109 protein-coding genes, 1 tRNA gene and 1 riboswitch (1 of these 111 cut by a window edge) are annotated in these 110,787 nt (G+C 68.0%); of the genes, 55 read left to right on the top strand and 55 right to left on the bottom strand.

Going from position 1 to position 110,787, the window contains the following annotated elements:
• The first annotated feature begins 81 nt into the window (after window positions 1–81).
• A complete protein-coding gene (locus AC07M8_RS07250; protein WP_495173681.1) occupies window positions 82–1,698 on the top strand; it encodes a hypothetical protein in 1,617 nt (538 codons plus the stop codon).
• On the opposite strand, the gene AC07M8_RS07245 is transcribed toward AC07M8_RS07250, so the two are convergent.
• From AC07M8_RS07245 to AC07M8_RS07230, 4 genes are all read right to left on the bottom strand, one after another.
• Window positions 1,679–2,815 carry a GNAT family N-acetyltransferase gene (locus AC07M8_RS07245; protein WP_495173680.1) on the bottom strand — a complete coding sequence of 379 codons (1,137 nt, stop codon included), beginning with the start codon at window positions 2,813–2,815 and terminating at the stop codon, window positions 1,679–1,681. The genes AC07M8_RS07250 and AC07M8_RS07245 overlap by 20 nt on opposite strands.
• A gap of 114 nt (window positions 2,816–2,929) precedes the next feature.
• Window positions 2,930–3,391, bottom strand: a complete 462-nt coding sequence (locus AC07M8_RS07240) for a RidA family protein (protein WP_495173679.1) — start codon at window positions 3,389–3,391, stop codon at window positions 2,930–2,932.
• A 49-nt stretch (window positions 3,392–3,440) separates the two neighbouring features.
• Window positions 3,441–4,064: an HAD family hydrolase gene (locus AC07M8_RS07235; RefSeq protein ID WP_495173678.1), complete on the bottom strand. Its 624-nt coding sequence runs from the start codon at window positions 4,062–4,064 to the stop codon at window positions 3,441–3,443.
• Window positions 4,061–4,342 (bottom strand): DUF3572 domain-containing protein, encoded by a 282-nt coding sequence (locus AC07M8_RS07230; RefSeq protein ID WP_267396285.1) that lies wholly within the window; start codon window positions 4,340–4,342, stop codon window positions 4,061–4,063. The genes AC07M8_RS07235 and AC07M8_RS07230 overlap by 4 nt, the downstream gene beginning before the upstream one ends.
• 34 nt (window positions 4,343–4,376) lie before the next feature.
• Here AC07M8_RS07230 and AC07M8_RS07225 point away from each other — a divergent pair, with 34 nt between their 5' ends.
• On the top strand, window positions 4,377–4,739 hold the full coding sequence (locus tag AC07M8_RS07225) for a response regulator (protein WP_495173677.1): 363 nt from the start codon (window positions 4,377–4,379) through the stop codon (window positions 4,737–4,739).
• 447 nt (window positions 4,740–5,186) lie between these two features.
• Here the strand turns inward: AC07M8_RS07225 and rpmG are convergent, their stop codons facing one another.
• The gene (rpmG, locus tag AC07M8_RS07220; protein WP_267396283.1) at window positions 5,187–5,354 is read right to left on the bottom strand and encodes a 50S ribosomal protein L33; all 168 of its coding nucleotides are present in this window, start codon (window positions 5,352–5,354) and stop codon (window positions 5,187–5,189) included.
• A gap of 164 nt (window positions 5,355–5,518) precedes the next feature.
• On the opposite strand from rpmG, the gene AC07M8_RS07215 reads away from it, so the two are divergent.
• From AC07M8_RS07215 to AC07M8_RS07200, 4 genes are all read left to right on the top strand, one after another.
• On the top strand, window positions 5,519–5,854 hold the full coding sequence (locus tag AC07M8_RS07215) for a hypothetical protein (protein ID WP_495173676.1): 336 nt from the start codon (window positions 5,519–5,521) through the stop codon (window positions 5,852–5,854).
• 6 nt (window positions 5,855–5,860) lie between these two features.
• Window positions 5,861–6,427: a TMEM165/GDT1 family protein gene (locus tag AC07M8_RS07210; protein WP_495173675.1), complete on the top strand. Its 567-nt coding sequence runs from the start codon at window positions 5,861–5,863 to the stop codon at window positions 6,425–6,427.
• A 97-nt stretch (window positions 6,428–6,524) separates the two neighbouring features.
• Window positions 6,525–7,016 carry a Dps family protein gene (locus AC07M8_RS07205; RefSeq protein ID WP_495173674.1) on the top strand — a complete coding sequence of 164 codons (492 nt, stop codon included), beginning with the start codon at window positions 6,525–6,527 and terminating at the stop codon, window positions 7,014–7,016.
• Window positions 7,017–7,081: 65 nt separating this feature from the next.
• The gene (locus tag AC07M8_RS07200; RefSeq protein WP_495173673.1) at window positions 7,082–7,267 is read left to right on the top strand and encodes a DUF1328 domain-containing protein; all 186 of its coding nucleotides are present in this window, start codon (window positions 7,082–7,084) and stop codon (window positions 7,265–7,267) included.
• Here AC07M8_RS07200 and AC07M8_RS07195 read toward each other — a convergent pair.
• The gene (locus AC07M8_RS07195) at window positions 7,248–8,126 is read right to left on the bottom strand and encodes a metallophosphoesterase (RefSeq protein WP_495173672.1); all 879 of its coding nucleotides are present in this window, start codon (window positions 8,124–8,126) and stop codon (window positions 7,248–7,250) included. The two genes, AC07M8_RS07200 and AC07M8_RS07195, sit on opposite strands and share 20 nt — an antisense overlap.
• A gap of 49 nt (window positions 8,127–8,175) precedes the next feature.
• Here AC07M8_RS07195 and AC07M8_RS07190 point away from each other — a divergent pair, with 49 nt between their 5' ends.
• The gene (locus tag AC07M8_RS07190; RefSeq protein ID WP_495173787.1) at window positions 8,176–9,750 is read left to right on the top strand and encodes a cisplatin damage response ATP-dependent DNA ligase; all 1,575 of its coding nucleotides are present in this window, start codon (window positions 8,176–8,178) and stop codon (window positions 9,748–9,750) included.
• A 174-nt stretch (window positions 9,751–9,924) separates the two neighbouring features.
• Here the strand turns inward: AC07M8_RS07190 and AC07M8_RS07185 are convergent, their stop codons facing one another.
• Both AC07M8_RS07185 and AC07M8_RS07180 read right to left on the bottom strand, forming a co-directional pair.
• A complete protein-coding gene (locus AC07M8_RS07185; protein ID WP_495173671.1) occupies window positions 9,925–10,737 on the bottom strand; it encodes a glutaminyl-peptide cyclotransferase in 813 nt (270 codons plus the stop codon).
• A 113-nt stretch (window positions 10,738–10,850) separates the two neighbouring features.
• The gene (locus tag AC07M8_RS07180) at window positions 10,851–11,708 is read right to left on the bottom strand and encodes a cold-shock protein (RefSeq protein ID WP_495173670.1); all 858 of its coding nucleotides are present in this window, start codon (window positions 11,706–11,708) and stop codon (window positions 10,851–10,853) included.
• 497 nt (window positions 11,709–12,205) lie between these two features.
• Between AC07M8_RS07180 and AC07M8_RS07175 the strand changes: the two genes are divergently transcribed.
• The 5 genes from AC07M8_RS07175 to rpoN all read left to right on the top strand — a co-directional run bounded on the left by AC07M8_RS07175 (window position 12,206) and on the right by rpoN (window position 16,368).
• Window positions 12,206–12,826 (top strand): ribonuclease D, encoded by a 621-nt coding sequence (locus AC07M8_RS07175; protein ID WP_495173669.1) that lies wholly within the window; start codon window positions 12,206–12,208, stop codon window positions 12,824–12,826.
• Window positions 12,827–12,831: 5 nt separating this feature from the next.
• Window positions 12,832–13,473 carry an LPS export ABC transporter periplasmic protein LptC gene (gene lptC / locus AC07M8_RS07170; RefSeq protein WP_495173668.1) on the top strand — a complete coding sequence of 214 codons (642 nt, stop codon included), beginning with the start codon at window positions 12,832–12,834 and terminating at the stop codon, window positions 13,471–13,473.
• Window positions 13,474–13,478: 5 nt separating this feature from the next.
• Window positions 13,479–14,024 (top strand): LptA/OstA family protein, encoded by a 546-nt coding sequence (locus tag AC07M8_RS07165; RefSeq protein WP_495173667.1) that lies wholly within the window; start codon window positions 13,479–13,481, stop codon window positions 14,022–14,024.
• 85 nt (window positions 14,025–14,109) lie between these two features.
• On the top strand, window positions 14,110–14,889 hold the full coding sequence (gene lptB / locus AC07M8_RS07160) for an LPS export ABC transporter ATP-binding protein (protein WP_495173666.1): 780 nt from the start codon (window positions 14,110–14,112) through the stop codon (window positions 14,887–14,889).
• 3 nt (window positions 14,890–14,892) lie between these two features.
• On the top strand, window positions 14,893–16,368 hold the full coding sequence (gene rpoN / locus AC07M8_RS07155; protein ID WP_495173665.1) for an RNA polymerase factor sigma-54: 1,476 nt from the start codon (window positions 14,893–14,895) through the stop codon (window positions 16,366–16,368).
• A gap of 46 nt (window positions 16,369–16,414) precedes the next feature.
• Here the strand turns inward: rpoN and AC07M8_RS07150 are convergent, their stop codons facing one another.
• Window positions 16,415–19,123 carry a TonB-dependent receptor gene (locus AC07M8_RS07150; protein ID WP_495173664.1) on the bottom strand — a complete coding sequence of 903 codons (2,709 nt, stop codon included), beginning with the start codon at window positions 19,121–19,123 and terminating at the stop codon, window positions 16,415–16,417.
• A 139-nt stretch (window positions 19,124–19,262) separates the two neighbouring features.
• On the opposite strand from AC07M8_RS07150, the gene AC07M8_RS07145 reads away from it, so the two are divergent.
• Complete coding sequence (locus AC07M8_RS07145; RefSeq protein ID WP_495173663.1) at window positions 19,263–20,309, top strand: alpha/beta fold hydrolase; 1,047 nt, start codon at window positions 19,263–19,265, stop codon at window positions 20,307–20,309.
• Window positions 20,310–20,338: 29 nt separating this feature from the next.
• Here the strand turns inward: AC07M8_RS07145 and AC07M8_RS07140 are convergent, their stop codons facing one another.
• On the bottom strand, window positions 20,339–20,869 hold the full coding sequence (locus AC07M8_RS07140; RefSeq protein ID WP_495173662.1) for a gamma carbonic anhydrase family protein: 531 nt from the start codon (window positions 20,867–20,869) through the stop codon (window positions 20,339–20,341).
• Window positions 20,870–21,155: 286 nt separating this feature from the next.
• On the opposite strand from AC07M8_RS07140, the gene AC07M8_RS07135 reads away from it, so the two are divergent.
• From AC07M8_RS07135 to AC07M8_RS07085, 11 genes are all read left to right on the top strand, one after another.
• Complete coding sequence (locus AC07M8_RS07135) at window positions 21,156–22,589, top strand: methyl-accepting chemotaxis protein (protein ID WP_495173661.1); 1,434 nt, start codon at window positions 21,156–21,158, stop codon at window positions 22,587–22,589.
• Window positions 22,590–22,618: 29 nt separating this feature from the next.
• Window positions 22,619–22,909 (top strand): STAS domain-containing protein, encoded by a 291-nt coding sequence (locus AC07M8_RS07130; protein WP_495173660.1) that lies wholly within the window; start codon window positions 22,619–22,621, stop codon window positions 22,907–22,909.
• Window positions 22,906–25,041: a chemotaxis protein CheA gene (locus AC07M8_RS07125; protein WP_495173659.1), complete on the top strand. Its 2,136-nt coding sequence runs from the start codon at window positions 22,906–22,908 to the stop codon at window positions 25,039–25,041. The genes AC07M8_RS07130 and AC07M8_RS07125 overlap by 4 nt, the downstream gene beginning before the upstream one ends.
• Window positions 25,038–25,898 carry a CheR family methyltransferase gene (locus AC07M8_RS07120; RefSeq protein WP_495173658.1) on the top strand — a complete coding sequence of 287 codons (861 nt, stop codon included), beginning with the start codon at window positions 25,038–25,040 and terminating at the stop codon, window positions 25,896–25,898. The genes AC07M8_RS07125 and AC07M8_RS07120 overlap by 4 nt, the downstream gene beginning before the upstream one ends.
• Window positions 25,895–26,908, top strand: a complete 1,014-nt coding sequence (locus AC07M8_RS07115) for a protein-glutamate methylesterase/protein-glutamine glutaminase (protein WP_495173657.1) — start codon at window positions 25,895–25,897, stop codon at window positions 26,906–26,908. The genes AC07M8_RS07120 and AC07M8_RS07115 overlap by 4 nt, the downstream gene beginning before the upstream one ends.
• Complete coding sequence (locus tag AC07M8_RS07110) at window positions 26,905–27,456, top strand: chemotaxis protein CheD (RefSeq protein ID WP_495173656.1); 552 nt, start codon at window positions 26,905–26,907, stop codon at window positions 27,454–27,456. Before AC07M8_RS07115 ends, AC07M8_RS07110 begins: the two co-directional genes overlap by 4 nt.
• Before the next feature lie 26 nt (window positions 27,457–27,482).
• Entirely contained in the window at window positions 27,483–27,848 is a 366-nt protein-coding gene (locus AC07M8_RS07105) for a response regulator (protein ID WP_495173655.1), read from the top strand.
• A 10-nt stretch (window positions 27,849–27,858) separates the two neighbouring features.
• Entirely contained in the window at window positions 27,859–28,320 is a 462-nt protein-coding gene (locus tag AC07M8_RS07100) for a chemotaxis protein CheW (protein ID WP_267395664.1), read from the top strand.
• A gap of 25 nt (window positions 28,321–28,345) precedes the next feature.
• Window positions 28,346–29,365 (top strand): chemotaxis protein CheB, encoded by a 1,020-nt coding sequence (locus tag AC07M8_RS07095; protein WP_495173654.1) that lies wholly within the window; start codon window positions 28,346–28,348, stop codon window positions 29,363–29,365.
• Complete coding sequence (locus AC07M8_RS07090) at window positions 29,365–29,652, top strand: hypothetical protein (RefSeq protein WP_495173653.1); 288 nt, start codon at window positions 29,365–29,367, stop codon at window positions 29,650–29,652. The genes AC07M8_RS07095 and AC07M8_RS07090 overlap by 1 nt, the downstream gene beginning before the upstream one ends.
• A gap of 117 nt (window positions 29,653–29,769) precedes the next feature.
• Window positions 29,770–30,294 carry a hypothetical protein gene (locus AC07M8_RS07085; protein ID WP_495173652.1) on the top strand — a complete coding sequence of 175 codons (525 nt, stop codon included), beginning with the start codon at window positions 29,770–29,772 and terminating at the stop codon, window positions 30,292–30,294.
• Here AC07M8_RS07085 and AC07M8_RS07080 read toward each other — a convergent pair.
• Window positions 30,257–30,421 carry a hypothetical protein gene (locus AC07M8_RS07080; protein ID WP_495173651.1) on the bottom strand — a complete coding sequence of 55 codons (165 nt, stop codon included), beginning with the start codon at window positions 30,419–30,421 and terminating at the stop codon, window positions 30,257–30,259. The genes AC07M8_RS07085 and AC07M8_RS07080 overlap by 38 nt on opposite strands.
• A 242-nt stretch (window positions 30,422–30,663) precedes the next feature.
• Window positions 30,664–31,677 (bottom strand): ligase-associated DNA damage response exonuclease, encoded by a 1,014-nt coding sequence (locus tag AC07M8_RS07075; RefSeq protein ID WP_495173650.1) that lies wholly within the window; start codon window positions 31,675–31,677, stop codon window positions 30,664–30,666.
• Window positions 31,678–31,769: 92 nt separating this feature from the next.
• Here AC07M8_RS07075 and AC07M8_RS07070 point away from each other — a divergent pair, with 92 nt between their 5' ends.
• Complete coding sequence (locus tag AC07M8_RS07070; RefSeq protein WP_495173786.1) at window positions 31,770–34,184, top strand: ligase-associated DNA damage response DEXH box helicase; 2,415 nt, start codon at window positions 31,770–31,772, stop codon at window positions 34,182–34,184.
• A gap of 178 nt (window positions 34,185–34,362) precedes the next feature.
• Here the strand turns inward: AC07M8_RS07070 and AC07M8_RS07065 are convergent, their stop codons facing one another.
• Complete coding sequence (locus AC07M8_RS07065) at window positions 34,363–36,294, bottom strand: potassium transporter Kup (protein ID WP_495173649.1); 1,932 nt, start codon at window positions 36,292–36,294, stop codon at window positions 34,363–34,365.
• 188 nt (window positions 36,295–36,482) lie between these two features.
• Here AC07M8_RS07065 and pdeM point away from each other — a divergent pair, with 188 nt between their 5' ends.
• The gene (gene pdeM, locus AC07M8_RS07060) at window positions 36,483–37,145 is read left to right on the top strand and encodes a ligase-associated DNA damage response endonuclease PdeM (RefSeq protein WP_495173648.1); all 663 of its coding nucleotides are present in this window, start codon (window positions 36,483–36,485) and stop codon (window positions 37,143–37,145) included.
• A 29-nt stretch (window positions 37,146–37,174) separates the two neighbouring features.
• Here pdeM and msrA read toward each other — a convergent pair whose 3' ends face one another.
• From msrA to pabB, 4 genes are all read right to left on the bottom strand, one after another.
• Window positions 37,175–37,834 carry a peptide-methionine (S)-S-oxide reductase MsrA gene (gene msrA, locus AC07M8_RS07055; RefSeq protein ID WP_495173647.1) on the bottom strand — a complete coding sequence of 220 codons (660 nt, stop codon included), beginning with the start codon at window positions 37,832–37,834 and terminating at the stop codon, window positions 37,175–37,177.
• A gap of 39 nt (window positions 37,835–37,873) precedes the next feature.
• Window positions 37,874–38,029, bottom strand: coding sequence for a hypothetical protein (locus AC07M8_RS07050; RefSeq protein ID WP_495173646.1), 156 nt, complete (start codon window positions 38,027–38,029; stop codon window positions 37,874–37,876).
• A 123-nt stretch (window positions 38,030–38,152) separates the two neighbouring features.
• Window positions 38,153–39,352 (bottom strand): pyridoxal phosphate-dependent aminotransferase, encoded by a 1,200-nt coding sequence (locus AC07M8_RS07045; protein ID WP_495173645.1) that lies wholly within the window; start codon window positions 39,350–39,352, stop codon window positions 38,153–38,155.
• A 51-nt stretch (window positions 39,353–39,403) separates the two neighbouring features.
• A complete protein-coding gene (pabB, locus tag AC07M8_RS07040; protein WP_495173644.1) occupies window positions 39,404–41,167 on the bottom strand; it encodes an aminodeoxychorismate synthase component I in 1,764 nt (587 codons plus the stop codon).
• 80 nt (window positions 41,168–41,247) lie between these two features.
• On the opposite strand from pabB, the gene AC07M8_RS07035 reads away from it, so the two are divergent.
• The 6 genes from AC07M8_RS07035 (at window position 41,248) to AC07M8_RS07010 (ending at window position 45,171) form a co-directional block, all read left to right on the top strand.
• Window positions 41,248–41,907, top strand: coding sequence for an MBL fold metallo-hydrolase (locus AC07M8_RS07035; RefSeq protein ID WP_495173643.1), 660 nt, complete (start codon window positions 41,248–41,250; stop codon window positions 41,905–41,907).
• Window positions 41,908–42,191: 284 nt separating this feature from the next.
• Entirely contained in the window at window positions 42,192–42,371 is a 180-nt protein-coding gene (gene rpmF / locus AC07M8_RS07030) for a 50S ribosomal protein L32 (RefSeq protein ID WP_267395677.1), read from the top strand.
• Window positions 42,372–42,401: 30 nt separating this feature from the next.
• Entirely contained in the window at window positions 42,402–43,430 is a 1,029-nt protein-coding gene (gene plsX, locus AC07M8_RS07025) for a phosphate acyltransferase PlsX (protein WP_267395678.1), read from the top strand.
• The gene (locus tag AC07M8_RS07020) at window positions 43,427–44,395 is read left to right on the top strand and encodes a beta-ketoacyl-ACP synthase III (protein ID WP_495173642.1); all 969 of its coding nucleotides are present in this window, start codon (window positions 43,427–43,429) and stop codon (window positions 44,393–44,395) included. Before plsX ends, AC07M8_RS07020 begins: the two co-directional genes overlap by 4 nt.
• 115 nt (window positions 44,396–44,510) lie before the next feature.
• A complete protein-coding gene (locus tag AC07M8_RS07015; RefSeq protein WP_267395792.1) occupies window positions 44,511–44,810 on the top strand; it encodes an integration host factor subunit alpha in 300 nt (99 codons plus the stop codon).
• 4 nt (window positions 44,811–44,814) lie between these two features.
• Window positions 44,815–45,171 (top strand): MerR family transcriptional regulator, encoded by a 357-nt coding sequence (locus AC07M8_RS07010; RefSeq protein ID WP_495173641.1) that lies wholly within the window; start codon window positions 44,815–44,817, stop codon window positions 45,169–45,171.
• 26 nt (window positions 45,172–45,197) lie between these two features.
• Here the strand turns inward: AC07M8_RS07010 and AC07M8_RS07005 are convergent, their stop codons facing one another.
• The 7 genes from AC07M8_RS07005 to rpmI all read right to left on the bottom strand — a co-directional run bounded on the left by AC07M8_RS07005 (window position 45,198) and on the right by rpmI (window position 52,752).
• Window positions 45,198–46,724: a peptide chain release factor 3 gene (locus AC07M8_RS07005; protein ID WP_495173640.1), complete on the bottom strand. Its 1,527-nt coding sequence runs from the start codon at window positions 46,722–46,724 to the stop codon at window positions 45,198–45,200.
• A 280-nt stretch (window positions 46,725–47,004) separates the two neighbouring features.
• Window positions 47,005–47,880 carry an aldose 1-epimerase family protein gene (locus AC07M8_RS07000; RefSeq protein ID WP_495173639.1) on the bottom strand — a complete coding sequence of 292 codons (876 nt, stop codon included), beginning with the start codon at window positions 47,878–47,880 and terminating at the stop codon, window positions 47,005–47,007.
• A gap of 25 nt (window positions 47,881–47,905) precedes the next feature.
• Entirely contained in the window at window positions 47,906–50,269 is a 2,364-nt protein-coding gene (gene pheT, locus AC07M8_RS06995; protein ID WP_495173638.1) for a phenylalanine--tRNA ligase subunit beta, read from the bottom strand.
• Entirely contained in the window at window positions 50,266–51,384 is a 1,119-nt protein-coding gene (pheS, locus tag AC07M8_RS06990) for a phenylalanine--tRNA ligase subunit alpha (protein ID WP_495173637.1), read from the bottom strand. The genes pheT and pheS overlap by 4 nt, the downstream gene beginning before the upstream one ends.
• Before the next feature lie 57 nt (window positions 51,385–51,441).
• Window positions 51,442–52,059 (bottom strand): LysE family translocator, encoded by a 618-nt coding sequence (locus AC07M8_RS06985; protein WP_495173636.1) that lies wholly within the window; start codon window positions 52,057–52,059, stop codon window positions 51,442–51,444.
• 111 nt (window positions 52,060–52,170) lie between these two features.
• Window positions 52,171–52,536 (bottom strand): 50S ribosomal protein L20, encoded by a 366-nt coding sequence (gene rplT / locus AC07M8_RS06980; protein WP_495173635.1) that lies wholly within the window; start codon window positions 52,534–52,536, stop codon window positions 52,171–52,173.
• Between the two features lie 12 nt (window positions 52,537–52,548).
• Window positions 52,549–52,752: a 50S ribosomal protein L35 gene (gene rpmI, locus AC07M8_RS06975; protein ID WP_267395687.1), complete on the bottom strand. Its 204-nt coding sequence runs from the start codon at window positions 52,750–52,752 to the stop codon at window positions 52,549–52,551.
• A 167-nt stretch (window positions 52,753–52,919) separates the two neighbouring features.
• On the opposite strand from rpmI, the gene AC07M8_RS06970 reads away from it, so the two are divergent.
• On the top strand, window positions 52,920–55,052 hold the full coding sequence (locus AC07M8_RS06970) for an AsmA family protein (RefSeq protein WP_495173634.1): 2,133 nt from the start codon (window positions 52,920–52,922) through the stop codon (window positions 55,050–55,052).
• A gap of 109 nt (window positions 55,053–55,161) precedes the next feature.
• Here the strand turns inward: AC07M8_RS06970 and AC07M8_RS06965 are convergent, their stop codons facing one another.
• Window positions 55,162–56,007 (bottom strand): inositol monophosphatase family protein, encoded by an 846-nt coding sequence (locus tag AC07M8_RS06965; RefSeq protein ID WP_495173633.1) that lies wholly within the window; start codon window positions 56,005–56,007, stop codon window positions 55,162–55,164.
• A gap of 70 nt (window positions 56,008–56,077) precedes the next feature.
• Here AC07M8_RS06965 and AC07M8_RS06960 point away from each other — a divergent pair, with 70 nt between their 5' ends.
• Together AC07M8_RS06960 and AC07M8_RS06955 are read left to right on the top strand one after the other, a co-directional pair.
• Entirely contained in the window at window positions 56,078–56,611 is a 534-nt protein-coding gene (locus AC07M8_RS06960; RefSeq protein ID WP_495173632.1) for a peroxiredoxin, read from the top strand.
• 64 nt (window positions 56,612–56,675) lie between these two features.
• Window positions 56,676–57,719: a GGDEF domain-containing protein gene (locus AC07M8_RS06955; protein WP_495173631.1), complete on the top strand. Its 1,044-nt coding sequence runs from the start codon at window positions 56,676–56,678 to the stop codon at window positions 57,717–57,719.
• Window positions 57,720–58,231: 512 nt separating this feature from the next.
• On the opposite strand, the gene AC07M8_RS06950 is transcribed toward AC07M8_RS06955, so the two are convergent.
• Window positions 58,232–58,861 (bottom strand): YbhB/YbcL family Raf kinase inhibitor-like protein, encoded by a 630-nt coding sequence (locus tag AC07M8_RS06950; protein WP_495173630.1) that lies wholly within the window; start codon window positions 58,859–58,861, stop codon window positions 58,232–58,234.
• Between the two features lie 5 nt (window positions 58,862–58,866).
• Window positions 58,867–59,373: an Ivy family c-type lysozyme inhibitor gene (locus tag AC07M8_RS06945; RefSeq protein WP_495173629.1), complete on the bottom strand. Its 507-nt coding sequence runs from the start codon at window positions 59,371–59,373 to the stop codon at window positions 58,867–58,869.
• A gap of 42 nt (window positions 59,374–59,415) precedes the next feature.
• On the opposite strand from AC07M8_RS06945, the gene AC07M8_RS06940 reads away from it, so the two are divergent.
• On the top strand, window positions 59,416–59,829 hold the full coding sequence (locus AC07M8_RS06940) for a DUF1810 domain-containing protein (RefSeq protein ID WP_495173628.1): 414 nt from the start codon (window positions 59,416–59,418) through the stop codon (window positions 59,827–59,829).
• Here the strand turns inward: AC07M8_RS06940 and AC07M8_RS06935 are convergent.
• From AC07M8_RS06935 to AC07M8_RS06905, 7 genes are all read right to left on the bottom strand, one after another.
• The gene (locus AC07M8_RS06935) at window positions 59,822–60,541 is read right to left on the bottom strand and encodes a DUF72 domain-containing protein (RefSeq protein ID WP_495173785.1); all 720 of its coding nucleotides are present in this window, start codon (window positions 60,539–60,541) and stop codon (window positions 59,822–59,824) included. The two genes, AC07M8_RS06940 and AC07M8_RS06935, sit on opposite strands and share 8 nt — an antisense overlap.
• A gap of 11 nt (window positions 60,542–60,552) precedes the next feature.
• Window positions 60,553–60,924, bottom strand: coding sequence for a tRNA-binding protein (locus tag AC07M8_RS06930; RefSeq protein ID WP_495173627.1), 372 nt, complete (start codon window positions 60,922–60,924; stop codon window positions 60,553–60,555).
• A complete protein-coding gene (locus AC07M8_RS06925; RefSeq protein WP_495173626.1) occupies window positions 60,924–61,598 on the bottom strand; it encodes a glutathione S-transferase family protein in 675 nt (224 codons plus the stop codon). Before AC07M8_RS06925 ends, AC07M8_RS06930 begins: the two co-directional genes overlap by 1 nt.
• A gap of 123 nt (window positions 61,599–61,721) precedes the next feature.
• Window positions 61,722–66,227 (bottom strand): glutamate synthase large subunit, encoded by a 4,506-nt coding sequence (gltB, locus tag AC07M8_RS06920; RefSeq protein ID WP_495173625.1) that lies wholly within the window; start codon window positions 66,225–66,227, stop codon window positions 61,722–61,724.
• A 67-nt stretch (window positions 66,228–66,294) separates the two neighbouring features.
• A complete protein-coding gene (locus tag AC07M8_RS06915; protein ID WP_495173624.1) occupies window positions 66,295–67,758 on the bottom strand; it encodes an NAD(P)-dependent oxidoreductase in 1,464 nt (487 codons plus the stop codon).
• A gap of 152 nt (window positions 67,759–67,910) precedes the next feature.
• On the bottom strand, window positions 67,911–68,717 hold the full coding sequence (locus tag AC07M8_RS06910; protein WP_495173623.1) for an undecaprenyl-diphosphate phosphatase: 807 nt from the start codon (window positions 68,715–68,717) through the stop codon (window positions 67,911–67,913).
• Between the two features lie 15 nt (window positions 68,718–68,732).
• Window positions 68,733–69,665: a complex I NDUFA9 subunit family protein gene (locus AC07M8_RS06905; RefSeq protein WP_495173622.1), complete on the bottom strand. Its 933-nt coding sequence runs from the start codon at window positions 69,663–69,665 to the stop codon at window positions 68,733–68,735.
• A 104-nt stretch (window positions 69,666–69,769) separates the two neighbouring features.
• Between AC07M8_RS06905 and AC07M8_RS06900 the strand changes: the two genes are divergently transcribed.
• Window positions 69,770–69,856: transfer RNA gene (locus AC07M8_RS06900), tRNA-Leu, on the top strand.
• A 75-nt stretch (window positions 69,857–69,931) separates the two neighbouring features.
• On the opposite strand, the gene AC07M8_RS06895 is transcribed toward AC07M8_RS06900, so the two are convergent.
• Together AC07M8_RS06895 and AC07M8_RS06890 are read right to left on the bottom strand one after the other, a co-directional pair.
• Window positions 69,932–70,834 (bottom strand): Gfo/Idh/MocA family protein, encoded by a 903-nt coding sequence (locus AC07M8_RS06895; protein WP_495173621.1) that lies wholly within the window; start codon window positions 70,832–70,834, stop codon window positions 69,932–69,934.
• A 44-nt stretch (window positions 70,835–70,878) separates the two neighbouring features.
• Entirely contained in the window at window positions 70,879–71,985 is a 1,107-nt protein-coding gene (locus tag AC07M8_RS06890) for a lactonase family protein (RefSeq protein WP_495173620.1), read from the bottom strand.
• A gap of 133 nt (window positions 71,986–72,118) precedes the next feature.
• Between AC07M8_RS06890 and AC07M8_RS06885 the strand changes: the two genes are divergently transcribed.
• From AC07M8_RS06885 to AC07M8_RS06845, 9 genes are all read left to right on the top strand, one after another.
• A complete protein-coding gene (locus tag AC07M8_RS06885; RefSeq protein ID WP_495173619.1) occupies window positions 72,119–74,074 on the top strand; it encodes a glycoside hydrolase family 84 protein in 1,956 nt (651 codons plus the stop codon).
• The gene (locus AC07M8_RS06880; RefSeq protein ID WP_495173784.1) at window positions 74,071–75,246 is read left to right on the top strand and encodes a winged helix-turn-helix domain-containing protein; all 1,176 of its coding nucleotides are present in this window, start codon (window positions 74,071–74,073) and stop codon (window positions 75,244–75,246) included. Before AC07M8_RS06885 ends, AC07M8_RS06880 begins: the two co-directional genes overlap by 4 nt.
• 70 nt (window positions 75,247–75,316) lie before the next feature.
• Window positions 75,317–75,559, top strand: a riboswitch (cobalamin riboswitch).
• A 176-nt stretch (window positions 75,560–75,735) separates the two neighbouring features.
• On the top strand, window positions 75,736–77,751 hold the full coding sequence (locus tag AC07M8_RS06875; RefSeq protein ID WP_495173618.1) for a TonB-dependent receptor: 2,016 nt from the start codon (window positions 75,736–75,738) through the stop codon (window positions 77,749–77,751).
• Between the two features lie 121 nt (window positions 77,752–77,872).
• On the top strand, window positions 77,873–79,072 hold the full coding sequence (locus AC07M8_RS06870; RefSeq protein ID WP_495173617.1) for a DUF2252 family protein: 1,200 nt from the start codon (window positions 77,873–77,875) through the stop codon (window positions 79,070–79,072).
• Between the two features lie 142 nt (window positions 79,073–79,214).
• Window positions 79,215–79,556: an SWIB/MDM2 domain-containing protein gene (locus AC07M8_RS06865; protein WP_267395447.1), complete on the top strand. Its 342-nt coding sequence runs from the start codon at window positions 79,215–79,217 to the stop codon at window positions 79,554–79,556.
• 314 nt (window positions 79,557–79,870) lie between these two features.
• Window positions 79,871–80,032 carry an alcohol dehydrogenase catalytic domain-containing protein gene (locus AC07M8_RS06860; RefSeq protein WP_495173616.1) on the top strand — a complete coding sequence of 54 codons (162 nt, stop codon included), beginning with the start codon at window positions 79,871–79,873 and terminating at the stop codon, window positions 80,030–80,032.
• Complete coding sequence (locus tag AC07M8_RS06855; protein WP_495173615.1) at window positions 80,033–80,599, top strand: zinc-binding dehydrogenase; 567 nt, start codon at window positions 80,033–80,035, stop codon at window positions 80,597–80,599. It begins immediately after the preceding gene.
• A 13-nt stretch (window positions 80,600–80,612) separates the two neighbouring features.
• Entirely contained in the window at window positions 80,613–81,227 is a 615-nt protein-coding gene (locus tag AC07M8_RS06850; RefSeq protein WP_495173614.1) for a hypothetical protein, read from the top strand.
• Between the two features lie 152 nt (window positions 81,228–81,379).
• On the top strand, window positions 81,380–82,006 hold the full coding sequence (locus AC07M8_RS06845) for a cell wall hydrolase (protein ID WP_495173613.1): 627 nt from the start codon (window positions 81,380–81,382) through the stop codon (window positions 82,004–82,006).
• A gap of 24 nt (window positions 82,007–82,030) precedes the next feature.
• Here AC07M8_RS06845 and AC07M8_RS06840 read toward each other — a convergent pair whose 3' ends face one another.
• From AC07M8_RS06840 to AC07M8_RS06820, 5 genes are all read right to left on the bottom strand, one after another.
• Complete coding sequence (locus AC07M8_RS06840) at window positions 82,031–83,590, bottom strand: sulfatase family protein (protein ID WP_495173612.1); 1,560 nt, start codon at window positions 83,588–83,590, stop codon at window positions 82,031–82,033.
• Window positions 83,591–83,607: 17 nt separating this feature from the next.
• Window positions 83,608–85,956 (bottom strand): TonB-dependent receptor, encoded by a 2,349-nt coding sequence (locus AC07M8_RS06835; RefSeq protein ID WP_495173611.1) that lies wholly within the window; start codon window positions 85,954–85,956, stop codon window positions 83,608–83,610.
• An 86-nt stretch (window positions 85,957–86,042) separates the two neighbouring features.
• Window positions 86,043–87,290 (bottom strand): MFS transporter, encoded by a 1,248-nt coding sequence (locus AC07M8_RS06830; RefSeq protein ID WP_495173610.1) that lies wholly within the window; start codon window positions 87,288–87,290, stop codon window positions 86,043–86,045.
• Between the two features lie 120 nt (window positions 87,291–87,410).
• Window positions 87,411–88,502: an LLM class flavin-dependent oxidoreductase gene (locus AC07M8_RS06825; RefSeq protein WP_495173609.1), complete on the bottom strand. Its 1,092-nt coding sequence runs from the start codon at window positions 88,500–88,502 to the stop codon at window positions 87,411–87,413.
• A complete protein-coding gene (locus AC07M8_RS06820) occupies window positions 88,499–89,395 on the bottom strand; it encodes an aldo/keto reductase (protein ID WP_495173608.1) in 897 nt (298 codons plus the stop codon). The genes AC07M8_RS06825 and AC07M8_RS06820 overlap by 4 nt, the downstream gene beginning before the upstream one ends.
• Before the next feature lie 30 nt (window positions 89,396–89,425).
• Here AC07M8_RS06820 and AC07M8_RS06815 point away from each other — a divergent pair, with 30 nt between their 5' ends.
• The gene (locus tag AC07M8_RS06815; protein WP_495173607.1) at window positions 89,426–90,514 is read left to right on the top strand and encodes a Gfo/Idh/MocA family protein; all 1,089 of its coding nucleotides are present in this window, start codon (window positions 89,426–89,428) and stop codon (window positions 90,512–90,514) included.
• A gap of 40 nt (window positions 90,515–90,554) precedes the next feature.
• On the opposite strand, the gene AC07M8_RS06810 is transcribed toward AC07M8_RS06815, so the two are convergent.
• A complete protein-coding gene (locus AC07M8_RS06810; RefSeq protein WP_495173606.1) occupies window positions 90,555–93,815 on the bottom strand; it encodes a PAS domain S-box protein in 3,261 nt (1,086 codons plus the stop codon).
• A 283-nt stretch (window positions 93,816–94,098) separates the two neighbouring features.
• Here AC07M8_RS06810 and AC07M8_RS06805 point away from each other — a divergent pair, with 283 nt between their 5' ends.
• Window positions 94,099–94,599 carry a Ros/MucR family transcriptional regulator gene (locus AC07M8_RS06805; RefSeq protein ID WP_495173605.1) on the top strand — a complete coding sequence of 167 codons (501 nt, stop codon included), beginning with the start codon at window positions 94,099–94,101 and terminating at the stop codon, window positions 94,597–94,599.
• A gap of 51 nt (window positions 94,600–94,650) precedes the next feature.
• Here the strand turns inward: AC07M8_RS06805 and AC07M8_RS06800 are convergent, their stop codons facing one another.
• From AC07M8_RS06800 to flgB, 13 genes are all read right to left on the bottom strand, one after another.
• Window positions 94,651–95,556, bottom strand: coding sequence for a flagellar motor protein MotB (locus AC07M8_RS06800; RefSeq protein WP_495173604.1), 906 nt, complete (start codon window positions 95,554–95,556; stop codon window positions 94,651–94,653).
• Window positions 95,557–95,572: 16 nt separating this feature from the next.
• Window positions 95,573–96,436, bottom strand: coding sequence for a flagellar motor stator protein MotA (gene motA / locus AC07M8_RS06795; protein WP_495173603.1), 864 nt, complete (start codon window positions 96,434–96,436; stop codon window positions 95,573–95,575).
• Window positions 96,437–96,673: 237 nt separating this feature from the next.
• Window positions 96,674–97,576 carry a flagellin N-terminal helical domain-containing protein gene (locus AC07M8_RS06790; protein ID WP_495173602.1) on the bottom strand — a complete coding sequence of 301 codons (903 nt, stop codon included), beginning with the start codon at window positions 97,574–97,576 and terminating at the stop codon, window positions 96,674–96,676.
• Window positions 97,577–97,581: 5 nt separating this feature from the next.
• A complete protein-coding gene (gene flgK / locus AC07M8_RS06785) occupies window positions 97,582–98,919 on the bottom strand; it encodes a flagellar hook-associated protein FlgK (protein WP_495173601.1) in 1,338 nt (445 codons plus the stop codon).
• Window positions 98,916–99,257: a rod-binding protein gene (locus tag AC07M8_RS06780; RefSeq protein ID WP_495173600.1), complete on the bottom strand. Its 342-nt coding sequence runs from the start codon at window positions 99,255–99,257 to the stop codon at window positions 98,916–98,918. The genes flgK and AC07M8_RS06780 overlap by 4 nt, the downstream gene beginning before the upstream one ends.
• The gene (locus AC07M8_RS06775) at window positions 99,254–100,345 is read right to left on the bottom strand and encodes a flagellar basal body P-ring protein FlgI (RefSeq protein WP_267395467.1); all 1,092 of its coding nucleotides are present in this window, start codon (window positions 100,343–100,345) and stop codon (window positions 99,254–99,256) included. The genes AC07M8_RS06780 and AC07M8_RS06775 overlap by 4 nt, the downstream gene beginning before the upstream one ends.
• Before the next feature lie 11 nt (window positions 100,346–100,356).
• Window positions 100,357–101,043: a flagellar basal body L-ring protein FlgH gene (locus tag AC07M8_RS06770; protein WP_495173599.1), complete on the bottom strand. Its 687-nt coding sequence runs from the start codon at window positions 101,041–101,043 to the stop codon at window positions 100,357–100,359.
• An 8-nt stretch (window positions 101,044–101,051) separates the two neighbouring features.
• Window positions 101,052–101,840: a flagellar basal-body rod protein FlgG gene (flgG, locus tag AC07M8_RS06765; RefSeq protein ID WP_495173598.1), complete on the bottom strand. Its 789-nt coding sequence runs from the start codon at window positions 101,838–101,840 to the stop codon at window positions 101,052–101,054.
• A gap of 12 nt (window positions 101,841–101,852) precedes the next feature.
• Window positions 101,853–102,605: a flagellar basal body rod protein FlgF gene (locus AC07M8_RS06760; protein WP_267395471.1), complete on the bottom strand. Its 753-nt coding sequence runs from the start codon at window positions 102,603–102,605 to the stop codon at window positions 101,853–101,855.
• Window positions 102,606–102,631: 26 nt separating this feature from the next.
• Window positions 102,632–103,918: a flagellar hook protein FlgE gene (locus AC07M8_RS06755; RefSeq protein WP_495173597.1), complete on the bottom strand. Its 1,287-nt coding sequence runs from the start codon at window positions 103,916–103,918 to the stop codon at window positions 102,632–102,634.
• Window positions 103,919–103,947: 29 nt separating this feature from the next.
• Complete coding sequence (locus tag AC07M8_RS06750; protein ID WP_495173596.1) at window positions 103,948–104,640, bottom strand: flagellar hook assembly protein FlgD; 693 nt, start codon at window positions 104,638–104,640, stop codon at window positions 103,948–103,950.
• 2 nt (window positions 104,641–104,642) lie between these two features.
• Window positions 104,643–105,050 carry a flagellar basal body rod protein FlgC gene (gene flgC / locus AC07M8_RS06745; protein ID WP_267395474.1) on the bottom strand — a complete coding sequence of 136 codons (408 nt, stop codon included), beginning with the start codon at window positions 105,048–105,050 and terminating at the stop codon, window positions 104,643–104,645.
• Between the two features lie 3 nt (window positions 105,051–105,053).
• Entirely contained in the window at window positions 105,054–105,401 is a 348-nt protein-coding gene (gene flgB / locus AC07M8_RS06740; protein WP_267395497.1) for a flagellar basal body rod protein FlgB, read from the bottom strand.
• 498 nt (window positions 105,402–105,899) lie between these two features.
• Between flgB and AC07M8_RS06735 the strand changes: the two genes are divergently transcribed.
• From AC07M8_RS06735 to flhA, 7 genes are all read left to right on the top strand, one after another.
• Complete coding sequence (locus AC07M8_RS06735; protein ID WP_495173595.1) at window positions 105,900–106,556, top strand: motility protein A; 657 nt, start codon at window positions 105,900–105,902, stop codon at window positions 106,554–106,556.
• Complete coding sequence (locus tag AC07M8_RS06730; RefSeq protein ID WP_495173594.1) at window positions 106,553–107,074, top strand: hypothetical protein; 522 nt, start codon at window positions 106,553–106,555, stop codon at window positions 107,072–107,074. Before AC07M8_RS06735 ends, AC07M8_RS06730 begins: the two co-directional genes overlap by 4 nt.
• Entirely contained in the window at window positions 107,071–107,586 is a 516-nt protein-coding gene (locus tag AC07M8_RS06725; RefSeq protein WP_495173593.1) for a flagella basal body P-ring formation protein FlgA, read from the top strand. The genes AC07M8_RS06730 and AC07M8_RS06725 overlap by 4 nt, the downstream gene beginning before the upstream one ends.
• 113 nt (window positions 107,587–107,699) lie before the next feature.
• Window positions 107,700–108,005: a flagellar biosynthesis anti-sigma factor FlgM gene (gene flgM / locus AC07M8_RS06720; RefSeq protein ID WP_495173592.1), complete on the top strand. Its 306-nt coding sequence runs from the start codon at window positions 107,700–107,702 to the stop codon at window positions 108,003–108,005.
• A complete protein-coding gene (locus AC07M8_RS06715; RefSeq protein WP_495173591.1) occupies window positions 107,998–108,312 on the top strand; it encodes a flagellar protein FlgN in 315 nt (104 codons plus the stop codon). The genes flgM and AC07M8_RS06715 overlap by 8 nt, the downstream gene beginning before the upstream one ends.
• 178 nt (window positions 108,313–108,490) lie before the next feature.
• Window positions 108,491–109,348, top strand: coding sequence for a lytic transglycosylase domain-containing protein (locus tag AC07M8_RS06710; protein WP_495173590.1), 858 nt, complete (start codon window positions 108,491–108,493; stop codon window positions 109,346–109,348).
• Window positions 109,345–110,787: the 5' portion of a flagellar biosynthesis protein FlhA gene (gene flhA / locus AC07M8_RS06705; RefSeq protein ID WP_495173589.1), read on the top strand. Its footprint extends 627 nt past the window's final position; 1,443 of the gene's 2,070 nt are visible here — the first part of the coding sequence; the start codon lies at window positions 109,345–109,347; its stop codon lies beyond the right edge, outside the window. The genes AC07M8_RS06710 and flhA overlap by 4 nt, the downstream gene beginning before the upstream one ends.

Genomic DNA, 110,787 nt, shown 5'->3' with positions numbered 1-110,787 from the left:
GATGACGATCGTGGCGCCAACCGCACGATCACCTGCGCTGGATCGTTGCCGTCGCTGCTCTCGCGCCTTAGGGCGGTGACCATGACTGTGGAACGGCTTCACTGGTGGCAAACACGTTGGTTCGTCGTGGCGATGGTGATCGTCTCGATCGTGCCGCTGATCCGGCCCGCTATCCCCCCCTTGGTCGATCTGCTCGGCCATATGGGGCGCTATCGCGTCCAGCTCGATATGGGCGCGCATCCCTGGCTCGCCGACTGGTATAACTTCCAATGGTCGCTGATCGGCAACCTCGGCGTCGATCTGCTGATCGAGCCGTTGTCGCGGCTGTTTGGGCTCGAGCTGGCGGTCAAGCTGATCGTGATGGCGATCCCGGCGCTTACCGTGTCCGGACTGCTGTGGATCGCGCGCGAGGTGCATGGCCGCATCCCGCCGACCGCGCTGTTCGCGCTGCCGCTGGCCTATTGCTACCCGGTGCAGTTCGGCTTCGTGAACTTCGCGCTGTCGATGGGACTCGCGCTCAACCTGTTCGCGCTGTGGCTGCGGATGGGGCGTCTGGGGCATCTCAGCTGGCGCGCCGCGCTGTTCGTGCCGCTCTCCTGCGCCTTGTGGGTCTGCCATACCTTCGGCTGGGGCGTGCTCGGCGTGCTCGCTTTCTCGTCGGAGATGATCCGCCAGCACGACCTGCGCAAGGACGGTCGCGGCGGTCATTGGCTGGAAAGCTGGATCCGCGCCGGGCTCGGCTGCCTGCCGCTCGCCCTGCCCTTCGTGCTGATGGTGTTCTGGCGCTCGGGCGATCACGTCACCGGCAAGACCACGGACTGGTTCAACTGGCGCTGGAAGATCAACTGGGTGCTGATGGTGCTGCGCGATCGCTGGATGGCGTTCGACATCGCCTCGCTCACCGTGCTGTTCGTGATCATGTTCAAGGGCATGCGCGATTCGCGGGTGGAATATTCGCGCAATCTCAGCCTGTCGGCGCTGTTCCTGCTCGCCATGTACCTGCTGCTGCCGCGGATCGTGTTCGGCTCGGCCTATGCCGACATGCGCCTCGCCCCTTATGCGCTGGCGATTGGGCTGATCGCGCTGCGCCCGCGCGCCGGCCTGTCGATGCGCGGGGCGACGACGCTGGCGGCACTCGGGCTGCTGTTCTTCGGCGTCCGCATGGCAGGCACCACCGCGAGCTTTTGGATGTTCGCGCAGGACCAGGACCGCAAGCTCGCCGCGCTCGACCATGTGCCCGAAGGCGCGCGGTTGCTGACCATGGTGGGGCGGCGCTGCGTGGACGATTGGACCTATTCGCGGCTCGAGCACGTCCCCGGCATCGCCCTCGAACGCAAGCTTGCCTATGCCAACGACCAATGGTCGATGGCGGGCGCGCAGTTGCTCACCGCGCGCTATGCGATTGCCGGCCAGTTCGCGCATGATCCCTCGCAGATCGTCACCGGGGTGCGCTGTCGCGGCGAATGGTGGCGGCCGATCGCGGTGTCGCTCGCCTATCTGCCGCGTCGCGCCTTCGATTATGTCTGGCTGATCAACCCGCCGCCCTATGATCAGGCGCTGGTCGCCGGCCTCACCCCGATCTGGTACGACGGCAGCAGCGTGCTGTTCCGGATCGATGATCGCCGTCGGCCCAACGTCAGGCTCAACCCTGCGCTGTTCCCGCCGCGGCGCCGGCTGGTCAGTCGCCCGACCGCCTGAACGGCGCAAAGGCGGCGAGATGAACCTGATCGGCCTCGATCGCCGCGCGCTCGCGCACCAGGAAATCGCCGACCGCCTGGCGGAAATTGGGATCGGGCAGGTAATGTGCCGACCAGGTTGGCACCGGCACATAGCCGCGGGCGAGCTTGTGCTCACCCTGAGCGCCGGCCTCGACCGTCTTCAGCCCGCGCGCGATCGCGGCGTCGATCGCCTGATAGTAGCATAGCTCGAAATGGAGGAAGGGCACGTCTTCGGTGCAGCCCCAATAGCGGCCGTAGAGCGTATCTGCACCGATCAGATTGAGCGCACCGGCGATCGGCACGCCATCGCGCTCGGCCAGGATCAGCAGCACCTTGTCGCCCATCGTCTCGCCGAGCAGCCGGAAGAACGGGCGGGTGAGATAGGGCTGGCCCCATTTGCGGCTGCCGGTGTCCTGGTAGAAGGCCCAGAATGCCTGCCAGTGGCGCGGTTCGATCGCATCGCCGGTGAGATGCCGGATCGTCAGGCCCTCGACCGCGGCGGCGCGCTCCTTGCGGATCGCCTTGCGCTTGCGGCTCGCCAGTACCTCGAGGAAATCGTCGAAGCTGCGATAGCCGTCATTGGCCCAGTGAAATTGCGTGCCCTCGCGGATCAGCCAGCCCGCCGCCTCGAACAGCGGCAGCTGGGTGGGATCGACGAAGGTCGCATGCGCCGATGACAGGCCGTGCTGATCGGTCACCGCTTCCACCGCCGCAATCAACGGCGCTGCGGCGGCGGGATCGCGCAACAGCAGCCGCGGGCCCGGCACCGGGCTGAACGGCGCAGCGATCTGCAGCTTGGGATAGTAACTGCCGCCGGCCCGTTCCCACGCATCCGCCCAGGCATGGTCGAACACATATTCGCCCTGGCTGTGGCTCTTGGCATAGGCAGGCGCGATGCCCGCTGGCTTGCCGTCGGAGCCATCGACGATGATCGGTATCGACTGCCAGCCCGATCGGCCGCCGACGCTCGCCGATTGCTCCAGCGCGACGAGGAAGGCGTGGCTGACGAACGGATTGCCGGTGCCGGCACAGGCATCCCACTGATCGGCAGGAATTGCGCCGACACCGTCAGCGAGACGCGCGGTCAAGGTGGTCATGCCGTCACCATCCCCGGCAGACGAGGACGGTCGCCGGCTTGATCGATCGCATCTGGCTGCATGTTCGCCATATGCGGAGCCGGGGCGGTGCTAACAACCCCGGCCGGCCCATCATCAGTCCGCGAGTTGCACCACCGCGTCGACTTCCACCGCGGCGCCGAGCGGCAGCACCGGTACGCCCACCGCGCTACGCGCGTGCATGCCGGCATTGCCGAACAACGCGACCATCAGCTCGGAAGCGCCGTTGGCTACCTTGGGCTGGTCGGTGAAATCGGCATGCGAGTTGACGAATACGCCGAGCTTGACGATGCGGCCGACGCGCGAGAGATCACCGAGGTGCTTCTTGAGCTGGGCGACGATCATCAGCCCGCAGGCGCGCGCCGCGGCCTGGCCGTCCTCGAGCGACACGCCGTCTCCGAGCCGGCCGGTAACGAGCTTGCCGTCGATGAAGGGCAATTGGCCGGACAGATGGAGCAGCCCGCCCGCCTCGACGATCGGGACATAAGCGGCAACCGGCGCCGCCGCCTCCGGCAAGGTAAGGCCGAGTTCTTCGAGCTTGCGGGCAACATGGTCCATGATCATCTCCTATCGAGAGGTGTGAAGCGATCGGTGCCGATCGCGAGTTTCAATGCGCGGGCGTGCCTGCCGCGAACCGCGCCGCGATCCAGTCGGCAGCGTCGCGCCAGTCATCGATCCGCGCATGCGCGTCGGGCGCCGCCGGGACGCTCGGCGCGAGCGAGGGCTCTGAGACCATGTGCAGGCGATGGACGCCCGGTGCATGGCGGGCGACCGACTCGTGGTGGACGGCGAGGTCGTCGACGAACACCGTCACCGGGCCGCCGTGCTCGGCCACCAAGCGCGACACCGGATCGCCCTTGCCGCCCTGGTTGCACTCGACACGATGCGCGATGCCGAACTGCGCCAGCTGTTCGATTCGTGCGGTGCGGCATTCGTCGGTGAGGTTGGTGAGGATGACGATGTCGGCCGTCTCGGCGAGCCGCGCGAGCGCCTCGGCGGCATGTGGAACCAGCGTCTGGCGGTGCATCTCGCCCGGGAAGAAGCCGCCGAGCAACTGCCACATCTCGTCGCGCGACGGGATCGTACCGCCATCGCGGCGGCGCATGCTGGTGGAGAAATCGTCGCCGTTGGGCGTGAATTCGATATCGTGCGCCTCGTCGAGCCAGGTGCCGAAATGCTTCACCATGTGGAGCAGCACCTCGTCGCAGTCGCAGATCAGCAGCGGCTTCATTGATTCTCCAGCTGGTAACGGGCGCGGACCAGCGCCTCGGGCTTGACCGCGAGCGCCTCGGCACAGGCGATGAGATCGGGTTCATAGGCTTCGAGAAAGCCGAGCAGCGCGCCAAGCACGGCCGGTTCGCCGGCCCGTTCGCGCAGATCGTCCGGGTCGAGGCCGGTGGTAGCGATCAACCGGCTGGCCCGATCGTCGTCGCCGATCGTCCAGACCAGGGCGCGCAGGGCCAATAGCTCCGCGTTTGCGTCAGGGGAGTTTGTATCGCGCTCGCGCATTGCCTATCGTCGCCTTGAAAGGATCGTGAAGCGGGTGGCAAAAAGGGTGCTCGTTGTCGAGGACAACGAACTCAATCTCAAACTGTTCTGCGACCTGCTGAGGGCGCACGCCTTTGTCGTCGAGCCGGTGCGCGACGGCCGCGAGGGCGTGGCCATGGCCCGCGCCTTCCTGCCCGACCTGATCATCATGGACATCCAGATGCCGCACGTCACCGGCTATGAGTTGATCCAGGAACTGAAAAGCGACGACGAACTAAAGACGATCCCGGTGATGGCGGTGACCGCTTATGCCGGGCGGGACGACGAAGACCGGATCCGCGCCGCCGGCGCCGCCGCCTATGTCTCCAAGCCGATCAGCCTGATGCGCTTCATGGAAGCGGTGAACGCGCTGTTGTGACGCAAACGTAAGACGCCCTGCTGCCGGGCGGGGCAACAGGGCGTCGCGAGCTTCCAAGTGCCCTTGCCCCCCGAGAAGGGCTGGACGCTGCAAGCAGATCAATAACGTAAAGCAGGAAGGTTGGTTCCCGCGGGGGCTTCATCGGTGCCGCACCACGTCGCGCAAGCTGCCGGAGCCACAAAAACCAAGGGCGGCGCTCATGCAAGCACCGCCCCCAGCCCGTAGTGACGCAAAAACACGACAATCGGCGAATCCGACTGCCACCCGCAGGTCTAGCGCCAACAAATGAACGCAATATGTCCAAGACCCGCCATTTGCGGCGGAAATCCGGCCGCGCTCAAGCCACGGGCGGACATGACAAGAGCCGCCGGCGCCCATGCACCCGCGGCCCTGCACGTCTTGATCGACACCGCAATCCTTGGGCAGCCACGCACGCCACCCATCGGATTACTTGATCTTGGCTTCCTTAAATTCGACATGCTTGCGCACGACCGGATCGTACTTGCTGAAGCTCAGCTTCTCGGTCTTGGTACGCGGGTTCTTCTTGGTGACATAGAAATAGCCCGTGTCCGCAGAGCTGACGAGCTTGATCTTGACGGTAGTCGGCTTGGCCATGAGCCCTAATCCTGAAAAACAAGGAGAGCGGCAGCACCAACGCCGCCGCTCGATCAGCCGCGGCGCATGGCCGAAGGCGGCGGGGAAGTCAACTGTGCGCACAGTTTAAGCTGGCCTTTACCGCTCCCGATGCAGGATTGGGCCACGGCAAGGGAGCGACACCGATGGCAGCGACCATGATGGTACAGGGCAATGATCTCGACCACGTCCGGGCTGAGCTCTCGGCGCGAATCGCCTCGCTCGACACGCGCGCACCTTACTGCCGCCCGTCCGAACTGGCGCCCGATGTTGACCAGATCCGCCTGATCGCTCATCGCAACGGGCTCAATCCTGCAGTGACGGTAACGCACTTCCTCGATTCGGCGCTGTCGCGCGGCGAGCGCGGGGCGCTGGTCCACGGCTGGCTGGCGATGCTGAGCGACGCGGTGGCGAGCGATCGCCACGATCTTGCCGCCTGCAACGCCTTCGCCGCCGCCTGCTCGGTCCGCCTCGCGGGCTGACTGACCGTGGATGCGCTGATGGCGGCGCTGGTCGCCGCGGCGCTGGCGCAGATCGGCGACCGCACGCCGTGGCTCGCGGCAATCCTCGCAGATCGCCACCGGCAACCATGGCTGGTGATCGCCATGGCTGCGGTGGCAATGCTAGCTGCCGGCATGATCGCCGTGGCCGCCGCGTCGCTGATTGCTACCAGGATGACGCCCGAGGCCAAGCAGCTGTTCCTGGCGCTGGCGCTGCTGCTTCAAGGCGGCGGATCGGTGATGCCGGCCAAGACGCCGGATCGATTGCAGGGCTGGCGGCTCGGCGCGGCAATGACCAGCCTGATCGGATTGTTCGTCCTCGCCTTTGGCGACGGCATCCAGCTGATCGTTCTCGCACTGGCGGCGCGTACGCCGTTTCCCTGGCTGGCGGCGATCGGGGCAACGGTGGGCTCGCTTGCGGTGATCGTTCCTGCCGCCATGCTCGGCGAAGCGGCGTGGCTTGCGCTGCCCCTCGCCCGGGCACGGCTGGTGATCGCGATCGGCTTTGTCGTCGCGGGGATCTGGCTAGGCTTGTCGGCCGTGGCGCTGATCTAGCCCGTCACTCAGCACGAGTGGCGAATTGCGGCTGCCACGGCGGAGCAATTGGGCTATCGGATCGTTAACGCAACGATCCAGAAACCGAGGAGCTTTCATGGCCACCACCAATCCGGCGCTCGACACGCCGACCGATTTGTCCAACACCGGCTCGGTCGCCGATGCGCTCAACGCCTCGCTCGCGGACTGCTTCGCGCTTTATCTCAAGACCAAGAACTTCCACTGGCATGTGTCGGGCCCGCACTTCCGCGATTATCACCTGATGCTCGACGACCAGGCCGCGCAGATCATCGGCGTGACCGATGCCATCGCCGAGCGCGTTCGCAAGATCGGCAACACCACTTTGCGCTCGATCGGTGACATTTCGCGTCGCCAGTCGATCGCCGACAATGACCAGGATTTCGTCGATCCCGCCGCGATGCTCGCCGAACTGCGCGAGGATAATCTCAAGCTGGTCGAGGCGTTCCGCACCGTCAAGGAAGCCGCCGAAGCGGCCAAGGACAATGCCACCAGCGGCATCGTCGATGAGTGGACCGACCAGGCCGAGGAGCGCGCCTGGTTTCTGTTCGAGGCCAGCCGCAAGAGCTGAGCCGAATGGCCCTGCGGCGGGAACCGGAGAATGGCACGCCGGTTGTCGCGGCAGGGAGACTTCACATGCTCAAGCTGGCGCTGATTTTCGCCGTAATCGCCATCGTCTGCGCTTTGCTCGGGTTCGGCGGGGCGGCCTCTGCCTTTGCAGGGCTTGCCAAGATCCTGTTCTTCATCGCAATCACCGTGTTTGTGATCCTCCTGGTGCTCGGGCTGATCGCGGGCAAGAAGATCAAGGATGCGGTGGACTGAGCGGGCGCGGGCCAAGCGTCACCAGCCACATGTCGGGCGGGGCCCCGATCCGGAACGGCAGGTTGCTGGTCCCGAGCCCGGCGGTGACGATGACCTCGCGGCCCGGATCCTGGATGATCCCGCAGCGATAACGCGGATCGAAGATGCGCTTGCTGTGCAGCAGATACGGGCTGAGTGTGACGCCGAACACCACGCCTTGGCCACAATGGGTATGGCCGGTCAGCACCAGCGGCGCGCTGCCCGGCGGCAGCATCGGCAGCAGATCGGGGCTGTGGGAGACCACCAGCCGCGCGCCGCTGAGCCGGTCCGCCTGCGCCAACGCCTCGCCGGCATCGGCATGGCCGGTGAAAGCATCGTCCACCCCGACCAACGCCAAGGGGCCGCGCGCCACCGCCTGGTTGGCGAGCACCGTAATCCCGGCCCGGCGCATCGCCGCGGCGACCAGAGCCGGCAGCGTGTAATGATCGTGGTTGCCGAGCACCGCGACCACGCCGAGCGGCGCCCGCAGCCGGGACAGCGGCGCCGTCAGGCTCGGCGCATCGATTGCGGTGCGGCGGGGATCGTGGCCATCGACGAGATCGCCGGCGATCACCACCAGATCGGGCCGCAGCGCATTGACCTGGCCGACGATGCGCGTCAGCCGGCGCTGGTCCATCACCACGCTGCCGATGTGGATGTCGGCCAGCAGCGCGACCGTGACCGGCGGCGCGCCGGCGGGCCAATCGGGCAGCGCCACCGCGGTGCGGCGGACGACCGGGTCGGCCCGCGCCTCGAGGAAGGCGAAGGCCACCACCCCGAGCAACGCCACCAGCCCCGCGGCGATCACCGCCCCCACCCATCGCTGCCATGATCCGATCATGCCGGCGCCTTAGCGGGAGCATTGCGGCCACGCCATGCGTTGCCCCCTCATGCACGCCTTCGCCGCGCTTCTCGATTCGCTGATCTACACAAGAGGTCGCAACGCCAAGCTGAAGCTGATCGCCGATTATCTGGTGGCGACGCCGGACCCGGATCGTGGCTGGGCAATGGCGGCGCTGACCGGGGATCTCGACCTGCCCGGGGTCAAGCCAGCACTGATCCGCGCCTTGATAGAGGAACGGGTGGATCCGGTGCTGTTCCGGATGAGCCGCGATTATGTCGGCGACACCGCGGAAACGGTGGCGCTGCTGTGGCCGGCACCCGCGGTGCCCGCCGACCCTGAGCCGCTCTCGGTTGCCGATGCCGTCGAGCGATTGCGCCACCTGTCGCGCTCCGATGCGCCGGCGGTACTCGCGGGCATGCTCGACCGGCTCGACGCCGAGGAGCGGTTCGCGCTGCTCAAGATGGCGACCGGAGCGCTGCGCATCGGCGTCTCGGCCCGGCTCGCCAAGACCGCGCTCGCCCAGGCGTTCGGATTGGATGTCGAGGCGGTGGAGGAGATCTGGCACGGCATCGCCGCGCCCTACCCTAGCCTGTTCGCGTGGGCGGAAGGCCGCGGCGCCCAGCCGACCCCGCTGGACGTGCCGGTGTTCCGCCCGTTCATGCTCGCGCACGGCCTGGAAGATGCGCGGGTGGACCTCGCCGATTATGCCGCGGAGTGGAAATGGGACGGGATTCGCGTCCAGATCGTCCATGTCGCCGGCGAGACCCAGCTCTACAGCCGCACCGGCGACGACGTGACCGGCAGCTTTCCCGACGTCGCCGCGGCTTTTTCGACGCCGGGGGCGGTGGATGGCGAGCTGCTGGTCAAGGGCGAGTTCCAGGGCGGCGATGCGGCGAGCTTCAACGCGCTGCAGCAGCGGCTCGGCCGCAAGACGGTGTCGGCGAAGATGCTGGCGGATTATCCGGCGTTCGTCCGCCTGTACGACATCCTGTTTGACGGGCCGGAGGATCTGCGCGAGCTGCCCTGGACCGAGCGGCGTGCACGGCTGGAGGCGTTCGTGCCGCGGCTCGATCCCGACCGCTTCGACCTCAGCCAGGTGATCGAGGCGCAGGATTTCACCGAGCTGGAGGCGATCCGCGCCGGCGCCCGCGACGCCGCGATCGAGGGCGTGATGCTCAAGCGCCGCGACTCGCCCTATGTCGGCGGTCGCCGCGCCGGATTGTGGTACAAATGGAAGCGCGATCCGCTGACCGCCGATTGCGTGATGATGTACGCCCAGCGCGGCAGCGGCCGCCGCTCCTCCTATTACAGCGACTATACCTTCGGCTGCTGGACCGAGGAGGGCGAGCTGCTCCCGGTGGGCAAGGCCTATTCGGGGATCACCGATGAGGAGCTCAAGATGCTCGACAGGTTCGTGCGGACCCATACCCTCAACCGCTTCGGCCCGGTGCGCGAGGTGGAGCGCAGCCTGGTGCTCGAGATCGCGTTTGATTCGCTTCACGCCTCCACCCGGCACAAATCGGGCGTGGCGATGCGCTTCCCGCGGATTGCGCGGATCCGCACCGACAAGCCGGCGGCGGAGGCCGACCGGGTGGAGACGCTGCGCCGGCTCGTAACCTAGCGGGCCGCAACACCGTATTTACCCGGTGGTTTTGACCACAAGTTGAGTGAAGTTGTCGCCTAACGCGCGACGCCGGCCGTGGATCGTTTCCGGTTGCGCGACGATGAGAAAGAGGCTCGCTTCGGCGATTGTCGCCTGTGTCGTATCACCGGGCGCCGCTGTAGGACAGCGCGGTCACTGGACCCGGCCGACCTCGTCGCCGAGCGTGATCTCGAACAACCTTGGCCAGTTCTTGCCGGTGACGAACAAGCGGTCGTGCGCGGAATCATAGGCGATGCCGTTGGCGACTGAATCGCGATCGGCGAGGTTCACCTCGGCGATCAGCGGCCTGAGGTCGATCAGCGCGTTGATCTTGCCCGTGGCGGGATCGATGCGGGCGATGAAACCGGACATCCAGATGTTGGCGAGGATGTTCCCTCGGACATATTCGAGCTCGTTGAGCTGACGCTGCGGCTTGCCGTTGAGCGTCACCTTGATGGTGCTGCGCTGGGCGAAGGTGGCGGCGTCGAGCACGCGCAGCGTGGGCGTGCCGTCCGACAGGATCAGCTGGTTGCCGTTGGTGGTCATCCCCCAGCCCTCGCCGGAATAGGTGAAGCTCGCGGTACGCTTGAGCGTGGCGCGATCCCAGCGGAAGCCGATACCGGTCTGCCAGGTGAGGCTGATCAGTTGCTTGCCCCAGCAGGCCGTGCCCTCGCCGAACAGCTCAGGGGAGATGGCGACGCGCGCGCGGACCGTACCGGTGGCGAGGTCGACCCGGCGGATGTCGGACGCGCCGGTCTCGCCGGTGCTTTCATACAGTGTGTCGTCGCACCAGGAGAGGCCTTCGGTGAAGGCATGGACGTCGTGCGGAAAGCGGTTGACGACGCGCGCCTCGAGCACCGGGATGCCAGTTTCGACCACCGACGCGTCGTCTGACGCGGGATCAGCGGCCGGGCTGGTCTGGGCGGCGGCGAGCAGGGCGAGCGAGAGTAGGACGGGAATAGGCATGATCGGCTTTCGGCTCGACGGGCGACAACATGGAGTAGGCAAGGAAAAGCCCGGCCCCGCGGGTGCGGAACCGGGCTGTTCGTCACATCACGAGCGAATGGCTCGAGATGGATTTAGGAAGACGCACCCTGCAGGTTCACCGCGGCATATTTGCCACGACGATCGACCTCGAGCTCGAACTCCAGGCGATCGCCCTCGTTGAGCGTCGACATGCCGGCGCGCTCGACGGCCGAGATGTGCACGAACGCGTCGGGCTGGCCGTCATCGCGCTGGATGAAGCCGAAGCCCTTCATGGCGTTGAAGAACTTGACCGTGCCGGTCGCCTTCTCGCCAGTCAGCTGGCGCTGCGGGCCACCGGCGCCGCCTGCTGCCGGGCGCGGACCACGCTCGAAACCACCTTCACGCGGCTCGCGCGGCGCACGATCGGTGACAGCCATCGGCTCGCCATCAATCTTGAGCTCGGTCGCCGAGATGCGGCCGCCGCGATCGACCAGGGTGAAGCCGAGCGGCTGACCCTCTGCGAGCGCCGACATGCCGGCCTGCTCGACCGCCGAGATGTGCACGAACACGTCTTCGCCGCCGTCATCACGGACGACGAAGCCGAAGCCCTTCTGCGCGTTGAAGAACTTGACCACGCCGGTGCCTTCGCCGACCACCTGGGGGGGCATGCCGCGACCGCCGCCGAAGCCGCCGCCACCGCCGCTGTTGCCACCGCCGAAGCCGCCGCCACCGCCGCCGCGGAAACCACCACCGCCGCCGCCGCCACCGAAGCCGCCGCGATCACCGCCGCCGAAGCCGCCGCCACCGAAACCACCACGATCGCCGCCGCCGAAGCTGCTGCCACCACCGAAACCGCCGCCGCCGAAGCTGCTACCGCCGCCGCCGCCGAAATCATCACCGCCGCCGAAGCCATCGCGCTTGTCGCGCCCGCGTCCGCCACGATTGCCGCGGCCACCTTTGTCGTAACCCATATGCCCTGTTCGTCTTCCCGGTTCGCCCGCACCAATCCTCTCGAGATACCCATGCGCCGGACGACGAACGTGAGCCCTCGGGCGCGAAACCTTTTGCGCCTTGGGGATGCCCATAGCGCACTACGCAAGCCCTCGCGAACGAAATCGTCGCCGGAGCCACCCATTTTGTGGCAATAGTTGGTCCGCGGCGGTCACAATTGGGTGAATTCTGGCGGCAGGCCGGTTTTGATGGGCGAGACCTTTGCCTGACGTGGCGTGCTCCTAGCGCCTGGTGCGCCGAGTCGGCACCTGTGAGTCGGGGGTGCCAGGCAACGGCGCGAGCACTGACCCGTCCGGCGGCTCCTGAGCTGTTGCCATTGCACGAGATCCCAGCTTTCGCCGGAGTGGCGGATCGATGGAGAAGGTGGATTGGTCGGGGAGCAGTGAAGGGTGCGCCTGCGATCACGCGACAAGGTTCGTCATTGAGCCGCAAGTAATAGCAGCGTAGGGCGCGGGGCATGACCGTATACTTCCACGAGGAAGACCTCGCCGCCGACGTCTTCGCCCCCGGTGCTTCCATCGCCGTCGACACCGAGACCATGGGCCTGATCACGCCGCGCGATCGGCTGTGCGTCGTCCAGCTCTCCGACGGAGGGCCGGACGAGCATCTCGTGCGCTTCGGCCCGCGCAGCGACTATGCCGCACCCAACCTCAAGGCGGTGCTCGCCGATCCGGCGCGGCTGAAACTCTATCATTTCGGCCGGTTCGATATCGCTGCCGTCCAGCATTACCTCGGCGTGGTCGCCGCGCCCGCCTATGACACCAAGATCGCGTCGCGGCTGATCCGCACCTACACCGACCGCCACGGCCTGAAAGAGCTGGTGCGCGAACTGCTCGGCCAGGACATCTCCAAACAGCAGCAATCGTCCGACTGGGGCGCGCCCGAACTGTCCGACGCGCAGAAGGATTATGCGGCGAGCGACGTGCGCTTCCTGCACCGGCTCAAGGAAGAGCTTGATCGCCGGCTGGTGCGCGAGGGGCGCGATGCGCTCGCCCAGGCGTGTTTCGATTTCCTGCCGCATCGCGCGGCGCTCGATCTCGCCGGCTGGCCCGAGATCGACATCTTCGCCCATGCGTGATGCCGATGGCTGAGGTCGCGCGCCCTCCCCGCACCGCCCGCCAGCGCTGGGCCGCGCCCGGCAGCCGTCACGATCGGCTGATCGCGACGTTGGGCTTCGGGCTGCCGGCCGCGATCGGCGTGCTCACCGCCTTTCTGGTGCTGGCGCCGCTGACCTCGACCGGCGACGTGTCGTTCGTGCTCGACAAGAACAAGGTGGAGGTGGCCAAGGAGCGGCTGAAGCTGCAGGCCGCTACCTATCGCGGCCAGGACGACAAGGGCCAGCCGTTCGCGATCAACGTCGCCTCGGGCGTGCAGAAGAGCTCCGCGGTGCCGGTGGTGCAGATCAACAAGATGGCCGCCGACATCCAGCTCGACGACGGCCCGGCGCAGCTCCACGCCGACAAGGGCGCCTACGACCTCGACACCGAAAAATTGCAGGTGATCGGCCCGGTCGCGTTCCGCGCCGCCGATGGTTATCGCATCGATACCCAGGATGCGGTGGTCGACCTCAAGCAGAAGACGATGGACAGCGGCGGCAAGAGTGTCACCGGCGTGCTGCCGCAGGGTACGTTCAGCGCCAACAAGCTCCACGCCAATCTCGAGGGCCGCACCGTCAGGCTCGATGGCAATGCGCGCTTGCGGATCGTGCCGCGAGGGGCGAAATAGCGATGATGCGCCTTGTTTCTCCCCTGCTTGCCGCCCTGCTGCTAGTCGCCGCGCCCGTCGCGGCCCAGCAGAAGCATAATTCGGATGCGCCGATCAACGTGGCCGCCGATCACATCGAGCTGCAGGACAAGGCCAATCGCGGGTTGCTGACCGGCAACGTCTCGATCAAGCAGACCGAGATGACGCTCACCGCGCCGCGGGTGACGGTGACCTACACCGGGGAGGTGGTCGGCGGTAATCCGCAAATCTCAAGGCTCGACGCTTCGGGCGGAGTCACCGTGCGCCGGCCCGACCAGACCGCGCGCAGCCAATATGGCATCTACGATCTCAACCGGCGGGTGATCACCATGCTCGGCGCGGTGACGCTGACGCAGGGCGGCAACACCGTCAACGGCGGACGGCTGACGATCAACATGGATACCGGCCGCGCGGTGATCGACGGCTCGTCGGTCGCCAGTTCAAGCGGCGCGACCACCGGCAACCCCGCCGGCACCGTCACCCAGCGCAGCGGCCGCGTCACCGGCACCTTCTCGGTGCCCAAGCGCGACTGATCTCCACCGCCGGCGTCATGCAGGTTTCCTGCCAAGCCGATAGCTGATAACGGCCGGGCAACCTTTCAGCGCGAGACGTTCGGCCATGGATGCAGCTCTTTCCCCCGTCGCCACCGCGGAGCCGATCCACGAGGCGCCGGTCAACCACGGCCTGCAGGTCGTCTCGATCGCCAAATCGTACGACAAGCGCACCGTGCTCACCGACGTGTCGGTGCGGGTGGATCGCGGCGAGGTGGTCGGCCTGCTCGGCCCGAACGGCGCGGGCAAGACGACCTGCTTCTATTCGGTGATGGGGCTGGTGAAGCCCGATTCAGGCCGGATCATGCTCGACGGCGAGGACATCACCCGGCTGCCGATGTACCGGCGCGCGATCCTCGGCCTCGGCTATCTGCCGCAGGAGACCAGCATCTTCCGCGGGCTTTCGATCGAGAAGAACATCATGGCGGTGCTAGAGCTGTCCGAATCCGACGCTGCGGCGCGGCCGGTGAAGCTCGATCGATTGCTCGAGGAATTCGGCCTCACCCGGCTGCGCGCGGCACCGGCGATGGCGCTGTCGGGCGGCGAGCGGCGCCGCGCCGAGATCGCCCGCGCGCTCGCCGCCGAGCCGTCGATCATGCTGCTCGACGAGCCGTTCGCCGGCATCGACCCGATCTCGATCGCCGACATCCGCGATCTGGTGAAGGATCTGAAGCGCCGCGACATCGGCGTGCTGATCACTGATCACAATGTCCGCGAGACGCTCGACATCGTCGATCGCGCCTACATCATCTACGATGGCCGCGTGCTGTTCTCGGGCAGCCCGGCCGAGCTGGTCGCCGATGCCAATGTCCGGCGGCTTTACCTCGGCGAGGGGTTCTCGCTCTAGCCGATGAGCCTCGCTCCGCGCCTGGACATCCGCCAGTCCCAGTCGCTGGTGATGACGCCGCAGCTCCAGCAGGCGATCAAGCTGCTGGCGCTGTCCAACCTCGAGATCGAGGGGTTCATCGCCGAGGAGGTGGAGAAGAACCCCTTGCTCGAGGCGGCGCAGACCAACGAGGTGGTGCGCCCCGAGCGCGCCGAGGCGCCCGAGCCCGCGGGTGCCGACGAGATGGTGGCGGGGACCGCCGTGGCCGAGCCGCTCGACCTCGACTATGCCACCGAGAGCCACCAGCAGGACAGCGTCGCCGATGGCGGCGGCGGGTTCGACGGTGCGCTGTCGATGACCGGGGGTGCGAGCGGCGGGCTGGGCGGCGAGGACGGGCCGGACCTCGATTCCTTTGCCGACACCGCCGCCAGCCTCACCGACCATCTGCTCGCCCAGGCGCAACTGGTGGTGGACGGCGCCGACTGGTTCATCGCGCAGCATCTGATCGACCAGCTCGACGAGGCGGGCTATCTCACCGTGCCGCTGCTCGACATCGCCAACCGGCTCGGCACCTCGCTGGCGCGGGTGGAGGGCGTGCTCGCGATCGTCCAAACGCTCGAGCCGACCGGCGTCGGCGCGCGCGACCTTGCCGAATGCCTCGCGCTGCAGGCCAAGGAGGCGGACCGCTACGACCCGTGCATGGCGCGGCTGCTCGATCATCTTGAATGGCTCGCGCGCGGCGATCTCGGGCGATTGAAGCGGATCTGCGGGGTCGACGACGAGGACATGGCGGACATGATCCGCGAGCTGCGCGGCTATGATCCCAAGCCCGGCTGCCGCTATGGCGGCGAGCCCGCGCAGGCCGTCTCACCCGACGTGTTCGTCGCCCGCACCAAGGCCGGCTGGGCGATCGAGCTCAACGCCGCGACGCTGCCGCGGGTGCTGGTCAACCGCCGCTATTATCACGAGCTCAGCCACGGCCCGCAGGACAAGCAGTCCAAGGCGTGGCTGTCCGAGGCGCTGGCGAGCGCCAACTGGCTGATCAAGGCGCTCGACCAGCGCCAGCGCACGATCATCAAGGTCGCCGCCGAGATCGTGAAGCAGCAGGAAGCGTTCTTCCTCAAGGGCGTCGCCTATCTCAGGCCGCTGACGCTGCGCCAGGTGGCGGACGCGATCGAGATGCACGAATCGACGGTGAGCCGCGTCACCAGCAACAAATATCTGAGCTGCGCGCGCGGGCTGTTCGAGCTGAAATTCTTCTTCACCTCGGCGATCCAGGCGGCAGACGGCGGCGACGCGGTGTCGGCCGAGGCGGTGAAGAGCGCGATCAAGAGTCTGATCGCCGGCGAGGGCGCCAAGATCCTGTCCGACGACACGCTGGTCGAACTGCTCCAGGCCAAGGGCTTCGACATCGCCCGGCGCACCGTGGCGAAATATCGCGAGGCGCTGGGGATCGGCAGTTCGGTGCAGCGGCGACGGACGCGGACGCTGGGCGGCTGACCCGCGTTTACCCTCGCCCCTCGCCGAAGGATGAGGGCCAAGGAGCCTAGAAGAACAGCTTGCGAATGCTGAGCCGCACGGTGCGGCCGAGCGGATCGAGATAGTCGGGCTGGTAGCTGACCGGCACCGTGCCATCGGCGTTGGTGACATTCTGGCGGGTGTTGAACACGTTCTGCAGTGCCAGCGTGATGCGCATGCCGCGCACCCAGGGGTGCGCCTTGATCAGATCGAGCCGCTGGCCGAGATCGGCGAACAGGCGCAGGTCCGCGGTGGCGAGGCCGCCGAACGACAGCGGCTCGGGCGCCGCCGCGGTACCGCCGTTGACGTGGGTGCCGGTCGCGTAATTGACCGACAGGCGCGCGCCGAGGCCGTTGTTGGAATAGCCGGCCTGACCCTCGAATTCGTGGCGCGCCTGACCGCCGCTGGAGCCGATCGCATCGCCGTTGAGCAGATCGAGCGCGGGGCCGCCGTTGGCGACCAGCACCCGATCGGTGAGGTGCCAGGTGTGATAGATCGCGAACTGCACCCGGCCGCCGCCCTGGCCGCGACTTCCAAAGCCACCGCCGCCACCGCCGAAGCCGCCACGGCCGCCACCACCACCAGGGCCGCCGCCACCGGGACCGCCGCCGCCCGGACCGCCGCCACCCGCGCCACCAGGAGGCGGTCCGCCATCACCGCCGCCCGCCTGGCGATTGCCGCCGGCAGCACCGCCCGGCCCGCCCGGACCGCCAGCGCCGCCGGGGCGTCCGGGGAAGTTCATGCCCGCGAACGGGTTGGGCCCGGTGCCGTTGCGGAACGCCTCCAGTTCCTTCTGGATCTTGGACTTGATCGGCGCCGAGAAGTTGATCCCCCAGCGCAGTGACGAGCTTTCCGACCGCGCGAAGTTGATCGGCCGGGTATCGAGCCGGATCAGCGTGCCATCGGCATCGCGGGTGAAGCGATCGGGGAAGGCCGCCTCGATCGCCGCCGTTGCTGCCGGGAAAGACGCAATCGGGTTATCGGTGTGGGTGTTGGTGTAATTGGCGGTGAAATTAATGTCCTTGCCGCTCCACGGCTTGAGCGTCAGCCCGAGCTTGGCGACATGACGGTTGTCGGCGACCAGATCGGCGTTGCCGCCGGCGAGCGTGGTCACCGTCGCGGTGGTGCCGGTGACATAATCGAACACGCGCACGTTGGGCGTGCTGATGTTCGGATTGCCGAGCTGCGCCGCGGTCGGCGCCTCGTCGGCATCGCTGATCGAGCCGATCAGGCGGATCGCGGTGATCGGCGCCCAGTTGATCCCATAGCCGATCGTGGTCAGCGTGCCGAAGTCGGAGAGCTGCTGGGCCTCGGCGTTGACGTTGACCGAAAGATTGCCGAGCCAGGGCAGCACGTTCTTGCTGCGGCTGGTGAGCGGCACATCGAGATTGACGCGGCCGCCGATCGAATCGCGGCTGACCTGGCCGGCGCCGACCACGCCGGCCCGATAGGAGCTGCTGTCGAAATCGCTGGTATCCGCCTCGATCCGCAGCGCCGTCGACACGGGGCCCGCTGGCAGCGAGAACAGGCTGCCGTTGACTAGCGCGGTGGCGCTGCCGGTGCTGGAGGTGGAATAGGCGCGGGTGGCGGGCGTCGCAGCGAAATCCGCCGCGGTGACCGGTCCCAGCGGGTCGGCGGTGGGATCGTTGGCATTGAGCCGCGCCTGGAAGGCGGTGGCGTCTACCCCGGTCTCGGTGAAGGTTTCGCTGTGGACGCGATCGTAGGTGCCGGTCACCGTCCATTGCCAGCCGGTGCCGATGCTGCCGTTGAGCGTGGTGCCGAGATGTGCGGACAGGGCCGAGTTGCGCTGCGCAAGCGGGGCGAAATCGCCGCCGTCGAGCACGCGGGTGAGGCTGGCGGCGCCGACATCGGCGGCGAAGGGATTGTCGGTCGGCACGGTGAGCGCCACCCGCGGCAGGCCGAACAGGCCGACGCTGTTGCTTGATTCGATCTCGGCGTTGACGGTCGCCGACACGTTGCCGATCGGGCGGGCATAGACCGCGTTGGTGTTCAGCGTCTGGCTGAACGGCAGCAGCGTGCGATACGGGCGCTGGTCGAAGCCGCTGGCATCGCCCGTGCTGTCGTCGCTCCCCGCGGCGATGTTGCGCTCCGATTCGGTCAGCGTCGAGCTTTGGGTATATTTGGTGTGGAGATTGAAGCGCTTGCCCTGCTGGATCGTCAGCAGATCGACATCGGCCTGGGGGATGTTGCGACCGCCATCGGTGGCGGCGCGATCGGCGAGCTCGACGGTGGTGGAATGGAAGCGGCGGCGCAGCACGATGTTCACCACGCGCTGATCGGCGCGATAGCCGTATTTGAGCGCGACTTCCTCGGGCAGGATATCGACGCGCGCGATCGCCTCGGTGGGGATGTCGCGAATCTCCTGGAAACCCGCGATGCGCTTGCCGTTGAGCAGCACCACCGGCGGGCCGCCGACGCCGCTGGTGGTCTGCGGCGCGAGCTCGGTGAGCAGGTCCGACACCGAGCTGACGCCATAGCTGCGGATGTCCGCGGGGCCGAGCTGTTCCTCGGGCGGGATGTCGCCGACTACCGAGCCCGGCAGGTTGCGGCTGCCGCGGACGATGATGTCGGGCTCGTCGCCCTGATCCTGCGCCGGTGCCTGATTGGCGGGAGCCTGACCGGCCGGTGCGGCGGCGGGCGCCGGGGCCGCCGCCTGTTGCGCCTGCGCCATCGCCGGCCAGCTTGCCGCCACCATCATCGCCGCCACGTAACGCATGTCTACTCCCGAACCTGAACGCGGCCCCTAGCGCGCATTTGTCGCAGAACTATGCCGGATAGCGTTAATGATGCGGTCGCGCAGATGCTGCTATGCAACCGAAGCCGACCCGTTGCGCTTGCACGGAACCACCACGACCATGTTGCAACATGAGGACGCCGAATTGGACGACCGCCCCGACCCAACCGATGCTGCCGAACGGGACAGGATCGGCCTTGGCGCCATGGACGTGCGCTCGGTCGCCTCGCTGCTGGGCGGCGCGGCACTGACCGCGGCCTCTGGCATGGGGCTCGCCTTCTACGCCGACCAGGTGGCGCGCGAGGCGGAGCGGCTGGTGCCGCCCGACGGCGCTTTCATCGAAGTGCCGGGCGCGCGGCTGCACGTGGTCGACACCGGCAAGCCGGGCGACACCAGGCCGGCGATCGTCATGGTCCACGGCCTAGGCGGCCAATCGCGCAACTTCGCTTATGCGCTGGTCGAGCGGCTCGCGCCCGATCACCGGCTGGTGGTGGTCGATCGCCCGGGCTCGGGCTATTCGCGCGTGCTCGGGCCAGGCGTGCCGGGGATCGTCGAGCAAGGGCTGATCATCGCCGCGCTGATCGAGACGCTCGGGCTGAAGCGGCCGCTGATGGTGGGCCATTCGTTCGGCGGCGCGGTGTCGCTGGCATTGGCGCTCGAGCGGCCCGAACTGGTGCGCGGGCTCGCGCTGCTGGCGCCGCTGACCCAGGTGGTCGGCCATGTGCCTGCCGTGTTCAAGGGCCTGGCGGCGCTGCCGGTTCCGGTGCGCCACGCGATGGCGCAGACCATCGGCACGCCGCTGAGCCGGGTCGCCGCGCCGCACATGCTCGACGCCGCCTTCGCGCCCGAAAACGCACCGGCCGATTTCGCGATCCGCGGCGGCGGCATGCTGGCGCAGCGGCCGAGCAACATCGCCGCCGCCGCCGCCGATCTCGGCAAGGCCAATGAGGCGCTGGCGGCGCTTGCCTTGCGCTATCCGGCGATCACCGTGCCGGTCTCGATCCTGTTCGGCCGCGACGACCGGGTGCTCGATCCGGCGCTCCACGGGCAGCGCACCGCTGACGCGATCCCTGGCGCGCGATTCAAGCTGATCGATGGCGGGCACATGATCCTGGTTACGGCGCCCCGTCGGACCGCCAAGTTCATCGCCAAGGCGGCGCGGCGGTAGCAGCCTCGCCGGGCCGGCACCACGGTCGTTCAGGAACAGGCGCGCAACCCCGCGGCATAACGCCGGGCATTGGCGACATAGGTCGCCGCGGACAGCCTGAGGCCGGCGATCTCGGTCTCGGTGAGCGGCCGCACCAGCCTGGCCGGCGCACCGACGATCAGCGAGCCGGCAGGGAAGCTCTTGCCCTCCGTGACCAACGCATTGGCGCCGACGATCGAATCGGCGCCGATCACCGCGCGGTTGAGGAGCGTCGCGCCCATGCCGATCAGGCTATGGTCGCCGACGCTGGCGCCATGAACGATCGCGCGATGGCCGATCGTGACGCCGCGGCCGATGGTGGCGGGCACCCCGGGATCGGCGTGGATCACCGCGCCGTCCTGGACATTGCTGTCGTCGCCGATCGTGATCGGATCATTGTCGCCGCGCAGCACCGCATTGAACCAGACCGACGCGCGTGCGCCGAGCGTGACGCGGCCGATCACCTGCGCACCGGGCGCCACCCAGGCCTCGGCGCCGAGCTGCGGTGCCAGATCGCCCAATGCATAACAGGTCACGGCCATGTCCTCTCAAGGTGGCGCGGTCGATATGCGCCGGCCGGTCGGCGCGCAACTTCGGCCCTCAAATAGGCGACCGATTCGGACTCATCGGCGCCGACCGGCGCGTCCCTGATCCAACGAGTTTAGTGGCTATGTCGCCGCCGCTCGCGGTTTTCGGCGGCGGCCGACGCTCCCGGCAACAGCCGATTACACTCGAATTGGTTGCTCAACGCCGCATTAAGAACCCGCTGCAATTTTCCTCGCACATCACGAGGCGGACGGTCCCGCCGGCGACAAACGAGGTCCAATCATGTTCAGCTGGTTCGAGAAGCAGGCGCCGATCCGCTTGAAATTCAAGGTGCTGACGCTGATCCAGCTGATCATGGGCGGCATCGGCATCGCCGTCGTCACCATGACCGCTACCGGCATGATCGGCCGCAGCCCGCTGTTCGACATCACGGTCTCGGTGCTCACCGTGGCGGTGATGGTGATCTCGACGATCATCGCCGGCCGCATCATCTGCCGGCCCTATGTCAACACGGTGGTGCGGATGGAGGCGCTCGCCGCCGGCGATCTCGCCAGCCCGATCGACTATACCGACTACAAGGATTGCGTCGGTCGGATGACGCGGGCGATGGCGATCTTCGGCCGTAACATGGAAGAGGCTAACACCGTCGAGGCGCAGCGGCTCATGGCCAAGACGCTTGGCGAGGGGCTCGGCCAGCTCGCCTCGGGCAACCTCACCTTCCGCATCGACGGCGGCTTCCCCGCCGAGTTCGAGAATCTACGCACCGACTATAACCGCGCGATGACCGCGATGATGGATGCCGTCACCGCGGTGAGCCACGCCGCCGCCGGGATCAACAGCGGCGCCAGCGACATCCGCAGCGCGTCCGACGATCTGTCGATGCGCACCGAGCAGCAGGCCGCAAGCCTCGAAGAGACCGCCGCGGCGATGGACGAGATCACCTCCACCGTCCGCCAGACCGCGTCGGGCGCCAACCGAGCCAATTCGGTGGTCGCCGAGGCACGGGTGGAGGCCGAGCAATCGGGCCAGGTGGTTGCCCGCGCGGTGGACGCGATGAGCGGGATCGAGCGCTCGTCGTCGGAGATTTCCGAGATCATCTCGGTGATCGACGGCATCGCCTTCCAGACCAATCTGCTCGCGCTCAACGCCGGGGTCGAGGCCGCTCGCGCCGGCGATGCCGGCCGCGGCTTCGCGGTGGTCGCCTCGGAGGTCCGTGCGCTCGCCCAGCGCTCGGCCGAGGCCGCCAAGGACGTCAAGACGCGGATCCTCGCCTCGTCGCAGCAGGTGGACGCCGGCGTCGAGCTGGTCAGCGAAACCGGCAAGGCCCTGCAGCGGATCATCGGCCGGTTCGGCGAGATCAGCACGCTCGTGTCGCAGATCGCCACCGCCGCCGACCAGCAGGCCAACGGCCTCCAGCAGGTCAACACCGCGGTCAGCGAAATGGACGGCGTCACCCAGCAGAATGCCGCGATGGTGGAGCAGGCGACCGCCGCGGCGCGGACGCTGTCGGCCGAGGCGGACGAACTTGCCCGCCAGGTGGCGCGGTTCGGGATCGAGGATGCGGGCAGCCCGGCGCGCGGTGGCGGCGTGGTCCACCGGCTCCAGGAGCGCGCCGCCGAGGCGGGCCGCAGCATCGCCCGCACCGCCAAGCGCGGTGGTGGCGGCCGCAGCCCCGCGGTGGCGGTAGCCGCCGACAATGACTGGTCGGCCTTCTGAGCCCTGCCCTTTCGCTGGAAGCACATGCGATGACGGCTCCCTATCCGCTCGGCGCCAGCCTCGATACGGCAGCCGCCGGCCCGCTGCGCGCGACGCTGCTCGGCCTGGTCGAGCGCCGCCAGCCGCTGCTGCTTGACGGCGCCGGCGTCACCCGCGTCGGCATCGCCTGCCTCCAGGTGCTGGCCAGCGCCCGCGCCACCGCCGCGGCGAATGGCCTCGGCTATCGCATCGCCGGCGCCAGCGAACCGCTGGACGCGATGGCGACGCTCGCCGGGCTTGCCGTCGTGCTCGATCCCGTCACCTCAAGGGACGATCAATGAACCTCGACGAGATCCAGCAGATCTTCTTCCAGGAGTGCGAGGAAGGCCTTGCGGCGATGGAAGCCAATTTCGGCATCGTCCGCCAGGGCTCCGCCGATTCCGAGACGATCAACACCATCTTTCGTGCGGTCCATTCGATCAAGGGCGGCGCCGGCGCCTTCGGCCATGAGCGGCTGCAGGCCTTCACCCACGATTACGAGACGTTGCTCGACCTCATCCGCAACGGCTCGGCTGTGCTGACGCCCGAGCTGCTCGGCACCATCGTCGCCGCGTTCGACCTGCTCGCCGACCATGTCGCTGCGGCGCGCGATGGCAGCGCGGCGCCGGCCGATGGCGCGATGCTGGCGCGGCTGGTGGCCGCGGCGCAGCCGGGCGCGCCCGAGGTGGCCGCGACGGATACGGTCGCCGCGTCGCCGGTCGCCGCAGTAGCGACTGACGACGATGGCTTCGACGATCTGTTCGCCATGTTCGACGCCGATGGAGGTGCCGACGAGGTCGTGCCGGCATGGCGCGTCAGCTTCCGCCCCGGCGCGAGCGCGCTGGAGCATGGCGGCGAGCCGCTGCTGCTGCTGCGCGAACTGGCGCTGCTCGGCGGCACGGTGATCGACGCCGACCTGTCCGTGCTGCCGCTGCTCGGCGACCTCGATCCCGAACAGCCTTACGTGAGCTGGACGGTGTCGGTGCCCGGCGGCGTCGCCGAGGACGATATCCACGCAGTATTCGATTTCACCGACGGCGCGCTGCTGGTGGTGGAACGTGACGGCGCGGAGACGCTGCTGCCCGACGAGGAGATGCTGGTCGATCTGTCGCCCGAACCGGTCGCGGCGCCAGTGCCGCCGGTCGTGATCCCGGAGGCGGTGGTGCAGGACATCCTGCCGGCGGCCGCACCGGTCGCGGTGCGCGACCTGCCGGCGCCGTCCGCGCCGGCCGCGGTCGGGCAGACCATCCGCGTCGATCTCGACAAGCTCGACCGGCTGGTCAACCTCGTCGGCGAGCTGGTGATCACCCAGGCGATGCTCGCGCAGCGATTGTCCGAGCAATCGATGGCGGGCATCGCCGAACTAACCGACCTCGAGCACCTCACCCGCGAGCTGCAGGAATCGACCATGGCGATCCGTGCGCAGCCGATGAAGACGGTGTTCAGCCGCGTGCCGCGGATCATCCGCGAGCTCGAAACCGAGACCGGCAAGCGCGTCCGCCTCGATGTCGAGGGCGAGATGACCGAGGTCGACAAGACGGTGGTGGAGCGGATCGGCGAGCCGCTGACCCACCTCATCCGCAACGCCGTCGACCATGGCCTGGAGACGCCCGACGAGCGGGTCGCGATCGGCAAGCCCGCCGAGGGCGTCGTCCGCCTCTCCGCCGCGCATCATTCCGGGCGGATCGTCATCACCGTGGCCGACGACGGCCGCGGCATCGATCGTGCGCGGGTGCGCGCCAAGGCGGTGGAGCGCGGCATCATCGCCGCCGATGCGATCCTCACCGACGAGGAGATCGACAACCTCATCTTTGCCCCCGGCTTCTCGACCGCGGCGGCGGTGACCAACGTCTCGGGCCGCGGCGTCGGCATGGATGTGGTGCGCAAGAACGTCCAGGCGCTGGGCGGGCGGATCGGCATCCAGTCGGTACTCGGCGCCGGCTCGTCCTTCTCGCTCAGCCTGCCGCTGACGCTCGCGGTGCTCGACGGCATGATCGTCACCGTCGGCGACCAGACCTTCGTGATCCCGCTCGGCCATATCGTCGAGAGCCTTCGTCCGAGCCTCGGCGGGGTTAAGGTGATCGGGCCCAACGCGTCGCTGCTTGATGTGCGCGGCGAATATGTCCCCGTCCACCGCGTTGCCGAGCAGCTCGGCATCGCCGGCGCACAGACCGACCCGACCAGGGCGGTGTTGATCGTGGTCGAATCCGATTCCGGCCAGGCGGTGCTGATGGTCGACAGCATCCAGGACCAGCGCCAGGTGGTGGTGAAGAGCCTGGAGGCCAATTACCAGGCGATCCCCGGGCTTGCCGGCGCCACCATCCTCGGCGACGGCCGCGTCGCGCTGATCCTCGACGTGGATGCGCTGATCTCGCGCTGGCGCCGCGACCCGCGTGCCGGGTGCCTGCCGATGCCGCTGAGCATCGCCGCATGAGCGCCGCGACCAGCCAGGTGATGCGGCCGATGGAATTCGTGTTCGACGCCGCCGATCATCGCGCGATCGCCGCCTTCGTCTATCGCGAAGCCGGGATCATGATGCCGCCGGGCAAGGCGCAGCTCGTCTACGGCCGGCTCGCGCCGCGGGTGCGGACCCGCGGGCTGACCAGTTTCGCCGATTATGTCGCGCTGATCGAGCATGACGGCGACGAGCGCACCCTCGCGCTCGACGCGCTCACCACCAACCACACCAGCTTCTTTCGCGAAGCGCATCATTATGATCATTTCATCAAGCAGGAATGGCCGGCGCTCGAGCAGCGGCTCGGCAACGGCGGCCGGGTGCGGATCTGGTCGGCGGCCTGCTCGAGCGGCGAGGAACCCTATTCGCTGCTGATGGCGATGTTCGGCGCGTCGCTCGGCAACGGCCAGCGGCTCGCGCGTACCGACCTGCGCGTGCTCGGCACCGATCTTTCCACCGAGATCCTCGCCGCCGCCCATGCCGGCCGCTATGCGCTCGACGCGGTCAAGACCGTGCCAGCGCCGCTGCGCACCACCTGGCTGCGCCGCGCCGGCGACAAGGCGGAGGTGCATCCGCTGGTCCGCGAGGTCGTCGCGCTGCGCAAGCTCAACCTGCTCGAGAGCTGGCCAATGCGCCGGCCGTTCGACGCGATCTTCTGCCGCAACGTGATGATCTATTTTGACGAGGCGACGAAGGAGCGGCTGCAGGCGCGGCTCGCCGACCAACTCGTGCCCGGCGGCATGCTCTACATCGGCCATAGCGAGCGGCTCGCCGCCTCGGTAGCGCCGCAGTTCGACTGCGTCGGGCGGACCTCGTTCCGCAAGGTGGCGGCATGACGGTGCGCACCCTGGTGGTCGACGATTCGCCGTCGATGCGCGCGATGGTGAGCCATGTGCTCAGCCAGGACGCCGAGATCGAGGTCGTCGGCACCGCCGACGGCCCGCACGCCGCGCGCGAGATGATCAAGGCGCTCAATCCCGACGTGATCACCCTCGATGTCGAGATGCCGGGGATGAACGGGCTCGATTTCCTCGACAAGATCATGCGGCTGCGGCCGATGCCGGTGGTGATGCTGTCGACGCTCACCGGCCGCGGCGCCGAGGCGACGATCCGCGCGCTCGAACTGGGCGCGTTCGACTGTTGCGAGAAGCCCGGCGCCGCGTTCGGCACCGAGGTGGCCGCGGGCTTGTCGCGGATGGTCAAGGCGGCGGCGCGAAGCCGGGCACGGGCGCGGACGCTGGCGCCGTCACGTGGCCCGGCCGACTACAGCCCGCGCGCCGATGCGCTGATCGCGATCGGCTCGTCGACCGGCGGCGTCGAGACGCTGATCGAGCTGCTCGCCGGCTTTCCCGCCAACTGCCCGCCGACGGTGATTGTCCAGCACATGCCAGCGCCCTATGTGCCGACCTTCGCGGCGCGGCTCGACCGGTTGTCGGCACCCACGGTGAGCGAAGCCTATTCGGGCGCGCCGCTCAAAGCCGGCCAGGTCTATATCGCGCCGGGCGGCACCCACCATCTCGAGATAACCGGCGGCACGCTGCGGCGCTGCCGGCTGGTCGCGGATGACAAGATGAGCGGGCATCGCCCCTCGGTCGACCGGCTGTTCCAGTCGGTGGCGCGCAGCGTCGGTGCGCCCGCGGTCGGCGCGATCCTGACCGGCATGGGCGCCGATGGCGCCGCCGGGCTGCTGGCGATGCGCGAGACCGGGGCGATGACGATCGGCCAGGATGAGGACAGCTGCGTGGTCTATGGCATGCCGCAGGCGGCGCATCAGATCGGCGCCGTCACCGTCCAGCTGTCGCTGCCGCGGATCGCGCCCCGGCTGCTCCAGGAATGCCGGGCATGATCGCGATGCCGACCCGCGACGGGCTGACGCGGATCAACATCATACAGGGCGAGACGCGCGTCTCGGACGATCCCGGCGTGGTGCTCACCACGCTGCTCGGCAGCTGCATCGCCGCCTGCCTCTACGATCCGATCGGGCAGGTCGGCGGCATCAACCATTTCCTGCTTGCCGAGCCGGGCGCCGGCGACACCGATACCGCCTCGCTGCAACGCTATGGCGTCTATGCGATGGAGGTGCTGATCAACGCCATGCTGGCGATGGGCGCCGTCCGCTCCAACCTCAAGGCGCGGCTCTACGGCGGCGCGGCGTTGCGCGACGGCTTTCGCGACATCGGCGCAACCAATGCGCTGTTCGCGCGCCGCTTCCTGCGCGACGAGCGGATCACGCTGGTGGGCGAGGATGTCGGCGGCACCGCCTCGCGGCGGGTGGAATTCCGGCCCACCCTCGGCCTCGCGCGCTGCCGCACCGCCACCGAGCGCGTGCCCGAGCGCCGCATCCTGCCCCTTCCCGTTCCTGCCGCCGCGACCGGCGACGTGGAGCTTTTCTGATGACCGCCCCCGCCCAAGGAGTTGCCGTGAACGCCACGATCATGACCGTCGACGATTCACCCAGCATGCGCATGCTGCTGCGCGCGGCGCTCACCGACATGGGCTATGCCGTCACCGAGGCCGAGGACGGCCAGCAGGCGCTCGAGCGGCTGGACGGCGGCTTGCCCGATCTGCTGATCACCGACATCAACATGCCCAACCTCGACGGTTTCGGGCTGATCGAGCGGCTGCGCGCCAACCCCGACAACCGCGCGCTGCCGATCCTGGTGCTGACCACCGAAAGCTCCGACGAGAAGAAGCAGCGTGCGCGCGCCGCCGGCGCCACCGGCTGGATCGTCAAGCCCTTCCACCCCGACAAGCTCGCGGCGGCGATCCGCCGCGTGCTTCACTGAGGATCATCCCATGTCCCGTCAGCTCATCACCTTCCAGATCGGCGACCAGATCCTCGGCGTCGACATCATGGCGATCCGCGAGATCCGCGCCTGGTCGCCCGCGACGCCGCTGCCCAACGTGCCTGCGCACGTCCGCGGCGTCGTCAACCTGCGCGGCGTGGTGCTGCCGGTGCTCGATCTCAGCCACCGCCTCGGCTGGGGGCTGACCAGCCCCAGCGCGCGCCACGTGATCATCGTGGTGCGGATCGGCGACCAGCTCCAGGGGCTGATCGTCGACGCGGTGAACGACATCGTCACCGTGCCCGACGACGGCATGCAGCCGCTGCCCGACATCGGCGACAATGCCGCCGCCAACTTCCTCGAGGGCCTCGCCACCATCGACCAGCGCCTGATCCTGGTGCTGGCGCTGGAGCGGCTGATCGACACCATCGCGCTCGCCCCCTCCTCCCCCTCTCTCGCCGAAGCGGCCTGATCCGGCCCGCCAGAAGGACGTACCAATGGTTGCCCCTACCAAGGTTCTCGTGGTCGACGATTCACTGACGATGCGCGCATTATTGTCCGGCGCGCTCGAGCGGATCCCCAATGTCGTGGTGGTCGGCTCCGCCGATGGCGCCGACGAGGCACGCGCGATGACCGAGCAGCTCCGCCCCGACGTGATCACGCTGGATGTCGAGATGCCCGGGATGAGCGGGCTCGATTACCTCGCCGAGGTGATGGCCAAGCGGCCGATGCCGGTGATCATGTTCTCCACCCGCACCGAAGCCGGCGCCGAGGCTTCGGTGGAGGCGCTGCGGCTGGGCGCGATCGATTGCTTCCCCAAGCCCAAGGTCGCGGTCGCCGCCGAGTTCGACAAGATCCTCGCCAAGCTCGGCAAGCGGATCAAGGCGGCCAAGGGTATGGTGGTGCACGCGCCGGCCGTGGCCAAGGCCGCCGCTGCCGGCGCCACGCCTGCGCTCGACTGGAACGGCCGCCTGCTCGCGGTCGGCGGCGAGGCGTCGAGCACTCAGGCGATGTTCGCGCTGTTCGCGCAATTTCCCGCCAACTGCCCGCCGACGGTGGTGGTGCAGCATCTCGGCCCCGGCCTGGCCGAGACGCTGATCGCCAAGCTCGGCGAGCAGGTCGCCCCGAAGGTCGTGCTCGCCGCCGACGGCATGGCCCTTGAGCAGGGCACGATCTATCTTGCGCCGCCGGGCGACAGCCATGTGGTGGTCGATGGCTGGCCGAACGGCCGGCTCAAGATGCTCAGCCGCGACCCGGTGGCCGGCGAACGGCCATCGATCTCGATCCTGTTCGCCTCGGTCGCCAAGGCGGCAATGGGCGAGGCCGTGGGCGTGCTGCTCGGCGCCGATGGCGAGGACGGCGATGCCGGGATCAAGGCCCTGCAGGCGGCCGGCGGCTATGGCCTGGTGCCCGCTGAACCGCGCGCGGACGGCTTCGTGCTCGGCCGCCGCATGGTCTCGCAGCCGGTGCCCGGCGACCAGCTCGGGCGCAGCATCCTCAAGCTGTGCAGCAAGTGATGCTGGACCCCGCTCTTGCCCGGGCGCTGGCGGACGAGCTGGTGGACCTCACCCACCTGCTCTCCGAGCTCGCTTACGATCTCGCCGCTCATCCCGAGACGCTGCGGCGCCACATGCACAGCCTGCAGGCGGTTGATCGCGTCACCCAGACGCAGCTCGCGGTGGCCGAGCTGCTGCGCGCGACCGGACCGATCGAGCGGCGGCTGGCAGCGGTGACGCTGGAGGACATGGCGGTGCGCCTGAACGACCGGCTGGCGCGTTATAGCACAGAGGAGGCCGCTGCGTGACGCCCGGCGTTGTCAGGCAGAGCGACGCGTTCGACCCTAGCGTGGCAGCGATGCGTGCCGCCGCGCTTGATTTCGGTTTTTACGGGGGTATTCCAGCGGCAGCCGAGGAACAGTGAGATGACGATGGACGGCACCACAGCAGCATGGCGGATCGCGCGCGACGAGCACGCGGACGCCTGGAGCGGCCATGCCCAGCATGACGCGACCGGCATGGGCGCGACCGGCCGGCGCGGCTCGGCGCGCGGCAAGGCCGGCAAGAACGATGGCGACGACGACGATCTCGTGCTGGCGGCGCTCGCGCGCGGCATCATTGCCGCCCGCCGCGCGCTCGGTGACGGCTTTGATCCCGCGCTGTTCGCCGACCCCGGGCTCGACATCATGCTGTACCTGTTCGCCGAGGGCCTGGACGGCGCCGGCGTGACCACCAACGCCTGCTGCGGCGCGGCGAGCGTGCCGCGCACCACCGCGCTGCGCTGGATCAAGCTGCTTGCCGATCGCGGCCTTGTCTCCAGCAGCGGCGATGCCAGCGATCGCCGTGTCACCATGCTCCACCTGACCGCTGCGGGTCGCGCCGGTATCGCCACCTGGCTGGCTCAGGCCGAGATCATGCTCGCGCCACGCCTGTCGCTTCCGGTTCGCTGATCCGACAGCCGAGATATTCCATCGCCTGGCTGACGTGGATCGCGGCCAGCAGCTGATCCTCGGCGTCGAGCAACCGCAGCGCCTCGGCGAGGAGGGCGCAGACATGCTGATGGGCCGCCGTTGCCATCGGTTCGCTCATCAGGCCGATCCGGAACTGGCGCCGGCACCGGCGTTGCGAGCGCCACCCGAGCGGCTTGCCCGAACATCGGCACGCTGGATATCAACGAACTTGCTCACGGCGCCTCCCGGTGGATCACGATCCAATAGCGTCTAACCTGCGTTAGTGCTACTGCCATATCGGTCAAATGCGTCGGCTGATCGCATAATTGTTTCGTCATGAGTGCCCCAGACGCCCAACTTGCTTGTTCTTCAGTCGTCCTCGTCTTCGAAGCCAACCAGCGCGAGTGCCCGCGCCTTGATCTGGCGGGTCATGCACCAATGCACCAGCGCGTCCTCGCGGCCGTGCGTCACCCATACTTCGCGCGGCGCGATTTCGGTCAGCGTGTCGATCAATTCGTCCCAATCGGCATGATCGGACAGGATCAGCGGCAGCTCGACATTCTTCTGCCGCGCGCGCTGGCGCACCCGCATCCAGCCGCTCGCCATCGCGGTGATCGGATCGGGCAGCCGCCGCGACCAGCGATCGTTAAGCGCGCCGGGCGGGCACATCACGACATGGCCTGCCATCTCCGCCTTCTTGACGTCGCTCACCAGCCGCAGCTCGCCGAGCGGGACGCCGAGCTCGGCGTAGAGGTCGCACAATCGCTGCAGCGCGCCATGGAGGAAGATCGGCGCGTGATGCCCGCGCGCGCGCAGCTCGGCGATCACCCGCTGCGCCTTGCCGAGCGCATAGGCGCCGACCAGCACGCAGCGATCGGGGTTGGCATGGAGCCGCTCGATCAGCTTGTCGATCTCGTCGCCGGTGTCGGGGTGCCTGAACACCGGCAGCGCAAAGGTCGCCTCGGTGACGAACACGTCGCATTTGACCGGCTGAAAGGGCGTGCAGGTGGGATCGGCGCGGCGCTTATAGTCGCCCGAGACGACGACGCGCTCGCCGCGATGGTCGAGCACGATCTGAGCGGAGCCGAGCACATGGCCGGCGGGGACGAAGCCGACATCGACGCCGCCGCTGCCCTCAGGCCCCATCCGGATCGTCTCGCCATAGGCAATCGGATGGCCGGCCTGCTCGCCGTAGCGCGCGTCCATGATCGCCAGCGTGTCCGGCGTCGCCCACACCGCCTGATGGCCGCCGCGGGCGTGATCGGCATGGCCGTGCGTCACCAGGGCGCGCGCCACCGGCTCGGACGGATCAATCCAGGCATCCGCGGGACGCACGTAAATGCCGTGGGGGTGGGGTTCGAGCCAGTCGCCGAGCTTCGCCATGATACCTATATGGGTGAGATGACGGCTTGTTCCATTCCTCGGCGCCTTTGCTCCGTGCCGCTGCAACCGCAGCGGCGCAGGAGCGCCGGCGCCTGACCGCTCTCCCCGCCCCCCTTGCCGATTGGTTCGCGCAGCGCGGCTGGCAGCCGCGGCGGCACCAGCTCGCGATGCTCGAGCAGGGCCGCGCCGGGCGGCATGCGCTGCTCGTCGCCACCACCGGCGCCGGCAAGACGCTGTCGGGCTTCCTGCCGAGCCTCGCCGAGCTGATCGAGACGCCTACGCAAGGGCTCCACACCCTCTACGTCTCGCCGCTCAAGGCGCTGGCGGTGGACATCCAGCGCAACCTCGTCACCCCGCTCGACGAAATGGGGCTGGACGGCGTGATCCGGGTCGAGACCCGGACCGGCGACACCCCGTCTGATCGCAAGGCGCGCCAGCGGGTCAAGCCGCCGCAGATCCTGCTGACCACCCCCGAATCGCTGTCGCTGCTGCTGAGCTACCCCGACAGCTTCACCATGTTCGCCGGGCTGCGCACGATCGTCGTCGACGAGGTCCATGCCTTCGCCACCGGCAAACGCGGCGACCTTCTCTCCTTGTGCATGGCGCGGCTGCAGCGGATCAGCCCGGGCCTGCGCCGGGTGGCCTTGTCGGCGACGGTGGCGGATGCCGACGGCTATCGCGCCTGGCTGGCGCCCGATGGCGATATCGACACGGTCAGCTTGGTGCAGGGCGAGGCCGGCGCCGATCCGGACATTGCGATCCTGCTGCCCGAGGGGCGCGTGCCCTGGTCGGGCCATTCGGGGCGCTATGCCGCCGAGCAGGTGATGGCCGAGATCGAGACCCACAAGACCTCGATCATCTTCTGCAACACCCGCAGCCTCGCCGAGCTGATCTTCCAGGATCTGTGGAAGGTCAATGCGATGAGCCTGCCGATCGGCGTCCATCACGGCAGCCTCAGCCTGGAGGCACGGCGCAAGGTGGAAGGCGCGATGGCCGCCGGGCGGCTGCGCGCGCTGGTCGCGACCGCCAGCCTCGATCTTGGCGTCGATTGGGGCGATGTCGATTGCGTGATCCAGATGGGCGCGCCCAAGGGCTCGAGCCGCCTGCTCCAGCGGATCGGCCGCTCCAACCACAGGCTGGAGGAATCGAGCGAGGCGATCCTGGTGCCGGGCAACCGCTTCGAATATCTCGAGGCGCGCGCCGCGCTCGACGCGGTCGAGGCGGGCGAGCTCGATCCCGACATCTTCCGCCCCGGTACGCTCGACGTGCTCGCCCAGCATGTCATGGCCTGCGCCTGCGCGGCGCCGTTCGAACAAGCCGGCTTGCTCGACGAGATCCGCAGCGCGCTGCCTTATTCCGCGCTCGACGACGCGACGTTCGAGCGCGTGCTCGGCTTCATCCGCGACGGCGGCTACAGCCTCAAGGCCTATGACCGGTTCAAGCGGCTGACCCAGGACGCCGATGGATTGTGGCGGGTCAGCCACCCGCAATTCGTGGTCCAGCACCGGCTCAATGCCGGGATCATCGTCGAGGCGACGATGCTCACTGTGCGCTTCAAGAACGGCCGCAGCCTCGGCAAGGTGGAGGAAGGCTTCGCCGCGAGCCTCACCCCCGGCGACACCTTCTTCTTCGCCGGCATCTCCTGCGAGGTGGAGCGGATCGACACCGAGGATCTGGTGGTGCGCGCCTCGTCCAAGCCGGCGCGGATCCCGACCTATGGCGGCTCGCGGATGCCGCTGTCGACCAGCCTCGCCGATCGCGTCCGCGGCTTTCTCGATTCCCCCGGCGAATGGGCGCGCTTCCCCGACGACGTGCGCGAATGGCTCGAGTTCCAGCGGCTGCGCTCGGCGCTGCCGCGGCCGGGCCAGCTGCTGGTCGAAACCTTCCCGCGCGAGGGGCGCCACTACATGGTCGCCTACAGCTTCGAAGGCTGGAACGCGCACCAGTCGCTCGGCATGCTGATCACCCGGCGGATGGAGGCGCAGGGGCTCAAACCGCTGGGCTTCGTCGCCAACGACTATGCGATCGCGACCTATTCGATCGAGAAAGTCACCGATCCCGCCTCACTGTTCAGCGCCGACATCCTCGAGCATGAGTTCGTCGACTGGGTGCAGCAATCGCACCTGCTCAAGCGCGCGTTCCGCGAGGTCGCGGTGATCGGCGGGCTGGTCGAGCGCCAGCACCCCGGCAAGCGCAAGACCGGGCGCCAGGTGACCTTCTCGACCGACCTGATCTACGACGTGCTGCGCAAGTACGAGCCGACCCATCTGCTGCTCCAGGCGGCATGGGACGATGCGCGGGCGCGGATGACCGATGTCGGCCGTCTCGCGGGTCTGCTCGACCGGGCCGCGGAGACGATGCTGCATGTCGATCTCGACCGGGTGACGCCGCTCGCGGTGCCGGTGCTGACGCTGATCGGCCGCGAGAAGGTGGCGACCGGCTCGGCCGACGATGCGCTGCTGATCGAGGCGGAAGCGCTGGCGGCAGAGGCGATGCGGATCGATTGAGGTGGCGCGCCCCTCAAGCCGTGCGGATCGATCGGCCGGCGGGCGCCCCCTAAAACCGTCATGCTGAACTTGTTTCAGCATCCATGGCCCAACGCGACCCGCAGGCGTGCGGTGAGATTAGGCCATGGATCCTGAAACGAGTTCAGGATGACGAGGGGTAATGGCGGCGGCGGACGCGCTAGACGGCGACCTGTTCGCCGAGCTCGACCACCTTGCCGGGCGGGATGCGCAGGAAGTCGGTGGGGTCGCTGGCGTTGCGCTGCATGAACATGAAGATCCGGTCCTGCCACAGCGGCATGCCGACATCGGCATCGGGCTTCAGCGTGTTGCGGCCGATGAAGAAGGAAGTCTTCATCGGATCGAGCCCCAGGCTCTCGGCCTTGCCGCCGACGCCGAGGTCGTGCGGCACGTCCGGCGTTTCCATGAAGCCGTAGCTCAGCACCACCGAGGTGAAATTGTCGTCCAGCCGCTGCACGGTGGCGCGGTGGGCGGCGTCCACCACCGGGCGATCCTTGATGCGGATCGTCGCGACCAGGTTGTGGGCGTGGAGCACCTTGTTGTGCTTGAGGTTGTGGAGCAGCGCGCCCGGCGCGTCATCGGGGTTGCCGGTGAGGAACACCGCGGTGCCCTCCACCCGCTCGGGCGGACGCTTGGCGAGCGCCGCGGCGAGATCGGCGAGCGGGATGCTCTGGCGCTGCTCGAAGGTGCGCACGATGCCCTTGCCGCGCACCCAGGTGGAGATCAGCAGGCCGATCCCGGCGGCGATCAGCAGCGGCACCCAGCCGCCCTCGATCACGCGCAGGATGTTGGCGCCGAAGAAGATCAGGTCGAGCATCAGGAACGGCAGGATCGCGGCCAGCGCCAGCGCGCGCGGCCAGTGCCAGACGTGGCGCGCGACGATGTAGCCGAGCAGCGTCGTCACCACCATCGTGCCGGTGACCGCGATGCCATAGGCGGCGGCCATCGCCGACGAGGTCTTGAACTCGATGATCAGCACCAGCACGCCGATCAGCAGCAGCCAGTTGATCGCGGGCAGATAGATCTGCCCGGCGAAGGCGGCCGAGGTCTGGCGGATGCGCATCCGCGGCAGCAGGCCGAGCTGCACCGCCTGCTGGGTGAGCGAGAAGGCGCCGGTGATCACCGCCTGGCTGGCGATCACGGTGGCGAGGCCGGCGAGCACGATCAGCGGCCCGCGGAACGATTCGGGCGCCATCAGGAAGAACCAGTCCTGATTGACGAACGGCTTGCCCGCGCGCGCGGCTTCCTCGAGCCGGGCGAGCGCGAAGGCACCCTGGCCAAGATAGTTGAGCATCAGCGCGGGAAAGGCGAGCGCGAACCAGCCGATGCGGATCGGCAGCCGACCGAAATGGCCCATGTCGGCGGTCAGCGCCTCGGCGCCGGTGACGGTGAGGAACACCGCGCCGAGCACGAACAGGCCGGTGACGCCGTGGCTGGCGAGGAACTCGATGCCGTAGATCGGCAGCAGCACCCGGAAGATCGAGGGCTCGTCGGCGATATGCCACAAGCCGAGGCCGCCAATAGTCAGGAACCAGACGATGCACACCGGGCCGAACAGCGCCGCCATGCTCGCCGTGCCGCGGCGCTGCATGAAGAACAGCGCGATCAGGATAACGATGGTGAGCGCGCGGATGCTGCTTTCGTTGAACACGTGCGCCGCGCTCGGGATGGTACGCAGCCCCTCCATCGCCGACAGCACCGACAAGGCCGGGGTGATGATCGCGTCGCCATAGAAGAGCGACGCCCCCGCGGCGCCGAGCACCAGCGCGATCGTCGAGCGGCGGCCGAGAGCGCGCCGGGCCAGCGCCGCGAGCGCGAGCACCCCGCCCTCGCCGTGATTGTCGGCGCGCATCAGGAACAGCACGTATTTGACGGTGACGATCAGCGTCAGCGTCCACAGCGCCAGGCTGAGCACGCCGAGGATCTCCGACGGATCGATGCCGTCGCCGGCCGACTGCCCGAGTGCTTCGCGAAAGGCGTAGAGCGGGCTGGTGCCGATATCGCCGAACACCACGCCGATCGCGCCAATGGTGAGGCCGATCAGCGCCGGATGCGGCTGATGATGATCGCTGGGTTCCACTGCGAGCGACATGCGCGCGTCTAATCCTTGAAGGGACGTCGTTTGGACAAAGAACTGGGCTTCGACAAAGAACTGGCCCCCCGGCAGAGGACGGGGCGCTTTACGCTTACTGCGGCACGGCGCAAGCCCTTACCTATTGCGCTGCACAAGTCGCTGATTTGCGGCTTGATCAAGCCGCGTCACGACGGCATGGCGGCAGCATGGTTCCCTTTTCGTTCGGCGGTCACGACCTGTATGCCCTGCCCCAGGGCGCGCTGTTCTGGCCGGCGCGGCGGGCGCTGCTGGTCGCCGACCTCCATTTCGAGAAGGCGAGCTGGTTCGCGAGCCGCGGCCAGATGCTGCCGCCCTATGATTCGATCGCGACGCTGGCCGATCTCACCGCTTTGGTCGCCGCCACCGGCGCGACCGAGACCTGGTGCCTCGGCGACAGTTTTCATGACAGCGCCGGTTGCGAGCGCCTCCCCGCGCGCGCGCAGGACATGCTGCGCGCGCTGACCGAGGCCACCCGCTGGACCTGGATCACCGGCAACCACGATCCCGCGATCCTCGACCGCTGCGGCGGCGAGGTGGTGGACGAGGCGGTGGTCGACGGGCTGGTGCTGCGCCACGAGGCGATGCCGGCGGAGACCCGGCCCGAGCTGTCGGGCCATTTCCACCCCAAGCTGCGGCTGCGAGTACGCGGCAAATTGGTGTCGCGGCGCTGTTTCGTCGGCACCGGAACCAAGCTCATCCTGCCGGCATTCGGTTCGCTGACCGGGGGCCTTGATGTCGACCACCCCGAGATCGTCCGCGCCACCGGTCGCGGCGCCGAGGCGCTGGTGCCGGTGGAACAGCGACTGCTGCGGTTTCCGATCGCCGCCTGACGGCCACCGCGCGCCGCGGCGACGGGTGGCTAGCGCGCCAGCGTCGGGAAGCCGGCCTTGAACGCCGCGACCTTGGGCTTGTCCCAATGGACGATATACGGGTGGGTCGGGTTGCGGTCGAAGAACTGCTGGTGATACGCCTCGGCCGGGTAGAAGCCGCCCTGCTCGATGCGGGTGACGATCGGGCGCGGGAAGCTGTGCGCGGCGCCGAGCTGGGCGATATAGGCCTTGGCCACCGCCGCCTGGCGCGGATCCTGCGGGAAGATCGCCGAGCGATAGCTCGGGCCGCTGTCCGGCCCCTGGTGGTTCAGCGACGTCGGATCATGGGCGATCGAGAAATAGACGCGCAGCAGCGTCGCATAGCTGACCTGGCGTGGATCAAACGCGACCTTGATCGCCTCGGCATGGCCGGTGGTCTCGGTGGAGACCTGATCATAGGTCGCGGTGTCGCGGCTGCCGCCGGCATAGCCCGCGGTCACGGCGCGTACGCCCTTCACCCGCTCGAACACTGCCTCCATGCCCCAGAAGCAGCCGCCGGCGAACACCGCGGTCTGCACACCCGGGGTCGCGGGCACATCGGCGCGCGCGACCGGCAGCGGCACCGCACGCTCGGCCTGCGCCGCGCCAAAGGAGGTGAACAGGGCGGCGCCGCCGACCAGGGCGGCGATAGCGAAGGGGAGTTTGCTCATGACACCCATATGGGGATCACCCCGCCGCGGGCCAAGACGTCAGCGCGCGAGCGGCGCCGCCGTCACCGCAGCGGCCACCGGTGCGGCATGATGGCGGTCGAGCACGCCCGGGTGGCACGCCAGCAAGGCGATCGCGCCGACGGCGAAACCGCCGGCGAACTGTATCAGGAAGCTGGACTTGAGGAGGTTGACCATGATCGGGCCTTCGGATCTCGTTGGCGACAGACGAACGGCGAGGAGCCGGTATCATCCGTGCCCCTACCATGCTGCTAGTGACGTGTTGATGAACCCCGGCTGGGCGGGTCGTTCATCCCCCGCTTAGGTGAGCGCGGCGCAAGCCGCCTGGATGCGGGTGCAGGCCTCGCGGAGGATATCATCCGAGGTCGCGTAGCTGATCCGGAACGCCGGCGAGAGGCCGAATGCCGCGCCCTGCACCACCGCGACCTTGGCGTCGTCGAGCAGATAGCCGACCATTGCTTCGTCGCTGTCGATCAGCCTGCCCGATGGCGTGGTCTTGCCGATCAGATCGGGGAAGGACGGATAGACGTAGAAGGCGCCTTCGGGCGTCGGGCAGGTCATGCCGGGGATGGCGTTGAGCATCGATACGACGAGGTCGCGGCGGCCCTGGAAGGCGGCGTTGCGCTCGGCGAGGAACGACTGGTCGCCGTTGAGCGCCGCGGTCGCCGCGGCCTGCGCAATCGAGCAGGGGTTGGAGGTGGACTGCGACTGGAGCTTGGCCATCGCCTTGATCAGCCACGACGCGCCGGCGGCATAGCCGATCCGCCAGCCGGTCATCGCATAGGCCTTGGAGCAGCCGTTCACCGTCAGCGTCCGCTCGAACAGCTCGGGCACGACCTGCGCGATCGTCGCGAACCGGAAGTCGCCGTAGACGATATGCTCGTACATATCGTCGGCCATGACCCAGACGTGCGGGTGGCGCAGCAGCACTTCGCCCAGCGCCTTGAGCTCGGCCGCCGAATAAGCGGCGCCGGTGGGGTTGGACGGCGAATTGAGCACCAGCCACTTGCTGCGCGGGGTGATCGCCGCCTCGAGCTGCTCGGGCGTGATCTTATAGCCCTGGTTGGCGCCGGCAGCGACGAACACCGGCACGCCGCCGCAGAACTGGACGATATCGGGGTAGGACACCCAATAAGGCGCGGGCACGATCACCTCGTCGCCCGGCTCCACCGTCGCGACCAGCGCGTTGAACAGCGTATGCTTGCCGCCGACATTCACGCTGACCTGATCGGGCGTGTAGGTGAGGCCGTTGTCGCGCGCGAACTTGGCGACGATCGCCGCCTTCAGCTCGGGAATGCCATCGACATTGGTGTATTTGGTCTTGCCGTCGCGGATCGCCTGGATCGCGGCGTCCTTGACGAAATCGGGGGTGTCGAAATCCGGCTCGCCGGCGCCGAGGCCGATCACGTCGACGCCCGCCCGCTTCAGTTCCAGCACGCGGCTCGTGATCGCGAGCGTGGGCGACGGGCTGATGCGCCCGAGGGCGGCGGAAGCGTGCATGGGAAAGAGCCTTAGCTGTGTAAGCGGGCGGGCCTATAGACCCGCCGGCGCTTATTCCGCAACTGCGAGACGCGCGGCAATCAATCCGCGCAACGCATTCCCGACGAAAAAGCTCCCGGCGAGGTCTCCGCGCGACAGCTCGCCCTCCCGCGCCCGGCCGGTCGCGAGCAGCTCGGCACGAAGCACGCCCGGCAGCAGGCCATGCCGCAGCGGCGGCGTCACCAGCACGCCGTCCCGCGCGACGAACAGCGAGGTGAAGCTGCCTTCGGTCAGCCGGCCGTCATGCTCGAACACCACCTCGTCGGTGCCCGCCGCGTGCCGCGCCGCATCGTAGAAGCCGCGGTCGCTGGTCTTGTGGGCAAGGCGGAAGTCGCGCGGCGCAACCGGCAGCGGCACCACCGCGACCGCAAATGGCGCGACGGGGGCAGACGGCGCCGGCGCCACCTCGATCGCCACCGCACCGCTTGCCGCCAGCAGCAGGCGGAGGCGGCAGGGCCGGCGCAGGCGAAAGGTCGCGGCCTGGAGGTCGTTGCGCGCCGCGTGGCGATCGAAGGCAAAGCCCAGCGCCGCGGCGCTCGCCTTCATCCGCGCGAGGTGGCGCTCGAGCAGCGGCAGGCCCTCGACCGGGTCGAACGCCATGGTCTCGATCAGGTCCAGCCTGCGCTGCCCGGCGGTGACGAACGCACCCTTGGCGACGCATTCGTGCCACTCGTCGTCGACCCGGCTGTCGGCGACCACGCCCGAGCCGAGCCCGAGGGTCGCATGCTGGTCATCGCCGCGGATCGCGAGGGTGCGGATCGCGACGTTGAACACCGCGCCGCCCGGATCGATCCGGCCGATCGCGCCGGTATAGGCGTCGCGGGCCGAGGTCTCGACCGCGGCGATCACCTCGGCGGCGCGCTGCTTCGGCGCGCCGGTGATCGAGCCGCAGGGGAACAGCGCCTCGAGCGCGTCGACCGCGTCGCGGCCGGGGCTAAGCGTCGCGGTGACGGTGGAGGTCAGCTGGTGGACGGTGGGATAGGTCTCGACGGTGAACAGCGCCGGCACCGCGACGCTGCCGGGGACGGCGATGCGCGCCAGATCGTTGCGCATCAGATCGACGATCATCAGATTTTCCGCCTGCTGCTTGGCGTCGTCACGCAGCGCTGCCGCCTTGGCGGCATCGGCATCCGGCGTGTCGCCGCGGGTGGCGGTGCCCTTCATCGGCCGGCAGGTCAGCTGGTCGCCGTCAAGCGCGAAAAACAGCTCGGGCGACAGCGACAGCAAGGTCGTCTCGCCGGTCGCGACCACCGCGCCATAGCCCGCCGCCGCCTCGCGCCGCAGCTGCGCATACAGCGCCAGCGGATCGCCGAGGAACGCCACCTCGGTGCGCATAGTCAGGTTGGCCTGGTAGATATCGCCGGCGCGGATCAGCTCGATCACCTGGGCGAACGCGCGATCATAGGCGTCTCGCGCGGCGAGACTACGCGGCGGCAGCGCACGCGCGCCGGCGGGATCGGGCAGCAGCGCCGTCAGCGCGGCGGCATCGAGCCGGTGAACGTCGTCGAACAGCCCGAACCACAGCAACGGCGCGGTGCTGGCAGCCGTTTCGACCGCGCGCGGCATCAGCGCCAAGCCGGCCTCATAGGCGAGATAGCCCGCTGCATGCAGCCCCGCCTGTTGCGCGGCGCGCAGCGCGGCGAGCGCGTGGCGGACCTCTTCGGGTTCGCTGGCGGTGATGATACGGACCGGGTTGCGATACAGCCGCGCCGGCGCATGAGCGCCGTCATCCGCGTTGCGGGCATCGTCCAACAATACGAACGGCGCGTTAAACATGAGCCGACAGATGCACGCCGGTGACGCTGCGGCGCAAGCGGCGATTGCCCCCCAAGCATGTGCCGCCTATCTCGCAACCTATGGACAACCCTCCCTTACGTGCCGCAATCGTGCCGGTGACCGCGATCCAGCAGAACTGCACGCTGATCTGGTGCACCGCGACGATGAAGGCGGCGGTGATCGATCCGGGCGGCGATCTGCCGCGGATCAAGGCCGCGATCGCCCAGGCCGGGGTCACGGTGGAGAAGATCCTCCTCACTCACGGCCATATCGACCATGCCGGCGAGGCCAAGCCGCTCGCCGACGATCTCGGCGTGCCGATCGAGGGGCCGAACGAGGCAGACCGCTTCTGGTTGGCGCGGCTCGACGACGATGGCGCGGCCTATGGCATACGCGGCGTGGTGTTCGAACCCGACCGCTGGCTGGTGGAGGGCGACACGGTGACGGTCGGCGATCTGGTGCTCGATGTCTACGAGACGCCCGGCCACACCCAGGGCCATGTCATCTTCCATCACGCCCCCTCCAAGTTCGCGCAGGTCGGCGACGTGTTGTTCCAGGGATCGGTCGGGCGATCGGACCTGCCGGGCGGCAACCACCAGCAGCTGCTCAAGACCATCGTCGACAAGCTGTGGCCGCTCGGTGATGACACCGCCTTCATTCCCGGCCACGGCCAGCCGAGCACGTTTGCGCACGAGCGGCGCAACAACATGTTCGTCAGCGATCGGGCGCTGGCGGAATAAACGAGGACTCCACCCTTCCGCCCTACCGTCACCCCGACGAAAGCTGGGATCTCCCGCCACGGCGCGACACGCTCGCGACAAAGATGCCAGCTTTCGCCGGGGTGACAGGAGCTGCAGCAGCCCCGGCAAGCTTGCAACCCGCCAAGAAATCGCTATAGGCCCCCGCTTCGCGATGCGCCCGGCGGTTAAGCCGCGCCCCGCGCAATCGGCTCCATGCCGGTTGCCGTGGCGTCCCTCCGGGCCTATCGGATCTTTCAGATTCGCTTCAAGAACAAGGTGCCGAAATGGCCGTCCCTAAGAGAAAAACTTCGCCCTCCAAGCGCGGCATGCGTCGTGGCCATGATTCGCTCACCGTGGCGTCGTTCCAGGAATGCCCGAACTGCGGCGAGCTGAAGCGTCCGCATAACCTGTGCAACGCCTGTGGCCATTACAACGGCCGCGAGATCGTCTCGGCCGAGGGCTGATCCCTCTAATTACTGGATAAGCGCTGAGCCATGTCCGACAATTCCTGGATCGCCGTCGATGCGATGGGCGGCGATGAAGGGCTTGCGGTCATGCTCGCGGGCGTCGCGCGTGCGCGCCGGCGCCACGAGGGCATGCGCTTCCTGCTGGTCGGCGACGAATCGGCGATCGCCGAGGAGCTGAAAAGCCACCCGAACCTCAGCCAGCACAGCGAGATCGTCCACGCCCCCGAGACCGTCGGCTCGAGCGACAAGCCGAGCCAGGCGATCCGCCGCGCCAAGACGACCTCGATGGGCATCGCCATCGATCTGGTGAAGAAGGGCCGCGCCGGCGCCGCCGTGTCGGCAGGCAACACCGGCGCGCTGATGGCGATGGCCAAGCTCGCGCTGCGCACGCTGCCCGGGATCGACCGGCCGGCGCTCGCCGCGCCGTTGCCGACGCTCGGCGACAATGACGTGATCATGCTCGATCTCGGCGCCAACACCGAGTGCGACGCGCGCAACCTCGTCCAGTTCGCGGTGATGGGCGCCGCTTATGCGCGCACCATCCTCGACCTCGATTCGCCCAGGGTCGCGCTGCTCAACATCGGCAGCGAGGACCAGAAGGGGACCGACGAGATCCGCGACGCCGCGGCGGTGCTGCGCGGCGCGACCCATCTGCCGCTGAGCTTCACCGGCTTTGTCGAGGGCAACCAGCTCGCGCGCGGCGACCATGACGTGATCGTCTGCGACGGCTTTGCCGGCAACATCGCGCTCAAGACGGCCGAGGGCACCGCACGCTTCGTCGGCGACCTGCTCAAGCGCGCCTTCACCAGCTCGGTACGCTCCAAGGTCGGCTTCCTGATCTCGCGCCCGGCGACCCAGCTGCTGCGCGATCACCTCGATCCCAACAACCACAACGGCGCCGTCTTCCTCGGCCTCAAGGGCATCGTCGTGAAGAGCCACGGCAGCGCCAACGAGCTCGGCGTCGCCACCGCGATCGGCAACGCCGCCAAGATGGTGCGCGCCGATCTCACCCGCCGGATCGCGGACGATCTCGGCAATTTCGAGAAAGCCGCATGATCCGATCGGTCGTCCTCGGCACGGGGTCGGCACTGCCCACCCGCCGCGTTTCCAACGCCGATCTGGCGGCGACGCTTGACACCAGCGACGAATGGATCGTCGAGCGCACCGGGATCCGCTTCCGCCATATCGCCGGCGACGGCGAGACCACCGCGACGCTGGCGCGTGACGCCGCGACCCGCGCGCTCGAGGCCGCGGGGATCACCGCGACCGAGATCGACCTGATCGTGCTCGCCACCGCGACGCCGGACCAGACCTTCCCCGCCACCGCTACCAAGGTGCAGGCGATGCTCGGCATCGACGACTGCGTCGCGTTCGACGTCGCCGCGGTCTGCTCGGGCTTTCTCTATGCCGTGCAGGTGGCTGATGCGATGCTGCGCAGCGGCGTCCAGCGCCGTGCGCTGGTGATCGGCGCCGAGACCTTCAGCCGCATCCTCGACTGGGAGGATCGCACCACCGCCGTCCTGTTCGGCGATGGCGCCGGCGCGATCGTGCTCGAGGCGCAGGACAGCGCCGACGACGGCGGCCGCGGCATCCTTGCCACCAAGCTCCACGCCGACGGCCGCCATAACGAACTGCTCTATGTCGATGGCGGACCGTCGACCACCGGCACCGTCGGCAAGCTGCGCATGAAGGGCCGCGAGGTGTTTCGCCACGCCGTGGTCAATCTCGCCGCGGTGATGGGCGAATCGCTCGCGATCGCCGGCCTGTCGACCAGCGACGTCGACTGGGTGGTGCCGCACCAGGCCAACGCCCGGATCCTCGATGCGACCAGCCGCAAGCTCGGGCTGCCGGCCGACAAGGTGGTGATGACGGTGGACCGTCACGCCAACACCTCCGCGGCCTCGGTGCCGCTGGCGCTCGACGCGGCGGTGCGCGACGGGCGGATCCGGCAGGGGCAGATCGTGGTGCTGGAGGCGATGGGCGGCGGCTTCACCTGGGGCGCCGCGGTGGTTCGCTTCTGACGGGCTATACCGTAGTATTAACGTAAAGCAAGAAAAGCCGTTTTCAGTCCCGCCAGCCACTGTATAAAGCATTGCAGGAGTTGGCTTTGATCAAGGGAGTGGGAATAACATGCTGATGACCACAACGGGCACGCTGACGCGCGCGGATCTTGCCGAATCACTGCACAGGCAGGTGGGTCTGTCGCGCGCCGATTCGGCGACGATTGTCGAGCAGATCCTCGGTGAGATGTGCGGCGCGCTGTCCCGTGGCGAGAACGTCAAGATCTCCGGCTTCGGTACCTTCGTGCTGCGCGACAAGGGCGAGCGCGTCGGCCGCAACCCCAAGACCGGGGTGGAAGTGCCGATCGCGCCGCGCCGGGTGCTCACCTTCCGCGCCAGCCAGATGATGCGCGAACGCATCGTCGACGCCGGCTGAACCTGTGGCGACGTCCCCCAAGGCGAGCGGGGCGTTCAGAACCATCGGCGAGGTGTCGGACGAGACCGGCCTGCCGCAACATATCCTGCGCTACTGGGAAACGCGCTTTCCCCAGCTGAAGCCGCTGACCCGCGCCGGCAACCGCCGCTACTATCGCCCCGACGACGTCGCCCTGGTGCGGCGGATCGATGCCCTGCTCAATCATCAGGGCTATACCGTCAGGGGCGTCCAGCAGCTACTGGCCCAGGCCGATTCAGCCCTGCCCACTGCTCGCCACGGCGCCGGCGACAGCGACGCAATGCCGGCGCTGCGGGCGGTGCGCGATCTGCTCGCCAGCGCGCTGGCCGAGGATCGCAGCTGACCCCGTCGCCGACGGCGCGACTTGCCTTACCGTTCGCGGGTCGCCGCGAACTTCACCTTGGCATAGCGATCGGCGATATAGCCGACCTCCCACGCGCTCTTGGCGAGGAACACCGGATTGCCATCGCGATCCTTGGCCATCGCCGAGCGGTTGAGATCCATGAACGCCTTGAGGTCGGCGGGGTCGGCGGCCGATACCCAGCGTGCGGTGTCGAACGGCGCCGGCTCCAGCCCGGCCGCCACCTTATATTCCGCGTCCAATCGGCTGAGCAGCACCTCGAGCTGGAGCTGACCGACGACGCCGATGATCCAGTTGGAGCCGATCTCCGGGTAGAACACCTGGGTGACGCCCTCCTCGGCCATGTCGTCAAGCGCCTTGCGCAGCTGCTTGGTCTTGGTCGGGTCCTTGAGCTGGACCCGCCGCAGGATCTCCGGCGCGAAATTGGGCAGGCCGGTGAAGCGGACATCGGCGCGCTCGGACAGTGTATCGCCCACCCGGAGCGTGCCATGGTTGGGGATGCCGATGATGTCGCCGGGGAAGGCCTCGTCGGCGACTTCGCGGTTCTGCGCGAAGAACAGGATCGGCGAATGCACCGCGATCGGCTTGCCCGAGCCCGAGGGCGTGAGCTTCATGCCGCGCTTGAAGGTGCCCGAGCACAATCGCATGAACGCGATCCGGTCGCGGTGGTTGGGGTCCATGTTGGCCTGGACCTTGAACACGAAGCCGGTCACCTCGTCATTGTCCGGCGACACCGGCGCGGGCTCGGCTGGCTGGGCGCGCGGCGGCGGCGCATAATCGGCGAGCGCGCCGATCAGCTCGGCGACGCCGAAATCCTTGAGCGCCGAGCCGAAATAAACCGGGGTGAGATCGCCATGGCGATAGGCCTCGGCATCGAAGGTGGCATAGCCGGCCTGGGCGAGCTCGATCTCCTCGGCCCAGCGCTCCGACAGCACCGGCGCCGTTTCGGTCTTGCCGAGGAAGGCGCGGCTGTCGCCCTCGGGGCGGCTGATGGTGTTGGTGACGAGATCGAGCACGCCCTCGAACTCGCCGCCCATCCCCACCGGCCAGCTCATCGGTGCCACGTCGAGCGCGAGCATGTCGGCGATCTCGTCGAGCAATTCGAAGATCGGCCGGCCCTCGCGATCGACCTTGTTGACGAAGGTGATGATCGGCACCGAGCGCAGCCGGCAGACCTCGAACAATTTGCGCGTCTGCGGTTCGATACCCTTGGCGGCATCGATCACCATCACCGCCGAATCGACCGCGGTCAGCGTGCGATAGGTGTCTTCGGAGAAATCCTCGTGCCCCGGCGTATCGAGCAGGTTGAAGGTGATGCCGTCGCGCTCGAAGGTCATCACCGACGAGGTCACCGAGATGCCGCGCTGCTGCTCGATCTTCATCCAGTCGGAGCGCGCACGACGGTTGGCGCCGCGCGCCTTGACCTCGCCGGCAAGATGGATCGCGCCCCCGAAGTAGAGCAGCTTCTCGGTCAGCGTCGTCTTGCCGGCGTCCGGGTGGGAAATGATCGCGAAGGTGCGGCGGGGGGAGGTCACAGGAGCAATTCTCGAGCTGAGGCGCGACGAGGGCGCGTGGCAGACAAGGGGAAGGAATCAAGGACGAGGCATCGCCTGCCATCGGCCGCAACGCGCAGCGGTTGTTGGCAGGCGGTGATGGTCATGGCGCGCTGTGCCAGATGTGGGGCGCGTAGGACAGAGGGCAAGCCGCCGAACGCATCGTCACCCCAGCGGAAGCTGGGGTCTCCGGCGGCTCGTTCCGCTTTGTCATGAGCGGATCCCAGCTTTCGCTGGGATGACGGATGGGGGCCGATGACGATCAGCGCCTGAGCGTGACGCTCATCGTGATCTCCTTGGCTTCACCGGGGGCCACCTCGAACACGCCGGGCTTGTCGTGGAAGTCGCCGGTGAAGCCATGGGGATCGGCGATACCGTGCCACGGCTCGACGCAAACGAAGTGCGCGCCGGGCTTGGTCCAGATGCCGAGCCGCGGAGTGTCGGGAAAGGCGATCGCAAGCGATGGCCCCGCGGTGGCGCCATAGCTCAGCGCCTGCGAGTGGATCGGATCCCACACCAGTGCGTCGGGCATGAACAATTCGTCGCGCAGCACCATTTCGCGGCCGTCGACCGGCGACGGCGCCTCGGTCGTGGCGATGGTGCCGTCGGGGGCGATCTGCTTGACCGCGCCGGGCTCGTCGGCGGCGAAGACGATGCGGTGTTCGGCGCGATCGTGGCCGTAGGGCAGCGGCCAGGCGAAGGCCGGGTGGAAACCGAACTGCGCGGGCAGCGCGGTCTCGCCCGGGTTGGCGATCCGCACCGCGAGCGTCAGGGTCGCTGCCTCGAGCCGGAAGGCGATCTCGAGCCGGAAGGCGAAAGGATAGAAGCGGCGGGTGTGCTCGCTGTCGGCGAGCCCGAACACCACATGGCTGTCGCCCTGCTCGATCATGGTGAACGGCAGGTCACGCGCAAAGCCATGCTTGGGCATGGGATATTCCTGGCTGTCGAGCCGGATCACGCCCCCGTTGGTGACGCCGATCACCGGGAACAGCACGGGCGCGTGCTTGGGCCAGAAGGCGGGATCGGCATCGGTCATCAGCTCGGCGCCGTCGGCGTCGTGCAGATGGGTGAGCTCGGCGCCATGCGGGTTGATCGCGGCGGCAAGCTCGGGGGTACGGATCCAGATCAGGTCGGTCATCGATGTCATGCTCCTGTTGTCGGGATCACCCGCGCAAGGTTGCGCCCTGCTTCGCCGCGGCGGCGACCACCTTGTCGGCGATCGCCTTGAGGCCATCGTCGGTGAAGCTCTTGTCGGCGGGCTGCAGCACCACCTCCACCGCTACCGACTTCATGCCCTCGTCCACCCCGGCGCCGGTGAAGACGTCGAACACCCGCGCCGAGACGATCGCGACTTTGTCGGCGCTGCGGACGGCGCGGATCAGCGCGTCCGCCGACAGCGCGGCGGGCACCAGGAAGGCGAAGTCGCGGCGCACCGCCTGCAGCGCCGGTGGCGCGAACGCCGGGCGCATGAAGCCGGCGGCGCGCTTGGCGGGCAGCGCATCGAGGTACAGCTCCACCGCCGCGACGGCACCGTCGAGATCGAACGCCTTGAGCAGGCTCGGGTGGAGCATGCCGAAGCGGGCAAGGATGGTCTTGGGGCCGAGCCGCAGCGTCCCCGACTGGCCGGGGTGCCAGGCCTCGCCCGCCTCGCCCATCACCTGGAGGTTGTCGACCGGCGCACCCGCCGCGGCGAGCAGCGCGAGCGCCTCCGCCTTGGCGTCATAGGCGTCGAACGCGGCGCCCTTGCCCTCGCGCCAGCCGCGCCCACGGCGGTCGCCGGCGAGCACCACCCCCAGTGTCGGCCGCTCAGCGTCGGCGAGGTAGCGGCGACCGATCTCGAATAGCCGGACACTGCCGACACCGCGCTTGATGTTGCGCTCGGCGGCGGCGAGCAACCCGGGGAGCAGCGATGGCCGCATCACCTTGAGGTCTTCGCTGATCGGGTTGGCAAGCATCCAGGCGCCGCCGCCGAATGCGTCGGCCTGGTCCTGCGGCAGGAAGCTCCAGGTCACCGCTTCGTCGAGCCCGCGCGCGGCTGCCGCGCGGCGAACGCGGCGCTCAAGCTTCTGCTCGGGCGTCGCGGTCGGCGTGGCGACGCCGGGCACGCGCGGCAGCGGCACGGGGGCGACCTTGTCGATCCCCTCGATGCGGATCACCTCCTCGACCAGATCGGCGGCACCCTCGACGTCGCGGCGCCAGCTCGGCACAGTGACCTGCCAATCGGCGTCGACCGTAAAGCCGAGCGATTCAAGGATGGCGCGCTGGCGGTCGGCGGCGACCGCGAGCCCGCCCAGCGTCTCCGCCTTGGCCGGATCATAGCCGATCACCCGCGGCGCGAGCGGCGGCTGGCCGGCGCGAGTTACCGCCGAGGGCGTGCCGCCGCACAGGTCGATCACCAGCCCGGTCGCGATCGCCAGCCCCTCGTCGAGGAACGCCGGATCGACGCCGCGTTCGAAGCGCTGGCGGGCATCGCTGGTGAGCAGCAGTTTCTGCCCGGTGCGGGCGATATGGGCGGGATCGAAGAAGGCGCATTCGATCAGCACGTCCACCGTCTCAGGCGTAACGCTCGAATGCTCGCCGCCCATGATGCCGCCGATGTCGTGAACCGCCGCCTCGTCGGCGATCACCGTCATCGTCGCGTCGAGCGTGTAGGTCTTGCCGTTGAGCGCGAGGACCTGCTCGCCCTCGGTCGCCAGCCGCGCGACCAGGCCGCCGCTGAGCTTGGCGCGATCATAGACGTGGAGCGGCCGGCCAAGGTCGATCGAGACGTAGTTGGTGATGTCCACCAGCGCCGAGATCGGCTTTTGCCCGATCGCAAGGAGACGGCGGCGCATCCAGTCGGGCGACTCGCCATTGACGACGCCCGACACGCTCTGCGCGTAAAAGGCGGGGCAACCGGCGGGATCGTCGGTGCGGACGTCCGGCCCAGCGCCCTCGCCCTCGATCATCGGCACGGCCAGCGGCTTCAGCGTACCAAGGCCTGCCGCGGCGAGATCGCGGGCGATGCCGCGCACGCCCATGCAATCCTGGCGGTTGGGGGTGATGCTGACGTCGATCACCGCATCGTTGAGCCCGGCATAGTCCGGATAGGGCGTGCCGACCGGGGCATCGGCGGGAAGCTCGATGATCCCGTCATGATCGTCGCCGAGCTCGAGCTCGCGGGTCGAGCACATCATGCCGTTGGATTCGACGCCGCGGATCGCCGCGACCTTGAGCGTGACGTCGAGCCCCGGGACATAGGCACCCGGTGCGCCGAACACGCCGACCAGGCCCGCACGCGCGTTGGGCGCGCCGCAGACGACCTGCAGCGGGCCGTCGCCGGCGTCGACCGAGAGGATCTGGAGCTTGTCGGCCTGCGGGTGACGCTCGGCGCTCAGCACCTTGGCGACGCGGAACGCGCTTAGCGCCGCCCCCGGATTGTGGACGCCCTCCACCTCCAGGCCGATGCGGGTGAGGCCGAGCACGATCTCGTCGAGCGTGGCCTGGGTATCGAGGTGCTGCTGAAGCCAGCTGAGGGTGAATTTCATGCGCCGACTCCTCCCGACAGCGTGGGTACGTCGAGGCTCGAGAAGCCGTAATGCTTGAGCCAGCGGCTATCGCCATCGAAGAAGGCGCGCAGATCGTCCATGCCGTATTTGAGCATTGCCAGCCGGTCGATCCCGCAACCGAAGGCGAAGCCCTGCCACTCGTCGGGATCATAGCCGCCGGCGATCAGCACCTCGCGGTGGACCATGCCGCTGCCCAGCACTTCCATCCAGCCGCCGTCGGCATCGTCGCCGCTGCCGCCGATCACGCGCTTGCCCTTGACCAGCGTATAGCCAACGTCGACCTCGGCCGACGGCTCGGTAAAGGGGAAATAGCTTGGGCGCAGGCGAAGCGTGATGTCGTCGCGCTCGAAGAACGCCTTGAGGAAGGTCTCGAGCGTCCATTTGAGATGGCCCAAGGTGATGCCCTTGTCGATCACCAGCCCCTCGACCTGATGGAACATCGGCGTGTGGGTGGCGTCGCTGTCCGAGCGATAGGTACGGCCGGGTGCGATGATCCGGATCGGCTGGTTGCCGCCAGCCGCCTTCATCGTGCGGATCTGGACCGGCGAGGTATGGGTACGCAGCACCATCTTGGCCGGCGTTGCGCCGGCGTCGGCCGCCGTATCGCTCGCGACATAGAAGGTATCGTGCATTGCCCGCGCCGGGTGCGTCTCGGGAATGTTGAGCGCGGTGAAATTGTGCCAGTCATCCTCGATCTCGGGCCCGGTGGCGACCGCGAAGCCAAGGTCGGCGAAGATCTCGGCGAGCTCGTCCATCACCTGGCTGACCGGGTGGATGGTCCCGGTGAGCGGCGTCTCGGCCGGCAGCGTCATGTCCAGCGTCTCGGTGGCAAGTCGGGCATCGAGCGCGGCGCGCTCCAGCGTCGTCTTGGCGGCGGCGATCGCGGCGGTCACCGCCTCGCGCACGCCCTGGATGCGCGGTCCTTCGATCTGCCGCGCGTCGGGATCCATCTTGCCGAGCGTTTTAAGCAATTGGGTGACGCTTCCCTGCTTGCCCAGCGCCTCCACCCGCACCGCCTCCAGCGCGTCAAGGCTCACCGCCGCGTCGATGGCGGCGAGCAGGTCGGCGCGGAGTTGATCTAGATCGGTGGTCATGGTCTGTCCGTTCTGTGTACGCGAAGGCTCGAACCGCAGTCGCGGCCCTGGGTCAAGTCAAACCCGGCTGCCGAGCAGCACGCCGCCGAAGCCGATGAAGACGATTCCGGTGCCGCGGTTGAACGCGCGCTGGCGACCGGCCGGCGCCAGCCACCGGGCAAGGCTGCGGCCGCCGAACGCATAGACCGCATACCAGAAGCCCTCGATGACGACGAAGCTGGCGACCAGGATCGCGAGCTGGGTCCAGAACGGCCGGTTGGCATCGAGGAATTGCGGGAACAGCGCCGCGGCAAAGATGATCAGCTTGGGGTTGGACATGCCGGTGCCGAACCCCGCCCCATAGAGCGCGGCGGCGGAGTGGCGGGTATGCGGATCGACTGCGACGTCGCCTATCGGTGCGCGCCACGCCTTGATGCCGAGCCAGATCAGATAGGCGGCGCCGGCATAGCGCAGCAGGTCGAACACCCGCGGCGACGCCTTGAGCAGCGCGCCGAGACCCGCCGCGGAGGCGAGCAGGCAGATCAGCACCGCGCTCATGAGCCCCGCCATCGACGCGAGCGCGCGGCGCGGGCCGTGGTGGATGCTCTGGACCATGACGTGGAGCATGTTCGGCCCCGGGATCGCCGAGATCAGGAAGACGGCGGTGACGTAGAGCCACCAGGTGTTGATCGCCATGGCTGGTCCTTTGGTGCTGCGTCACGCCGGCACCAGCCGGGTGACGAGACGGAAAAGGGCGCCGGTGTTGCCACCGACGCCCCTTTGCAAGCCGTACGCTACAGGTCGCTATCAGGCGGCCTGGGGCAGAGCCGCCTTCGCCTGCGCGATGATCGCGCTAAACGCTGCACCCTCGTGCATCGCGATGTCGGCCAGGACCTTGCGGTCGAGCTGGACGCCGGCGAGCTTGAGGCCGTGCATGAACTGCGAATAGGTCAGGCCCTCGGCGCGGACGCCGGCGTTGATGCGCTGGATCCACAGGCCGCGGAAGGTCCGCTTCTTAACCTTGCGATCGCGATACGCATACTGGCCAGCCTTTTCGACGGCCTGGCGGGCGATGCGGATGGTGTTCTTGCGGCGGCCATAATAGCCCTTTGCCTGTTCAAGAATCTTCTTGTGCTTGGCGCGGGTGGTTACACCCCGTTTGACGCGTGCCATGTCCTGGTCTCCTTATCTAAGGCCGTACGGCGCCCAAGCCTTCACCGTCGCGGTGTCGGCCTTCGACAGCACCTTGGTGCCGCGATTTTGGCGGATGTACTTGCCGTTGTGGTGGAGCAGGCGGTGGCGCTTGCCGGCGACGCCGTGCTTCAGCAGACCGGTGGCGGTGAACTTGAAGCGTTTCTTGACGCCGCTTTTCGTCTTCAGCTTGGGCATTTTGGTCCTTTCGGTTGATCAGCGGATGCAACGAACCGCCGCGGCAGCCCACACTGGCCGGGCGATTCTCTCCACGCATACGCTGGGGAAGCGGGGCGCATAGCTCGCGGCCCGAGCAATTGCAACCGATGCGGAACCGGAACGAGGCACGAAGCGATTCCGCCTGCATGGATACACCGGCCCCTCCGTCGGCAGACGCCGCACCCGCCTCCCCCGTGCCGCGCCAGCGGATGGCGCGGCCGTGGCGGATCGCGCGCAACGTGGTGCTCGGCCTCATCGCCCTCGTCGCCGCGATCTGGCTGATCCTGTTCATCACCAAGGGGCGCTTTCTCAAGCACCCGTTCGAGCGCTTCGTCGGCGGCCAGACCCACCGCCCGGTGCGGATCGACGGCGATTTCCAGCTCTATTTCGCGCCGCTCAAGATCAAGCTGCTCGCCGAGCGAATGACGATCGCCAACCCTGCCTGGGCGACAAAGCCCTATCTGTTCCAGGCCGACAAGCTCGACACCATGATCGCCCCGCTGTCGCTGCTGTTCGGCAAGCGCCGGCTCTACTGGCTCGATCTCGAGAAGGGTGCGGTCGATCTCGAATGGAACGCAGCGCACACCACCAACAGCTGGACGTTCAGCGAGAAGAGAGGCGGCAAGCCGCTCGATTTCCCGCGGATCGACATCGCCACCGTGCGCGGCACCACCGTCCGCTACAAAGATCCGCGGATGCGGCTGCTCGCCGACCTCACTATCGAGGACATCCGCTCCGCCAACGCGCGGATCGGCAAGGCGGTGGGCGTCAACGGCACCGGCATCATCCGCGACACGCCGTTCCGCGTCACCGCGCAGCTGCTCGCGCCCGACGCCACCGTCAACCGCGGCCGCAACGAGCTGACCTTACGCGCCTGGGCGGCGCATAACGTGATCGACGTCGCCGGCACCCTGCCCTCGATCGCCGATATCGAAAACGTGCCGCTGCAGACCCGCGCGCAGGGGCGCAACCTTTCCGAGCTGCTCGGCATCATCGGCGTCGCCTTGCCCAATACCCGCACCTACCGGCTCCATGCGCAGCTGGTTAAGAACGGCGACGCCTATCGCTTCACCCACCTCGCCGGCACCTTCGGCAACAGCGACGTCGCCGGGCAGCTCACCATCACCAACGGCGAGCGGCTCAAACTCGATTCGACGATCGCCACCAAAAGCCTCGACATCATCGATGCCGCGCCGTTCCTCGGCTACAACCCGGATATCGTCGCGGCCAAGGGCACGGTGGCCGCCGCCGCCGCAACCGGCGCCGCGCCGCAGCGCCTGTTCCCCGACGCGGCGCTGCCGATCGAGACCATGCGGCGCTTCGATGCCGATCTCAAATGGACGATCGGCGTCGTCAAGTCGCGCAACGTGCCGGTCTCCAACGTCGACCTTACCCTGGCGCTCGACCATGGCCGGCTGGCGCTGTCGCCGCTGACCTGGGCGATGGCGCGCGGCAACGTCTCGTCGGACTTCATCTTCGACACCCGCCAGCGGCCGAGCGCCGACAGCTACGACATCCGGCTGTCGCCGACCCCGATGGGCCGCCTGCTCGCCGGCTATGGCGTCGCCGAGGCGGGGACGACGGGCACGATCAAGGGCCGCATCCAGCTCGCCGGGCGCGGCGACACCATCCACGATTCGCTCAGCACCGCACACGGCAGGATCGCGTTCGTGATGCCGCACGGGCAGTTGTGGACCCGCAACGTCCAGCTCGCCGAGCTCGACCTCGGCACCTTCGTCCAGAAGATGTTCGAAGATAAGCTCAAGAAGCCGGTCGAGGTGAATTGCGGGCTGGTTGGCTTCACCGTCCGCAATGGCGTCGCCGCGGCGGACCCGATCCTGATCGACACCACCAAGAACGTCATCGTCGGCCGTGGCGGGTTCAGCTTCAAAACCGAGGCGATCGACCTCGCCTTTCGCGCCGACGGCAAGAAGTTCAGCCTGTTCTCAGGCCAGTCGCCGGTCGGCGTGCAGGGCTATTTCTCACAGCCCAAGCTCAACGTGCTGAGCGGCGCCTTGCTCGGCCGCGCGGGTGCCGGACTCGGCCTTGCGCTGGTGGCGACGCCGGTGGCGGGGATCCTCGCCTTTGTCGACATCGGCGATGCCAAGTCGGCGGCGTGCGGCCCGGTGCTGGCAGGCGCGAGCGCAAGCGCGCAGCGCACCACCAAGGGCAAGCCGCGCGACGACGTCGGTCATGGCACCACCGCGACCGCGGAGGACGGCAAGAAGTCGCCGGGCGAGCGCAAGAGCCAGAAGAAGAAGTTCCTCGGCATCTTCTGACGAGGGGGGCGTCCGCTAGTCGTCACCCAGCGAAGGCTGGGGTCTCGTGCGGCCTGGCTGTTCGATGGCGCCGTCGCTAGAGACCCCAGCTTGCGCTGGGGTGACGATTTCAAGCGTGGTCGTGCCCGTCGCCATGATCGTGCCCGTGATCATGCTCGCCGGCGACGCCGTGGAGCGCCTCCAACACATCGTCGGTACGCGCGGGGTCGCCGATCGCGAGGACGTGGCCGGTGCTGGTCGCGGTGAGCGGATCGCCGTTCCAGTCGCACATCCGCCCGCCCGCGCCCTCCACCACCGGCACCAGCGCGGCATAATCGTAGAGCTGCAGCCCGGATTCGGCGACAACGTCCATATAGCCGCTCGCGAGCAGCCCGTAATTGTAGCAGTCGCCGCCATAGACCGGTCCCTGCCGCGCATGGCCGCCCGACGCCGCGGCGACCAGCGCGAGGTAATGCGGCACGTCGCCGTCGCCGAACAGATGCGGGCTGGTGGTCGCGACCACCGCGCCCTCGAGCGCCGCGCAGGGGCGGGTTCGTGTCGGTGCGCCGTTGAACAGGGTCGGCCGGCCGGCGACGCCGAGCCAGCGTTCGCGCTGCACCGGCTGGTCGATGATCCCGAGCACCGGCCAGCCGTCCTCGACCAAGGCGATCAGCGTCCCGAAGATCGCCCGGCCGACGGTGAAGCTACGGGTGCCGTCGATCGGATCGAGCACCCATTGGCGGCCGGTGACGCCTTCCTTGACGCCATATTCCTCGCCGACCACGCCATCGCCCGAGCGCTCGGCATCGAGCAGCCGGCGCATCGCCGCTTCGGCCTCGCGATCGGCGAGCGTCACCGGCGATTTGTCCGCCTTCAGCTCCACGCCGTGCGGCTGGCGGAAATAGGGGCGGATGACGGCGCCGGCGGCGTCGGCAAGGCGGAGGGCGAGATCGATGTCGGCGCGGGTGACGGGCATGGCATGGTGCCTATCGCGTCGCGGCGTCGCGCGCTAGGACGAGCGATCAATCGATCAGGAGAGTTTCGCGATGCGTCTGCTGCCTACCCTTGCCGCCACCGTCCTCGGCGCGATCCTGATGACCGCCCCCGCTGGCGCGGCGCTCACCCCCGGTGCCAAGGCGCCCGATTTCACCACCCGCGGCGCGATCGCCGGCAAGGTGTTCCAGGTCCATCTCGCCGAGCAGCTCAAGAAGGGGCCGGTGGTGCTGTACTTCTTCCCCGCGGCCTTCACCGGCGGCTGCAACGCCGAGGCCCATGCCTTTGCCGAAGCGATCCCCGCGTTCCAGAAGGCCGGCGCGACCGTGATCGGCATGTCCGCCGACGACGTGCCGACGCTGCAGCGCTTTTCCGCCGAAAAGTGCGCGGGCAAGTTCGCGGTCGCGAGCGCGGGCCCCCGCGTGGTCAGCGGCTATGCCGTTGGCCAGGGTGCGGGACCGCGCACCACCCGCACCAGCTATGTGATCGATCGCCACGGCCGCATCGTCTTCGTCCACGACGATGCCGACGCCGCCCGCCATGTCGAGATGACGCTCGCGGCGGTACAGAAATTGGCCCATTCCTGATCTTTTCTGCAACTCAATCCTAACCAATCGCGATTATCCCCTGCGGATCGAACGGGGGTGCGGAATGCGCGGGAGTGTCGCGGCAAGGCGGGGAAGCAAGGACGATCTGTATCTACAGATCGGTCGTTTCCTCGCCGACCATGGCCTCAGCCCCGAGCCCGCCCATTATAGCTTCGCCTTCAACGTCCTTACCGACCCCGACGGCATCATCGCCACCGCGGTGGCGCGGCTGACCGATGGCGGCGTGCGGCTGCGCAGCAGCGACATCGAGAAGCTCGGCGGCACCGTGGTGGGCCGCCCCGATGGCGGGCCGGAAGAGTTCGGCGGTGCTCATACCGAACAGGACGATGCGGCGCAGCTCGTCGCCGAAACCCAGGCGCAGGTAGACGGCTTTGCGACCATGATGCGCGCGATGCACGACGAGACCCGCGGCTTCGGCCGCGATCTCGCGCAGAGCGCCGCCGCGATCGAGCGCAGCACGCCGGGCAACACTACTGCGGGGCTCGACGAGATCGCACGGATCACCGGTTCGATGCTCAGCCGCATCCACGATGCCGAGAGTCGGCTCGCCCGCGCCACCACCGAGGCGGATGCGTTGCGTGCCAAGCTCGCCGAAGCGAATGACAGCGCCCGCCGCGACCTGCTCACCGGGTTGCCCAATCGACGCGCGTTCGAGGAAGCCTTCGTCACCCGCGTCGAGGCCGACGGCCCCTATTGCCTCGCGGTGTGCGACATCGATCGCTTCAAGCGGATCAACGACGATCATGGCCATCCGGTCGGCGATCGCGTGCTCATCGCCGTCGCACAGACGCTGGCGGAAACCTGCGCCGGCCAGCTCGTGGTGCGCCACGGCGGTGAGGAATTTGCGATCCTGTTGCGCGGGATCGACCTGTGCAAGGCGGCCGATCACCTCGATTACGTCCGTGCCGCGGTTGCCGACCGGCGCTTTCGGGTGCGCGAAAGCGACCGGCCGATCGGTCAGGTGACGCTGTCGATCGGCGTGACGGCGGTGCAGCAGGGCGAGCGCAGCGATTCCGCCTTCGATCGTGCCGATCGGCTGCTCTACACCGCCAAGGCGGACGGCCGCGATCGGGTGTGCGCCGCCTGACGGTCGGTCGCAATGCACCACGCGGCCCCGCTATCCAAAGGTCGGCGGATTTTACCACGTTGGTCTGGCGGATTACGCCACATTGCCCGCTGGGCCGGTGCCCCGTCCCAGCGTTATCCGGGGTTTACCGAGACTTAGGTAAATTGGCACGGCCTCTGCAATGTCAAAAGCATCGCTGCCGGATGGTCCGGCGCCGCGATGATCAAAGGACCAAGCCGATGTTTCTCCGCCTCGAAGCTGCCCAGCGCGCTCTCTTCTCGGTCGCCGCCGCTCTGGTGTTTGCCGCCGTCGCCGTCAGCGCCGCCGTCCCCGTCGTGCCGATCGCCTGATCCGTCACACCAACCGGAGCATTGCCATGTACCGCAGCCTGTTCATCGGCCTCGCCGCTTTCTGCACCACCGCGCTGGTGATCGCCAGCCAGGGCAGCGTTACCCTGGGCTAAGCCCCAGGGCCCCCTTCGGCGTCAACCGGAACGCGCGGCCTCGCCGCCGCGCCGTCCCGCTCTCTCTCGTTCACGCGCTGGCGAGCGCCCCATCCGGCCCGATCAGCGCTTCTTCACCCCGGCCATAGGTGCCGATCACCACGCCCGCGGCGAGCACATGCCCCGCCATTGCCTCGATCATCGCCCCGCGGCCCGGACTGTCGCCCGGATCACCCGCCCCCGCATCCAGCGCGAACAGCTGGAAGGCATAACGGTGCGCGCCATGGCCCGTCGGCGGATCGGGCGGCAACCAGCCTTCGCGCAGGAATGAATTGCGGCCGATGTCGCGGCTGCCGGTGCCCGGGCCGTCGGCGACGATTGAGCCTTCGGCAAGCCGGCCCGCGTCCGCGGCGAGGCCCCAGACGATGGCATGCACCAGCGGCTGCAGCGCCGGCGCATCGGCGTCCTCGACCAGCAACGCCAGGCTGGCGGTGCCCTCCGGCGGCGATCCCCAAGTCAGCGGCGGCGACACGCCCGTGCCGTCGGCGGTGAACCGCTCGGGCAGCCGCGCGCCATCGGCGAAGGCCGGGCTCGACAGCGCAAGCCACTGGAACTCGCGCCCTTGCGGGCTGAGTTCGGGGCGGACGATCGCCAGTTTCTCGGCACCGGCGCGGACGTCGCTCAGCGCCTTGCCGAGCCAGGCGGGGACATGTTCGAGCATCGCATCTACTCCGAAGGGCAATCGCCGGGGCGGGTGGCCGGGGCACCGCCGGCGTACCAATGGCTGGCGTTCCCCATCGTCGCGGCGTCATGGTAGCAAGCCTCGGCCTTGTTGCCGTCGGCGCGGACCAGCAGCGTCCAATTGTGATCGCTGCAATTGTGCGCCTCGCAGCCATGGGCACCGAGCGAGGAGCCACGCTGGAAGATCGGCGTGGTGGTCGCCTCATGCGCGGTCATCGTTCGGCGGACCTTGTCGTCACCCACCGCGCCGACCAGCGCGTTGGCGACTTCGGTGCGATCGTAGAAGGTAACGCCTTCCACCGCTTCGGTCGGATAGTGGCCGACATAGGCGCTGATCGGCTTGCTGTGGCCTTGGCCAGGCAGCGGCGCAGGTGCCTGGACCGGCGGCGGCACGAACGCCGCGGCTGCCGCGTTATTGTCGGCGGACTGATCGTGATGCCCGCAGCCGCCGAGCAGCAGGACCGAACCGAGCGAACAAAGGAGCAAGCGCATGGGCAGGATAACGTCACAACGACCGTTACGGTTGCGAACCCGATGAGCGGATCGCTGGATCGGTTCGTGACGGCGCAGCAGGACGTGTATCAATCGGTGCTCGCCGAGCTGCGCCGCGGGCGCAAGACCAGCCACTGGATGTGGTTCGTCTTCCCGCAGATCGCCGGGCTAGGTCGCAGCGCCACCGCGCAGCATTATGCGATCGCGGATCGGGCCGAGGCGCGTGCCTATCTGGCGCATCCGCTGCTTGGGCCGCGGCTGGTCGAGGCGACGCAGGCGGTCACCGCCGCCACGGGCAGCGCTGAGGCGATCCTCGGCGGCATCGACGCGATCAAGCTGCGCTCGTCGATGACGCTGTTTGCCGCAGTGGCGGATGATCCGGCGCCGTTCGACGCGGCGCTCGCCCGCTTCTTCGCCGGCGAGCCAGACCCGGCGACGCTGGCGCTGATCAGCTGAGCGCGCCGAGCCGGGTGATGAGCGCCAGCGCGTCGGCGGCGGCATGGCCCGCGGCGGTATTGTCGTAGATCGTCCAGCTCGGGATGCCTTCGGCCCGCTCGGCGCCCACAGCCGCGGCATGGCCCGCGATCGCCGCCTCGTCATAGGCCGAGTAATAGATCCGTGGGCTGCCGTGGAGCCGGCGATAGGCGAGGCCCACCCAGCCACCGGTCGCGGCGGCCTCGGGCACCCGCGCCGGATCGGCCGCCACCCGCGCCACCCGATGCGCGACCAGGCATTGGTCCGCCTCGGCATCGAACCAGCTCGGGTGGCGCGGCTCGCAAACCAGCGCGCCGCCGAGGGTGGCCCCAGCCTGGGCAAGGAACTCGTCGGCTACGGCAGCGTCGAAGGCGAGGCTCGGCGGCAGCTGGACGACCAGCGGCCCGCGCTTGTCGGCCAAAGGCGCGATCTCCTCGGCAAACCGCGTCAGCAGCTCGCCGGTGTCGACCAGCCGGCGCTCATGGGTGATCGTCTTCGGCAGCTTGAGCGCGAAGCGGAAACCGGCGGGAACGCTCGCCGCCCAGCGCGCATAGGTCGCGGGCCGGTGCGGGCGATGGAAGCTCGAGTTGATCTCCACCGCGTCGAACACCGCGGCATAACGTTCGAGATGGCTGCCATCGCCGGGAAACACTTCCGCCAGCGCGGTCGGGATCGACCAGCCGGCGGTGCCGATCCGCGTGGCGGTCAGAACAGCCGGCCGCCGTTGGGCACAGGTTCGTTGGGCCCGATCAGCACCACCTTGCCATCCGCGTCGGGAAAGCCGAGCGTCAGCACCTCCGACATCACCGGGCCGATCTGGCGCGGCGGGAAATTGACCACCGCGGCGACCTGGCGGCCGACCAGATCGTCCGGCGTATAATGCTCGGTGATCTGCGCCGACGACCGCTTGATGCCGAGCGGCACGCCGAAATCGATGCGCAGCTTCAACGCCGGCTTGCGCGCCTCCGGAAACGGCTCGGCAGCGACGACAGTACCGACGCGGATATCCACCGCGAGGAAATCGTCGAAGCCGATGGGGGCGGCGGCATCGGCGGCGGGGTCATGCGTCGCGTGCATCAGAAATCGACATTGTCGTAATGCGCCGGCGGCCCGATCATCTCCATCCGCTCCGACAGCAGCGGGCGGAAACTCGGCCGGCTCTTGAGCCCGCGGTACCAGCGCGCCGTCTGGTCATGACCCTTCCAGTCGATCCCGCCGAGATAGTCGGCGACCGAGATCTGCGCCGCCGCGGCGAGATCGGCGAGGCTCATCGTCGCGCCGCCCAACCAGTTGCGGTGATCAAGCAGGTAATCGGTATAATCTAGATGGCTGACCGCGGCTTTCATCGCCTCGCGCAGCCCCTTGGCGTCGGGCGCGGCGCGATGCGCGAGCCGTTTCACCACCCGCTCGTGGAGCAGCGGCCCGGTGACGTCGCGGTAGAAATGGGTGTCGAACCAGGTGACGAGGCGGCGGATCTCGGCGCGGTTGGCGGCGGGGCCGTTGATCATCGCCGCCTTGTCGACGGTTTCCTCGAGATATTCGCAGATCGCCGCCGAATCGATCAGCGGCGCGCCGCTGCGCGAGGCATCGACCATCACCGGCGTCTCACCGGCGGGGTTCATGTCCATGAACTCGTCGCGCCGCTCCCAGGGCGATTCGCGCACCAGCTCATAGCCGACGCCCTTCTCGCCGAGCAGCAGGCGCACCTTGCGGCTGAACGGGCACAGGGGAAATTGGTAAAGATGCCACATGACGCCCTGTTAGGCGCAGCGTGGCGGCGATGCCAACCCTGTACCCGTCCTGCCCGTTCGCCCTGAGCCTGTCGAAAGGCATGCATCTCACAATGCGTCGCCAAGCTCAGCACGAACGGCAGCTTACTCCGCCGCGACCAGCTCCGCGGTGTCGTCGAGCGGATGGCTCTGGCGGCTGAGCATCTCCTTGGGCACCACCTGCCAGAACTGGCCGGCGACGCGTTCCCAATCGGCGAGCAGCCCGCGCGTCCACTTGCTGTCGGTCGCCGCCAGGTGGCGCTCGACCAGCGCGCGGAGCACGCCTTCCCAATGTGCCGAGGCGAGCCGCTGCCAGGTGATGTTCTCGGGGTTGGCGCGGGAGGCGAAATCGCCGTCGGGATCGTAGACGAAGGCCATCCCCCCGGTCATCCCCGCGCCGAAATTCTGGCCAACCTTGCCGAGGATCACCGCAACGCCGCCGGTCATATATTCGCAGCCGTTGGCGCCGCAGCCCTCGACCACCACGGTGGCGCCCGAGTTGCGCACCGCGAACCGCTCGCCCGCCTGCCCCGCCGCGAGCAAGGTGCCCGAGGTGGCGCCGTAGAGCACGGTATTGCCGAGGATGGTATTGTCCTGGCTGGCGAGCGGCGAGCTCACCGCGGGCCGGAGCACGATGATCCCGCCCGACAGGCCCTTGCCGACATAATCGTTGGCATCGCCGAACACCTCGAGGGTGATGCCCTTGCACATGAACGCGCCGAGGCTCTGCCCCGCCGAGCCGCGCAGCCGAATGGTGACATGGCCGTCGGCGAGCTTGGCCATGCCGAAGCGGCGGGTGATCTCGCTCGATAGCCGCGTGCCGACCGCGCGGTGGGTGTTGCGCACCGAATAAGTGAGCTGCATCTTCTCGCCGCGGCTGAACACCGCCGCGGAATCCTTGATGATCTGCGCGTCGAGGCTGTCAGGCACCTCGTTACGGAAGGTGCTCAACGAAAAGCGGCGCTCGGCGTCGGTCGCGTCGACCTTGGCGAGGATCGGGTTGAGGTCGAGATCGTCGAGATGCTCGGCGCCGCGGCTGACCTGGCGAAGCAATTCGGTGCGGCCGATCACCTCGTCGAGGCTCTTACAGCCGAGGCGGGCGAGGATGTCGCGCACCTCCTCGGCGATGAAGGTCATCAGGTTGATAACCTTTTCGGGCGTGCCGACGAACTTGTCGCGCATCGCCTGGTCCTGGGTGCAGATGCCGACCGGGCAGGTGTTGCTGTGGCACTGGCGGACCATGATGCAGCCCATCGCCACCAGGCTGAGCGTACCGATGCCATATTCCTCGGCGCCGAGGATCGCGGCGATGACGATGTCGCGACCGGTCTTCAAGCCACCATCGGCGCGCAACCGGATGCGGCCGCGCAGGCCGTTGAGGGTCAGCACCTGGTTGACCTCGCTGAGCCCCATCTCCCACGGCGTACCGGCATATTTGATGCTGGTCTGCGGCGACGCCCCGGTGCCGCCATTGTGGCCGGCGATCAGGATGACGTCGGCATGCGCCTTGGCGACGCCGGCGGCGACGGTGCCGATCCCGGCCGAGCTCACCAGCTTGACGCATACCCGCGCGCGCGGGTTGATCTGCTTGAGATCGTAGATGAGCTGGGCGAGATCCTCGATCGAGTAGATGTCGTGGTGCGGCGGCGGGCTGATCAGCGTCACGCCGGGGGTTGCGTGGCGCAACTTGGCGATGAACTCGGTGACCTTGAAGCCGGGCAGCTGGCCGCCCTCGCCGGGCTTGGCGCCCTGCGCGACCTTGATCTCGATCTCCTCGCAGGCGTTAAGATATTCGGCGGTGACGCCGAACCGGCCGCTGGCGATCTGCTTGATTGTCGAATTGGCGTTGTCGCCATTGTCGTAGGGGCGATAGCGCTTCTTGTCCTCGCCGCCCTCGCCCGACACCGCCTTGGCGCCGATCCGGTTCATCGCGATCGCCAGCGTCTCATGCGCCTCGGGGCTGAGCGCGCCCAGCGACATGCCCGGGGTCACGAAACGCTTGCGGATCTCGGTGATCGCCTCGACCTGATCGACCGCGACGCCCTCGTTGGGGAAGTTGAACTGGAGCAGGTCGCGCAGATAGACCGGCGGCAGATCGGCGACGCCGCGGCTGAACTGCAGGTAGCTGGTGTAGCTGTCGGTCGACACCGCGGTCTGCAGCAGGTGCATCAGCTGCGCGGAAAAGGCGTGCGTCTCGCCGGTGTGGCGCTGGCGATAGAAACCGCCGACCGGCAGCCGCGCCACCGCCTCGTCGAACGCCGCCTCGTGGCGAACCATCGCCGAATAATGCAGCGAGGCATAACCCTCGCCCGAGATCTTGGCGGGCATGCCCGGGAACAGGTCGTTGACGAGGCTGCGGCTCAACCCGACCGCCTCGAAATTATAGCCGCCGCGGTAGGAGGAGATCACCGCAATCCCCATCTTGCTCATGATCTTGAGCAAGCCGTCCTCGATCGCAGTGCGGTGCCGCTTGAGGCATTCGGCAAGCGACAGATCGCCGAACAAACCCCGCGCCTGGCGATCGACGATCGCGGCCTCGGCGAGATAGGCGTTCACCGTGGTCGCGCCGACGCCGATCAGCACCGCATAATAATGGGTGTCTAGGCATTCGCCGCTGCGCACGTTGATCGACGCATAGGAGCGCAGGCCGCGGCGGACGAGATGGGTGTGCACCGCGGCGACCGCGAGCACCCCGGCGATGGCGACGCGGTCCGGGCCGACGGCCTCGTCGGTGAGGAACAGCTCGCTCTTGCCCTGGCGGACGGCTTGTTCCGCCTCCTGGCGGATGCGCGCGATCGCCTCGCGCAATTTCTCGGGACCGCCGTCCGCCTCGAAGGTGCAGTCGATCTCGGTGACGCTGGTGGCGAAATGCGCCTTCAGCCGCGCCCAATGCTCGCCGGTCAGCACCGGCGATTCGAGCACCAGCACGCGGTCGCGCTGGTCCTGGGTATCGAGGATGTTGGCGAGATTGCCGAACCGCGTCTTGAGGCTCATCACATAGCGTTCGCGCAGGCTGTCGATCGGCGGGTTGGTCACCTGGCTGAAGTTCTGGCGGAAGAACTGGCTGATCAGCCGCGGCTTGTCCGAGATCACCGCGAGCGGCGTGTCGTCGCCCATCGAGCCGACCGCTTCCTTGGCGGATTCGGCCATCGGGCTGAGGATCAGCTCCATGTCCTCGAGCGTCTGCCCGGCGGCGACCTGGCGGCGGGCGAGCTCAGCGCGATCGTAGCGCACGACGCTGTCGTCGGGTGCCTCGGGCAGGTCGTCGAGCGTGTGGAAGGCGCCGATCATCGCGGCATAGTCATGCTCGGCGGCGATCCGGTTCTTGATCTGGCGATCGTCGAGCACGCGGCCTTGGTCGAGATCGACCGCGATCATCTGCCCCGGCCCGAGCCGGCCCTTAGCGACGATGGTGCTCTCCGGCACCACGACCATGCCGCTCTCCGAGCCGACGATCAGCAGCCCGTCGGAAGTGCGGGTGTAGCGCAACGGCCGCAGCGCGTTGCGGTCCATCCCCGCCACCGCCCAGCGGCCATCGGTCATCGCCAGCGCCGCCGGGCCGTCCCACGGCTCCATCACGCTCGCGAGGTAATTGTACATCGCGGCGTGATCGGCGGGGGTGTCGTCGCTCATCGCCTCGGGCACCAGCATCAGCTTGGCGGTCGGCGCGTCGCGTCCCGAGCGGCAGATCGTCTCGAACACCGCGTCGAGCGCCGCGGTGTCTGAGGCGCCGGCGGGGATCACCGGCTTGATGTCTTCCGAATGCTCGCCGAACGCGAGGCTCGCCATGCGGATTTCGTGGCTGAGCATCCAGTTCTTGTTGCCGCGAATGGTGTTGATCTCGCCGTTATGAGCGAGGCAGCGGAACGGCTGCGCCAGCCACCATTGCGGGAAGGTGTTGGTCGAATAACGCTGGTGGAAGATCGCGACGCGGGATTCGAAGCGCTGGTCCTGAAGATCGGGGTAGAAGACCGACAGCGATTCCGCGAGGAACAGGCCCTTGTAGACGATCGAGCGGCACGACAGCGAGCAGATGTAGAAGCCCTGGATCTGTGCGGCGATGACGCGCTTCTCGATCCGGCGGCGAACCAGGTAGAGGTTCTTCTCGAACTCTGCCGCCGTCACCTCGTCGGGCAGCGGCCCGGCAATCATGATCTGCTCGATCTCGGGCCGGGTGGTCTGCGCCTTGAGGCCGATCACCGAGACGTCGACCGGCACCTGCCGCCAGCCGTAGATCGTATAGCCCGCCTCGATGATCGCGGATTCGACAATCGTCCGGCAGCTCTCCTGCGCGCCGAGATCGGTGCGCGGCAGGAAGATCATGCCGACCGCGAGCCGGTTCGGCAGCACCTTGTGCCCCGAGGCGACCACGGCATCGTCGAAGAAGCGATGCGGCAGATCGATGTGGAGGCCCGCGCCATCGCCCGTCTTGCCATCGGCGTCGACCGCGCCGCGGTGCCACACCGCCTTCAGCGCATCGATCGCCGACTGGACGACGCGGCGCGAGCCCTTGCCGTCGGTCGCGGCGACCAGCCCGACGCCGCAGGCATCGGATTCCATATCGGGGCGGTACATGCCTTCTTCGGCGAGGCGGGCGCGTTGATCGATCATGCGAACACTTCCTTCTGCTCGGCATTCAGCCGAGGGACGGGTCCCGGCACGCAGGACCCCGCTTGCTTCACGCGGTGACGAGCGAGCGCTCGGTCTTCACCCCGGCCTTGGCACGCGCCTTCAGCCATTTGTGCATGGTGCCGGCGACGTCACGGCCATCGCGGATCGCCCACACCACCAAGCTCGCGCCGCGGACGATGTCGCCCGCCGCGAACACGCCGTCGAGGCTGGTCATCAGCGTCTTGCCATCGACCAGCACCGTGCCCCAGCGGCTCACCCCCAGCTCGGGCGCGCCGAACAGCGCCGGCAGATCCTCGGCGTCGAAGCCCAGCGCCTTGATCACCAGATCGGCGTGGAGGGTGAAGTCGCCGGCGGGATCGGGCTCGGGGGCGCGGCGGCCGCTCGCATCGGGGGTGCCGAGCCTCATCTTGCGCGCGCGCACCGTGCCGTCGTCGTCGAACGCCGCGGGCGCCGAGAGCCAGACGAACTCCGCGCCTTCCTCCTCGGCATTGCCAACCTCGCGCTGCGAGCCCGGCATGTTGGCGCGATCGCGGCGATAGAGGCACTTCACGCTCGCGGCACCCTGGCGGATCGCGGTGCGCACGCAGTCCATCGCGGTGTCGCCGCCGCCGATCACCACGACATGCTTGCCTTCGGCGTTGAGCTGCCCGTCGTCGAACGTCGGCACGGCATCGCCAAAGCTCTTGCGGTTGGAGGCGATCAGATAATCGAGCGCGGCAACGCTGCGGCCCTGATCGGCGTTGCCGTTCGAGCCGGGCAGGTCGAGCGCCCGGGCGCGGTAGACGCCGGTGGCGATCAGCAGCGCATCGTGGCGGCGGCGCAATTCGTCGAGCTTGGCGTCCTCGCCCACCGCGAAGCCTTCGTGGAAGACGATCCCGCCGGCCTTGAGGCGATCGACCCGGCGGGTGACGATATGCTTCTCGAGCTTGAACCCCGGGATGCCATAGGTCAGCAACCCGCCGGCGCGGTCGTGGCGATCGTAGACATGAACCTCATAGCCCTGCCCGCGGAGGTATTCGGCGGCGGTGAGCCCCGCCGGCCCGGCGCCGATCACGCCGACCGATTGGCCGCGCGCCGGGCCCGCCACCAGCGGCTCCACCCAGCCATTGTCCCACGCGCTGTCGGTGATGAACTTCTCGACCGAACCGATCGTCACCGCGCCATGGCCGGTGAACTCGATCACGCAATTGCCCTCGCACAACCGATCCTGCGGGCAGATGCGGCCGCAGATTTCGGGCATCGTCGAGGTCGCGTTGCTGAGCTCATAGGCCTCGCGCAGCCGTCCTTCCGCCGTGAGCCGCAGCCAGTCGGGGATATGGTTGTGCAGCGGGCAATGTACCGAGCAATAAGGCACGCCGCATTGCGAGCAGCGACCGGCTTGGTCCTCGGCAGTCGGCACGGCATAACGCTCGGCGATCTCGCGGAAATCCTCGGCGCGCATCTCGGGCTCGCGCTTGGCCGGATAGGCCTGCTCCCGCGAAACGAACTTGAGCATTGAATCGTGCGCCATACAGCCTCCGTAGCTCGCCGCTACGCAGGTTGCATGGCTTTGTCACGCATTAAACCGCGTTTATGTCAGCAGTGTTGACCCACTTAGCTGTTCAGAGCGGCTCGCCGAACGCCATATGCGCGAACTTAGCGAAGTTATGGCCCGTTGCGGCCCTATAATGATAGCAGCCAGATGATCGCCGCGCCGCCAGCGACGATCCGATAGAAGGCAAACGGGACGAAGCCGACGCGCGTGACCACGCCGACGAACCATTTGACGACCAGCAAGGCGACGATGAACGCGACCAGGAAGCCGATCCCGATGGCGCCAAGCCCGACGCCCTGCCCGCTCAGCAGCTCGTGGCGGTTCTTGACCAGCTCGAGCGCGGTGGCGCCGAGCATGGTCGGGATGGCGAGGAAGAAGCTGAACTCGGCTGCGGTGCGCCGCTCCACCCCGAGCGACAGCGCACCGAGGATGGTCGCGCCCGAGCGGCTGACCCCCGGCACCATCGCCAGGCACTGGATGAAGCCGATCCCGAGGACCTTGGGCAGCGGGATGTCGGCGACACCGACAATGTCGCTCTTGGGCGCGAGCCGCTCGACGATGATGATCGCGATGCCGCCGACCACCAGCGCCACCGATACAACCATCGCGTTGCCGAGCAGCGCCTCGATATGCTTGTGGATGGCCAGGCCGATCACCGCGGCGGGGAGAAAGGCGACGAGCAGGTTGCGCACGAAGCGGATCGAGGTGGGATCGCGCTTGAGCAGCCCCGAGCCGACCGCCCAGAAGGTGCGCCAATACAGCACCACGATGGCGAGGATCGCGCCTAGCTGGATGACGATGTTGAACACCTCCCACTTCGCCGCGTCATAGCCGAGCAGCTTGGTGGCGAGGATGAGATGGCCGGTGGAGGAGACGGGCAGGAATTCGGTGACCCCCTCGACGATGCCGAGGAGGATGACGGTGAGCAGATCCATGGAATTCCGTTCCGATCAGGCGGCAAGGGTTTCGGTGCGGCGCCCGAAGCGGCCCGACCGGCGAAAGCGGACCAGCCAATCGGGCGCGACGCTGGCCAGCGGGGTGGGCGTGACGCCGAGCGCGGCCAGCCCTTCGGCACCGGCGGCGACGACATTGTCCTGCTGCAGCATCAGCCACTGATCCTTGGTGATCGGCGCGCCCGGCAGTCGCGCGAGCAGCGCGCCGAGGCCGTCGGGCAGGTTGACGATCGACGGCGAGCGGCCGAGCGCAGTCGCGATCCAGTGGATGATCTCGCCCATGCTCATCACATCGGGGCCGCCGAGCTCGACGGTGTGCCCTGCGAACGCCGGATCCGCCGCCGCGACCGCCACCGCATCGCCGACATCGCCTGCGAACACCGGCTGGAACTTCACGCCCGCGCGCAGCACCGGCACCACGGGCGCCTTGGCGACCATCCCGGCGAAGCGGTTGATGAACTGATCCTCGCGGCCGAACACGATCGACGGGCGGATGATCACCGCACCAGGAAAGGCCGCGCGCACCGCCGCCTCGCCGCGGCCCTTGGAGCTGCCATAGGCCGAGACGGCACCCGCGTCGGCGCCGATCGCCGACAGATGCACCAGCGTGGTCACGCCGGCCGCCGCGGCGGCCTTGGCGACGGTTTCCGCGCCGCCGACGTGGATCCGCTCGAAATCGCCCGCGAGCACGCCGACCAGGTTGATGACGATATCGGCACCGGCAAGGGCACGCGCGATCGTCTCGGGCTTGGTCACGTCCGCGGCGACGAACTGCGACTGGCCGAGGCCGCCCTGCGTCCGCAGATACCAGGCATGACGCGGATCGCGCTCGGCGATCCGCATCCGCGCGCCACTGCGCAGCAGCGCCCGCACCACATAGCGCCCGAGGAAGCCACCGCCCCCGATCACCGTCACCAGTTTGTCCTTCATCGTCCGGCCTTTTCGCTCGCTTTGATCGCGCCACCGCCCTTGCCCCGCGAAAGGCGTGTTGACAAGCATCCCGACCCTCCCCTAGAGGCGCCGGCCTACCCCGTGCCCAGATGGCGGAATTGGTAGACGCACCAGCTTCAGGTGCTGGCGATCGCAAGGTCGTGGAGGTTCGAGTCCTCTTCTGGGCACCATTTTTCTTAGGCTCTCGAAAGCCTAGGAACAGCGTCGAGCCAGGGCGTCGGCGAGCGCCCTGCACCAGGCAGCCCTCAGCGCATCGTCCGTATGGCATGCGAGACAATTCGCTCGCACAGCGCGTGGGTGTCGTACAGGTCCGCGGCTGCGGTCGCCCTTCCCTCGCGAACGCCAGCAAGGAAATCGGCGCACATCGCCTCGAAGCCGCGCTGGCGCGCGACGGGCGTCCAGTCGCCGCGCCGCGAGACGCGTTCGGCGCCATCCGCCTCCACTCGTTCGGACAGGTTGAGCACTGCTCGTTTGGCGTCGCCACCGACGACATCGAGCTGCTCCTCGTCCAGCCCCGAGCGGCGGTTCATGGTACCGATGGCGTGAAAGCCCTCCCCTGCCAGCGTGAGCATCACGCTCTCCAGCATGCCGCCGGCGGTGACGACATCGATCTGCTCGCGATCGATCTTCGCCGGCGCAAGGAAGCGCAGCGTGTCGGCGACATGGATGAAATCGTCAAAGATCACCCGGCGTGGGCCGTCCGGGTGAGCGCGGCGGTGCTTGTGCATCGCCAGCAAGCTGCGCGGGGCGTGGCGAAGCGCCGCATAATCGGGTGCGAAGCGGCGGTTGAAGCCGACGGCAAGCAAGCGGCTGCAGCCGATCGCGCGATCGATCAGCCTGGCCGCCTCGTCGAGATTGTCCGCCAGCGGCTTGTCGACGAGCACGGGGATGTCGCGGGCAAGCAACGTCTCCACCAGCGCGGGATGCGCCACCGTTGCCGCGTGGACGAACGCCGCGTCGTAGCAGGCTGCGGCCAGCGCGTCGTCGAGGCTGGTGTAGCGATGCGGGATCCGATGCGCCGCGCCGACCTCGTCGAGCGTGGCGCGATGGCGGGTGGCGAGATGGAGCTCGAGGCCGGGCATCGTCGCGAGGATCGGCAGATAGGCCTTGCGGGCGATGTCCCCCAGGCCGACGACCAGAATGCGCATGTGGAAACCCTTTATCGAATACCCGCCAGCCACGAGCGGCAGCGCTATGCGCCGATAAAGGCGATTCCTGCTACATTGGTCCGCTGATAGGTCGTCGCGAGCCGACCATCGGCAATGATGTTCAGCCGGGCGATGGTACCCGAGCGCTGGTTGGCAACCAGCATCATGCCCTGATCTTCGAGCAGCACGACCAGCCGCGGCCAGTTGCCGCCACTGTCGATATGCTGAAGCAGCCGCAAGTCACCGTCCGCGTCGACGGCGAACACCGCGACGCTGTTATGGCCGCGGTTGGACACGTAGAGCCGGGTGCCGGCACGGTTGAGTGAGATGTGCGCCGCGGCGGAGTCGCCATGGAAGGCTGTGGGCAGCGTCGACACCACGCCACGCGCCGCGAAGGTGCCATCTGCCCGGCTGCGCAGGATCGTCACCGTGTTGGCGAGCTCCGCGACCAGATAGGCGACCGGCAGCCGGGGGTGGCGCGCGAGGTGACGCGGCCCCGATCCGGCGACTGCGTTATAGGCGATCGAGGTGTGGGTGACGGTGCCGGTCGCGGCATCGAGATGATGCGCAAAGATGGCATCGGCGCCGAGATCGACCGAATGGAGCCGCGTGCCGTTAGCGGCAAAACCCACCCAATGCGCATGAGGCCCCGCCTGCCGCTCGCTGTTCGGGCCGCGGCCCTCGTGGCGCACCAGTTGCGCATCACCTTGCGGCAGCCCCGCGCGATCAAGCCGCCACAGCGCGACGCTGCCGCTCGAATAATTGGCGACGGCGAGCATCGTCCCGTCCGAACTGAGCGCCGCATGGCAGGGATCGGCGCCAAGCGTCGGCCGTCTGGCGAGTTGCCGGAAGGCACCGTCATAGACGCCGAGTCCGCCCTGGGTCTGTTCGTCGACCAGATAATGGATGCCGCGCCGCGCGCTCTTCACCCCGAACGACGCATTGCCGATCCGGGCGATCGCTGCGCCCGCGACGACGCCATTGGCACCGACCTTGAGCGAAACGAGCCCTGGGCCGCCTTCATTGGCATAGGTGCCGCCGATCAGCGTCGGCGCGGGCGCCGCCGCCACGGCAGTGGGGAGCGCACCAAGCGCCAGCGCGCCGCCGACAAAGCTTCGCCGGGTGGGTATCGAGGAGTTGTCCATGGTCATGACCTCTTGAACCGTGCGCCGTCGGCCGCGTCAACATCGCCATGGTCGTACGGGCCGCTTACCGTAGCTTGCCTCGGCAAAGTCGCCTGCTAAGCTGACATCGATGATACCAATTCAACACCGGGGAATGTGGATGAGCGGACGGACAGACTGGTGTGCCTATGCCTTGATGCTGGCCGCGCTGCCGCTCCTCGCCACCGTTGCGCCGACCCCGCTGGCCGCCGAGCCGGTCACCCTGCCCGCGCTCTATCCTGCGCCCGTATCGATCACGCTCGGCAGCGGCGCAATCCCGCTCGGCGCGGACGTGGTGCTGATAGCGGCGCCCGGCGTCGAACCCGGCACGACGGCGCTGGTGCGCGACATCCTCGCCGCCGCGGGGGTGGATTCGATCACCACCGCGCAGCGGGTGCCGGCGGTGTTCGATCGTCCGTACATCCTGCTTGGCACCGGCGACGCTCCGCTTATACGCGATGCGCTGGCGCGCAGCGGCACGGTGCGCGACGGCCATGCCGAAGGCTATACCATAGCCGGCATCAAGAGTGGCCGTGGCGGCCTCATCACCCTTGCCGGCGCGGATGCCGATGGCCTGTTCCACGCCGCGCAGACCTTCCGCCAACTTGCGCAGCGCGCCGCCTTCCCGGCGGTGACGATCCAGGATCACCCGGCGATGCCGATCCGCGGCACGATTGAGGGCTTCTACGGCGCGCCATGGACGATGGCCGATCGCACCAAGCATCTCGACTTCCTCGCCAGCGTGAAGGCGAACACCTATGTCTACAGCCCCAAGGACGACCCCTTTGCGCGCGATCGCTGGCGCGATCCCTACCCCGCCGCGACGCTGAGCGCGCTCGGCGCACTCGAGAAGACCGCACGCGCCGATCACGTCGACTTCGTCTATGCGGTGTCGCCGGGCCCCTCGATCTGCTTTTCCGATCCCGCCGACGTCGCCGCGCTCAAGCGCAAGTTCGCCGCGTTGCGCTCGATCGGCGTCGACAGCTTCTATGTCGCGCTCGACGACATCGAATATACCAAGTGGAATTGCGACAAGGACAAAACCAGCTTCGGCCCGCCGGGCGCGGCGGCAGCCGGCGTCGCCCAGGCGCAGCTGCTCAACGCGGTGCAGGCGGACCTGCTTGCGCAGTACCGCGCGTCGCGGCCGCTGATCATGGTGCCGACCGAATATTACGACGCCAAGGAAAGCCCGTACAAGGCAGCGCTGCGCGCGCATCTCGACCCGCGGATCGTGGTGCAATGGACCGGCACCGACGTGGTGCCGCCCGCGATCTCGGTGCCCGATGCCAAGGCCGCGACCAAAGCGTTCGGGCGCAAGACGCTGCTGTGGGACAATTATCCGGTCAACGATTACACCCAGTCAGCCGGCCGATTGCTCGTCGCGCCCTATGCGCGGCGCGAGGCGGGCCTGTCGGGGGAACTGACCGGCATCCTGGCGAACCCGATGAACCAGGAAGCGCCAAGCCGCATCGCGGTGACCGGGGTCGCGGCCTTCGCCTGGAACGATCAGGGCTATGATGCCGATCGCACCTGGCGGGCCGCGGCACGGACGATGGCGGGCGGCGACGCGCGGGCGACCGCCGCGCTGCTCACCCTGTTCGACACCCAGCATCTCGCGCCGACCTTCGGCAGCCAGCCGTGGCAGGAGCAGGCACCCGAGCTGAAAGCGCTGCTCGACCACGTCCGCGGGGCGATCGCCGACGGCGACGAGGCCGCGCGCCAGGACGCGCTCGCAGCGCTGGCCGGCCGCGCCGACGAGATCGCCGGCGCACCCGACATCATCCGCGCCGGCGCGGTCGACCCCGCCTTTGCCGATCAGGCACGCCCCTGGCTGGACGCGATGCAATTGTGGGGCCGCGCCCTGCAGCTGTCCGCCGCAGGCCTCGGTGCGGCCGATGATGGCAGCGCCGCCGCGGCACGCTATTTCGCCGATGCCAAGCAGCTCGCGGCCAAGGCGGCGGCGGTCCAGACGATCCCCGGCGCGACCCGGTTCGGCGGCCCGGTCAAGCTCGCCGACGGCGTGCTCGACCGGTTCATCGCCGACGCCCCGACGCTGATCGTGGCGGACCACCGCTGAGCCTGGAACTTTCGCCCACGGAAGCCCGGCGGATCGCGCTGACCGCCGGGGGCTTCAACGGCCGCGAGCGCGAGCGGCCGGTCGATGCGACACGGCTGCGCCGCGCCATCGCCCAGCTCGGACTGCTCCAGATCGACAGCGTCAACGTGCTGGTCCGCGCCCATTATCTGCCGCTGTTCTCGCGGCTCGGCGGCTATGATCGCGCGCTGCTCGACGGGATCATGGCCGAGCGGCCAAAGCGGTTCTTCGAATATTGGGGGCATGAGGCATCGCTGTTGCCGGTCACCAGCCAACCGCTGCTGCGCTGGCGGATGGCCCAGGCGCGCGCCGGCGAGGGGATCTGGCGACAACTCGCGCCCTTTGCCGGCTCTCGCCGCGCCGAAGCCGATGCGCTGCTCGCCCGCATCGCCGCGGACGGGCCGATCGCCGCCTCCGATCTCGCCGGCGCCAAGGCGGCCAAGGGCATGTGGGTGTGGAGCGAGGGCAAGCATGCGCTCGAATGGCTGTTCTGGGCCGGCCTCGTTGCCTCGCCGCATCGGCGCAGCACGTTTGAGCGCGTCTATGACCTGCCCGAACGGGTGCTGCCGCGCGCCATCCTCGACACGCCGACGCCAAGCGACGACGATGCCCGCCGCGCGCTGCTCGGCTTGGCAGCGCGGGCGCTCGGCATCGCCACCGCCGGCGATCTGCGTGACTATTACCGGCTGTCACCCGCCGATGTGCCGCGCCTGATCGCGCAGCTCGTCGAGGCCGGGACGATCGTCCCCGCGCGCGTGCGCGGCTGGCGCCAGCCGGCCTATCTGCACCGCGACGCGCGCGCCGGACGCCGGATCACCGGCGCGGCGCTGCTATCGCCGTTCGATCCGCTGGTCTGGCACCGCGAGCGCACCGAACGCCTGTTCGGCTTCCGCTACCGGCTCGAGATCTACACCCCCGCCCCGTTGCGCGAGCACGGCTATTACGTGCTCCCATTCCTGCTTGACGGTGCGCTGGTGGCCCGGGTCGACCTCAAGGCGGATCGCAAGCGCGCGGTGCTGATCGTGCAGCAGGCCAGCGTCGAGCCAACTGCGCCCGGCCATACCATCGCGTCGCTGGGCGAGGAGCTAGCGCGGCTCGCAGGCTGGCTTGGCCTGACGCTGGAGCCGCAATGGGATCGCGCGCTGCGCTGTTGATCGACACCAAGTTGCATGCACCCGCTTGCCTCCGCTAGACAGGTCTCGGCTGCAATGCTTCACGGCAGGGCAGCCGATAGATCGCGCTGGTGCCCCTGACGGGGCTTAAAAGGGAATGCGGTGCGGGCCTCCATGGCCCAGTGCCGCGGCTGTCCCTGCAACTGTAAGCGGTGAGTGCGATACGGATCGCCTGCCTCCAACCGAGAGGCAGGCAGCCACTGGGCCGGACGTCGAAGCGGACGAGGCCTGGGAAGGCCCTGTATCGTCACGTCGACCCGCAAGCCAGGAGACCTGCCGGCGTCTGGTCGCTCTTGCTTTGGCCCAGGGGATGGTCGGGGCACGGTTTGTCCGTCTGAGCGACGACCGAGCGGCGGGGGTCGCATCGGTTCGTGTCGGCGGGCGCTGGGAGGCGTCGGCCCGCTGACGCGCGCCGACCGGTAGCAGCGGAGATCCCCGTCCATGATCGCGTGACGCTGGACGGGAACGACCATGAACAACGTAATGACACTATTGGCTTGCCTGGCGGCGAGCGGCATCGCCGGGGCCGCGCAGGCGCAAACCACCGACAAGACGCCGCCGCCGGCCGACGACATCGTCGTATTCGGCCGGGGCGAGGCCAAGATCGGCGTCGCCCATGCCGCCAGCGAGGGCACGGTGGCCGGTGCCGACCTGCTGGTGCGACCGCTGCTGCGCGTCGCCGAGCTGATCGAGGCGGTGCCCGGCCTGGTCGCCGCCCAGCACTCGGGCAGCGGCAAGGCCAATCAATATTTCCTCCGCGGGTTCAACCTCGATCACGGATCGGACTTCACCACCTATGTCGACGGCGTGCAGATGAACCTGCGCACCCATGGCCACGGTCAGGGCTATCTTGATCTCAACGGGCTCATCCCCGAGATCGTCGCCCGCGAGGATTTCCGCAAAGGCCCCTATCGTGCCAACGGCGGCGACTTTGCGCTGGCCGGCGCCGCCTATATGACCACCATCGACCGCTTCGACGCGCCATGGCTGTCGATCGAGGGCGGCTCCTACCATTATGGCCGGATCGCCGCTGGCGGCACGATCGATGGCGTCGGCGACGGCACGCTGACCCTGGTCGGGCAGGCCAAGATCTATGACGGCCCCTGGCAGGAACCCGAGCATCTGCGCCATCTGTCGGGCTTCGCCAAATATACTAGGTCTGCCGGCGCCGGGCAGATCGAGGCGTCGCTCAATGCCTATCGCGCGACCTGGCGGCCGACCGAGCAGATCCCCGAGCGGATCACCGGCACCGATGTCTGCCCGGACGTGTTCTGCTCGCCTGATCCAAGCGCGCGCGGCGAGACGACGCGGCTGATCGGCAACGTGCTGGTGCGCCAACCGGGCTGGAAAGCGAATGTCTATGGCCAGTTCTACGACTGGTCGATGTACTCCAATCCGACCTACACCGATCCCGACGGTACCAGCGCGCAGATTTACCAGTTCGACCGGCGCTGGATCGTCGGCGCGCGCGGCGACAAGCAGTGGACGCTGTCACCGGACCTGACGCTCTCCGTCGGCACCGAGGAGCGTTATGATCATATCGGCAGCGTCGGCGTCGCGCGGACCAGCGATCGGACGTTCCTCGCCTCGCTCGGCCGCTACCATGTCGAGGAAGCCTCGGCGGCGCTGTACGGCGAAGCGACCTGGACGCCGCTCGCCGGGCTGCGCCTGACCGGCGGCGCGCGCGGCGACTATTATCATTATGCGGTGCGCGCGCGGGACGCGGCCGCCACCGCGGCGGGCACCGGCAGCGGCAGCGATGCCATCCTCTCGCCCAAGGCCTCGGTCGCCTACACGCCGGCGCCGTGGCTCGAACTCTACGGCAATTGGGGCCGCGGTTTTCATTCCAACGACGTCCGCGGCGCGGTGAACGTCGACACGCCGGTGCCGGTGCTGGTGCGCGGCGACGGCCGCGAGCTCGGCGCGCGCTGGCAGTGGCACGGGCTGTCGCTCACCGCGACCTACTGGTGGCTGGATGTCGACAGCGAGCTGCGCTTCGTCGGCGATACCAACGCGGTGGAGCCGACCGGCGCGAGCAAACGCCACGGCTATGAGCTGGTCGGGTTCTGGCGCCCGCTGCCGTGGCTGGCGCTCGACGGCAACTACACCGCCAGCCATTCGCGCTACGATAATGGCGATCGCATCCCCAATGCATTTGAGAACGCCGCCTCGGCGGGTGTCGCGCTGGTGCAAAGTCCTTGGCAGGCGAGCCTGCGAGTGCGCCATCTCGGGCCCTATCCGCTGATCGAGGACAATAGCGTGCGCGATCCCGGCAGCACCGTCGTCAACCTGCGCGGCGCGCGCAAGATCGGCCGGTTCGAGATTTACGGCGAAGTGCTCAACCTGCTCGACAGCCGCGACAAGGACATCGCTTATTATTACGAGTCCTACATCCCGTTGGTCGACACGGCGGGTCCAGTCGAGGGGCGCCTCAGCCGCGTTGTCGAACCGCGCACGGTGCGCATGGGCGCCCGGGTGAACTTCTAGCTCGAGAGCGGCTGTCGGCGTCGGCATTGGTGATGCCGGCAGCCGCTATTCCGAGCAATGGTTCGTCACAAAACCCGAGGGTGTGCGTTGTCGTGGCTCATCATCAGAGTGCCTCATCATCGTGCCCAGCCCCACCATCGCCGATCGTTCTTCCGTGCTCGAAGCCAACCGTACCCTCAAGATGGCAAGATCAGCCCACGCCTATGTGCGCGGCAACACTGCCCTGTTCTACCAGTGGCTAGCCGCCTCACCGGCGGCGCGCCGGGTGCCGGAGGGGCCACCGATCTGGATCTGCGGCGATTGCCACCTCGGCAATCTCGGGCCGCTGGCGGATGGCGACGGTCGGGTCGAGATCCAGATCCGCGACCTCGATCAGGCCGTGATCGGCAATCCCGCGCATGATCTCATCCGGCTCGGCCTGTCGCTGGCGACCGCGGCGCGCGGGTCGGATCTCCCCGGCGTCACCACCGCGCACATGATCGAGGAGATGGTCGAGGGTTATGCCGCGGCGATGGTCGATCCCGAGGGCGGTACCGGGCCCGAACCCGATGCGGTGAGGGCGGTGCGGCGCCGCGCGCTCGGCCGGCGCTGGCGCCACCTGGCGCGCGAACGGCTGGATGCGGTCGACCCGCGGATCAAGATCGGCCGCAAGTTCTGGGCGCTGAGCGAGGACGAGCGCGAGCAGCTCCAGGCGATCTTCGCGGATGCCGAGGTTGGCAGGATGATCCTGTCGCTCGATCACAAGGACGCATCCCGCACTGTCCGCCTCGCCGACGCGGCCTATTGGATGAAGGGGTGCAGCTCGCTCGGGCTGCTACGCTATGCCGCGATCGCCCGGCTCGAGAATGCCAAGGGCAGATCCGATTACGCGCTGATCGATCTCAAGCAGGCGGTGGCGCCGATCGCACCGAGCGCCAAGGGGGCCAACATGCCCACTGACGGCGCCGAACGCGTGGTCGCGGCGGCGCGGGCGCTGTCGCCGCATCTTGGCGAGCGGATGATGGCGGTGAAGATGCTCGACCGATCGCTGTTCATCCGCGAGCTCGCCCCGCAGGACCTCAAGCTCGAGATCGATCAGTTCAGCGAAAAGCAGGCGGTGCGCGCCGCCCGCTATCTCGCCTTCGTGGTCGGCAAGGCGCATGCGCGGCAGATGGACGACAGCAATCGTCGTGCCTGGGCCGCGGTGCTGGACACCGATCGCCGCGGCCTCATCGATGCGCCGACCTGGCTGTGGGAGAGCGTGGTCTCGCTCGCCGGCAGCCATGAGGCCGGCTATCTCGACCATTGTCGTCGCTACGCCTTGGCCAGCGCCGCGGCCTGACGGCCCCGGCTTGGCGCGGCGTTAAGTATGGCGCTCGAGGCCTCGAGCGGAACCGAATGGGTGCTGGGTCGATATAGCCGGGGCGCTGATAGAGCGCATGGGGCCCACCCGACGGTCGGGCCGAGCAAAGGTGGAGCGAACAATGGCACGATCAGCGGAAAAGCGCGGCAAGGACGAGACCGCTGCGGCGGAGAAGAAGGTCAAGGCGACCGGCAAGCCCGCGGCCGGTGCGCGCGGCGGCATCACTGCGCCGGTGACGCCATCGGCCGAGCTTTCCGAGATCGTCGGCAAGAAGGACCTGCCGCGCAGCGAGGTCGTGAAGAAGGTGTGGGAATACATCAAGAAGCACGACCTGCAGGATGCCAAGGACCGCCGCCAGATTAACGCGGACGACAATCTCGAGAAAATCTTCGGCAAGAAGTCGGCGAGCATGTTCGAGATGAACAAGTATCTCAGCGCGCATCTCACCGCGAAGAAGGACTGATCACCTTCGCCCTGCCGCAAGGCGGGGCGATGGCGGGGCGCGGGGCGCCTATTGCGGCCGCAAGGTGCCGGGCAACAGCTCGGCGCCCGCTGTCGTGAGTACTATTCACCGCTTCCCGCGGCGGTCGCCAAACCGTGCTAACCTACGGCAACCTCAGGAACTCCGCCCGACGCTGGTGCTTTTAGGACGGAGGCAGGGCCGTGGCCGGCGACAAAGCGCTTGTCGTCGCTGCGTGGCCGTCATGATCAGGTAGCGGCACGCGTGCGGCAATGAATTACCGAGGGCCCTATCGCCTTCGGGCGGACGAAAAGCCGATGCTCACGGTGCAGCATCCCGAAGATGCCATCATCCGCGTCACGCGCTCATGCATCTGCGGCTCCGACCTGCATCTATACCACGGCATGGTGCCCGGTACGCGGGTGAGGATGACCTTCGACCACGAGTTCTGCGGCATCTTCGAACAGGTCGGCCCTTAGGTGCGCAACCTCAAGCCCGGCGATCACGTGCTGGTGCCGTTCAACATCGCCTGCGGCAAATGCCATTTCTGCCAGCAGGGCCTGTTCGGCAACTGCCATGGATCGAACGCGCAGGGGACCGCGGTGGGCGGCATCCAGCGCGGCGACACGGTGGTGGTGTTCGGCGCCGGCCCGGTGGGGCTGATGGCGGCGCGCCCGGCCTGGCTGTTCGGCGCCGGCCGGGTGATCGTGATCGACCATATCGACTATCGGCTCGAGTTCGCGCGGACCTTCGGCCCGGCCGAGGTCTACAACTCTCGCGAGATCGACGACATGGTCGTGTTCCTCAAGAAGCAGACCGATGCGCTCGGCCCCGACGTGTGCATCGACGCGGTCGGCGGCGATGCCGCCGGGAGCGCGCTGCAGACGCTGATCCGCACCAAGCTCAAGCTCGAGGCCGGCAACGCGATCGCGCTCCATTGGGCGATCAACTCGGTGAAGAAGGGCGGGATGGCGGACGCCTATCATCTGTTCTCGGCGAAGCTCGACGGCTGCATCAAGCCGGTGCTGCTGCCCAACGGCGCTTGAAGGAACAACGACCATGAGCAACCAACTGGTCGATCCCGCCGCCTTCCCCGGCTGGGGCGTCGACGCCGACACGGGCAACAACCCGACCTATCCGATGCGGCATATCGAGGACCAGACCCGCGGGATGAGCTGGGAGCGCCCGGCGCTGCAGCAGCCCGATGTCGAGATCCTGCGCTCGATCGAATACAACCGGCTGCCCGCGGTGGTCGGCACCTCGACGCCGCCCAAAGGGCTAAGCGGCATGATCCGCCGCTATGCGTTCCGGCGCAGCGAATCCGACTGGTGGCATTGGCTGCTGCTGATGGGTGCGGACCGGATCAACGTGGTGGAAGGCGTGGTGGAGGATCTCGCCGCCGGCACGCTGCCCAACATCCCCGCCGAAATGGGCATCCGGGCCGAGTGGCAGCATAACAAGCAGGGGCTCGCGAAGAAGATCGGCGTCGCCGCTGCGGTGTCGCTCGGCGCCTATCTGCTGCTCCGCCGCAGGCAGCCCGCGACGGTCGAGGCCCCGCAGCCGCTGCTCCGCGGCCCGACCACCACCCGCGGTGTCAGCGAGACCGCGCTCAGCGAACGGCTGCGCGGCGCCGCGCGCGGCCGGACGACGCCGGCCACCTTGCCTGGCCGCTGAGCGTAGCGGCGGGCGGGAGCGGCGCGCGAGTCGCGTCGCGCGCGACGACGCGCTACATCGGCGGCCCCATGGCCCCGGCACGTTCGCGACACTCCCGCCCCCGAGGCCGCCATCGCCGCGCGCGCGGGCGAGCATCATCCGAGCATTGGCTGTTGCTGCTCGGAGCGGCGATCGCCGCCGCGCTGATCGCAGGCTCGATCACCCGCCTGCCATGGTCGCCGCATACCGCCGAACGCCACCGCCCGCTGACCATGGCGGAGGCACGCGCATCCAACGCCCTGGTGCCGATCGTCGCCGATGCGCTCACGCCGGCGAAGCGCTTCCGGTTCGACGGCGGCCCCGCGTCACGCGAACAGGCGATCGAGTGCCTCGCGCTCGTCGCCAAATATGAGGCGGGCGACGATCGGAACGGCCAACGCGCGGTGATCCAGGTGGTGCTCAACCGCGTCCGCAGCCCGGGATTTCCCAAGACGGTGTGCGGCGTGGTCTATCAGGGTTCTGATCGCACCACCGGTTGCCAATTCTCCTTCACTTGCGACGGCTCGCTGGCGCGGCGTCCCGAGCATGACGGCTGGGCACAGGCGCGCCAGGCGGCACGGCGCGCGATCAACGGCTATGTCTATGCGCCGGTAGGACAGGCGACGCATTACCACACCGACTGGATGGTGCCCTATTGGCGCCCGTCGCTCGACAAGGTTGCGCAGATCGACTCGCACATCTTCTACCAGCGCCACGCGTCGCATCCGGCCGCCCCGGCGGCGCCGCCGGGCGGCTCCTGAGCGACCAAGACGATCGCGGCGGCGTCAGCCTGCCTTGGGCGGGGTCGGCGGGCGGAGGAAGCGGGCCGGGAATGGCGCCTGCGCGCTGCCCCTGGCGGAGCGTAGCTGGTTGAGATCGCCGGCATCGACGCTCAGCGGGATCTGCATCCCGTCCGACGCCTTGAGCAGCTCGAACAGCTTGGTGCTCAACCGCGCGGCCAGGTCTTCGTGCCCGGGTGTCGCGAGCAGATTGGTGTTCTCATGCGGATCCGCGGCAAGATCGTAGAGCTCGTCGAGATCCCAGATGCCGTGGAAGTGCATGTATTTGTAGCGGTCCTCACGCAGCGCGTGGACGGTGGGGGTTTGCGGGAAATTCCGCTCCCAATAATATTCGTAGAGCAGTTCCTGGCGCCATGGCGTCGCCCTCGACGTGGCGAGCGGCAGCATGTTGGCGCCCGCCATGGTCTCCGGTGCCTTCAATCCGGCCGCCGCCAGCATCGTCGGCGCGATGTCGATGTTCGCCACCACCTGCTCGATCACCGATCCCGCCGGGAACAGCGACGGGCAGCGCGCGAGCAGCGGCACCCGCATCGATTCCTCGTAAGCGGCGCGCTTGTCGATCAGCCCGTGCTCGCCGAACATGAAGCCATTGTCGCCCATGTAGACGATCAGCGTGTCGTCGAGCTCGCCGCGCTGCTCGAGCAGATCGAGGATCCGCGCGAGGCCTTCGTCGACCGCGAGCAGCGTCTCCATGTAGCGCTTGTAGTAATCGCCGATGTCGAGCGTGCCATGATAGGGATAGTCGACGCCGTGCCAGCTGTTGCGCTGGTTCTCGACCCACATCGGCCGGCCGGCGACATCGGCCTTCATGCTCGCGGGGTAGCGAAAGGTTTCCTTGGCATAGCGGCCGGCGTGGCGGGCGGCGGGAATGAATTCGGCGTGCACCGCCTTGTGCGCGAGGTGCATCATCCACGGCCGCTTGCCGTCACGCTGCGCGAGCCAATCGATCGCATAATCGGTCAGCTCGTCGGTGATATAGCCCTTCTGCGGCACGTGCCGGCCATCGACATTGAGCCCGTCGGCGCTCGGCAGGTAGGTCCCCTGCCCCTTGAAGCTCACCCAGCGGTCGAACCCCGGCTGGGGCGCATCGCCTTCCTCGCCCATGTGCCACTTGCCGATGAACGCGGTCTCATAGCCGGCCGCCTGGAGATATTCGGGATAGAAGGTCAGCCCCGACGGGATCGGGTGGTTGTTGTCGACCACGCGATGCTGGTGGGCATAGAGGCCAGTGAGGATCGAGGCGCGGCTGGGCGAGCAGAGCGCCGTCGTCACGAAGGCGTTGCGGAAATGGGCGCCCTCGCGCGCCAGCCGATCGAGCGTCGGCGTCTCGCCGAAGCTTTGCGGCTTGAGGAAGCCCATTGCGTCGTAGCGATGGTCGTCGGTGAGCACGAACAGGATGTTCTTGCGGCGGGTGGTGGCGAGGTGGGGCAGCTTGAGCGATGTGGGCTTCGCCACCGCTGCGGCGCCGGCCGCCCCCGAGTACAGGCCGAAGGCGCCGCCCGTGCCCGCGAGCAAGACGCCGCGGCGATCGATCTGGTCGGTCATGGCTCGGCCTGCATCCTTCAGAAGTCCTTGCGCAGCAGCAGCCCGGCGTAGCGCCTGTCGTCGCGCGGCACGAAGCGGACGGTGCCCGCAAAGGTGCCGGGCGCGAGGAAGCTGGCGTAGGAGGTGTTGGCGATGTTCTTTACATAGGCGCGCAGCTGCCAGCCGTCGCCGGGGCGGATCACCGCGACACTGGCGTTCCAGATCGCATAGGCCGGCTGCACCGTGTTGGGGGTTTCGCTCAGCGAATATTGCACCTTGCTGCTGAAGCTGACGTCGCTCTGCAGCTCCAGCGACAGAGTGTCGGTCACCGGGAAGCGATAGGCGGCATTCTCGTACAGCTTGACCTTGGGGGCGTAAGGCAGCGGCTGGCCGTTGATGTTGCAGCTCACCGGCGCGCCGGCGGGGCAGAGGAAATTGCGCACCTCGGCATCGGTGTAGGCGCCGGACAGGTCGATGGTGAAGCCCTTGGTCGGGCGCAGCGTCACGTCCGCTTCGACGCCGCGCGAGCGCACCGAACCGGCGTTGATCAGCCGCGATACCTGGGCGCCGCCGACGACGTCGTTGAAGTTCGCCTGATAGCCGTCGAAGGTCGTCGTATAGACGGCGAGGCTGTAGCTCAGCGCGCGATCCGCGGTGCTGCCCTTGAGGCCGACCTCATAGGAATTGGACGTCTCCGGGCTCAGCGGCACCTCGTCGAGCGGGGTGGTGGCGTTGAGCGAGCGCATGTTGAAATAGACGTTGTACGCCGGCCCCTTGTAGCCGCGCGAATAGGTGAAATAGGTCTGCGCATTGGTGCCGAGATCGAGCTGCAGGCCGAGGCGATAGCTGTCGCCGCGACGATCGGTGCTGCCGCTGGTGTTGTGGTAAGCGCGGATGCCCGGCCGATCGAGCGCCGCCGCACCGCTGTTGGTGGGATCGTTGCTCGAGGTACGGACGTGATAATAGGACAGGTCGTCCCATGTCGAGCGGTAGCCGGCGATGGCGCGGAACGCCTTGGTGAAGTTGATGTTTGCCTCGCCGAACAGCGCATAATTGTTGTCGGTCACGCCGTAATTGGCGACGCCGGTAGTCGATGTCTGGGTGGTGCCGGCAAGCGTGGTGATCGCGCGCTGGTAGCGCTCATCGGTCGTGCCGTGGAGATAATAGGCGCCGACCACATAATCGATCAGCCCGCCGCGTGGCGAGGCGAGGCGCAGTTCCTGCGAAAATTGCTTGCTGTTGACGGTGCCGTCGTCCAGCCCCGCCGGGAAGCCGGTGGTGAGCGTCGGCAGGCCATCGTAATCCTGCTGCTGGTGGTTGAGCCACTGGCGCCAGGCAGTGATCGAGGTGACGGTATAGCCGCCGAGCGACAGCTCGCCGGTCAGCGAGCCGCCGTAATTCTCGTCATGGACGTTGACGTCGATGTTGGTCGCGGTGAGCCGGTTGGATGGCGATGCCGTCACCCCTGCCCCCGCCAGCACGGCGGCGAGCGGCGCGGAATTGTTGATCACCCCGGTCGGGAAGGCGATCTGCGCGGTCGAGGCGAAGGTGCCGGTCGTCGTCTCATAGGTGTTGAGATAATCACCGATAGCGGTGAGCTTCAGCGCGTCGAACGGGGTCGCGACGATCTTGGCGCGCACTCCGTAACGGCGCGAGCCATTGACGTCGTGGCCGGTGGTGACGTTGCGGATGTTGCCGTCCCAGTCGCTGTACAGCCCACCGATCAGCGCCTGCAGCTTGCCCGGGATCAGCGCGCCGGAGACGCCGGCCTTGATCCGATATTCCTCGTCGGTGGTGGCACCGGCCTCCCCGAACGCATGGAACTCGTCGGTGGGGTTGCGGGTGACGATGTTGACCACGCCGGCCGAGGCGTTCTTGCCGAACAACGTGCCCTGCGGCCCGCGCAGCACCTCGACCCGCTCGACCTCGCCGAGATCGAGCGTCGACTGGCCGGGGCGGCTGAGCACCACGCCGTCGAGCACGGTGGAGACCGACGGCTCGACGCCGGGCGAGGTGGTGATGGTGCCGATGCCGCGGATGAAGATCGTGCGGTCCTTGTTGGACGCGCCGCTGCGGAAACCGACCGAGGGGATCGAGGCGCTGATCGCCTCGACGTTGTTGAGCTGGCGCTCGGCGAGCGAGGTGCCGCTGACCGCGGTGATCGCGATCGGCACCTGCTGGAGCGATTCGTTGCGGAACCGCGCGGTGACGACGATGTCGCCGTCGGCCGCGGTGTTTGCCGCCGGCGCCTGTTGGGTGGAAGGCGGCTGGGTGGAAGGCGGCTGGGTGGCCTCCGCCTGGCCCGCGGGCGCGTCCTGCGCTAGCGCCGGCGCGGCGGCAATCATGCTGGTGGTCGCAAGCAACGCGAACAGGCGTGTGGCGGTCATCAAATCCCCCTCTAATCGTCGCCGGTTCTAATTCCCCCTCCCCCGCTAGGGTATAAAGAAGCGGATGCCCGGTCGACAGCGCCGCTTTATACCGCGTCGAGGGTGTCGCCGTCATCCCGTAGCGGCCGCAGTCGCGGCAGCAGCAGCTGGATCCAGCCCAACGCGGCAAGATAGGCGACGCTCGCGAACAGCAGCAGCGGCAGATAGCCGAGGCCGGCGGCAAGGGTGAGACCGGCGACCTTGGCAATGCCGATTCCGCCGACGTTGCCGCAGAAGGAGCCGAAGGAGGTGACGCGGCCGACGCGGCGTTGCGGCACGATATCGGCTATCATCGCGAACACATTGGTGGAAAAAGCCTGGTGACCGGCGAGCGCGAGCGCCATCAGCGCGATCGCGAGCGGATAGCTGTGGGTGAGCAGCGCCAGCGGGATCGGCAGCACCGCGAGCGCGGCGACCAGCATGATCCCCTTACGCACCCCGTTGACGCTGTAGCCACGCCCGAGCAGCCGAGTGGAGACGCTGCCGCCGAGCAGCGAACCGATCGCGGCGCCGCCATAAGCGATCGCGAGCGGCACGCCCAGCGCGACACCGGCGATGCCGAACTGGCGGTGGAAGAAATCGGGCAGCCAGAACAGCAGCAGCCACCAGGTGGCGTCCGACAGGATCTTGGCGCCGGCGACCGCCCAGGTGCGCCGATCGCGCAGGATCGGGCCGTCGGCGATGACGAGTGGTGCGTGGGTCGTGGCGGCGGTAAAGGTGACGCCGCGGGTGGTGACCAGCCACACCGCGGCCCAGCCGAGGCCGAACACGCCCGCCGCGGCGAAGGTGCCACGCCAGCCGAGCCAGATCGCCGCGGCGGGGATCGCCAGTGGCGCGAGGATCGCGCCGAGGCTGCTTGCGGCATTGCTCGCGCCATAACCGGTCGAGCGCCAGCGCGCCGCCAGCACCGCGGCCACGGTCTTGGTACCGGTCGGCGTGCCCATCGCCTCGGTCGCGCCGAGCGCGACGCGGACGGCGGTGAACTCCACCATGGTCCGCGCCCAGCCGTGGAGCAGCGCCGCGATGCTCCACGCCGCGACGCCGAGCGGATTGGCCCATTTGACCCCGAGCTTGTCGGCGATCCAGCCGCTGAACAGGAAGCCGATCGCCGCGCCGGTCTGGAACCAGGCGGCGAGCGTGCCGTAATCATTGTCGCTCCAGCCGAGATCGGCGGCGATCACCGGCTTGAGCACGGCGATGATCTGGCGATCGACCAGGTTGAGCACGCCCGCGGTGATCACCAGCGCGAACAGCAAGCCGCGATGGCGGGGACTGAGCTGGGCGACCGTTCTCAACGCGTGTGTCCGTTCATGCCGTGCGCATGGCCGCCGGGGCCCCCTGCCGGCGAGGCAGTTTTTCTACGCCACGGTGGCAGGCCCGGTTCCCCCGCGCCGGCCAGGAGCGGGCCGGGGTGGTCACACCGCGAGCGGCGCGTGGTCGATCCGCGGCAGCACGTGGCGTGCGAACAGATCGGCCTCGGCGGCATGGGGATAGCCCGAGAGGATGAAGGCATCGATCCCCTCGGCGCGATAGGCGTCGAGCTTGGCGAGCACCTGATCGGGGTTGCCGACGATCGCGGCGCCGCAGCCCGAGCGGGCGCGGCCGATCCCGGTCCACAGATTGGCCTCGGCATAGCCATCCTGACGCGCGGCCTCCTCGCGCAGCTCGGCCTGGCGGCGGACCCCGGCCGATTGCGAATCGAGCGAGCGCGAACGAATCGCATCGCCGGTGGCATCGTCGAGCTTCGACAGCAGCCGGTCGGCGGCGGCGCGCGCCTCCTCCTCGGTGTCGCGGACGATCACGTGGACGCGATAGCCGAACTTGAGGGTGCGGCCATGGGTGGCGGCGCGAGCGCGCATGTCGGCGACGATGCCGCGCACCCCCTCCATCGTGTCGGGCCACATCAGATAAACGTCGCAGCCCTGGGCCGCGGCGTCACGCGCCGCATCCGAGAGGCCGCCGAAATAGAGCGGCGGGCAGCGGCCCGAGACGGTCCCGACCCGCGGCGGATCGAGCGCGAGCTGCCAGAACTCGCCGCGGTGATCGAGCGGCTGACGGTCGAGCAGGGTGCGCAGGATGGTCATCGCCTCAAGCGTGCGGGCATAGCGCGGGCCGCTCGCCAGCGTCTCGCCGGGCAGGTCGCTGGAGATGATGTTGATCGCCAGCCGGGCGAGCCCGCCGGGGCCCGCGCCCATCATCTGGTCGATGGTCGCGATCTGGCGCGCGAGCTGCGGCGGCCAGCTTTCGCCGATCCGCACCGCCATCAGCATCCGCATCCGCGCGAGCAACGGCGCCATGCCGGCGGCAAAGGCGGTGGTATCGATGCCGAGCGCATAGCCCGACGGCAGCAGGACATTGTCGAAGCCGCCCGTTTCGGCCTGCATGACGATGTCGCGGCAATGCGCCCAGCTCGATTGCAGCCTGGCATCGGGCTGGCCGAGGAACTCGTAATCGTCGTCGCACAACGCCGAGAACCAGCTGATCTCGCAGGGCGGCAGCATGGTCATGGCAGCGTCTCGCCCATCCCGGCCTGCAGCACCTCATACCATTGCGCGCGGGTCCATTCGACCCGACAGGCATCCGCAGCGGCGCGAATGCGCGAGGGCGTCTGCGAGCCGACGATCGGGATGATCCTCGCCGGATGCGCCATCGCCCAGGCGAGCGCGGCGGTGGCCGCATCGACTTCGTAGCGCTGGCCGTGCGCCGCGAGCGCCTGCGCCGCCGGGTGGCCGCCATCGGCCAGCCGGCCGCCGCCGAGCGGCGACCAGGCGAGCACGGCAACGCCGAGCCGCATCGCCTGATCCAGCGTGCCGTCGAACAAGGGCGCGCTGTGCAGCGGCGAGAATTCGGGCTGGGTGCTGACGATCGGCCGACCGAGGAAGGCCTGCAGCGCATCGAACTCGGCAGGGCTGTAGTTGGAAACGCCGACATGGCGAACCTTGCCGGACGCGACCATCGCATCGAGCGCGGCGGCGACTTCCTGGGGGTGGGTGAGGAAATCGCGGCGGTGGATCTGGTAGAGATCGACCTGCTCGACCTGGAGGCGGGCGAGCGAATCGTCGAGCGCCGCGTTCAGATAGTCGGTGCCGGAATTGTACGGAATGCCGGGGCGAATGCCGCCCTTGGTGGCGATCACCATGTGCGCGCGCAGGTCCGGCGCCTCGGCCAGCGCCTGGCCGAACAGCACTTCCGCCGAGCCGAAGCCGGCGGGGACGTCGCAGCCGTAGATGTCGGCGGTGTCGAACAGGGAAATTCCCGCCTCCAGCGCCGCATCGATCAGCGCGCGCACACCGGGCGTGTCGACGCCGGCGAGTCGCCACATGCCCCAGGCTATGGGCGAGACAAGGAGATCGCTCTTGCCGAGCGGGCGGGGTTCGCGTGAGAGGCGGATCGTCGTCATGGTCGGCGACATGGCATAGGGACGGATGCGATGGTAGCCGCGATACGGTATGGCGTGGTGGGAACGGGGATGATGGGGGTGGAGCACCTCCGCAACATCGCGCTCGTCCCCGGCGCCGAGGTGGTGGCGCTCGCCGATCCGGTCGCGACCTCGCTCGGCTGGGCGCGCGATGCGCTGGGCGACAAGGCTGACGGGGTCACCAGCTACGACAGCGTCGCCGACTTCGCCCGTCACGCCGAGGTCGACGCGATCGTGATCGCCTCGCCCAACCACACCCACCGCGCCGTGCTCGAGCCCTTGTTTGCGATGGATGCCGCGATCCTGTGCGAAAAGCCGCTGGCGACGACGCTGGACGATGCGCGCTGGATCGTCGCCCAGGCGGGCGGGCGCGACCGGCCGTTCTGGACCGGCATGGAATATCGCTTCATGCCGCCGGCCGCCGCCTTCATCGACCAGGTTCATGGCGGCCGCGTCGGGCGGCTGCAGATGCTTTCGATCCGCGAGCATCGCTTCCCGTTCCTCGCCAAGGTGGGCGACTGGAACCGCTTCGCCCGCAATACCGGCGGCACGATGGTGGAGAAATGCTGCCATTTCTTCGATCTGATGCGGCTGATCGTCCAGTCGGAGCCGGTGCGCGTCTATTGCTCGGGCGCGATGGACGTGAACCATCTCGACGAACGCTACGATGGCGCGCGGCCCGATATCATCGACAACAGCTTCACCACCGTCGATTTCGCCAACGGGGTGCGCGCGATGCTCGACCTGTCGATGTTCGCCGATGGCGCCGAGCATCAGGAGGAGATGAGCGCGACCGGCGATGCCGCGCGGCTCGACGTGCTGATCCCGCCGGGCGACCTGGTGTTCTCGCCGCGGGTCGGCTTCCTCGGCGACAAGCAGGTCGAGCGCAGCCGAGTGGCGGTGGACGAAACCGCGCACGCCGCCGGCTCGCACGAAGGCGCGACCTATTACCAGCACCTTGCCTTTGCCGCGGCGGTACGCGGCGAGGGGCCGGTGCAGGTGACCGCCGAGGACGGGCTGCGCGCGGTCGCGATCGGCGTTGCCGCGGAGATCAGCGCACGCGAGCACCGGGTGGTGACGATGAGCGAATTGGGGTTCTGAGCGACGGCCAGAAGGGCGGGTTGCACGCCCCGCCCCTTCCTCACTCCCCCAGCATCTCGCGCAATTTGGTCGCCAGCGCCTCGATCGCGAACGGCTTGGTCATCATCTCCATGCCCGCATCGAGGAAGCCGCTGCGCACCGCGGCATTCTGTGCATAGCCGGTGACGAACAGGACCTTGAGATCGGGCCGCGACTGGCGCGCCACCTCGGCCAGCTGCCGCCCGTTCATCCCCGGCAGCCCGACATCGGTGACGAGCAGGTCGATTGCGCGGTCGGAATGAAGGATCGGGATCGCCGACGGCGCATCCACCGCCTCGATCGCGCCATAGCCGAGCTCGGCCAGCACCTCGAGCACGATCATCCGCACCGACGGATCGTCCTCCACCACCAGCACCGTCTCGCCGGCGCCCCGCGGGGCATCCCCTTCGTCGATCAGCCTGGCCTCCACATCGCCGTTGAAGCGCGGCAGGTAGAGTTTCACCGTCGTGCCCTGGCCGAGCTCGCTGTAGATGCGGACATGGCCGCCGGATTGGCGTGCGAAGCCGTAGATCATCGACAGGCCGAGGCCGGTGCCCTGCCCCACCGGCTTGGTGGTGAAGAACGGCTCGAACACCTTCTCGATCGTCTCGGCGGCCATGCCGGTGCCGGTATCGGTGACAGACAGCACGACGTAATCGCCCGCGTCGAGATCATGATGCAGGCGGACATAGCGCTCGTCGAGCACGGTGTTGGTGGTCTCGATGATCAGCTTGCCGCCGCCCGGCATCGCGTCGCGCGCGTTGATGCACAGGTTGAGCAAGGCGCTTTCGAGCTGGTTGGCGTCGGTGCGCGCCGCCCACAGCGATGCGGCCGGGTGGATCTCCAGCGACACCTGCTCGCCCAGCGTGCGGTGAAGCATGTCCGCCATGCCGGCGACCAGCGCGTTGACGTCGGCGGGCTGGAGATCGAGCGATTGCCGGCGCCCGAAGGCGAGCAGCCGCGCCGTCAGCGCCGCGGCACGCTGCGCCGAGGTGTTGGCGGCTTCGATATAGCGGTGGACCGGTTCCATCCGGCCCTTGGCGAGGTTGCGCTGGATCAGATCGAGGCTGCCGATCACGCCCGTCAGCATGTTGTTGAAATCATGCGCGATGCCACCGGTGAGCTGGCCGACGCTCTCCATCTTCTGCGCCTGGCGGAGCGCCTCTTCGGCCTGCATCAGCTCGGCGGTGCGCTCGGCGACGCGCTGTTCGAGCGTCTCGTTGAGCGCGCGCAGCGCCGTCGTCGCCCGGTCGCGCTCACGCTCGACGGTGCGCCGCTCCTCGACATCGAGTAGCACGCCCGGGAACATCAGCGGCGTGCCGTCCGGCGCATGATCGACCCGGCCGTTGGCCTCGATCCAGTAATAGCGCCCGTCCGGGCGGAGCACGCGATATTGATGGGCATAGGCGCCGCCGCGCGCGATCACCTCGGCGATCGCATCGGCCAACCCTTCCTGATCATCGGGATGGACGGTCTCCACCACCTGGCGCAGGCTCAACCCCTCGCGGCCGAGCGCGGGATCGAGCCCGAACGCGCGCGCGAAGCCCTCGTCCACCCTGAAGCGGTCGGTCTGCAAATCCCAGAACCAGGTGCCGACGATCGCGCCGGCCGACAGCGCGAGCTGGACGCGATCGATGTTCTCGCGCGCGAGCGCCTCGGCCCGGCGGCGATCCTCGACGTTGCGGAACAGCACTGACACCTGCTGCCGGCTGGCGGGCTCGACCCGCGCCGCGGACACCTCGATGTGCCGCCCCGCCGCCTCGAACCAGCGCTCGAACCGGATCGGCTCGCCGGTCCGCAGCACCTCGCCGTATAGCGCCACCCAATCGTCGGCCTCGGTCGGCGCCAGCTCGCGCACCGTGCGGCCGACGATGTTGCCGATCCCGGTGTGGCGCTCGTAGCCGGGATTGGCGTCGACATGGACATAGTCGCTGAGCGGCCCGTCGGGACCGTCGAAGAACTCGATGATGCAGAAGCCGTCGTCGATCGCGTTGAACAGCGCACGATAGCGTTCCTCGCTGCGCGCCAGCGCGTCGCGCGCGACCCGCGCCTCGGTGATGTCGCGCGCGACGCCGGCGAAGCGCACCGGCACGCCCGCCTCGTCGCTCAGGATCTCGCCCTTGCGCGCGATCCAGCGCAGCTCGCCGGTATCGGCGCGACGGATCCGATATTCGACGTCGAGCGGCACCGTTCCCTCGCCGCGTGACGCTGCGGTGGAGATCAGATGCCGGTCTTCGGGGATGATCAGCGCCTCGAACATCGCCGCGGGGAGCGTGTCGCTCGCCTCGAGACCATACAGCCGGAAGAATTCGGGCGTGGCGTGGAGCAGGCCGTCGACCCCGACGTGGAAGACGCCGACGCCGCCCGCCGCCTGCGCGCGGCCGAGGTTGCGCTGCGCCTCTTCGAGCGCCTGGCCGGCGAGATGCTGCTCGGTGCGGTCGCGCAGGATCTTGACGTAGCCAATGTGACGGCCCGCCTCGTCGTTGAGCGGCGCGAGCTCGCCGCTCGCCCAGAATTGCTCGCCGTTCTTGCGCTGGTGCCAGCGCTCGTCGACGGCGCGGCCCGCCACGCGCGCGGTGAGCATCTCCCTGGCGGGAACACCCGCGGCGCGATCGGCCTCGGTGAAGAACAGCGCGGCGCTGGCGCCCACCGCCTCCGCCTCGCTCCAGCCGAGCACCGCTTCGGCGCCCTGACTCCATGCGGCGATGATCCCGTCGAGATCGGTCGCGACGATCGCGAAATCGCGTGCGCTGTCGACGATCGCGCGCTGTCGCGCCTCGGCGATCGCGGTGCGCTGCAGGGTCAGGCGCTGATCGAGCTGCGCCATCACCTGCCGCGCGAGCACCCGCAGCGCGCGTTGCTGAAGATCGGTGAGGGTTCGCGGCTTGCGGTCGAGCACGCACAAGGTACCGATCGGCACGCCATCGGCGGTCTTGAGCAACGCGCCGGCATAGAAGCGGATGTGCGGGTCGCCAGTGACCAGCGGGTTGCAGTCGAAGCGCGGATCGTTCTGCGTGTCGGGCACCAGCAGGAAATCGTTCTGCAGCAGCGCATGGGCGCAGAAGGAGGTTTCCAGCGGCGTACAGTCGACGCCCAGCCCGACCTCCGCCTTGAAGAACTGGCGATGGTCATCGATGAAATTGATCACGGCCATCGGCACGTCGCAGATCGCGGCGATCAGTTCGGCAATCTCGTCGAACGCCGCTTCGCGGGGGCTGTCCATCACCTGGTAGCGCGCCAGCGCCGCCATCCGCTGCGCGTCGCGATCGTCGGTGTGTGTCATGATGCTCAACTAATTGCCCGCTGTGGCTGATATTGCAGCACGCTCCCATAGCGCAATGGTTGCAACTGGCGCTCGGCGACTCCGCCCACTGTCGATCGGTGATCGCCGACCTTCCTTGGCCGATAAGACATCGAACGCGTGATCTGCCAGAATATCCAGTTACTTAGGTTAGAATTGACAAACTTTCTCGCCGTTTGCCCATTTTTGGAAAAGCCACGACCTGCTGCGGGGTTGACGTCACGTCATCGGCGCGTACGGCAGACCCTGGTCAAAGGAGCAAACGATGACTGAAGATAACACCGACCTAAATGCCGTAGAGCTAGCAACCGAATTGACGATTGCTTGGCTCGGCAACCCCAACACCCGTACTTCGGCCGAAGAGGTTCCCGCCTTTCTCGGCAAGATGCACGACACGGTGTCGGCGCTGCTTGGCGCCACCGATGCGGCCCCCGAGGCACAGCCTGTTACCGAGTACACGCCCGCTGTATCGGTACGTAAATCCTTGGCATCCAAAGATCATATCATCTCGATGATCGACGGCAAGCCGTACAAGACCTTGCGCCGCCACCTCGCCACTCATGGCATGACGCCCGCGGAATATCGCGACCGTTATGGACTGAAGTCGGATTACCCGATGGTCGCCGAGAACTATTCGGAAAGCCGTCGCGCGATGGCCAAGAAGATCGGCCTTGGCCGCAAGCCGGGCGCGCGGACCAAGACCGATGCGCCGGCTGCCGGCGCCGCGCCGCGCCGCGCCCGCAAGGGCGAAGGCGAGGAAGCCTGATCCGTCATCGGACCTGCCTCGGCGAGGCAGGTCCGATGATCGGCCGGCCGCTCAGCTGCCGAAACTGCCCTTGCGATAGAGCAAGGTGATCGCGACCCGTCGATTGCGCGGGTCCATGGCGTTGCTGGTGATCAGCGGCTCGCGGTCCGCCACCCCTTCGATCCGCTCGAACCGCTGCTCGGGAATGCCGCCCGAGGCCAAGCGGCGGCGCGTCGCCTCGGCGCGCCCCGACGACAGCATCCAATTGTTCATCGCGCGCGGGTCGCCATAGGGCACGCTGTCGGTGTGGCCGCGGATCATGATCGTGTTGGGCGTGCCGGCGATGGTGCCGGCGATCATCCCGATCAATTCGGAGGCGCGCGCATCGAGCACCGTGGTGCCGAGCGCGAACATCGAATAATCGGCATCGTCGACCAGATCGATGCGCAGGCCATCCTGGGTCGGCACGAAGCGAACGTGGCTGGCAAGCTTGGCGAGCCGCGACGAGCCCTGGATCTGCGCCTCGAGGCGGCGCTTGATCGCCTCGAACGCCTTGCGATCGGCCTGCATCGCATTGGGATTGCGCAGCGACCCCTTGTCGCCGGTGCCGGCCAGCTGGCCGCCGGCATTCTGGGTAGGAATGCCCATCGAGGCGATCGGCGCGCTCGCCGCCTTGGGGCCGAGCTTGTTGTTGCTCATCACCGATTCGCCACCGAGCACCCCGCTGCCGCCGAGCCCGAGCGACTTCTTGTCGAGGATGGTCGGCGCGAAATAGTCGGCGATGCCCTTGCGCTGCTTTTCGTTGGTGGCGCCGAGCAGCCACAGCAGCAGGAAGAAGGCCATCATCGCGGTCACGAAATCGGCATAGGCGACCTTCCAGGCACCGCCGTGATGGCCGCCGTGCCCACCCTGGATGATCTTCTTGACGATGACGATCTTGGGCGGCTGGTTGGCCCCATGAGGAGCGGCGCGCGCCATTTACCGAGCCCCCATCTTACTTGCCGCGCAGGCCATCGAACACCTCGGCGAAACCGGGCTGGTTCTTGTGGGCGATGCCGGAGCGCGCGGCCTCGATCACCAGCGGCTGCGGGTGGCCGTGGAGCGAGGCGATGATGATCTGCTTGACCACGTCGTAGATCGCGCCGTCGGCATCGATCACCTGCTTGAGGCGGCCGGCGAGCGGCGAGACGATGCCATAGGCGAGCAGCACGCCCATGAAGGTGCCGACCAGCGCCGAGCCGATCATGCCCCCCAGGATCGCCGGCGGCTTGTCGATCGAGCCCATCGTCTTGACGATGCCGAGCACCGCGGCGACGATGCCGAGCGCGGGCAGCGAATCGGCCAGGCTGTTGAGCGTGGTGTGCGGCCCTTCCACCTCGTGATGGTGGGTCTTGATCGAGTGATCCATCACCTCCTCGACGGCATGGACGTCGAGCGTGCCCGACGAGACGACCACCAGCCGCAGCGTATCGGCGATCAGGTTGATCAGCGTCGAATCGGCGAGCAGGCGGGGATATTCCGCGAACACCGCGGAGGACTTGGGATCCTCGACATGCGGCTCGAGCGCGATCGGGCCATCCATCCGCAGCATCTTCATCAGCTTGCTGACGAGGAAGATGACGTCGAGATAGTCCTGCTTCTTGTACTTGGGGCCCTTGAACACCTTGCCCAGGCCCTTGCCCATCGCTTTCAGCTCGTTGCCCGAATTGCCGATGATCAGCGCGCCGGCGGCGGCGCCGCCGATGATCAGCATCTCGTGAGGGATCGCCTCCATGACGGGGCCGAGCGCGCCGCCGGTGATGGCAAAACCGCCGAACACCATGGCGAGAAGGACAACCAGACCGATTGCAGGAAACACGCAAAAACCCCCGTTAGGCCAGCCAGATGATGGCTTTGCTCAACCCGGGCTTAACCGGATTATCTGGACAAGTGGTTACCGGCCCGGGCCGGTTTGAACCGAATGTGACGGCCTGTATCGGATGCGTGCATCGCCTGGCTCGCCAACCCGCCCGCTCGCCTCCGACGCGCTCGACTAACCGCACACGGCGCCGGCCGAGCTTGCTCGACGGCGCCGATCACGAGCGGAAAGGACGCGCTACTTGATGTAGTCGAACAGCGACAGGCTGGAGAGCTTGGAGAAGCTCGCCTGGGTCGCCGACAGCGCCGTCATCATCTGCTGGAGCTGGACCACCGCATCGGTGACATTGACGTCCTCGAGGCTCGAGCGCAGGTCCTCGCGATCGGTGTTGGCGGTGGTCAGCAGCGTCTGCTGCAGATCGACCCGCGCCGCCCGCGCACCGACCGATGCCTGGACGTTGGAAACCTGGTCGGTCGCCTTGGTAAGATCGTCCAGCGACGAGGAGATGGTGTCGCTCGCGCCGTCGCCGCCATTGGTCAGCGCCGCGGCGAGCGTGCTGAGCATCGTCAGCGTATCCTTGCCGCCGCCGATGTCGAAGATCCGCGAGGCGCTTTCGGTCGCCTGCACCGTCTGCCCGTCGGCGATCGGGATCTCCGAGACGTTGGTGGTGGCATAGCTGATCGCCCCGGTGGTGGCATCGCGGGTCACCGCGGCAGTGCCATCGGGCGTGCCGAACAGCGGCTGGCCGCGCACGTTCTTGGTATTGGCGAGGCTGACGATCGAATCGATGATCGAGCTAAGCTCGGTCCCGATCAACTTGCGGCTGGAATCGGTCTGGGTGCCGGTCGCCGCCTGAGTGGTCAGTTCCACCGCGCGCTGCAGCTGGGTGTTGATCTGCCCCAGCACGCTGTCCGCCTGCGTCAGCAGCGAATCGGCGGTGGTAAGATTGGTGCCGTAGACGGCGGCGTCGGCATCCTTGCGGTTGAGCTCGGCGATCTGCTGCGCGGCGGCAGGATCGTCGGAGGCGTTGATCACCTTCTTGCCGGTCGCGATCTGCGTCTGCAGCAGCGTCGCCTTCTCCGTCATCGCCGACAGGCGACGCGACGTCGAATCATAGAACAGGCTGGTGGAGATCTGCATGGCCGTTACCTGATATCGAGGATCGACTGGAAGGTATCGCGGGCGACCTGGATGATCCGGCTCGAGGCCGAATACGCCTGCTGGAAGCGCATCAGATCGACCGCCTCCGAATCGAGGTTGACGCCGGTCTTGGATGACAGCGCGGTTTCGGCACCGTCGCGGATCGCGCTTTGCGCGTCGGCGATGGTGTTCTTCTGCTTGTAGGCAGTGGCATTGTCGGTGACGAGCGCGGTCAACGTGGCTTCGTAGCCCTTGGTGGTGCGCGACGTCTGCAGCGCGGCGAGATTGCTCGCATCACGCGTGCCGCCGCCGGTGGATGCGGCGGCGATGTCGCTGCCGTTGGTGAGCAGCACCGACATGTCGGTCGGCGAGGTGCCGGCGGCGAACAGCGCCTTGCCCTGCGTGCCGGTCTGATCGTCGCCGGCTGCCTGGTTGTCGTTGACCGTCTTGACGAAATCGGTGGCAACATCGTTGAGGTTCTGGCGGATCGCCGCGACCCGCTGGGCGCCGTCGATCATGCCCGCCGTGGAGCCACCGTTGGGGCTGAGCACGTTGACCACGCCGTTGACGGCGACGTTGAAACCGACGGTGCCATCATTGTTGCGCTGGTAGCTGACGGTGCCCGCCTGATTACCCTTCACGAACGCATCGCCCGCGGCACCGCCGATGCCGACGGTGACGCGACCGAAGGTGTCGGTCTGGACGTTGACGTCGACGAGCTGGCTCATCTGCCCGAGGATGACGTCGCGCTGGTCCATCAGCTGCGCCGCAGCGGTGCTGCCGGGCAGCGAGCGGCCGAGGCCGTCGTTGATCTGGGCGAGCGAGGCGCCGAGCGAATTGAGATCGGTCGCCGCCTGGGTGCCGGCGGTATCCATGTCGGCGTTGATCTGGTCGAACGCCTGGCCGGTCGCGGTGAAGGCGACTGCGGCCGACTGGGCGGCACTGACCACGCCGGTGCGCAGCGCCGACGAATCGGGTTCGGCCGCCAGGCTCTGCGCCGAGGCGAAGAAGGAGGTGACGCGGGTGGTGAGTTCGTTGCCGGTGAGCGCGCTCTGGATCTTGTCGAGCCAGGTTGCGCCGCTGGTGGTCCGCGACAGATCGGCGGTGGTCGCGCGCAGCGCGGTGCTCGCATAGGTGTCGGACGCGCGGTTGACCGCCGAGAGGAGCACGCCGTTGCCGGCGCCGAACTGGCTGATCGATCCCGTGCCCGGCACCTCGGACAGGCTGACGGTGCGACGGGTATAGCCCGTCGTTCCCACATTGGCGATATTCTCGCCAATGGTGGAGAGCGCCGTCTGATAGGCGCGGACGCCCGAGGCGCCGATCGAGAGCAAGTCGCTCATTTGGGCGGATCTGCCGTATTTGTCTTAAGATCAGCTTGAGATTTCGACAGGAAATCGGTCATCGCCTTGCCGATGCCGATCGGGGTGTGCTCCGCCATCGACTGGGCGAGGCGGGTGTCCTGCATCTCGGAAAAGGTATCCAGCGCCTTCGAGTCGAACAACGGATCGGCCAGTTTCGCCTGGCGCATGCTCTTGAGCATCATGCCGTTGAACACCGCCTCGAACTGCTGGCCGGCCTTCTTGAGGTTGTCGGCGCTCTTGAGGCGCGCGTTGTCGGTCGAGATACCGGTGGTCGGAACCGCCGGAGTCGCGCTCGCCAGGGCCGGAATGTCGCTCACAGGACGATCAGCTCCGCGCGCAGCGCGCCGGCTTCCTTGAGGGCTTCGAGGATCGCGACCAGATCGGCCGGCGATGCACCGATCGCGTTCACGGCCTTGACCACGTCGGCCAGCTTGGGGCCGGGATTGAGCAGGAACATCGGTTTCTTCTCCTCCTCGACAGACACGTTGGAGCGCTGCTCCACCGCGGTCTTGCCCTGGCTGAACGGCGCCGGCTGGCTGACCCGCTGGTTCTCATCGATGCGCACGGTCAGCTTGCCGTGCGTCACCGCGGCGGGGCTCACCCTCACCGCACTATTGATAACGACCGTACCCGTGCGCGCATTTACAATTACTTTCGCCGGGGCTTCCGCGGAGGTGACATCGAGGTTCTCGATCGTGCTCATCAGCGTCGCGCGGACGTCGGCGCCCTGCGGTGCACGCACGGCCACCGACACCGCATCCACCGCCTGGGCGGTGCCGAAGCCGAGCTTCTGGTTGATCGCGGTGGCGACATTCTGCGCGGTGGTGAAATCGGCACGGGCGAGGTTGAAGGTAAGGTTCGGCGCGGTGTCGAACCCGGTCGCGACCGCGCGCTCGACGGTGGCGCCCTCGGGGATGCGGCCGGTGGAGGGAATGTTGACGACGATCTTGGAGCCGTCGGCGCCTTCCGCGCCTAGCCCGCCGACCGCAAGGTTGCCCTGCGCCATCGCGTAGATCTGGTTGTCGGCGCCGAGCAGCGGGCTCAGCACCAGGCTGCCGCCGCGCAGGCTCTTGGCCTTGCCCATCGAGGCGACGGTGATGTCGAGCCGCTGGCCCGGCTTGGCGAAGGGCGGCAGCTCGGCGGTGATCATCACCACCGCAGCGTTCTTCATCCCCGGGTTGGCCGACGCCGGCAGCTGCAGGCCGAAGCGAGAGGCGACGGCTTTGAGCGACTGCACGGTATATTCGAGATTGTCGTCGCCCGTGCCGGGCAGGCCGACGACCACGCCATAGCCGGTGAGCTGGTTGGCGCGAATGCCCTGGAAGCCGCCAAGATCCTTGATCCGATCGGCGGACGCGGGGCTCGCGATCACGAGCGCGGCGAGGAACGAGAGGAGAAAGCGCATGGGTGCGGGCCTCAAAACGGGCTGACGACGGAGAAGAAGCGGCCGAGCCAGCCCTGGCGGCTCGCGCGGGCGACATCGCCCTTGCCGGTGTAGGAAATCTGCGCGTCCGCCACCCGGGTGGAGGGGACGCGATTGTCGGCACCGACATCGGCGGTGCGGACGATACCCTTGATGCGGACGAACTCGTCGCCGCGGTTGAGCGTCACCCGCTTCTGGCCCTGCACCAGCATGGTGCCGTTGGCATAGACTTCGGCAACGGTGACCGAAACCTCGCCCGAGAGCGAGTTCGCCTGGTCGGTCGCGCCCTTGCCATCGAAGTTGCGCGCGCCGCTGATCGACGCGTCGGTGCCCTTGAACAGACTGAGCGCGCCGGTCGCGGGCGGAGTGATGCTGCCCGACCCCGACGAATCGAGCTTGGAGCTCGCCGACTTGGACGCGGCGGTGCGCTCCACCAGCACGATCGTCAGCGGATCGCCCACCTTGCGGGCGCGCCAGCCCTCGTACAGCGCGGCATAGCCGTCGCTGGCCTGGAAGATCGAGCCGTTGGCGGGCGCCGCCACCGGCACCGCCGGCGCGCGCACCGCGGTGAAATCCTCCGGCGGCTTCTTCTTGCCGAACACGCCGGCATCGGCCGGGGCGGCAACGGCGAGCAGGCCGGCAAGGGCCGCCGCGGAACGGAACGAGAGGGCAAGGCGCATGGTGCTGATCACAGGTTCTGGTTCAGGTTCTTGAGCATGTCGTCGCTCGCCGAGATCATCTTCGAATTGACCTCATAGGCGCGCTGGCATTCGATCATGTCGACCAGCTCCTCGACGACGTTGACGTTGGACGCCTCGAGCGAACCCTGGCGGACGTTGCCGCGGCCATCCTCGCCGGCGATGCCGAGGTTGGCAGCGCCGCTCGAGGCGGTCTCGGTGAGGTAATTGTCACCGGTCGACTGCAACCCGGTGGGGTTGGGGAAGCTCGCGACCTGGATCTGGCCCAGCGTCGTGCCCTCGGTCTGCCCGGGGATCTGCGCGGTGACGGTGCCGTCGGTACCGATCGTCACCGAGGTGGCGTTGGTCGGCACGGTGATGCCGGGCATCACCTGATAGCCCTCGGAGGTGACCATCAGGCCTTCCGGCGAGCGCGAGAAGTTGCCGGCGCGGGTGTAGCCGAGGTTGCCGCCCGGCAGCTGGACCTGGAAATAGCCATCGCCGTCGAGCGCGAGATCGAAGCTGTTGCCGGTCTGCTGGAGCGAGCCCTGGGTGTCGATCCGCGACGTGCCCTGGATGCGCACGCCGGTGCCGAGGTTGAGCCCGGTGGCGTATTTCGTCTCGGACGTCGACTGCGCGCCGGGCGCGGTGATCGTCTGGTACGACAGCGTCTCGAACGCGGCGCGATCCTTCTTGAACCCCGTCGTGTTGACGTTGGCGAGGTTGTTCGAGATGACCCGCATGCGCGTATCCTGGGCATCAAGCCCGGTGCGCGCGATGTGCATGGCGGAGGAGGACATCGTGTCTTTTCCTTAGCTCGGGAGACGCATCACTGAGGTGCTGCTCTCGTCCATATCCTTGGCCGATTTCATGAGGTTCGCCTGAACCTCATAGCCGCGCTGGTTTTCGATCATGTCGACCAGCGCTTGCGTCATGTTGACGTTGGAGCCTTCCAGCGCCCCCGCCTGGACGGTGGCGTCCATATTTTCCGGCAGGGTGCCGCCGCCGCGCACGCGCAGCAGATTGTCGAGCCCCTTTACCGTATCTGTGCCCTTGGCGCTGACCAGCTTGAGCCGGTCGAGCACCTGCGGGTTCTTGGGATCACCGCCCTGGGGGACGATGGTGACGGTGCCGTCGCCGGCGATCGTCAGTGAATCGTGCGGCGGCACGGTGATCGGGCCGCCGCTGCCCTGGACAATATAGCCGTCGCCGGTCTGGAGCACGCCCGAGGGCGCGACCTCCATGTCGCCGCGGCGGGTGTAGGCCTCGCTGCCGTCCGCCGCCTGCACCGCGAGCCAATCGTTGTTGCCGGTGACGGCGACATCAAGGCTGCGGCCGGTGGTCTGGATCGTGCCCGGGTTGCGATCGGCGTCGGTGACCTCTTCGCTGGTGGGCATGCGTGCCTCCAGCTGGGTGCCGCCGCCCTTCAGCTCGATCCGGTCGAACATCACGCGGTCGGCGCGAAAGCCGGTGGTGGACACGTTCGCCATGTTGTTGGCGATCGCTGCCTGCGCCGCCATGTGCGCCCGCAACCCCGTCGCCGCCGTATAGACCAACTTGTCCATCTAAGCCTCCGCGCCGCCGCTTGTGATCAGTTGCGGATGTTGAAGATGGTCTGCGAGACCTGGCTCGCGGTATCCAGCGCCTTGGCGTTCGCCTGGAAGTTGCGCTGTGCCGCGATCAGGTTGACCAGCTCTTCGGTGATGTCGACGTTCGAGCCTTCGATGGTGCCCGACATCAGCGAACCAAAGCCGTCGGCGCTTGCCGAACCGAGCACCGCGGTGCCCGACACGCCGGTGGCGGCCCAATAGCTGTTGCCGATCTGGCGCAGGCCCGACGGCGTCGAGAACTTGGCCAGCGCGACCTTGCCGAGCGGCACCACGTCGCCGTTGGAGAAGCTCGCCTGGATCAGGCCGGCATCGCTGACGGTGACGCCGGCGAGCTGGCCGACGGCGACGCCGTCCTGGCTCTTCGAGTTGACCGAGAAGGCCGACGACAGCTGGGTGGAGTTGGCGAGATCGAGCTTGAGGTTCTGCGCGGCCGCGCCCGAGACAGGCACGAACTGCTCGAACTCGAGCGCGGGGCTGGCCGGGCTGGCGAGCGCACCCTTGTTGTCGAAGCTCAGCGTCACCGGGCCGGGCGTGGTGGCGCCCTTGGGGGTCATCAGCTGGTCGCCGACATAGGTGTAGACGTTCCAGGTGCCGGTGGTCGGCGGGGTTGCCGCGGCATCGCCACCGGCGGTGCGGACGTAGTAATTGGTCATCGTCATCGGATTGCCGTTGGCGTCGTAGATCCGGGTGGCGACCGAGTTGTTGTAGGTGGTGGTGTCGGTGCGATCGAAATCGGTCGCGCCCTTGATGGTGGAGGTCGACGACATCTGCACCGCGGTGGCGACGTTGCTGGTCGCCTTGGGCGTACCGCTGGTCTGCTGGATCTGCAGGTTGGTGAGGCCGTCGGCACCGGTTGCGGTGACGTTGCCGTCGCTGTCGACCGGGTAGACCATCAGATAGCTGCCCTGGGCGTCGACGACGTTGTTGTTGGAGTCGACCGAGAAGCTGCCGTTGCGGGTATAGGTGGTCGAATCCGAGACGCCGGTGGTCTTCATCGTGAAGAAGCCCTCGCCGACCAGCGCGAGATCGAGCGCGTTGCTGGTGGTGGTGAGATTGCCCTCGGCGAACTGCTGCGTCGTCGCCTTCACGACCACGCCCGAGCCGACCATCTTGCGCGGATCGGTCGAGACGCTCGAGGCGATCACGTCGGCAAAGTCGGTGCGGCTCTTCTTGAAGCCGGTGGTGGAGACGTTGGCCAGATTGTGGCTGATCGTCGACATATCGGTTTGCGAGGCCTGGAGGCCGGACAGCGAGGTGTAGAAGGACATCGGGGTAGCTCCTGGGACGAAGGGGTGGGTTAGGCGACCGAGCGGATCGCGGAGGGATCGACCGAGCCGAGGCCGGTCACGTTGAGGGTGGGGGTGCCGCTGGTGGGCAGCGAGGCGGATTCGACCGGCGCCCAGACGAGGTTCTGCGCGCTCACCGTCTTGGAGCCGTTGGCGGCATCCGCGGTGACGGTGTAGGGCCCGCCGTCGACGGTGTTGCCTGCGTCGTCCTTGCCGTCCCAGTCGTAGGTGACGGTGCCGGCGTCCTGCTTGCCAAGCTGGATGGTCTTGACGACGCTGCCGTTGGAGTCGGCGATCGTCACCTGGACGTCGGTGGCGGCGGCGCCGAGCTCGACCGCGCCGGCAATGCCGCCGCTGGTGCGCTCATAGGCGGTCTTGCCGGCGGTGAGCACGGTCTTGCCGACATAGTTCATCGCATCCGACGCGCTGGTGGTGCCGAGCTTGGTGGCGATGCCGGTGAGCGTCGCGTTCATCGCGCTGATGCCGGCGGTGCTCGACATCTGCGCCATCTGCGCGACCATCTGGGTGTTATCGACCGGCGCGAACGGATCCTGGTTCTTGAGCTGCGCGGTCATCAGCTGCAGGAAATCGCTCTGGTCGAGCGTGGTCTTGGTGCCGGTGGTCGAGACGTTCGCGGCGGCGGCCGACGCGGTGGTCTTGATGCCCAGTGCGGCATAATCGGTGGTGCTTGTGATATCGGTCATGATCAGCGGCCCAGCTTGAGGGTATCGATGGTGAGCTGCTTGGCAGTGTTCATCACCTCGACGTTGTTCTGGTAGGAGCGGGCCGTCTCCATCATGTCGACGAGCTCACGGCTCTCGTCGACGGCGGCCTCGTAGATATTGCCATCCTTGTCCGCCATCGGGTTGGACGGATCGTAGCGCTTGGTGGGCGCCTCGCCGGCGGTGACGATCTTCTCGACATCGACGGTGGAGAGCCCGCTGGCGGCGTCGAAGCTGGTGCGGAACACCGGCTTCATCGTCTTGTAGGCGGCGTCCGCCGAGCCGGCGGTGCCACCGACATTGGCGAGGTTGGACGCGGTGGTGTTCATCCGCAGCAGCTGCGCGCTCATCGCGCGGCCGGCGACCTGGAAGATGTTCATCGGATCGGCCATGACTTATTCGCCCTTCAGCGCGCGGCTGATCTGGCCGATGCGCCCGTTCAGGAACGACAGCGTCGTCTGATACTGGACGGCGTTCTCGGCAAAGGCGGTCTGCTCCTCGTTGAGCTCGACGGTGTTGCCATCCATCGAGGTCTGCAGCGGCACGCGATATTTGGTCGCCGCGCTGATCCCCTGGTCGCCGCCATCGTTCTCGGCCGACGCGAGCGCCTGCTTGAAATCGATGTCACGGGCCTTGAACCCGGGGGTGGAAGCGTTGGCGATGTTCGACGCGAGCACACCCATACGCTGCGAGCGTACTTCCAGTGCGGCTCCGTGAACCCCGAACAAGCTATCTGCGGCCATCGGCCCCAATCTCCAGCGCACCATTGCGCAACCGAGACTAAGCAACCGCCGTGCCAGTTTTCGATTCCAGACGCGGGGAACATCGATTTTCGTCGATTCCGGCGTGGCGGCAGACGGCCGGCAGCCAAAGCGGCAAGCCGTTGCCGGTCGGCGGCAATCACTGCCGGTCGGCGGCAAGCGCTGCCGGGAAAGCAGCAAGGTGGTTGCCGGTGGCCGCAAGGCACGTGCAGGCCGGCAGTAACGCCTTGTGCGGATGGTCTGCCGCCCGGCATTAGCCCGTCATCCCAGCGATCAGTCGTCACACCAGCAGCAAGCCGTCACCCCAGCGAAAGCTGGGGTCTCCTGCGGCACCTGCCCTGCTCTCCTCTCACGAGATCCCAGCTTTCGCTGGGATGACGGTCAGGGGGAAGCTTTTCGGGCAGCCACCCGAACCGTCGTCGCCACCGCCCACCCGCCACTTGGTAAACTGGCCCGTTACTTGCTGTGTACCCGCGCATGATGATCGCCCAGCTCTTCGACCCGCTTGCGCTCGCCATCGTCGGTGGCGGCACAGCCGTTGCCACCATGCTGCGGACGCCCTCGCGTGATCTCGGCCGCGCGCTGCGCGCGCTGCGCACGCTCGGCCGTCAGCCGTTCAGCGCCGAGCCGCTGCTCGACCAGATCAGCGCGCAGGCGCGGATCGCCAAGCGCCATGGCGTCATCGCGCTGGATCGCGTGGTGAATGCTGATCCCGATATTGCCGCCGCGGTCGCGCTGATCGTCGATGGCGCCAGCGCCGGCGACGTCGAGGCGCTGCTCCAGCATCGCCGCCGCGCCCGCATCGAGCGCCATGTCGCCGCCGCCGATGTCTGGTCCGGCGCCGCCGAGGCTGCGCCCGCGATGGGCATGGTCGGCACGCTGGTGGGCCTTGCCACGATGTTTGCGACGATGAGCGATCCGCGCGCGATCGGCGCGGCGATGGCGATCGCGCTGCTCGCAACCCTTTATGGTGCGCTGTTCGCCAACCTGCTGCTGATGCCGGTGTGTAACCGCCTGCGCGCGGCCGGCCGGGTCGAGGCGTTCGAACGCACCCGGATCGAGGCGCCGCTGGTCGCGCTGGCGCTGCGTGAAACCCCGCGCGAGGCGATCCGTCGTCCGTGGCAGAGTGTCGCATGAACGAGAGCGGCTATCCCTCGCCCGCCCCGGGCAAGCCCTTGTGGCTGATCACGCTCGCCGATCTGGCGCTGCTGCTGGTCGGCTTCTTCGTGCTGCTCCAGGCCGGCCAGCACAGCGACCCCCGCGCCCTCGCCGCCAGCCTGCGCCAGCGCTTCGCCGCCAGCGCCGCCGAGCCGGCCGCACCGATCCCGGTAATGGCGGCGGGCATGCTCGATTTCGCCCGCGGCTCGGCGGCGCTGCCGGAAGATCCGGCGGCGTTGATCGCCTGGGCGCGCGAGGCGGTCCGTGATCCGCGGGTCAGCCTTACCATCACCGGCTCGGTCGACGGCACCGCCGCCGATGTCGATCGCGCCACCGCCAGCGCCGCGATCCTCGCCGCCGATCGCGCGCGTGCGGTTGCCGCCGTGCTCGTTGCGGTGGCCCCGCACCGCCTCGTCATCACCACCGCCACCCGTCCCGGCCGCCGCGCCGCGATGGTTACCCTCGCCTTCGCCGGCGAGACCAAGGAAGCGCCATGATCTTCGTCCTCACCCTCCTGCTCGCCGGCGCGGGCACCGTGAACAGCTTTCAGGACACCGCCGGGCTCGACCGCGCGGTGACGGCCTTCACCAGCAAGCCGGTCGGCGCCGAAGGCGGCGCCCGTACCCCGATCGATCCACGGTTGCGGCTCGCCACCTGCCCGACGGTATCGCTGTCGTGGCGTACCGAGGCGCATGACGCGGTGGTGGTGTCGTGCGCGGGGCCGAGCTGGCGCATCTTCGTGCCGGTGATCCGCCCGGCGACCGCACCCACCGCCGCCGCTCCGCTGGCGGTGATCGCCCAGCCCAAGGCGCTGCCGGTGATCCGCCGCGGCGATCCGGTGGTGATCGAGGCGGGATCCGAGGGCTTCTCGATCAGCCGCGAGGGCGTAGCGATGGGCGATGCCCCGCCGGGGGGCCGCTTCATGGTCAAGGTGGACGACGCCAAGAACCCCGTCCAGGCGATCGCGGTCGAGACCGGCCACGCCACCCTGCCAGGCTGGTCCGACTGAGCCATCGCGACCCTGCGGGCTTTACTGTCCGCGCCGTGTCGATTCTTTTTTTCTAAACTTGCCCAGAAGGCGACCGTTTATGCTCATGTCAGCCAGAACAAAAAGGTGCGGACATGGTGGAATCGATCGGCTCATTGCTCAGTGGAAGTGGAAGCGTCACGCGCGTCGCCGCGCCTGCGGCCACGCCGGTCGTGGAGACCGTGGTCCAGCAGGGCGAACAGGGCGCGACATCGGCCAGCGTGGCGGCGGATGTCCAGCTGAGCGGCATTGCCAAGGCGCTGGCCGCCGAGCCGCCGGTCAACTCGGATCGTATCGCCGAGATCAGGAAGGCGATCGCCAACGGCTCCTTTCCGATCCTGCCGGCGACCATTGCCGATCGGCTGATCGCGCTCAGCATGAACTGGGACGGCCATGAATAAACGCGACGCGCTGATCCGGGTGATCGACGCCCTTCATGCGGAAATCGACGCGCTCAAGGCCAATGACGTCAACGGCCTCGAGCGCGCGACGCGTGACAAGCTGAGCGGCATCGAGGCGATCGCCTCGCTCGGCACCGGCCCCGCCGGTCCCGAGATCCGCGAGCTGGCCGAAGAGGCCAACCGCCTCAACGAGACCTGCCGGATCTACGTCAATCTGATGGCGGCAAATGTTCGCCGCCGCCTGCAAACCTTGACCGGCGATGCCGCTGCCGGCTTCCGCCCGATGCTGGTGAAGGCCTACGCCTGACCGCGAGGGTGACGGCCGCGACCGCCGGGATCGTTGCCGGCCAGGATTGCCGCCTCGCTGAGGGCCCGACCGTCCAGGCGTTGCCGGCAAACCGGCAACGGCCCGGTAAGTTGCCGGCAACCACCGGCAAACCCCGGCAATTTCACGACTTGGCACGGCTCTTGCTCATATAGCCGGCATGACCGTCAACGCCATTTCTGCCAGCCGGGTCCAGTCCGCGATCGCTCTTGCCAGCAGCAAGACCGGCGTCGATTTCGACTATCTGCTCGGCCAGGCCAAGGTGGAGAGCGGGCTCAACGCCAATGCCAAGGCCGGCACCTCGTCCGCCTCGGGCCTGTACCAGTTCGTCGAGCAGAGCTGGCTCGCGGTGGTCAAGAAGCATGGCGCCGAGCACGGCCTCGGCTGGGCTGCCGACAGCATCGGCCAGACGTCGGGCGGCCGCTACACCGTTGGCGACAGCGGCACCCGCAGCGCCATTCTCGCGCTGCGCAACGATCCCGGCGCCGCCTCGATGATGGCCGCCGAGCACGCCTCGGACAATAAGGACGCGCTCGAGGGCACGCTCGGCCGCGCCGCGACCGGCACCGATCTCTACATGGCGCACTTCCTCGGCCTCGGCGGCGCCAAGAAGTTCCTGTCGGCGATGCAGAGCAACCCGCAGGCCGGCGCCGCCTCGCTGTTCCCCGGCGCCGCCAATGCCAACCGCGGTATCTTCTACACCGCGGGTGGCCAGCAGCGCTCGCTTGCCGACATCTACGACAAGTTCAGCGACAAGCTCGGCGCGGCGGCCAGCAGCGTCTCCGAGACGCGCGCCGCCAACCTGTCCTTCGCCGCCCAGTCGCTCAACATGGACGGCTCCACCGTCGTCACGGGCGGCAACGAGAGCGCCGCCGATGCCCTCGCCTGGGCGACGACCGCGATGAGCCGCTTCGGGGCCAAGGGCAGCCAGGCTGCGACCAACCTTCTCCGCCCGACGCCGAACAACGCCCGGCTCGCCTACATGATGCTCGCGAGCATGGGAGCCAACATCAAGTGAACAAGCTCTTCGCCAGCGGTCGCCAGGCCGCGCTGCCGCTTGCCATTCTGCTGCTCGTCGTCGTCATGGTCGTGCCGATCCCCAAGATGCTGCTCGACGTGTTCTTCGTCGCCAACATCGCGATCAGCCTTGCCGTGCTCATGGTCGCGCTCAACGCGCAAAAGCCGCTCGATTTCTCCGCCTTCCCGACGGTGCTGCTGTTCGCCACCCTGTTCCGCCTCGGCCTCAACGTCGCGTCGACCCGCATCGTGCTGGTCCATGGCCATGAGGGCGAAAGCGCCGCCGGTCATGTCATCGAGGCGTTCGGCACCTTCCTGATCGGTGGCGACTATGTCGTCGGCATCTTCGTGTTCGCGATCCTGATGATCATCAACCTGATCGTCGTCACCAAGGGCGCCGGGCGCGTCTCCGAAGTCTCGGCGCGTTTCACCCTCGACGCGCTGCCCGGCAAGCAGATGGCGATCGACGCCGATCTCAACGCCGGCCTGATCACCCCCGACGATGCCAAGAAGCGCCGCGTCGAGGTCTCCACCGAGGCCGATTTCTACGGCTCGATGGATGGTTCGTCGAAGTTCGTGAAGGGCGACGCGGTCGCCGCGATGCTGATCCTTGCCGCCAACGTCGTCGGCGGGCTGATCCTCGGGCCCGTCAGCCATGGCATGACCATTGCCGCCGCCGCCAAGAGCTACATCCTGCTCGCGATCGGCGACGCGCTGGTCGCGCAGCTGCCCAGCCTGATGCTGTCGATCGCCGCCGCCGCGATCGTCACCCGGGTGAGCTCGGAGAAGGATCTCGCCGGCCAGATCGGCGGCCAGTTCGGATCCCCGCGCACCTGGACCCCGGTGGCGGTGATCCTCGGCCTGCTCGGCATCCTGCCCGGCATGCCCCATTTCATCATCCTGCCCGCCGCCGCCATCGCCGGTTTTGCCGCCTGGAAGCTGCGCCAGATCGAACGCCGTCCGGTGATCGCCACCGTCGAGGCGGTTGCCGCCGAGCCGGTCGATCCGTCGCGGATCGGCTGGGAAGAGGTCAATGACGGCATGCAGGTCAACCTCGACATCGGCTATGGCCTGGTGCCGCTGGTCGACGAGCGCCGCGGCGCGCCGCTGATGGGCCGGATCACCGGCGTGCGTCGCCAGCTCTCCAAGGAATTGGGTTTCGTGGTGCCGCAGTGCCGGGTGCGCGACGACATCAATCTCGCCCCCTTCACCTATCGCATCATGGTCAACGGCGTCTGCGTTGGCGAGGACCAGGTATCGCCCGACGAGATGCTCGCGCTCGATACCGGCCAGGCCTATGGCGCGCTCCACGGCAAGAAGGCCAAGGACCCGACCTTCGGGCTCGACGCCACCTGGATCCCCTCGGGCGATGCCGATGCCGCAACCGGCGCGGGCTTCCTCGTCGTCGACGCCGGCACGGTGATGGCGACCCACCTCAAC

The organism is Sphingomonas sp. GW821-FHT09E03, assembly GCF_059416225.1.
Note: the sequence above shows the minus strand (reverse complement) of the source record. Positions and strands in the feature narration are given on the sequence as shown.

What these genes read in the sequence shown, in the direction of transcription:
- AC07M8_RS07175 (WP_495173669.1), top strand. Translation starts at nt 12,206, where the DNA reads ATGACCGTATACTTCCACGAGGAAGACCTCGCCGCCGACGTCTTCGCC.
- AC07M8_RS07075 (WP_495173650.1), bottom strand. Translation starts at nt 31,677, where the DNA reads ATGGCGAAGCTCGGCGACTGGCTCGAACCCCACCCCCACGGCATTTAC.
- AC07M8_RS06760 (WP_267395471.1), bottom strand. Translation starts at nt 102,605, where the DNA reads ATGGACAAGTTGGTCTATACGGCGGCGACGGGGTTGCGGGCGCACATG.
- AC07M8_RS07120 (WP_495173658.1), top strand. Translation starts at nt 25,038, where the DNA reads ATGAGCGCCGCGACCAGCCAGGTGATGCGGCCGATGGAATTCGTGTTC.
- AC07M8_RS06970 (WP_495173634.1), top strand. Translation starts at nt 52,920, where the DNA reads ATGGATACACCGGCCCCTCCGTCGGCAGACGCCGCACCCGCCTCCCCC.
- gltB (WP_495173625.1), bottom strand. Translation starts at nt 66,227, where the DNA reads ATGATCGATCAACGCGCCCGCCTCGCCGAAGAAGGCATGTACCGCCCC.
- AC07M8_RS07230 (WP_267396285.1), bottom strand. Translation starts at nt 4,342, where the DNA reads ATGCGCGAGCGCGATACAAACTCCCCTGACGCAAACGCGGAGCTATTG.
- AC07M8_RS07150 (WP_495173664.1), bottom strand. Translation starts at nt 19,123, where the DNA reads ATGCGTTACGTGGCGGCGATGATGGTGGCGGCAAGCTGGCCGGCGATG.
- AC07M8_RS07110 (WP_495173656.1), top strand. Translation starts at nt 26,905, where the DNA reads ATGATCGCGATGCCGACCCGCGACGGGCTGACGCGGATCAACATCATA.
- AC07M8_RS07090 (WP_495173653.1), top strand. Translation starts at nt 29,365, where the DNA reads ATGCTGGACCCCGCTCTTGCCCGGGCGCTGGCGGACGAGCTGGTGGAC.
- AC07M8_RS06835 (WP_495173611.1), bottom strand. Translation starts at nt 85,956, where the DNA reads ATGACCGCCACACGCCTGTTCGCGTTGCTTGCGACCACCAGCATGATT.
- AC07M8_RS07065 (WP_495173649.1), bottom strand. Translation starts at nt 36,294, where the DNA reads ATGTCGCTCGCAGTGGAACCCAGCGATCATCATCAGCCGCATCCGGCG.
- flgG (WP_495173598.1), bottom strand. Translation starts at nt 101,840, where the DNA reads ATGTCCTCCTCCGCCATGCACATCGCGCGCACCGGGCTTGATGCCCAG.
- AC07M8_RS07080 (WP_495173651.1), bottom strand. Translation starts at nt 30,421, where the DNA reads ATGGCAACGGCGGCCCATCAGCATGTCTGCGCCCTCCTCGCCGAGGCG.
- AC07M8_RS07020 (WP_495173642.1), top strand. Translation starts at nt 43,427, where the DNA reads ATGATCCGATCGGTCGTCCTCGGCACGGGGTCGGCACTGCCCACCCGC.
- AC07M8_RS06750 (WP_495173596.1), bottom strand. Translation starts at nt 104,640, where the DNA reads ATGACCGATATCACAAGCACCACCGATTATGCCGCACTGGGCATCAAG.
- AC07M8_RS07245 (WP_495173680.1), bottom strand. Translation starts at nt 2,815, where the DNA reads ATGACCACCTTGACCGCGCGTCTCGCTGACGGTGTCGGCGCAATTCCT.
- AC07M8_RS06850 (WP_495173614.1), top strand. Translation starts at nt 80,613, where the DNA reads ATGAGCAACCAACTGGTCGATCCCGCCGCCTTCCCCGGCTGGGGCGTC.
- AC07M8_RS06910 (WP_495173623.1), bottom strand. Translation starts at nt 68,717, where the DNA reads ATGGATCTGCTCACCGTCATCCTCCTCGGCATCGTCGAGGGGGTCACC.
- lptC (WP_495173668.1), top strand. Translation starts at nt 12,832, where the DNA reads ATGGCTGAGGTCGCGCGCCCTCCCCGCACCGCCCGCCAGCGCTGGGCC.
- pdeM (WP_495173648.1), top strand. Translation starts at nt 36,483, where the DNA reads ATGGTTCCCTTTTCGTTCGGCGGTCACGACCTGTATGCCCTGCCCCAG.
- AC07M8_RS06895 (WP_495173621.1), bottom strand. Translation starts at nt 70,834, where the DNA reads ATGCGCATTCTGGTCGTCGGCCTGGGGGACATCGCCCGCAAGGCCTAT.
- AC07M8_RS07085 (WP_495173652.1), top strand. Translation starts at nt 29,770, where the DNA reads ATGACGATGGACGGCACCACAGCAGCATGGCGGATCGCGCGCGACGAG.
- AC07M8_RS06930 (WP_495173627.1), bottom strand. Translation starts at nt 60,924, where the DNA reads ATGCACGCGACGCATGACCCCGCCGCCGATGCCGCCGCCCCCATCGGC.
- AC07M8_RS07125 (WP_495173659.1), top strand. Translation starts at nt 22,906, where the DNA reads ATGAACCTCGACGAGATCCAGCAGATCTTCTTCCAGGAGTGCGAGGAA.
- AC07M8_RS07015 (WP_267395792.1), top strand. Translation starts at nt 44,511, where the DNA reads ATGACCACAACGGGCACGCTGACGCGCGCGGATCTTGCCGAATCACTG.
- AC07M8_RS06950 (WP_495173630.1), bottom strand. Translation starts at nt 58,861, where the DNA reads ATGCTCGAACATGTCCCCGCCTGGCTCGGCAAGGCGCTGAGCGACGTC.
- AC07M8_RS07035 (WP_495173643.1), top strand. Translation starts at nt 41,248, where the DNA reads ATGGACAACCCTCCCTTACGTGCCGCAATCGTGCCGGTGACCGCGATC.
- AC07M8_RS06805 (WP_495173605.1), top strand. Translation starts at nt 94,099, where the DNA reads ATGACTGAAGATAACACCGACCTAAATGCCGTAGAGCTAGCAACCGAA.
- AC07M8_RS06915 (WP_495173624.1), bottom strand. Translation starts at nt 67,758, where the DNA reads ATGGCGCACGATTCAATGCTCAAGTTCGTTTCGCGGGAGCAGGCCTAT.
- AC07M8_RS07000 (WP_495173639.1), bottom strand. Translation starts at nt 47,880, where the DNA reads ATGACCGACCTGATCTGGATCCGTACCCCCGAGCTTGCCGCCGCGATC.
- msrA (WP_495173647.1), bottom strand. Translation starts at nt 37,834, where the DNA reads ATGAGCAAACTCCCCTTCGCTATCGCCGCCCTGGTCGGCGGCGCCGCC.
- AC07M8_RS06940 (WP_495173628.1), top strand. Translation starts at nt 59,416, where the DNA reads ATGAGCGGATCGCTGGATCGGTTCGTGACGGCGCAGCAGGACGTGTAT.
- AC07M8_RS06735 (WP_495173595.1), top strand. Translation starts at nt 105,900, where the DNA reads ATGATCGCCCAGCTCTTCGACCCGCTTGCGCTCGCCATCGTCGGTGGC.
- AC07M8_RS06890 (WP_495173620.1), bottom strand. Translation starts at nt 71,985, where the DNA reads ATGACCATGGACAACTCCTCGATACCCACCCGGCGAAGCTTTGTCGGC.
- plsX (WP_267395678.1), top strand. Translation starts at nt 42,402, where the DNA reads ATGTCCGACAATTCCTGGATCGCCGTCGATGCGATGGGCGGCGATGAA.
- AC07M8_RS07240 (WP_495173679.1), bottom strand. Translation starts at nt 3,391, where the DNA reads ATGGACCATGTTGCCCGCAAGCTCGAAGAACTCGGCCTTACCTTGCCG.
- flgM (WP_495173592.1), top strand. Translation starts at nt 107,700, where the DNA reads ATGGTGGAATCGATCGGCTCATTGCTCAGTGGAAGTGGAAGCGTCACG.
- AC07M8_RS06755 (WP_495173597.1), bottom strand. Translation starts at nt 103,918, where the DNA reads ATGTCCTTCTACACCTCGCTGTCCGGCCTCCAGGCCTCGCAAACCGAT.
- AC07M8_RS06775 (WP_267395467.1), bottom strand. Translation starts at nt 100,345, where the DNA reads ATGCGCTTTCTCCTCTCGTTCCTCGCCGCGCTCGTGATCGCGAGCCCC.
- AC07M8_RS07140 (WP_495173662.1), bottom strand. Translation starts at nt 20,869, where the DNA reads ATGGCCGTGACCTGTTATGCATTGGGCGATCTGGCACCGCAGCTCGGC.
- AC07M8_RS06945 (WP_495173629.1), bottom strand. Translation starts at nt 59,373, where the DNA reads ATGCGCTTGCTCCTTTGTTCGCTCGGTTCGGTCCTGCTGCTCGGCGGC.
- AC07M8_RS07250 (WP_495173681.1), top strand. Translation starts at nt 82, where the DNA reads ATGACTGTGGAACGGCTTCACTGGTGGCAAACACGTTGGTTCGTCGTG.
- AC07M8_RS06960 (WP_495173632.1), top strand. Translation starts at nt 56,078, where the DNA reads ATGCGTCTGCTGCCTACCCTTGCCGCCACCGTCCTCGGCGCGATCCTG.
- AC07M8_RS07235 (WP_495173678.1), bottom strand. Translation starts at nt 4,064, where the DNA reads ATGAAGCCGCTGCTGATCTGCGACTGCGACGAGGTGCTGCTCCACATG.
- rpmF (WP_267395677.1), top strand. Translation starts at nt 42,192, where the DNA reads ATGGCCGTCCCTAAGAGAAAAACTTCGCCCTCCAAGCGCGGCATGCGT.
- AC07M8_RS06725 (WP_495173593.1), top strand. Translation starts at nt 107,071, where the DNA reads ATGATCTTCGTCCTCACCCTCCTGCTCGCCGGCGCGGGCACCGTGAAC.
- lptB (WP_495173666.1), top strand. Translation starts at nt 14,110, where the DNA reads ATGGATGCAGCTCTTTCCCCCGTCGCCACCGCGGAGCCGATCCACGAG.
- AC07M8_RS06710 (WP_495173590.1), top strand. Translation starts at nt 108,491, where the DNA reads ATGACCGTCAACGCCATTTCTGCCAGCCGGGTCCAGTCCGCGATCGCT.
- AC07M8_RS07145 (WP_495173663.1), top strand. Translation starts at nt 19,263, where the DNA reads ATGTTGCAACATGAGGACGCCGAATTGGACGACCGCCCCGACCCAACC.
- AC07M8_RS06810 (WP_495173606.1), bottom strand. Translation starts at nt 93,815, where the DNA reads ATGACACACACCGACGATCGCGACGCGCAGCGGATGGCGGCGCTGGCG.
- AC07M8_RS07180 (WP_495173670.1), bottom strand. Translation starts at nt 11,708, where the DNA reads ATGGGTTACGACAAAGGTGGCCGCGGCAATCGTGGCGGACGCGGGCGC.
- AC07M8_RS07050 (WP_495173646.1), bottom strand. Translation starts at nt 38,029, where the DNA reads ATGGTCAACCTCCTCAAGTCCAGCTTCCTGATACAGTTCGCCGGCGGT.
- AC07M8_RS07130 (WP_495173660.1), top strand. Translation starts at nt 22,619, where the DNA reads ATGACGGCTCCCTATCCGCTCGGCGCCAGCCTCGATACGGCAGCCGCC.
- rpmG (WP_267396283.1), bottom strand. Translation starts at nt 5,354, where the DNA reads ATGGCCAAGCCGACTACCGTCAAGATCAAGCTCGTCAGCTCTGCGGAC.
- AC07M8_RS07200 (WP_495173673.1), top strand. Translation starts at nt 7,082, where the DNA reads ATGCTCAAGCTGGCGCTGATTTTCGCCGTAATCGCCATCGTCTGCGCT.
- AC07M8_RS07100 (WP_267395664.1), top strand. Translation starts at nt 27,859, where the DNA reads ATGTCCCGTCAGCTCATCACCTTCCAGATCGGCGACCAGATCCTCGGC.
- AC07M8_RS06800 (WP_495173604.1), bottom strand. Translation starts at nt 95,556, where the DNA reads ATGGCGCGCGCCGCTCCTCATGGGGCCAACCAGCCGCCCAAGATCGTC.
- AC07M8_RS06885 (WP_495173619.1), top strand. Translation starts at nt 72,119, where the DNA reads ATGAGCGGACGGACAGACTGGTGTGCCTATGCCTTGATGCTGGCCGCG.
- flgK (WP_495173601.1), bottom strand. Translation starts at nt 98,919, where the DNA reads ATGAGCGACTTGCTCTCGATCGGCGCCTCGGGCGTCCGCGCCTATCAG.
- rpoN (WP_495173665.1), top strand. Translation starts at nt 14,893, where the DNA reads ATGAGCCTCGCTCCGCGCCTGGACATCCGCCAGTCCCAGTCGCTGGTG.
- AC07M8_RS06790 (WP_495173602.1), bottom strand. Translation starts at nt 97,576, where the DNA reads ATGCAGATCTCCACCAGCCTGTTCTATGATTCGACGTCGCGTCGCCTG.
- pheS (WP_495173637.1), bottom strand. Translation starts at nt 51,384, where the DNA reads ATGACCACCGATCTAGATCAACTCCGCGCCGACCTGCTCGCCGCCATC.
- rpmI (WP_267395687.1), bottom strand. Translation starts at nt 52,752, where the DNA reads ATGCCCAAGCTGAAGACGAAAAGCGGCGTCAAGAAACGCTTCAAGTTC.
- AC07M8_RS06715 (WP_495173591.1), top strand. Translation starts at nt 107,998, where the DNA reads ATGAATAAACGCGACGCGCTGATCCGGGTGATCGACGCCCTTCATGCG.
- AC07M8_RS06985 (WP_495173636.1), bottom strand. Translation starts at nt 52,059, where the DNA reads ATGGCGATCAACACCTGGTGGCTCTACGTCACCGCCGTCTTCCTGATC.
- AC07M8_RS06815 (WP_495173607.1), top strand. Translation starts at nt 89,426, where the DNA reads ATGGTAGCCGCGATACGGTATGGCGTGGTGGGAACGGGGATGATGGGG.
- AC07M8_RS06770 (WP_495173599.1), bottom strand. Translation starts at nt 101,043, where the DNA reads ATGCGCCTTGCCCTCTCGTTCCGTTCCGCGGCGGCCCTTGCCGGCCTG.
- AC07M8_RS07115 (WP_495173657.1), top strand. Translation starts at nt 25,895, where the DNA reads ATGACGGTGCGCACCCTGGTGGTCGACGATTCGCCGTCGATGCGCGCG.
- AC07M8_RS06905 (WP_495173622.1), bottom strand. Translation starts at nt 69,665, where the DNA reads ATGAAGGACAAACTGGTGACGGTGATCGGGGGCGGTGGCTTCCTCGGG.
- AC07M8_RS07215 (WP_495173676.1), top strand. Translation starts at nt 5,519, where the DNA reads ATGGCAGCGACCATGATGGTACAGGGCAATGATCTCGACCACGTCCGG.
- AC07M8_RS07195 (WP_495173672.1), bottom strand. Translation starts at nt 8,126, where the DNA reads ATGATCGGATCATGGCAGCGATGGGTGGGGGCGGTGATCGCCGCGGGG.
- pheT (WP_495173638.1), bottom strand. Translation starts at nt 50,269, where the DNA reads ATGAAATTCACCCTCAGCTGGCTTCAGCAGCACCTCGATACCCAGGCC.
- AC07M8_RS07135 (WP_495173661.1), top strand. Translation starts at nt 21,156, where the DNA reads ATGTTCAGCTGGTTCGAGAAGCAGGCGCCGATCCGCTTGAAATTCAAG.
- AC07M8_RS06860 (WP_495173616.1), top strand. Translation starts at nt 79,871, where the DNA reads ATGCTCACGGTGCAGCATCCCGAAGATGCCATCATCCGCGTCACGCGC.
- AC07M8_RS06730 (WP_495173594.1), top strand. Translation starts at nt 106,553, where the DNA reads ATGAACGAGAGCGGCTATCCCTCGCCCGCCCCGGGCAAGCCCTTGTGG.
- AC07M8_RS07045 (WP_495173645.1), bottom strand. Translation starts at nt 39,352, where the DNA reads ATGCACGCTTCCGCCGCCCTCGGGCGCATCAGCCCGTCGCCCACGCTC.
- AC07M8_RS06925 (WP_495173626.1), bottom strand. Translation starts at nt 61,598, where the DNA reads ATGTGGCATCTTTACCAATTTCCCCTGTGCCCGTTCAGCCGCAAGGTG.
- flgB (WP_267395497.1), bottom strand. Translation starts at nt 105,401, where the DNA reads ATGGCCGCAGATAGCTTGTTCGGGGTTCACGGAGCCGCACTGGAAGTA.
- rplT (WP_495173635.1), bottom strand. Translation starts at nt 52,536, where the DNA reads ATGGCACGCGTCAAACGGGGTGTAACCACCCGCGCCAAGCACAAGAAG.
- flgC (WP_267395474.1), bottom strand. Translation starts at nt 105,050, where the DNA reads ATGGCCGATCCGATGAACATCTTCCAGGTCGCCGGCCGCGCGATGAGC.
- AC07M8_RS06840 (WP_495173612.1), bottom strand. Translation starts at nt 83,590, where the DNA reads ATGACCGACCAGATCGATCGCCGCGGCGTCTTGCTCGCGGGCACGGGC.
- AC07M8_RS06955 (WP_495173631.1), top strand. Translation starts at nt 56,676, where the DNA reads ATGCGCGGGAGTGTCGCGGCAAGGCGGGGAAGCAAGGACGATCTGTAT.
- AC07M8_RS06875 (WP_495173618.1), top strand. Translation starts at nt 75,736, where the DNA reads ATGAACAACGTAATGACACTATTGGCTTGCCTGGCGGCGAGCGGCATC.
- AC07M8_RS06825 (WP_495173609.1), bottom strand. Translation starts at nt 88,502, where the DNA reads ATGACCATGCTGCCGCCCTGCGAGATCAGCTGGTTCTCGGCGTTGTGC.
- AC07M8_RS07095 (WP_495173654.1), top strand. Translation starts at nt 28,346, where the DNA reads ATGGTTGCCCCTACCAAGGTTCTCGTGGTCGACGATTCACTGACGATG.
- AC07M8_RS06865 (WP_267395447.1), top strand. Translation starts at nt 79,215, where the DNA reads ATGGCACGATCAGCGGAAAAGCGCGGCAAGGACGAGACCGCTGCGGCG.
- AC07M8_RS07185 (WP_495173671.1), bottom strand. Translation starts at nt 10,737, where the DNA reads ATGCCTATTCCCGTCCTACTCTCGCTCGCCCTGCTCGCCGCCGCCCAG.
- AC07M8_RS07205 (WP_495173674.1), top strand. Translation starts at nt 6,525, where the DNA reads ATGGCCACCACCAATCCGGCGCTCGACACGCCGACCGATTTGTCCAAC.
- pabB (WP_495173644.1), bottom strand. Translation starts at nt 41,167, where the DNA reads ATGTTTAACGCGCCGTTCGTATTGTTGGACGATGCCCGCAACGCGGAT.
- AC07M8_RS06820 (WP_495173608.1), bottom strand. Translation starts at nt 89,395, where the DNA reads ATGACGACGATCCGCCTCTCACGCGAACCCCGCCCGCTCGGCAAGAGC.
- AC07M8_RS07165 (WP_495173667.1), top strand. Translation starts at nt 13,479, where the DNA reads ATGCGCCTTGTTTCTCCCCTGCTTGCCGCCCTGCTGCTAGTCGCCGCG.
- AC07M8_RS06965 (WP_495173633.1), bottom strand. Translation starts at nt 56,007, where the DNA reads ATGCCCGTCACCCGCGCCGACATCGATCTCGCCCTCCGCCTTGCCGAC.
- AC07M8_RS07190 (WP_495173787.1), top strand. Translation starts at nt 8,176, where the DNA reads ATGCACGCCTTCGCCGCGCTTCTCGATTCGCTGATCTACACAAGAGGT.